General features: G+C 67.8%; 102 protein-coding genes (1 of these 102 only partly in view). 44 read left to right on the forward strand and 58 right to left on the reverse strand.

All coding sequences use genetic code 11. The annotated features are described in order from the left end of the window. The first annotated feature begins 131 nt into the window (after positions 1-131). From ACTRWB_RS09670 to ACTRWB_RS09680, 3 genes are all read left to right on the forward strand, one after another. Complete coding sequence (locus ACTRWB_RS09670) at positions 132-563, forward strand: helix-turn-helix domain-containing protein (RefSeq protein WP_446901737.1); 432 nt, start codon at positions 132-134, stop codon at positions 561-563. 2 nt (positions 564-565) lie between these two features. Further along, positions 566-1906, forward strand: a complete 1341-nt coding sequence (locus tag ACTRWB_RS09675) for a type II toxin-antitoxin system HipA family toxin (protein WP_446901738.1) — start codon at positions 566-568, stop codon at positions 1904-1906. Between the two features lie 284 nt (positions 1907-2190). Then, positions 2191-3426 carry an NADH:flavin oxidoreductase gene (locus ACTRWB_RS09680; RefSeq protein WP_446901739.1) on the forward strand — a complete coding sequence of 412 codons (1236 nt, stop codon included), beginning with the start codon at positions 2191-2193 and terminating at the stop codon, positions 3424-3426. 46 nt (positions 3427-3472) lie between these two features. Here the strand turns inward: ACTRWB_RS09680 and ACTRWB_RS09685 are convergent, their stop codons facing one another. Beyond that, the gene (locus ACTRWB_RS09685) at positions 3473-4600 is read right to left on the reverse strand and encodes a 4-hydroxyphenylpyruvate dioxygenase family protein (protein ID WP_343493858.1); all 1128 of its coding nucleotides are present in this window, start codon (positions 4598-4600) and stop codon (positions 3473-3475) included. A 356-nt stretch (positions 4601-4956) separates the two neighbouring features. Between ACTRWB_RS09685 and shiA the strand changes: the two genes are divergently transcribed. Both shiA and ACTRWB_RS09695 read left to right on the forward strand, forming a co-directional pair. Next, positions 4957-6264: a shikimate transporter gene (gene shiA, locus ACTRWB_RS09690; RefSeq protein WP_446901740.1), complete on the forward strand. Its 1308-nt coding sequence runs from the start codon at positions 4957-4959 to the stop codon at positions 6262-6264. A 205-nt stretch (positions 6265-6469) separates the two neighbouring features. Next, positions 6470-7771 carry a UDP-N-acetylglucosamine 1-carboxyvinyltransferase gene (locus ACTRWB_RS09695; RefSeq protein ID WP_446901741.1) on the forward strand — a complete coding sequence of 434 codons (1302 nt, stop codon included), beginning with the start codon at positions 6470-6472 and terminating at the stop codon, positions 7769-7771. A gap of 188 nt (positions 7772-7959) precedes the next feature. On the opposite strand, the gene ACTRWB_RS09700 is transcribed toward ACTRWB_RS09695, so the two are convergent. Continuing rightward, positions 7960-8373: a PIN domain-containing protein gene (locus ACTRWB_RS09700; RefSeq protein WP_446901742.1), complete on the reverse strand. Its 414-nt coding sequence runs from the start codon at positions 8371-8373 to the stop codon at positions 7960-7962. After that, the gene (locus ACTRWB_RS09705; RefSeq protein ID WP_193100563.1) at positions 8360-8593 is read right to left on the reverse strand and encodes an AbrB/MazE/SpoVT family DNA-binding domain-containing protein; all 234 of its coding nucleotides are present in this window, start codon (positions 8591-8593) and stop codon (positions 8360-8362) included. Before ACTRWB_RS09705 ends, ACTRWB_RS09700 begins: the two co-directional genes overlap by 14 nt. Positions 8594-8760: 167 nt before the next feature. Here ACTRWB_RS09705 and ACTRWB_RS09710 point away from each other — a divergent pair, with 167 nt between their 5' ends. Further along, entirely contained in the window at positions 8761-9531 is a 771-nt protein-coding gene (locus ACTRWB_RS09710; RefSeq protein ID WP_072436791.1) for an IclR family transcriptional regulator domain-containing protein, read from the forward strand. Positions 9532-9591: 60 nt separating this feature from the next. Here ACTRWB_RS09710 and ACTRWB_RS09715 read toward each other — a convergent pair whose 3' ends face one another. The 3 genes from ACTRWB_RS09715 to ACTRWB_RS09725 all read right to left on the reverse strand — a co-directional run bounded on the left by ACTRWB_RS09715 (position 9592) and on the right by ACTRWB_RS09725 (position 14528). Then, positions 9592-11892 (reverse strand): ATP-dependent DNA helicase, encoded by a 2301-nt coding sequence (locus ACTRWB_RS09715; RefSeq protein WP_446901743.1) that lies wholly within the window; start codon positions 11890-11892, stop codon positions 9592-9594. Beyond that, the gene (locus ACTRWB_RS09720) at positions 11889-13583 is read right to left on the reverse strand and encodes a VRR-NUC domain-containing protein (RefSeq protein ID WP_446901744.1); all 1695 of its coding nucleotides are present in this window, start codon (positions 13581-13583) and stop codon (positions 11889-11891) included. Before ACTRWB_RS09720 ends, ACTRWB_RS09715 begins: the two co-directional genes overlap by 4 nt. Before the next feature lie 66 nt (positions 13584-13649). Next, on the reverse strand, positions 13650-14528 hold the full coding sequence (locus ACTRWB_RS09725; RefSeq protein WP_343493897.1) for a MipA/OmpV family protein: 879 nt from the start codon (positions 14526-14528) through the stop codon (positions 13650-13652). A 389-nt stretch (positions 14529-14917) separates the two neighbouring features. Here ACTRWB_RS09725 and ACTRWB_RS09730 point away from each other — a divergent pair, with 389 nt between their 5' ends. After that, on the forward strand, positions 14918-15166 hold the full coding sequence (locus tag ACTRWB_RS09730; RefSeq protein WP_446901745.1) for a hypothetical protein: 249 nt from the start codon (positions 14918-14920) through the stop codon (positions 15164-15166). A gap of 168 nt (positions 15167-15334) precedes the next feature. Here ACTRWB_RS09730 and ACTRWB_RS09735 read toward each other — a convergent pair whose 3' ends face one another. Continuing rightward, positions 15335-17134: a methyl-accepting chemotaxis protein gene (locus tag ACTRWB_RS09735; protein ID WP_446901746.1), complete on the reverse strand. Its 1800-nt coding sequence runs from the start codon at positions 17132-17134 to the stop codon at positions 15335-15337. Positions 17135-17463: 329 nt separating this feature from the next. Beyond that, entirely contained in the window at positions 17464-17721 is a 258-nt protein-coding gene (locus ACTRWB_RS09740) for a DUF3562 domain-containing protein (RefSeq protein WP_129514872.1), read from the reverse strand. On the opposite strand from ACTRWB_RS09740, the gene ACTRWB_RS09745 reads away from it, so the two are divergent. After that, positions 17714-17953 carry a hypothetical protein gene (locus ACTRWB_RS09745; protein ID WP_446901747.1) on the forward strand — a complete coding sequence of 80 codons (240 nt, stop codon included), beginning with the start codon at positions 17714-17716 and terminating at the stop codon, positions 17951-17953. The two genes, ACTRWB_RS09740 and ACTRWB_RS09745, sit on opposite strands and share 8 nt — an antisense overlap. Before the next feature lie 324 nt (positions 17954-18277). After that, positions 18278-18715 carry a hypothetical protein gene (locus ACTRWB_RS09750; RefSeq protein ID WP_419689388.1) on the forward strand — a complete coding sequence of 146 codons (438 nt, stop codon included), beginning with the start codon at positions 18278-18280 and terminating at the stop codon, positions 18713-18715. A 457-nt stretch (positions 18716-19172) separates the two neighbouring features. On the opposite strand, the gene ACTRWB_RS09755 is transcribed toward ACTRWB_RS09750, so the two are convergent. From ACTRWB_RS09755 to ACTRWB_RS09775, 5 genes are all read right to left on the reverse strand, one after another. Further along, the gene (locus ACTRWB_RS09755; protein WP_446901748.1) at positions 19173-20108 is read right to left on the reverse strand and encodes a universal stress protein; all 936 of its coding nucleotides are present in this window, start codon (positions 20106-20108) and stop codon (positions 19173-19175) included. Between the two features lie 208 nt (positions 20109-20316). Continuing rightward, entirely contained in the window at positions 20317-21699 is a 1383-nt protein-coding gene (locus tag ACTRWB_RS09760) for an amino acid permease (protein WP_446901749.1), read from the reverse strand. A 443-nt stretch (positions 21700-22142) separates the two neighbouring features. Further along, positions 22143-23168: a DedA family protein/thiosulfate sulfurtransferase GlpE gene (locus ACTRWB_RS09765; RefSeq protein ID WP_343493848.1), complete on the reverse strand. Its 1026-nt coding sequence runs from the start codon at positions 23166-23168 to the stop codon at positions 22143-22145. A gap of 187 nt (positions 23169-23355) precedes the next feature. Next, positions 23356-23862: a cupin domain-containing protein gene (locus tag ACTRWB_RS09770; protein WP_129514867.1), complete on the reverse strand. Its 507-nt coding sequence runs from the start codon at positions 23860-23862 to the stop codon at positions 23356-23358. 372 nt (positions 23863-24234) lie between these two features. Next, entirely contained in the window at positions 24235-24705 is a 471-nt protein-coding gene (locus tag ACTRWB_RS09775) for a universal stress protein (protein ID WP_048244536.1), read from the reverse strand. Between the two features lie 320 nt (positions 24706-25025). Here ACTRWB_RS09775 and ACTRWB_RS09780 point away from each other — a divergent pair, with 320 nt between their 5' ends. Both ACTRWB_RS09780 and ACTRWB_RS09785 read left to right on the forward strand, forming a co-directional pair. Continuing rightward, on the forward strand, positions 25026-27140 hold the full coding sequence (locus tag ACTRWB_RS09780; RefSeq protein ID WP_446901750.1) for a PAS domain S-box protein: 2115 nt from the start codon (positions 25026-25028) through the stop codon (positions 27138-27140). Further along, the gene (locus ACTRWB_RS09785) at positions 27137-27784 is read left to right on the forward strand and encodes a response regulator (RefSeq protein WP_006755659.1); all 648 of its coding nucleotides are present in this window, start codon (positions 27137-27139) and stop codon (positions 27782-27784) included. Before ACTRWB_RS09780 ends, ACTRWB_RS09785 begins: the two co-directional genes overlap by 4 nt. Positions 27785-27856: 72 nt before the next feature. On the opposite strand, the gene ACTRWB_RS09790 is transcribed toward ACTRWB_RS09785, so the two are convergent. Further along, positions 27857-28261, reverse strand: coding sequence for a lysozyme inhibitor LprI family protein (locus tag ACTRWB_RS09790; RefSeq protein ID WP_446901751.1), 405 nt, complete (start codon positions 28259-28261; stop codon positions 27857-27859). 345 nt (positions 28262-28606) lie between these two features. Between ACTRWB_RS09790 and ACTRWB_RS09795 the strand changes: the two genes are divergently transcribed. From ACTRWB_RS09795 to ACTRWB_RS09805, 3 genes are read left to right on the forward strand one after another with little or no spacing between them, the layout of a single operon-like run. Beyond that, the gene (locus tag ACTRWB_RS09795) at positions 28607-29209 is read left to right on the forward strand and encodes a DUF1326 domain-containing protein (protein ID WP_048244541.1); all 603 of its coding nucleotides are present in this window, start codon (positions 28607-28609) and stop codon (positions 29207-29209) included. A gap of 23 nt (positions 29210-29232) precedes the next feature. After that, on the forward strand, positions 29233-30021 hold the full coding sequence (locus ACTRWB_RS09800; RefSeq protein WP_446901752.1) for a DUF2182 domain-containing protein: 789 nt from the start codon (positions 29233-29235) through the stop codon (positions 30019-30021). A gap of 8 nt (positions 30022-30029) precedes the next feature. Beyond that, complete coding sequence (locus tag ACTRWB_RS09805) at positions 30030-30923, forward strand: DMT family transporter (RefSeq protein WP_446901753.1); 894 nt, start codon at positions 30030-30032, stop codon at positions 30921-30923. Positions 30924-30999: 76 nt separating this feature from the next. Here ACTRWB_RS09805 and ACTRWB_RS09810 read toward each other — a convergent pair whose 3' ends face one another. The 9 genes from ACTRWB_RS09810 to ACTRWB_RS09850 form a co-directional block, all read right to left on the reverse strand. After that, the gene (locus ACTRWB_RS09810; RefSeq protein WP_446901754.1) at positions 31000-31593 is read right to left on the reverse strand and encodes an SCO family protein; all 594 of its coding nucleotides are present in this window, start codon (positions 31591-31593) and stop codon (positions 31000-31002) included. Further along, positions 31590-32006, reverse strand: coding sequence for a hypothetical protein (locus ACTRWB_RS09815; RefSeq protein ID WP_446902039.1), 417 nt, complete (start codon positions 32004-32006; stop codon positions 31590-31592). Before ACTRWB_RS09815 ends, ACTRWB_RS09810 begins: the two co-directional genes overlap by 4 nt. A 38-nt stretch (positions 32007-32044) precedes the next feature. Further along, positions 32045-34417: an RICIN domain-containing protein gene (locus tag ACTRWB_RS09820; protein WP_446901755.1), complete on the reverse strand. Its 2373-nt coding sequence runs from the start codon at positions 34415-34417 to the stop codon at positions 32045-32047. A gap of 225 nt (positions 34418-34642) precedes the next feature. Then, positions 34643-34969 carry a DUF4148 domain-containing protein gene (locus ACTRWB_RS09825; RefSeq protein WP_446901756.1) on the reverse strand — a complete coding sequence of 109 codons (327 nt, stop codon included), beginning with the start codon at positions 34967-34969 and terminating at the stop codon, positions 34643-34645. A gap of 224 nt (positions 34970-35193) precedes the next feature. Further along, positions 35194-36069, reverse strand: coding sequence for a PilZ domain-containing protein (locus ACTRWB_RS09830; protein ID WP_446901757.1), 876 nt, complete (start codon positions 36067-36069; stop codon positions 35194-35196). A 79-nt stretch (positions 36070-36148) separates the two neighbouring features. Then, positions 36149-38686 (reverse strand): penicillin-binding protein 1A, encoded by a 2538-nt coding sequence (locus tag ACTRWB_RS09835; RefSeq protein ID WP_446901758.1) that lies wholly within the window; start codon positions 38684-38686, stop codon positions 36149-36151. Positions 38687-38881: 195 nt separating this feature from the next. Then, complete coding sequence (gene lhpH / locus ACTRWB_RS09840) at positions 38882-39889, reverse strand: trans-3-hydroxy-L-proline dehydratase (protein ID WP_419689377.1); 1008 nt, start codon at positions 39887-39889, stop codon at positions 38882-38884. A 61-nt stretch (positions 39890-39950) separates the two neighbouring features. Further along, positions 39951-41072 (reverse strand): branched-chain amino acid ABC transporter substrate-binding protein, encoded by a 1122-nt coding sequence (locus ACTRWB_RS09845; RefSeq protein WP_419689376.1) that lies wholly within the window; start codon positions 41070-41072, stop codon positions 39951-39953. Positions 41073-41193: 121 nt separating this feature from the next. Further along, a complete protein-coding gene (locus ACTRWB_RS09850) occupies positions 41194-41931 on the reverse strand; it encodes a FadR/GntR family transcriptional regulator (protein WP_048244568.1) in 738 nt (245 codons plus the stop codon). A gap of 263 nt (positions 41932-42194) precedes the next feature. Here ACTRWB_RS09850 and lhpI point away from each other — a divergent pair, with 263 nt between their 5' ends. The 3 genes from lhpI to ACTRWB_RS09865 all read left to right on the forward strand — a co-directional run bounded on the left by lhpI (position 42195) and on the right by ACTRWB_RS09865 (position 44499). After that, positions 42195-43130, forward strand: coding sequence for a bifunctional Delta(1)-pyrroline-2-carboxylate/Delta(1)-piperideine-2-carboxylate reductase (gene lhpI, locus ACTRWB_RS09855; protein WP_193100581.1), 936 nt, complete (start codon positions 42195-42197; stop codon positions 43128-43130). A gap of 168 nt (positions 43131-43298) precedes the next feature. Continuing rightward, positions 43299-43703 carry a response regulator transcription factor gene (locus ACTRWB_RS09860; RefSeq protein WP_193100582.1) on the forward strand — a complete coding sequence of 135 codons (405 nt, stop codon included), beginning with the start codon at positions 43299-43301 and terminating at the stop codon, positions 43701-43703. A gap of 16 nt (positions 43704-43719) precedes the next feature. After that, the gene (locus ACTRWB_RS09865; RefSeq protein WP_446901759.1) at positions 43720-44499 is read left to right on the forward strand and encodes a helix-turn-helix domain-containing protein; all 780 of its coding nucleotides are present in this window, start codon (positions 43720-43722) and stop codon (positions 44497-44499) included. Positions 44500-44536: 37 nt separating this feature from the next. On the opposite strand, the gene ACTRWB_RS09870 is transcribed toward ACTRWB_RS09865, so the two are convergent. The 6 genes from ACTRWB_RS09870 to ACTRWB_RS09895 all read right to left on the reverse strand — a co-directional run bounded on the left by ACTRWB_RS09870 (position 44537) and on the right by ACTRWB_RS09895 (position 48885). Next, positions 44537-44887: a metal ABC transporter ATPase gene (locus ACTRWB_RS09870; protein ID WP_446901760.1), complete on the reverse strand. Its 351-nt coding sequence runs from the start codon at positions 44885-44887 to the stop codon at positions 44537-44539. Positions 44888-45041: 154 nt separating this feature from the next. Beyond that, positions 45042-45281, reverse strand: coding sequence for a UDP-glucose 4-epimerase (locus ACTRWB_RS09875; protein ID WP_419689372.1), 240 nt, complete (start codon positions 45279-45281; stop codon positions 45042-45044). A 15-nt stretch (positions 45282-45296) separates the two neighbouring features. After that, positions 45297-45587, reverse strand: a complete 291-nt coding sequence (locus ACTRWB_RS09880; protein WP_193100584.1) for a DUF1488 family protein — start codon at positions 45585-45587, stop codon at positions 45297-45299. Positions 45588-45698: 111 nt separating this feature from the next. Then, positions 45699-46097 carry a DUF488 domain-containing protein gene (locus ACTRWB_RS09885; protein WP_419689371.1) on the reverse strand — a complete coding sequence of 133 codons (399 nt, stop codon included), beginning with the start codon at positions 46095-46097 and terminating at the stop codon, positions 45699-45701. Positions 46098-46250: 153 nt separating this feature from the next. Beyond that, a complete protein-coding gene (locus tag ACTRWB_RS09890; RefSeq protein ID WP_129514849.1) occupies positions 46251-47453 on the reverse strand; it encodes an amino acid aminotransferase in 1203 nt (400 codons plus the stop codon). Positions 47454-47499: 46 nt separating this feature from the next. After that, the gene (locus tag ACTRWB_RS09895) at positions 47500-48885 is read right to left on the reverse strand and encodes an amino acid permease (RefSeq protein WP_048244583.1); all 1386 of its coding nucleotides are present in this window, start codon (positions 48883-48885) and stop codon (positions 47500-47502) included. Positions 48886-49192: 307 nt separating this feature from the next. Here ACTRWB_RS09895 and ACTRWB_RS09900 point away from each other — a divergent pair, with 307 nt between their 5' ends. After that, the gene (locus tag ACTRWB_RS09900; RefSeq protein WP_193100585.1) at positions 49193-49666 is read left to right on the forward strand and encodes an Lrp/AsnC family transcriptional regulator; all 474 of its coding nucleotides are present in this window, start codon (positions 49193-49195) and stop codon (positions 49664-49666) included. A 39-nt stretch (positions 49667-49705) separates the two neighbouring features. Here ACTRWB_RS09900 and ACTRWB_RS09905 read toward each other — a convergent pair whose 3' ends face one another. Then, entirely contained in the window at positions 49706-50617 is a 912-nt protein-coding gene (locus ACTRWB_RS09905; RefSeq protein WP_419689370.1) for an EamA family transporter, read from the reverse strand. 348 nt (positions 50618-50965) lie between these two features. Here ACTRWB_RS09905 and ACTRWB_RS09910 point away from each other — a divergent pair, with 348 nt between their 5' ends. Both ACTRWB_RS09910 and ACTRWB_RS09915 read left to right on the forward strand, forming a co-directional pair. Next, positions 50966-52636 (forward strand): phospholipase C, encoded by a 1671-nt coding sequence (locus ACTRWB_RS09910; protein ID WP_446901761.1) that lies wholly within the window; start codon positions 50966-50968, stop codon positions 52634-52636. A 93-nt stretch (positions 52637-52729) separates the two neighbouring features. Further along, the gene (locus tag ACTRWB_RS09915) at positions 52730-54151 is read left to right on the forward strand and encodes a cytochrome-c peroxidase (RefSeq protein WP_446901762.1); all 1422 of its coding nucleotides are present in this window, start codon (positions 52730-52732) and stop codon (positions 54149-54151) included. 24 nt (positions 54152-54175) lie between these two features. Here the strand turns inward: ACTRWB_RS09915 and ACTRWB_RS09920 are convergent, their stop codons facing one another. The 5 genes from ACTRWB_RS09920 to ACTRWB_RS09940 form a co-directional block, all read right to left on the reverse strand. After that, on the reverse strand, positions 54176-54907 hold the full coding sequence (locus ACTRWB_RS09920; protein WP_446901763.1) for a class I SAM-dependent methyltransferase: 732 nt from the start codon (positions 54905-54907) through the stop codon (positions 54176-54178). 78 nt (positions 54908-54985) lie between these two features. Continuing rightward, complete coding sequence (locus ACTRWB_RS09925; protein ID WP_446901764.1) at positions 54986-56296, reverse strand: NAD(P)/FAD-dependent oxidoreductase; 1311 nt, start codon at positions 56294-56296, stop codon at positions 54986-54988. Further along, entirely contained in the window at positions 56293-57048 is a 756-nt protein-coding gene (locus ACTRWB_RS09930; RefSeq protein ID WP_129514840.1) for an amino acid ABC transporter ATP-binding protein, read from the reverse strand. Before ACTRWB_RS09930 ends, ACTRWB_RS09925 begins: the two co-directional genes overlap by 4 nt. Next, the gene (locus tag ACTRWB_RS09935; protein WP_343493832.1) at positions 57045-57701 is read right to left on the reverse strand and encodes an amino acid ABC transporter permease; all 657 of its coding nucleotides are present in this window, start codon (positions 57699-57701) and stop codon (positions 57045-57047) included. The genes ACTRWB_RS09930 and ACTRWB_RS09935 overlap by 4 nt, the downstream gene beginning before the upstream one ends. Before the next feature lie 88 nt (positions 57702-57789). Further along, entirely contained in the window at positions 57790-58566 is a 777-nt protein-coding gene (locus tag ACTRWB_RS09940) for an ABC transporter substrate-binding protein (protein ID WP_446901765.1), read from the reverse strand. Between the two features lie 160 nt (positions 58567-58726). On the opposite strand from ACTRWB_RS09940, the gene ACTRWB_RS09945 reads away from it, so the two are divergent. Then, positions 58727-59518 (forward strand): IclR family transcriptional regulator, encoded by a 792-nt coding sequence (locus tag ACTRWB_RS09945; protein ID WP_412024598.1) that lies wholly within the window; start codon positions 58727-58729, stop codon positions 59516-59518. A gap of 95 nt (positions 59519-59613) precedes the next feature. Here ACTRWB_RS09945 and ACTRWB_RS09950 read toward each other — a convergent pair whose 3' ends face one another. The 3 genes from ACTRWB_RS09950 to ACTRWB_RS09960 form a co-directional block, all read right to left on the reverse strand. Then, entirely contained in the window at positions 59614-60936 is a 1323-nt protein-coding gene (locus ACTRWB_RS09950; RefSeq protein WP_446901766.1) for a TIGR00366 family protein, read from the reverse strand. Between the two features lie 208 nt (positions 60937-61144). Then, positions 61145-62479, reverse strand: a complete 1335-nt coding sequence (locus ACTRWB_RS09955) for a chloride channel protein (RefSeq protein WP_446901767.1) — start codon at positions 62477-62479, stop codon at positions 61145-61147. 208 nt (positions 62480-62687) lie between these two features. Continuing rightward, positions 62688-63149, reverse strand: coding sequence for a VOC family protein (locus tag ACTRWB_RS09960; RefSeq protein WP_446901768.1), 462 nt, complete (start codon positions 63147-63149; stop codon positions 62688-62690). A gap of 310 nt (positions 63150-63459) precedes the next feature. Here ACTRWB_RS09960 and ACTRWB_RS09965 point away from each other — a divergent pair, with 310 nt between their 5' ends. Further along, on the forward strand, positions 63460-64602 hold the full coding sequence (locus ACTRWB_RS09965; RefSeq protein WP_412024606.1) for a porin: 1143 nt from the start codon (positions 63460-63462) through the stop codon (positions 64600-64602). A gap of 214 nt (positions 64603-64816) precedes the next feature. Next, a complete protein-coding gene (locus ACTRWB_RS09970; protein ID WP_446901769.1) occupies positions 64817-65119 on the forward strand; it encodes a DUF4148 domain-containing protein in 303 nt (100 codons plus the stop codon). Between the two features lie 106 nt (positions 65120-65225). Here the strand turns inward: ACTRWB_RS09970 and ACTRWB_RS09975 are convergent, their stop codons facing one another. Further along, entirely contained in the window at positions 65226-66173 is a 948-nt protein-coding gene (locus tag ACTRWB_RS09975) for a LysR family transcriptional regulator (protein ID WP_446901770.1), read from the reverse strand. Positions 66174-66374: 201 nt separating this feature from the next. On the opposite strand from ACTRWB_RS09975, the gene ACTRWB_RS09980 reads away from it, so the two are divergent. Further along, positions 66375-68558: an FUSC family protein gene (locus ACTRWB_RS09980; protein WP_446901771.1), complete on the forward strand. Its 2184-nt coding sequence runs from the start codon at positions 66375-66377 to the stop codon at positions 68556-68558. Positions 68559-68695: 137 nt separating this feature from the next. Further along, positions 68696-68908, forward strand: coding sequence for a hypothetical protein (locus tag ACTRWB_RS09985; RefSeq protein ID WP_446901772.1), 213 nt, complete (start codon positions 68696-68698; stop codon positions 68906-68908). A gap of 129 nt (positions 68909-69037) precedes the next feature. On the opposite strand, the gene ACTRWB_RS09990 is transcribed toward ACTRWB_RS09985, so the two are convergent. Then, positions 69038-70147 carry a P1 family peptidase gene (locus ACTRWB_RS09990; RefSeq protein ID WP_446901773.1) on the reverse strand — a complete coding sequence of 370 codons (1110 nt, stop codon included), beginning with the start codon at positions 70145-70147 and terminating at the stop codon, positions 69038-69040. A 64-nt stretch (positions 70148-70211) separates the two neighbouring features. Next, positions 70212-71618 carry an APC family permease gene (locus tag ACTRWB_RS09995; RefSeq protein WP_446901774.1) on the reverse strand — a complete coding sequence of 469 codons (1407 nt, stop codon included), beginning with the start codon at positions 71616-71618 and terminating at the stop codon, positions 70212-70214. A gap of 124 nt (positions 71619-71742) precedes the next feature. On the opposite strand from ACTRWB_RS09995, the gene ACTRWB_RS10000 reads away from it, so the two are divergent. Beyond that, the gene (locus ACTRWB_RS10000) at positions 71743-72543 is read left to right on the forward strand and encodes a helix-turn-helix transcriptional regulator (protein ID WP_343493820.1); all 801 of its coding nucleotides are present in this window, start codon (positions 71743-71745) and stop codon (positions 72541-72543) included. A gap of 146 nt (positions 72544-72689) precedes the next feature. After that, complete coding sequence (locus ACTRWB_RS10005) at positions 72690-73073, forward strand: hypothetical protein (protein WP_446901775.1); 384 nt, start codon at positions 72690-72692, stop codon at positions 73071-73073. 72 nt (positions 73074-73145) lie between these two features. On the opposite strand, the gene ACTRWB_RS10010 is transcribed toward ACTRWB_RS10005, so the two are convergent. Both ACTRWB_RS10010 and ACTRWB_RS10015 read right to left on the reverse strand, forming a co-directional pair. Further along, positions 73146-73451, reverse strand: coding sequence for a panthothenate synthetase (locus ACTRWB_RS10010; protein ID WP_129514821.1), 306 nt, complete (start codon positions 73449-73451; stop codon positions 73146-73148). Between the two features lie 188 nt (positions 73452-73639). Next, positions 73640-75079 carry a cytochrome P450 gene (locus ACTRWB_RS10015; RefSeq protein ID WP_446901776.1) on the reverse strand — a complete coding sequence of 480 codons (1440 nt, stop codon included), beginning with the start codon at positions 75077-75079 and terminating at the stop codon, positions 73640-73642. Positions 75080-75166: 87 nt separating this feature from the next. Between ACTRWB_RS10015 and ACTRWB_RS10020 the strand changes: the two genes are divergently transcribed. The 5 genes from ACTRWB_RS10020 (at position 75167) to ACTRWB_RS10040 (ending at position 80046) form a co-directional block, all read left to right on the forward strand. After that, a complete protein-coding gene (locus ACTRWB_RS10020; protein ID WP_446901777.1) occupies positions 75167-76102 on the forward strand; it encodes a helix-turn-helix domain-containing protein in 936 nt (311 codons plus the stop codon). 218 nt (positions 76103-76320) lie between these two features. Continuing rightward, complete coding sequence (locus ACTRWB_RS10025) at positions 76321-77205, forward strand: LysR family transcriptional regulator (protein ID WP_412024616.1); 885 nt, start codon at positions 76321-76323, stop codon at positions 77203-77205. 173 nt (positions 77206-77378) lie between these two features. Next, on the forward strand, positions 77379-78311 hold the full coding sequence (locus ACTRWB_RS10030) for an AEC family transporter (protein ID WP_446901778.1): 933 nt from the start codon (positions 77379-77381) through the stop codon (positions 78309-78311). A gap of 132 nt (positions 78312-78443) precedes the next feature. Beyond that, on the forward strand, positions 78444-79376 hold the full coding sequence (locus ACTRWB_RS10035) for a DMT family transporter (RefSeq protein ID WP_446901779.1): 933 nt from the start codon (positions 78444-78446) through the stop codon (positions 79374-79376). 295 nt (positions 79377-79671) lie between these two features. Continuing rightward, positions 79672-80046, forward strand: a complete 375-nt coding sequence (locus ACTRWB_RS10040) for a COG4315 family predicted lipoprotein (protein ID WP_446901780.1) — start codon at positions 79672-79674, stop codon at positions 80044-80046. Positions 80047-80162: 116 nt separating this feature from the next. Here ACTRWB_RS10040 and ACTRWB_RS10045 read toward each other — a convergent pair whose 3' ends face one another. Next, complete coding sequence (locus tag ACTRWB_RS10045) at positions 80163-81680, reverse strand: CoA-acylating methylmalonate-semialdehyde dehydrogenase (RefSeq protein ID WP_343493813.1); 1518 nt, start codon at positions 81678-81680, stop codon at positions 80163-80165. Between the two features lie 49 nt (positions 81681-81729). After that, positions 81730-83088, reverse strand: coding sequence for an aminotransferase class III-fold pyridoxal phosphate-dependent enzyme (locus tag ACTRWB_RS10050; protein ID WP_446901781.1), 1359 nt, complete (start codon positions 83086-83088; stop codon positions 81730-81732). Between the two features lie 105 nt (positions 83089-83193). On the opposite strand from ACTRWB_RS10050, the gene ACTRWB_RS10055 reads away from it, so the two are divergent. Next, on the forward strand, positions 83194-84144 hold the full coding sequence (locus ACTRWB_RS10055) for a LysR family transcriptional regulator (protein ID WP_446901782.1): 951 nt from the start codon (positions 83194-83196) through the stop codon (positions 84142-84144). 82 nt (positions 84145-84226) lie between these two features. Here ACTRWB_RS10055 and ACTRWB_RS10060 read toward each other — a convergent pair whose 3' ends face one another. The 3 genes from ACTRWB_RS10060 to ACTRWB_RS10070 are packed head-to-tail and all read right to left on the reverse strand — an operon-like array spanning position 84227 to position 86340. Continuing rightward, a complete protein-coding gene (locus ACTRWB_RS10060; RefSeq protein WP_446901783.1) occupies positions 84227-85483 on the reverse strand; it encodes an MFS transporter in 1257 nt (418 codons plus the stop codon). After that, positions 85480-85815, reverse strand: coding sequence for a hypothetical protein (locus tag ACTRWB_RS10065; RefSeq protein WP_129514811.1), 336 nt, complete (start codon positions 85813-85815; stop codon positions 85480-85482). The genes ACTRWB_RS10060 and ACTRWB_RS10065 overlap by 4 nt, the downstream gene beginning before the upstream one ends. A gap of 36 nt (positions 85816-85851) precedes the next feature. After that, positions 85852-86340 (reverse strand): MarR family winged helix-turn-helix transcriptional regulator, encoded by a 489-nt coding sequence (locus ACTRWB_RS10070; protein ID WP_446901784.1) that lies wholly within the window; start codon positions 86338-86340, stop codon positions 85852-85854. 159 nt (positions 86341-86499) lie between these two features. Between ACTRWB_RS10070 and ACTRWB_RS10075 the strand changes: the two genes are divergently transcribed. Next, a complete protein-coding gene (locus tag ACTRWB_RS10075) occupies positions 86500-86991 on the forward strand; it encodes a 2,4'-dihydroxyacetophenone dioxygenase family protein (protein WP_446901785.1) in 492 nt (163 codons plus the stop codon). Positions 86992-87073: 82 nt separating this feature from the next. Here the strand turns inward: ACTRWB_RS10075 and ACTRWB_RS10080 are convergent, their stop codons facing one another. Both ACTRWB_RS10080 and ACTRWB_RS10085 read right to left on the reverse strand, forming a co-directional pair. Further along, a complete protein-coding gene (locus ACTRWB_RS10080; protein ID WP_446901786.1) occupies positions 87074-87658 on the reverse strand; it encodes a hypothetical protein in 585 nt (194 codons plus the stop codon). Between the two features lie 248 nt (positions 87659-87906). Then, complete coding sequence (locus ACTRWB_RS10085) at positions 87907-88758, reverse strand: class I SAM-dependent methyltransferase (RefSeq protein WP_446901787.1); 852 nt, start codon at positions 88756-88758, stop codon at positions 87907-87909. 131 nt (positions 88759-88889) lie between these two features. On the opposite strand from ACTRWB_RS10085, the gene ACTRWB_RS10090 reads away from it, so the two are divergent. Then, complete coding sequence (locus tag ACTRWB_RS10090) at positions 88890-89864, forward strand: LysR family transcriptional regulator (protein ID WP_446901788.1); 975 nt, start codon at positions 88890-88892, stop codon at positions 89862-89864. A 28-nt stretch (positions 89865-89892) separates the two neighbouring features. On the opposite strand, the gene ACTRWB_RS10095 is transcribed toward ACTRWB_RS10090, so the two are convergent. From ACTRWB_RS10095 to ACTRWB_RS10105, 3 genes are all read right to left on the reverse strand, one after another. After that, positions 89893-90351 carry an MEKHLA domain-containing protein gene (locus ACTRWB_RS10095; RefSeq protein WP_446901789.1) on the reverse strand — a complete coding sequence of 153 codons (459 nt, stop codon included), beginning with the start codon at positions 90349-90351 and terminating at the stop codon, positions 89893-89895. Positions 90352-90573: 222 nt separating this feature from the next. Then, positions 90574-90900 carry a hypothetical protein gene (locus ACTRWB_RS10100; RefSeq protein WP_193100622.1) on the reverse strand — a complete coding sequence of 109 codons (327 nt, stop codon included), beginning with the start codon at positions 90898-90900 and terminating at the stop codon, positions 90574-90576. A gap of 155 nt (positions 90901-91055) precedes the next feature. Further along, complete coding sequence (locus ACTRWB_RS10105) at positions 91056-92015, reverse strand: GlxA family transcriptional regulator (protein ID WP_446901790.1); 960 nt, start codon at positions 92013-92015, stop codon at positions 91056-91058. 136 nt (positions 92016-92151) lie between these two features. Here ACTRWB_RS10105 and ACTRWB_RS10110 point away from each other — a divergent pair, with 136 nt between their 5' ends. Together ACTRWB_RS10110 and ACTRWB_RS10115 are read left to right on the forward strand one after the other, a co-directional pair. Further along, a complete protein-coding gene (locus ACTRWB_RS10110) occupies positions 92152-92952 on the forward strand; it encodes an SDR family NAD(P)-dependent oxidoreductase (RefSeq protein ID WP_446901791.1) in 801 nt (266 codons plus the stop codon). Between the two features lie 381 nt (positions 92953-93333). Next, a complete protein-coding gene (locus ACTRWB_RS10115) occupies positions 93334-95136 on the forward strand; it encodes a diguanylate cyclase (protein ID WP_446901792.1) in 1803 nt (600 codons plus the stop codon). 57 nt (positions 95137-95193) lie between these two features. On the opposite strand, the gene ACTRWB_RS10120 is transcribed toward ACTRWB_RS10115, so the two are convergent. From ACTRWB_RS10120 to ACTRWB_RS10130, 3 genes are all read right to left on the reverse strand, one after another. Continuing rightward, on the reverse strand, positions 95194-96546 hold the full coding sequence (locus ACTRWB_RS10120) for an MFS transporter (RefSeq protein ID WP_446901793.1): 1353 nt from the start codon (positions 96544-96546) through the stop codon (positions 95194-95196). Between the two features lie 83 nt (positions 96547-96629). Further along, complete coding sequence (locus tag ACTRWB_RS10125) at positions 96630-97982, reverse strand: MFS transporter (protein ID WP_446901794.1); 1353 nt, start codon at positions 97980-97982, stop codon at positions 96630-96632. Between the two features lie 157 nt (positions 97983-98139). Beyond that, positions 98140-99099 (reverse strand): MBL fold metallo-hydrolase, encoded by a 960-nt coding sequence (locus ACTRWB_RS10130; RefSeq protein ID WP_048245347.1) that lies wholly within the window; start codon positions 99097-99099, stop codon positions 98140-98142. A gap of 177 nt (positions 99100-99276) precedes the next feature. On the opposite strand from ACTRWB_RS10130, the gene ACTRWB_RS10135 reads away from it, so the two are divergent. Beyond that, positions 99277-100926: an IclR family transcriptional regulator gene (locus ACTRWB_RS10135; RefSeq protein ID WP_446901795.1), complete on the forward strand. Its 1650-nt coding sequence runs from the start codon at positions 99277-99279 to the stop codon at positions 100924-100926. A gap of 789 nt (positions 100927-101715) precedes the next feature. Here the strand turns inward: ACTRWB_RS10135 and ACTRWB_RS10140 are convergent. Continuing rightward, positions 101716-102198, reverse strand: a complete 483-nt coding sequence (locus ACTRWB_RS10140; RefSeq protein WP_034179616.1) for an Lrp/AsnC family transcriptional regulator — start codon at positions 102196-102198, stop codon at positions 101716-101718. A 285-nt stretch (positions 102199-102483) separates the two neighbouring features. Here ACTRWB_RS10140 and ACTRWB_RS10145 point away from each other — a divergent pair, with 285 nt between their 5' ends. Together ACTRWB_RS10145 and ACTRWB_RS10150 are read left to right on the forward strand one after the other, a co-directional pair. Continuing rightward, the gene (locus ACTRWB_RS10145) at positions 102484-103140 is read left to right on the forward strand and encodes a LysE family translocator (RefSeq protein ID WP_446901796.1); all 657 of its coding nucleotides are present in this window, start codon (positions 102484-102486) and stop codon (positions 103138-103140) included. Positions 103141-103171: 31 nt separating this feature from the next. Next, on the forward strand, positions 103172-103603 hold the full coding sequence (locus tag ACTRWB_RS10150) for a YqaA family protein (protein ID WP_412024636.1): 432 nt from the start codon (positions 103172-103174) through the stop codon (positions 103601-103603). Between the two features lie 24 nt (positions 103604-103627). Here the strand turns inward: ACTRWB_RS10150 and ACTRWB_RS10155 are convergent, their stop codons facing one another. Further along, positions 103628-105280 carry an acyl-CoA synthetase gene (locus ACTRWB_RS10155; RefSeq protein WP_446901797.1) on the reverse strand — a complete coding sequence of 551 codons (1653 nt, stop codon included), beginning with the start codon at positions 105278-105280 and terminating at the stop codon, positions 103628-103630. 168 nt (positions 105281-105448) lie between these two features. On the opposite strand from ACTRWB_RS10155, the gene ACTRWB_RS10160 reads away from it, so the two are divergent. The 4 genes from ACTRWB_RS10160 to ACTRWB_RS10175 all read left to right on the forward strand — a co-directional run. Continuing rightward, positions 105449-106204 carry a Crp/Fnr family transcriptional regulator gene (locus ACTRWB_RS10160; protein WP_446901798.1) on the forward strand — a complete coding sequence of 252 codons (756 nt, stop codon included), beginning with the start codon at positions 105449-105451 and terminating at the stop codon, positions 106202-106204. A 191-nt stretch (positions 106205-106395) separates the two neighbouring features. Further along, on the forward strand, positions 106396-109563 hold the full coding sequence (locus ACTRWB_RS10165; protein WP_446901799.1) for an efflux RND transporter permease subunit: 3168 nt from the start codon (positions 106396-106398) through the stop codon (positions 109561-109563). Between the two features lie 36 nt (positions 109564-109599). Beyond that, positions 109600-110931, forward strand: a complete 1332-nt coding sequence (locus ACTRWB_RS10170) for an efflux RND transporter periplasmic adaptor subunit (protein ID WP_446901800.1) — start codon at positions 109600-109602, stop codon at positions 110929-110931. Continuing rightward, a protein-coding gene (locus ACTRWB_RS10175) for an efflux transporter outer membrane subunit (protein ID WP_446901801.1) crosses the window boundary here: on the forward strand, positions 110928-112182 show its 5' portion. Its footprint extends 260 nt past the window's final position; the window shows 1255 of its 1515 coding nt (coding positions 1-1255); the start codon lies at positions 110928-110930; its stop codon lies off the right edge, out of view. The genes ACTRWB_RS10170 and ACTRWB_RS10175 overlap by 4 nt, the downstream gene beginning before the upstream one ends.

A 112182-nucleotide genomic window follows, 5' to 3' on the forward strand; every position in this document is an offset into this window, starting at 1 on the left:
GCCGGTTTTTCGCGTAACAGGCTATCGTTTGTTTTTGTTGGATACAGTCTCGGATTTGTATTTTGACGATACATACCATAGACTGTATTTTCAGATTACAAACGATCGCCTGTCATCTCGCGGAGCGCCCGATGGCCTTTCCTGTCCAGACCCTGACCCAGTTGCGCCCGATACTCGTCGGCTTCCGGAAATCCGCGGGGCTCACGCAGGCGCAATTGGCCGCCCGCCTGGGCGTCACGCAGCAATCCTATGCGCAGCTCGAAGCCAACCCGGCGGCGGTCAGCATCGAACGGCTTTTCAAGGTGCTGAACACGCTCGGCGTTCGCATGACTCTCGATCTGGGCGCGCAGGATGAATCGGTGGAATCGGTTGAACCCCAGGCCGAGGCCGATGCCGGGCCGGCGGCTCGCAAGCCGGCCGCGAAAAAGCGCATGCCGGACCCGGCGCGCGGCGCCACGGCGGCAACAGCCGCCAAAACCAAAACCACGACCGGCGCCGCGCGGAAGCGGCCGGCGACGGCAACGCCGGGCAAGCCGCGGGTCTCGAAACGGGAGGACTGGTGACGATGGCTACGCGCGTCCGTCACGACCGCCTCGACCTGTGGATGAACGGCATTCCGGTCGGCTACTGGGAAGTCCGGCGCGGCGTCGAGCGTCTCGTCTACCTGCCGGGCTGGCTCGACGATCGCCAGGGGCGGCCGCTTTCGCTGTCGCTGCCCTTCACGCCCGGCAACCAGCCGCACCAGGGCGCGATCGTCGCCGACTACTTCGACAACCTGCTGCCGGACAGCGAGCCGATCCGCCGCCGTATCGCTCAGCGCTACCGGCTCGGATCGACGGCGCCGTTCGAACTGCTCGCGTCGATCGGGCGCGATTGCGTGGGCGCGATCCAGATGCTGCCGCCCGGCGAGACGCCCGTCGATCTCGAGGCGATCGACGGCGTGATGCTCGACGACGCGGCCGTCGCCGACGTGCTGCGCCACGCGACCGCCGCGCCGCTGCCCGGCCACGCAGAGCCGGAAGGCGACCTGCGCCTGTCGATCGCCGGCGCGCAGGAAAAGACCGCGTTGCTGCGCCAGCGGAACCGCTGGTTGCGGCCGTCGGGCAGCACACCGACCACGCACATCTTCAAGCTGCCGCTCGGGCGTGTCGGGAACATGCAGGCCGACATGCGGACGTCCGTCGAGAACGAATGGCTGTGCTCGAAGCTCGTCGCGGCGTATGGCCTGCCGGTCGCGCCGTGCGAGATCGGCCGGTTCGACGACCAGAAGGCACTGATCGTCGAGCGCTTCGACCGGCGTCCTTCGCGAGACGGCACGTGGATCCTGCGGCTGCCGCAGGAGGACATGTGCCAGGCGACCGGCACGCCGTCGGGCGCGAAATACGAATCCGACGGCGGCCCCGGCATCGAGACGATCATGGGCATCCTCGCGAATTCGGCCGAAGCCGCGCACGACCGGATGAACTTCTTCGTCGCGCAGCTCGTGTTCTGGGTGCTCGCGGCGATCGACGGCCATGCGAAGAACTTCAGCATCGCGCACCTGCCCGGCAACACATACCGCAGCACGCCGCTGTACGACGTGCTGTCCGCGCATCCGATCATCGGCACGCGCCGCAACCAGCTGCCGCCGCGCCGCGCGCGGCTCGCGATGGCCGTGAGCGGGAAGAACCGGCACTACGTGATCGGCGAGATCCAGCCGCGTCACTGGATCGCGCAGGGCCGGCGCGTCGGCCTGACCGAAGACGACGTGCGCGCCGCGATGGCGGCCGTCGCCGCGCGCACGGAACCCGCGATTGCCGAAGTCGCTGCGCGGATCCCGGCGGATTTTCCGGCGGACGTGGCGGACGCGATCTTCGACGGCATGCGTCGGCAGAGCCGCAAGCTCGGGGCTGGCGATTCCGCGTGACGTTTCGGCGGGTTCGGTTTCAGTTTCAGTGCGTCGTCTCGGGGCTTTGGCCGGGTTGCGGTGCTCTGACGCGTTGAATCGACGGTTCTTCCGGGTCGGACCGGGGCATGCGCCGCGACGCCGAGATCGGACGCTGCCGACGATTCATCCTTGCGAACAGCGAAGCTACGCTTGCGCGGGAATTTCAGACGGTTCTGCATGAAAGTCTCGTCCACCCGGACGATGCGCGCCCGTACCACCGCCGCACAATGATCGCCGTGCCCATTCCCGACGCCCGCGCCCTCATGGATTCAGCCGACCTCACGACCGCGTTCAGCCCGCTGCAGATCGGCCCGCTGACGCTGCGCAACCGCCTGATCAAATCCGCCACCAACGAAGGCATGACGCCGAACGGCGTGCCGTCGAGCGCGCTCGTCCGTTTTCACGAGCGCATTGCCGAAGGCGGTGCCGCGCTGACGACCGTCGCGTACTGCGCGATCAGCGACGACGGCCGCACGTTCGTCGACCAGGCGCAACTCGATGTGCCGACGGTCCGGCAATTCCGCGCACTGACCGACGCCGTCCATCGCCACGGCGCGGCCGCATCCGCGCAGATCACGCATGGCGGCTGCTTCACGTTCCTGCCTTCGTTGTCGACGAAACGCCCGTTGAGCGCATCGGGCGGCTTCAACAAGGTCGGCGTGATGAGCGGCCGCTTCCTGAAGCAAGCGATGACGCGCGACCAGATGTCGGCGGTCGCCGACGAATTCGCGCAGGCGGCGCGGCATGCGCGCGACGCCGGCTTCGATGCAGTCGAGATCCACATGGGGCACGGTTATTTGCTGAGCCAGTTCCTGTCCCCGCTGTACAACCGCCGCCGCGATGCGTACGGCGGCGACGCGGCGCGGCGCGCGGCGTTCCCGGTCGAGGTGCTGCGTCGCGTGCTCGATGCGGTGGGCCGCGATCTCGCCGTGGTCTGCAAGATCGGCGTGACCGAGGGCGTGCGCGGCGGCGGAACGGCCGACGACGCGTGCGAAATCGCGCGGCGGCTCGAAGCCGAAGGCGCACACCTGCTCGTGCTGAGCGGCGGGATGAACGTCGAATCGGTGTGGCAGCTGTTCGGCAGTCCGCTGCCCGGCGACGCGCGTGCGAACGCCGACAACGCGATCGTGCGCGCCGCGATGGCGCTGCAGAAGCTCACCGAGCCGAAGATGGGCGCGTTTCGCGAGATGTATTTCCTCGAACATTCGCGCAAGGTGCGCGCAGCGGTCCGGATGCCGCTCGCCTATCTCGGCGGCGTGCGTTCGCGCGAAAACGTCGAACTGGCGATGCGCGAAGGATTCGACGCGGTCGCGCTCGCCCGGGCACTGGTGTTCGAGCCGGGTTTCGTCAACGACCTGCGTGACGGCCGGCTCGCGCAGTCAGGCTGCACGTCGTGCAACCGCTGTGTCGTGTCGATGTACACGCCGGGCGGCACGGCGTGCGTGTTGCGCGAACCGAACGATCCCGCGCCGAATCGGGTGCCGGCAGCCGGCGCGTGAGGTTTGATGTATGACGCGTGACGCGTGATGCGGGCGCCGTGGCCGATCAGCCCGCGTCGCGCGCGCGGGCGAGCGCTGCGAGGTTCCCTTCCCCGAACCCGTGGTGCCCCTTGCGCTGCACGATCTCGAAGAAGATCTCGCCGGGCCGGCGCTTGACGAAGGTCTGGAAGAACAGGCGCGGCACGCCGTCGCTGCCGATCTCGCCGTCGACCAGCACCGCGCGGCGGCGCAGCGCGTCGAGATCGACGCCGTGCCCCGGCAGCCGCGCATCGACGTCGTCGTAATAGCGTGCGGGTGGCTCGATGAATTCGACGCCGTTCGCGCGCAGCGCATCGACGCAGGACAGGATGTCGTCGGTGGCGAGCGCGACGTGCTGCACGCCCTCGCCCGGATGGTCGGGCAGATACGCGTGCATCAGCTCGGTGCGCCGCGTGCCTTCCTCGTAGACCGGAATCCGCACCGCGCCGCACGGCGACACCATCACGCGCGAATCCTCCGACACATGCCAGTGCGCGTCGATTTCATGGATCTCGCGAAAGTGCAGCAGATCGTGGTAGAAATCCAGCCACTCCCGCATGCGCCCCGCGCCGACCGTTTGCGTGAAATGGTCGACCTGCTGCAGGCCGACGCCCACGCAGTCGAGATCGGTATGCGCGGTCGCGATGTCGATCGGCCGGAAATCGATGTCGAAGATCGAGATGTCGCCGACGCCGCCAAGCTGGCCGTCCTTCCCGCGCCAGCGATCGACGAAATAGAGATGCGAATCGCCGATGCCCTGGATCGCCGGGATCTTCAGCTCGCCGACGCCGACCCGCTCGCCCTCGAACGCCCACGCGCCGAGCTCGATCGCACGCTCGAACGCGCGTCGTGCGCTGGCCACGCGCAGCCCGATCGCGCAGACGCCCATCCCGTACTCCTCCGCGTAGCGCGCGGCGAACGATTCGGGCTCGGCGTTGATCAGGAAATGCATCTGCCCTTGCCGGTACAGCGTGACGTTCTTGCTGACATGCCGCGCGATCGCCTTGAACCCGAGCTGCTCGAAGCGTTGCGCGAGCGCTTCCGGCACAGGCGCCGCGAATTCGACGAATTCGAGGCCGGCCATCCCGAGCGGATTGGCGGCCGGATCGGCGACGGGCGGCGTATCGCTGGACAGGGGGTGGGAATTGCCGGGCATTCCAGTCTCCGGGGGCATGCGGTCCGTGGGGATGACGCCCGTTGCGTGCGGCATGCGCGGCCGATGTGGCGGCCGGGCCTCCGCCCCGAACGGGCGAGTTTTCGATGCTGCAGATTTTAACCAAATCGTTCACGGCGGCACACCCTGGCCGAACGGGATATCGTCGCACCGCCTAGTGCAAACCCGGAAAGCGTTCGATAATCGCACGGACTTGAACGATAATCGCGCACTTTGTCCGATTGGCCAATTGCCGCCGTACGGCGCGCGCCCTATTCTCCGTTCACCCATCGACTTCAATGCAGCATCGGACGCGGCGCCGCCACGATCAACGATGCGCCGTACCAGGAGACACCGCAATGACCCCAACCTTCGACACCCTCGACGCCGCCGCCGGCGCCCGCGCGCGCAGCCAGGCCCGCAAGGCCGCGATCGGCAGCTTCGTCGGTGCTGTCGTCGACTGGTACGACTTCCTGCTGTACGGGATCGTCGCCGCGCTGGTATTCAATTCCGAGTTCTTCCCGAAAGTCAGCCCGACGATGGGCACGCTCGCGGCGTTCGCGACGTTCGGCGTCGGCTTCCTGTTCCGGCCGCTCGGCGGCGTCGTGTTCGGCCACTACGGCGACCGGCTCGGCCGCAAGCGGATGCTCGTGCTGACCGTGATGCTGATGGGGCTGTCGACCGTCGCGATCGGCCTGCTGCCGGCATTCTCGACGATCGGCTGGTGGGCGCCGGTGCTGCTGGTGCTGATGCGCGCGGTCCAGGGTTTCGCGGTCGGCGGCGAATGGGGCGGCGCGGCGCTGATGGCCGTCGAAAGCGCACCGAAGCAAAAGAAGGCGTTCTACAGCAGCGGCGTGCAGGTCGGCTACGGTGTCGGGCTCGTGCTGGCCACGGGCATCGTGTCGATCCTGAGCCACACGCTCGGCGAGGCCGCGTTCAAGTCGTGGGGCTGGCGCCTGCCGTTCGTGTTCAGCATCGTGCTCGTGCTGATCGGGCTGTGGGTGCGCAAGAACATGGACGAGTCGCAGGAGTTCGTCGAGAAGGTCGAACACGGCAACCGCAAGCTGCGCCTGCCGGTGCTGGAAGCGCTGACGCGCCATCCGAAGGCGTTCCTGCTGATCATCGCGCTGCGGCTCGCCGAACTGTTCACGATGTATATCGTCACCGCGTTCGCGCTCAGCTATTCGACGACGAACCTCGGCATGTCGCGCGACCTGTTCCTGAACATCGGGCTGCTGGTCGGCGCGGTGAGCTGCGTGACGATCCCGTGCTTCGCGTGGCTGGCCGACCGCTACGGCCTGCGCCGCATCTACCTGATCGGCGCGCTGATCGGGCTCGCGTCCGCGGTGCCGTTCTTCGTCGCGCTCGAGGCGCGGTCGATCGCGTGGATCGTGATCTTCTCGATCCTGCTCGCGAATGCCGCGCACGACATGGTCGTGAGCGTCCAGCAGCCGCTGTTCACCGAGCTGTTCGGCGCCGAATACCGCTACAGCGGTGCGGGCGTCGGCTACCAGTTCGCGAGCGTCGTCGGCGGCGGCTTCACGCCGTTCATCGCGGTCGGTCTCGTCAGCGTGGCTGGTGGCTCGTGGCACCTCGTCGCCGGCTATCTCGCGGTGGGTTGCCTGATCTCGCTGGTGGTCGCCTCGCGGATGCGGGCGGCGCAGTGACGACCTGACCGGATGGCTGGCCCGACTCGCGGCCGGCCATCTCTCCGCACGTCGGCCGGCGGCCGCACATCCGCATCGCGGGCGCGACGTCAAACACTGTCAGTTACGCGCGCCAATCCCCCATTTCCCCTCTGAACATTCCACGCCGCCCGCCGACCAATGGCATCATATGGGCCTACGTCAGTCACCGATACGCCCCCATATCATGTCGAATCTCATCGTCCACGGCGGCACTCCGCTGCGCGGGGACATCAAGCCGTCCGCGAACAAGAACGCCGTCCTGCCGATTCTGTGCGCCACCCTGTTGACCGATCAGCCGCTGCGCCTCATCGGCGTGCCGGACATCACCGATGTGCGCAAGATCCTCGACATCTTCCGCACGCTCGGCAGCGACGTGTCGGTCGACTTCACGACGGGTCTGCTCGAGCTCCACCATCGCAACACGAAGTTCGATCCGGCTGTCCACCGCCTGCCCGAGGCGATGCGCTCGTCGATCATGCTGATTCCGCCGCTGCTCGCGCGCTTCGGCGTCGCGCGTCTCGAGAACGACGTGAAAGGCTGCACGCTCGGCGTGCGCGAGATCGATCCGCACGTCGAGGTGTTCGAGCGTTTCGGCGCGCACATCGAGCGCACGTCCGATTCGCTGATCGTCCGCACCGACGGCCCGCTGACGGCCAACGATCACTGGTTCGACTACGCGTCGGTGACGACCACCGAGAACTTCGCGCTGTGCGCGACGACGGCGAGCGGCACGTCGACGCTGATGAACGCGGCGTCCGAGCCGCACGTGCAGGAGTTCTGCCAGTTCCTCTCGATGATCGGCGTCACGATCGAGGGCATCGGCACGTCGCGACTCTGCGTGACGGGCGGCGGCAAGCTCGGCGGCGGCGAGTTCCGCTTCGCCGAGGATTTCCACGAGATCGCGACGTTCCTCGCGCTCGGCGCGATCACGGGCGGCGACATCACGGTGCGCAACTCGTCGCCCGAGCATTTCCCGCTGATCGACCGCACGTTCGCGAAGTTCGGCGTGAACGTCACGCACCGCGACGGCTGGTCGCGCGCGGAGCGCGACGGCCCGCTGCGCGTGCGCCGGCCGTTCACGCAGAACATCCTTACCAAGGTCGAAGCCGCGCCGTGGCCGTACCTGCCGGTCGACCTGCTGCCGATCTTCATCGCGCTCGGCGTGCGCGCGGAAGGCAGCGCGATGTTCTGGAACAAGGTCTACGACGGCGCGCTCGGCTGGTCCGGCGAACTGTCGAAGTTCGGCGCGCACGTGCTGCTGTCCGATCCGCACCGGCTGATCACGTTCGGCGGGCTGCAACTGACGCCGGCGCGCGTCGAGAGCCCGTACATCATCCGCGTCGCGATCGCGCTGCTGATGGTGGCCGCGAGCATCGAAGGCCGCTCGGAAATCATGAATGCGCTGCCGATCCGCCGCGCGCATCCGCACTTCGTCGAGAACCTGCGCTCGGTCGGCGCGAACGTCGAGTGGACGAGCAGCGAGTAAGACCCTGACGGGTGCGGCGCGCGTGACGCGGGCGCCGCACTCACCCGGCGGCTTCGACAAGCCGCCGGCCAACTCCTCTGGCGTTACTCGCCTGCCCCGCAGTCGGCTATGAGCACCAGGAAATCGACGCGCGTCGCCCAGACTGATCGCGGTGTGCCTGCCGGTAGCGCGCCCGGAACTCTCGACGTTCAGGCGAACGGATTTCGCAGCACCGGACCGCCTTCCACGCGCAGGCCGTCGTGCATGTCCTCGGTGTACAGGGTCTCGCAGCCCTCGAGCGACGCGGCAGCGACGATGCACGCGTCATAGAAGGACAAGCCATGCCGCTCGGCCAGCCTTCGCGCCAGGTCATGCGTATCGATCGTGACCGGTACGACATGGCACAAGCTCTTGATCGGCTCCAGAAACTGCCCGACGTCGCTCCACGGCATCCGCAGTTTTCGGCTGCAAACGCTGGCGACTTCGTTCAGTACCTGGACGCTGATGGTGGGCCGCCGCAGGAACAGCGACTCCGCCCGATTCGCCTTGGTTTCGTCCTCGGACAGCAAATAAAGCACGACATTGCTGTCGACGAACGATTTCGCCGACTCAACCCCGCTCATTCGCATCGTCCCGGCTGAACTTGAAATCGGCGGGCAGCTTGCCCCTGAATTTCCGCAACCGTTGCAGAAGCTCATCGGCCCTCGGCTTGCGACTGACGGCAAAAACGCGCGGACCATCGACCACGATTTCGATATCGTCCCCTTCGCGGAGCTCCAGTGCATCAACGACACTGGCGGGAAGGCGGACGGCCAGGCTATTGCCCCACTTTGCCACTTGCATACGCACCTCCTTGGATATACATGGTCGATTGTATATCTTCCGTATCTCACCTGCAAAATCGGGGCGTCACGCACGCATCGGAAGCCGCCGCCGGTCGGATCGCGCGATAATCGCCCAATTCCGCGCGATCACCGCCCGCAATCGCTCAGTTCCCGACGCTCCCGACGATGAAAAAGCCCGAACTCGACCGACGCGACTGGATTGCCGGCCTCGAAAAAGGCCTGATGATCCTGGAAGCCTTCGACAGCCAGCACGCGCGCATGACGCCCACGCAGGCCGCCGCGCGCACCGGTCTCACGCGCACGGCCGCGCGGCGCTACCTGCTGACGCTCGAATCGCTCGGCTACGTGTACACCGACGGCAAGCTGTACGGCCTCACGCCACGCGTGCTGCGGGTCGGCTGGTCGTACTTCGATTCGGCGCGCCTGCCGCGCACCGTTCAGCCCTATCTGCAGCAACTGAGCGCGTCGCTAAACGAATCGGCATACGTGAGCGTGCTTGACGGATGGGAACTGGTGTTCATCGCGCGCAACGGCGTGTCGCGCGTGATGACGACCGGCTTCGTGCTCGGCGCGCGCGTGCCGGCGCCGCTCACGTCGCCGGGCGTCGTGCTGCTCGCCCATCATCCTGATCGCGAAGCCGTGCGCGCATGGCTCGACGACACCGAACTGCCGCCGTTCACGCCGCACACGATCACCAACAAGGCGCGCCTGCTCGAACAGGTCGACCACGCGCGCGACGCGGGTTTCGCGGCGATCGAACAGCAATTGCAGGTCGGCGTGCGCGGGATCGCGGTGCCGCTGAAGAACCGTCACGGCGAAGTGGTCGCCGCGCTGAGCACGAACATGCCGATCGGCACGGAGACGACCGATGCCGCCGTGCGGCGCGTGCTGCCGCACCTGCAGGAAGCCGCGCTCGCGATGCTCAACGTGTTGTAGGAACCTGCGAAGACGGTGCATCCGCACGGCGGAAGCGATTGCGCGGCTTCAACTTCACCCTTACCCGATCCGCCACCAGCGCGGCAGCAGATCGCGCACTTCGCGGCGCCGGTAACGGTCGTCGATCAGATGCACGACACCTTCGTCGTGCTCGGTGCGGATCACGCGCCCGGCCGCCTGCACGACCTTCTGCAGCCCCGGATACAGGTACATGTAGTCGTAGCCGTTGCCGAAGCGCGCGTCCATCGCGCGCCGCATCTGCTCGTTGACGTCGTTGACCTGCGGCAGCCCGAGCGTCGCGATGAATGCGCCGATCAGCCGCTCGCCGACCAGGTCCACGCCTTCCGAGAACGCGCCGCCCAGCACCGCGAAACCGACGCCGCGCCCGCCCGCATCGAAGCGCGCGAGAAACGCGTCGCGTTCGCTTTCCGCCATGCCGGGCGCCTGCGCCCACACGGGCACGTCCGGATGGCGCGTCTGCATCAGCGCGACCACCCGCCCCAGGTAGTCGAAGCTGCTCAGGAACCCGAGGTAGTTGCCGGGCCGCGTCGCATACTGCGCGGCGATCAGGTCCGCGATCGGTTCGAGCGAGCGGTCGCGGTCGCGCCAGCGCGTCGACACGTGGCTCGCGACACGCACCGTCAGTTGCTCGGCGCGGAACGGCCCGTCGACGTCGAGCCAGCCCGTATCGCCGGGCAACCCGAGCGTGTCGCGGTAGAAATGGAACGGGCTCAGCGTTCCGGAGAACAGCACGGTCGCGCGCGCGGCTTCGTAGCGCGGCGCAAGAAACGCGGCCGGGATCACGTTGCGCACGCACAGCGTCGACTGGACGCGGTGCCGGCGGCGCGCCGACGCGACGCCGTCGAGCGCCGGCTGGCGCGGCATCGGTTCGCCTTGCAGCGTCGCGTCGAAGATCGACGCACTGTCGAATGCGTCGGCGAGCACGCCGAACTGGATCGCCTCGAAATGAAACCGCAGCAGCGCGTCGCCGTTCGCGCGCGGCGCGTCGGTCAGGTGTTCGCCGATCGCCGCGACGAGGTTCTGCACGGCCGACACGATCGGGCCCGGAACGTCCGGATACGCGGCATAGCGCTCGGCCTGCGCGCGATTGACCGTGCCCCACGCGCGGGCGAGCCGGTCGAAGGCCTTGCGCAGCGCGGCGGGCGCGGCTTCGCGCGCGGCCGCGAACGCGAACGGATCGAGCGACGCGCTGTACATCTTGCGCGCGCGATCGAGCAGGTTGTGCGCCTCGTCGACGAGCACGCCGACGCGCCACTGATTCTGCTGCGCGAGCGTGTGCAGCATCGCGCTGCCGTCGTAGTAGTAGTTGTAGTCGCCGATCACCATGTCCGACCAGCGCGCGAGCTCCTGCGCGAGGTAGTACGGGCAGACGTCGTGCGCGAGCGCGGCAGCACGCACCGTGTCGCGATCGAGCAGCCCGGCGCCGATCGCCGCGTCGCGCGCGGCCGGCAGCCGGTCGTAGAAGCCTTGCGCGAGCGGGCACGATTCGCCGTGGCACGCTTTGTCCGGATGCTCGCACGCCTTGTCGCGCGCGACGAGCTCCAGCACGCGCAGCGGCAGCGCGGGCGTGCCGGCGCCGAGCGTCGTCGCCGCTTCGAGCGCGAGCGCGCGGCCGGGCGTCTTCGCGGTCAGGAAGAACACGTGGTCGAGCTCGCCCTCGCCGCACGCCTTCAGCAGCGGGAACACGGTGCCGAGCGTCTTGCCGATGCCGGTCGGCGCCTGCGCCATCAGGCAGCGCTCGTCGCGCGCGGCACGATAGACGGACACCGCCAGCTCGCGCTGGCCGCTGCGGAACTGCCCGTGCGGAAACGCGAGCGCGCGCAGTGCGGCATCGCGCGCGGCGCGATGGGCCGTCTCGCGCTCGGCCCAGCCGACGAAACATGCGCATTGCTCGGCGAAGAACGCCGCGAGCGTGCTCGCGTCCAGCTTTTCCGTCAGCACGGTCTCGCGCTCGGACACGATGTCGAAATACACAAGCGCGACGTCGATTTCGGCGAGACCACGCGCGTCGCACATCAGGTGCGCGTAGACCTTCGCCTGCGCCCAGTGCAGCGCGCGGTGGTTGGCCGGCATCGCGTCGAGGCTGCCGCGATAGGTCTTGATTTCCTCGAGGCGGTTCGACACGGGATCGTAGCCGTCCGCGCGACCGCGCACGGTGAGCGTGCCCCACGTGCCCGTCAGCGCGATCTCGGTTTCGTAGCGCGCGCCGCGATTCGACGTGACCGCGCCGTGGCCGGCGATGCCTTCGAGCGCGGTCGGCGCGGGTGTGAAGCGCAGGTCGAGATCGCCGCGCCGCGCGGTGAACTCGCACATCGCCCGCACCGCGACGACGTAACTCATGCGGACAGTCCCGCCGCTTCGGCCTGCGCGACGCCCGCGCCGGCCCACTCGACATCGACGACGCGCACCGGAATGCCATGTGCGACGCAATACGCGAGCCAGCGCGTCTGGTTGTCCTGCAGCCGGTCGCCGGGGCCTTTCACTTCGATCAGCTCGTAGCGGCGCTCGCCGGGCCAGAAGCGCACGAGATCGGGCAGCCCCGAGCGGTTGCTGCGGATGTCCGCGAGCAGGCGCGTGAACCACAGCCGCAAGTGCTCGGGCGGCAGGCAGTCGAGCGCCTCGTCGAGCAGTTCGTCGGTCAGCACGCCCCAGAACACGAACGGCGACTGCAGCCCCGCCTTCGTCGCGAAATGCCGGCGGATCGTATCGCGATATGCACCCGAATCGAGTTGCGCGAAGCATGCGGCGAACGCGTCCGCACGGCGCGCAGCGAAATCTGGCGCATGCAGGTCGGCCGGGCCGCGCTGGAACGGATGGAAAAACGCGCCGGGCACGGCCGCGAACACGGGCTCCCAGCACAGCAGCCCGAACAGCGAATTGATCAGCGTGTTCTCGACGTAATGGACCGGCGAAGCCGGCTGCGCGAGATGGTCGCGCACCGCGAACTCGACGCTGACGAACGCATCGGGACGCGCAAGCACGAGCGTCTCGCGCGGCACGTCCGCCGCGGCGGACGCACGTTCGACGCGCTGGCCCAGGCGGCGCTGCAGGCGTGGCAGCATGCGCTCGACGCGCTGGCGCTCCTCGTCGCTCTCGAAGCCGCCGCGCGCATCGAGCGCCAGCGCGAGCGCGTCGTCGTCGCGCCCGCAGCGCTCGAGCACGCGGATGCGCCGATGGCGGCTGCCGGGCCACGCGCTGCGCGCGTACGCGTCGAGCGCGGCGGTCCAGTCCGCCCGACGCTCGCACGTCTGCCCGAGCGCGAACAACAGCTTCGCGCGACGCGTCGCGAGCCACGGCTGCGCGCAGTCCACTGCATCGATCGCGCGCACCAGGTCGTCGAACGGCAGATCCTCCGGCCAAACGTCGAGTGCGTCGCGGCACATGTTCAGCGCGAGATACGCATCGACGTCGCCACGCTGCTGGAATGCGCGCGACGACGGCGCGATCGGCACGCTTTCGTACTGGAACACGCCGAGATCGGCGAGCACGAACTCGCTCCAGTCCTGATGGAGATTGCCGAAGAACATCAGGCGCAGCCGGTCGCACAGCGCGCCGACCATCACGCGCAGCACGACGTCGCCGGCCTGCGCGCACCATGCGTCGAGCGGTTGCGCGACGTCGTGCGCGGGCCGCAGCCGTTCGAGCCATTCGGGCTTGCGCTCGCCCGCATGCGCGGCGAGCGACGGGAAGATGCGCAGCAGATCGGCCTTGGTCGACAGCGCGAACAGTTCGTCGAGCGTCAGTGCGGGTGCCGGATCGACCCAGCCGAGTTCGATTAGCGGCGCGGCCGCATCGAGCGCGCAGCCGATTTCGTCGTATACGAGCTTGCTGGCACGGAAGTCGGACCCGTTGCGCATCAGCATCCGCACGAGGAGCGCACGGGACGCCTGCGGCAGCGTCGCGAAATGCCGGACGAACGCGTGCTCGTGCGCGTCGAACAGGTCGTCGTAACGCGCGCCGAGCCAGGCCAGCGCGCGTTCGAAATTGGTCAGGTAGTAAAACGCCGGGGGCGTCGGCGAAACAGGCGTCACGGAGTTTGATCACTGTACATTTGTACAGGTCGGAATCATATCAAATGTGACGCTGCCCGGCCCCGGTCAGAACTGGTAATTCACCGACATGTCGAACACGCCGTTGGTCGACTGCTGCGTGATCGGGCTGCGCGCCGCGCGGCCGACGAGCTGTTCGATCGCGCCGTCGATCGTGACGAACCAGTGCTTGTTCACGAACCAGGCCATCGTCACGCCCGCGCCGACCGACTTGATCCCCGCGCCCGACGAATAGGCAGGCAGCCCCGAACGCGCGGCGGCGCCCTGGTTCACGCCGAACCAGCTGTTCATGTAGCGCGAATCGGCGAACGACACGGTCGGCCCCGCGAACCAGAAGAAATGCTCGTTGCTGCCCGGCAGCGGCATGTACGCGGAGAAATCGCCGACCCAGCCGTTCGAGCCGCCGATGCTGCGCCGGATATCCGCACGCAGCACGAGCGGAAATTCCTTCGAGATCACGTAATCGGCCGCCAGTTTCATCACCGGCGCCGCGTTGATGTTGTCGAGGCCGTTCAGGTGCTCGGTATCGTCGGCCGAACGACGCCCGAGGTCGTAACCGACGGACAGGCTTACGCGCCAGTTCGGCCCGCGCAGCACGTTCGCGCCGAGCCCCTCGCCCGTCGACAGGAAGAACAGGTCGCGATAGCGGATGTCGAGATTCGGGCCGCCCAACACGCGATAACGGTCGGAGCCCGCATAGCGCGGCTGCAGCGTCATCGCGGCGCCCACGCTGATATCCCAGGTGGAAATGTTCGGGTCGTACAGTTTCTCGAGCGGCACGCCCGCCGAGTATTGCCACTCGCCGAGCGGCGAAGGCGTCTGCGCCGACGCGTCGCGGGCGCCGGCCGCGGCGAGCGCCGCGCAGGCCGACAGGCCGGATACGAACCGGCGTGCGCCGGGTGACAGCAACGGGCAATCAACAGTCATCACGGCGGTCTCCGTCGGTTGCGCGAAACGAACCTGAGGGAAAGCGCGTCGCGCCTCCTCGGCGGCACCAATTGGCAGCCTGCGGCGCGAACGTAGCATGCGCTGAATTAACGAACATCCTACGCGACGCGCGCGCAGACGCAAAGCGCCCGCTGTGCACGGGCACCTTGCCGTACTTCGGAACGAACCGGTAACGCGTGATGGAATCGGAGGCGTTCGACGTGATAGTCGCGAATTCGCCGCCGCAACCGTTCGCGTCGTAACGTATCCTTTTCGTGGATGGATGCATCACGATGTCCTCTCCGTTTCAGCGGCGCGCAGGCATCGAGCGGCCGATGCCGGGCAGGCACGGCGCTCGCGCGCTGCATCACCGACAAGGAGGTTCGACCATGAACGTTCACGTCCCCGGCCGCCGCGACGCCGTGTCACCGGCTGCCGGACTGTTCCGGCTCGCCACGTCGCGCCCGCCACCCGAAGACAAGACGGAAGAACGAATCGACGAAGGGCTCGAGGAGTCGTTTCCGGCCAGCGACCCGCCCGCCGTCGGCGGCGCGACCCGTATCGACCCCGCCAAGCCGGCTGACAAGCACGAACGTCGCGCGCCGCACGTCCCGCCCCCGCCCCGCGATCAGGGCTGACGGCGGTACCCGGCCCGTACAGCGTTTCATCGCGGCGACGCTGTGCCACTTCGACGGCAACGAGCCGCGCGACGAAGGCGCTTGGGATCAACGCTCTGCAACCGGCTTGCGTCGATTCGCGACAACGGCCGCTCCTGACCGGCGCGGCCGCGTCCTGCGCGGGTCGCGTCACGCGACCTTGAACCGCCCGACCGTGGTCGCCAGCGCGTTTGCCTGCGATTGCAGCGCGGTCGCGGCGGCGGTCGACTGTTCGACGAGCGCCGCGTTCTGCTGCACCATTTCGTCGAGCTGCGTGACCGCGCGATTCACCTCCTGGATGCCGCGCGTCTGTTCGTTCGCCGCGTGCGTGATCTCGGAGATGATCGTCGTCACGTTCGACACGTTGGAGACGATCTCGCGCATCGTGTCGCCGGCCTGGCGCACCTGCCCGGACCCGGCCGACACGCTCGCGACCGTCGATTCGACCAGCACCTTCACTTCGCGCGCGGCCTGCGCGCTGCGTTGCGCGAGGCTGCGCACTTCTTGTGCGACGACCGCGAAACCGCGACCCTGCTCGCCCGCGCGCGCCGCTTCGACGGCCGCGTTCAGCGCGAGGATGTTGGTCTGGAACGCAATGCCGTCGATCACGCCGATGATGTCGCCGATCCGGCCCGACGCCTCCTCGATCTTCTCCATCGTCGCGACGACGTCCGACACGACCACGCCGCCGTGCGACGCGATCCGCGACGCGGCCGCCGCGCGTTCGTCGGCCTGACCGGCCGCCGCGGCCGACTGGCCGACCGTCGCGGTGATCTCTTCCATCGACGCAGCCGTTTCCTCGAGGCTCGCCGCCGCCGATTCGGTGCGCGACGACAAATCCTGGTTGCCTGCCGCGATCTCGTTCGCGGCCGTGCGCACCGATTCGCTCGCGTCGCGGATCTGGCGCATCACGTCGTTCAGCTTGTCGACGAAGCTGTTGAACGAGCGCGCGATGTCGGCGACTTCGTCGCGGCCATCGGCCGGCAGGCGCTGCGTCAGGTCGCCGGCGCCCGAGCCGATCGCGGCCATCGCCTGGCGCACCTGCGACAGGCGGCGGAACGCGGTCGCGGTGATCGCGCCGATGATCAGCGACGCGACGCCGACGATCACGACCAGCGTGATCAGCGACGCGGTCAGCAGCGAGCGCATTCCGGCCGTCGCTTCGGCTTTGTCGAGCAGCACCAGCGCATACCAGTCGGTGCCTGGCACGGGCCGTGCGCGCACCAGCTTCGCTTCGCCGCCGACGCTCACCTCGACGGGCGCATTCGCCGCCGCGACCGACGCGGCACCCATCGCGCCGAGCTCGGGCGACACGTCGGCGACCGCCTTCAGCGTGAGCTTCGGGTCCGGGTGCGCGACGATGTGGCCGTTGCTGTCGATCAACATCCCGAAGCTCGCCGGCGTCGGGCGGATCGATTTCACGTTGGCGATCACGCTGTCCATCGCGACGTCCGCGGCGACGACGCCCTTCAGCGAGCCGTCGCGCAGAATCGGCACCGCGAACGTGACCACGAGGTTGCCCGTGCCGGCGTCGACGTAAGGCGGCGTGACGACCGGTTTGCCGGCCTGCGCGGCCTGCTTGTACCACGGGCGGCCGGTCGGGTCGTAGTCGGGCGGAATGCCGGTCGGGTCGGAGAAGCGGAACGCCTTGTCGGCATAGCCCGCGTAGACGTTCGTGAAGCCGCCGGCCGCGGCCATCTGCTTGAACACCGGCAGCGGATCGGGCGCCAGCGCGGCATCCTGCAGCGATGCGATCATCCGGCTCCGGGTGGCGACCCAGTCGGCGATCCCGACCACGTGGCCGCTCGCGACGGAGGTCAGGTTGCGGTCGATCGCGTCGTCGTTGTACGAGTGTGCAATGAAATAGTTGATCAGCGTGGTGGCGACGAGCGCGAATACGACGATGGCGACGCACGCGGCGAGGATGCGGGCGCGGATGGACGAGAGCATGGCAACGACTCGGTAAGGGAGCGCGAACGCCCGGTGGACGAATTCACCGGGTAAACGGCAATCGCGCCACATACTTGAGGCCGTTGTGACAATTCAGTGAAACGTATGACGAAAGGCGCCGACGACTGTCGGCATATCGTCAGGATGGTTGCGCCCGGCTGACGCCCCGCGCGAAGGCTGCCGAGCGCGGCAACCTGCGTGCGGGAAGCACCGGCGTTTCGGGGCGGCCGGTTCGTCGTCGGCCGCCTGCATGAAGGTCGAGCGGGATCCGGCCGCGGCGCGGCGACGGAACGGGTAACGCCCACGGCGTCAGCCGCGGCGAGCGCCCGTCACAGACGATGGCTCGGGCGTGGATCGGATTCCGTGGGCGGCGCACCGGCCGGCGTGTCGTTGTCGACGAGATCGCCCTGCTGGCGCATGCGTTCGCGCAGGTGCCGGATCGCGAACACATGGATGTAGTCGTGCACGCGCGCGCCGGACGACAACACGCGCACTTCGTCGTCGAGCATCGCGCGCAACTGATCCGCGTCGATCGCACGCTGTTCGGCGGCTTCCTTGAGTGAATCGAGCAAATTGTCCTTGGACATCGACGGACTCCTGACGGTCGAGGAACGAAAAGATGACGGTACCGGAAGCTTAAAGACTGGACGGCCGCGCGGCGTGCGATGCGCCGGCGTGTATTTGCGCGCGATCAACGGCACGTTGCGTGCCGCCGTGCCGATCCGTCCCCGGACCGGCCGCGCATGGTTCGCGGCGCAAACTGCCCGCGAACGAGACTGGAAACCCTGCCACGCCACCCCGGGGCGCGGCACCGGCTGACGGGCGAGCGGTGGAACGCCGCGCGACGCCGATTCAGTGGGGAACTTAGACTGGCCGAAATCATGCGTCAAGCGACGTCCGACGCACGCCGTTCATTCGTCGGAACGAATGCGCCGGGTCGCCGCCGCACCGGCCGATCGGCCGCCGCGCGTGTCAGCGGATTCCGATACGCGCCGCGCAATACCTGACAGCGACTTCAGCGCGCGCCGCTTGGCAGCGCGCTCTCGACGCACGATACTGGCTACATGAACGAAACGTTCATACCGGGTCATCGCTCAGCCGGCCGTCGAGCCGGCATGCGGGGTCCGGCGCAGGAGACCAACCATGAAAAAACATCGCAATATTCCGGGCCGGGACGGCCAGCGGCGCGCGACGTGCAACGCGCGTGCCCTGCCCGCCCGGGCCGAGTCGGACGGCAACCGCCCGGCCGACGATCTCGACACCTTGCTCGCGCTCGCACGAGAAGCCGGGCTGCTCGTCACGCTGGACGGGCAGATCGGCCGCGAAAAATACCAGAGCGTCGCGGGATCGCTACTCTCGCTGCAACGGTTCGCCGCCGCACTTCGCGCGCGGGCCGCAGCCGACGCGCCGGCCGTTTCGGAGCCTCGCCGCAAGGCGCGCCCCGGCTGGCCGCACGCGAACCGTCTGCGCAACCGTACGTGCAGCGTGTGTGCGCCGCTGCATGCCATGCGTCAACACCCGCGTGTCCGCCGTGGCGCCGCCCGTCGGCACGACCTGCGGTCGATTCCTCGCATCACTTGAGCGTGCAGGCAGCCAGCACGGCACGAGGCCGTGTCATGGCTGCATCCCGCACTCTCCTCTGCAACGCCTGCCACGTGCCGCGCACGGACGGCAGCGCCACACACGCCGCGCAACTCGGCGGCATGCACAACGATTCCTGCGAAGAAAGAAAGCTGACGGGGCCAACAACATAAATGGGGAAAGCGGACGGGGTGACTTGCACCCCGCCCGTCCTCCAAGGCAGCCGGTGGCTGCCTACCCTCGTGCCAGAGAGTTCTCGGTCGGATGACGCGCCATTCGATGCATGGCACGGCTCCGGAAGTGATGTGATCGCTGCTCGCGCTCATGCGTGGCTGTCGTTACGCATGCACGACAGACCGACTGCGTCGCCGGATGTTCCGTCAATGTCTCACGCGATAAACACGCCATTTCTGACGCAAGTCAACTCAAGCCCGCTTTGCGCTCGACACCGCGCGATTCACTCGTCCCCGCGCACGAGCAGCACCGGCACTTGCGCGAGGTGCGCAACACGGCGCGCGACGCTGCCGATCAGCCAGGCGGCGAGGCCGCGCCGGCCATGCGTGCCGACCACCAGCAGCTCCGCACGCCAGTGCACGGCGTCGCGCATCAGCGCATGGGCCACGTCGTCGCTCGTCGGGCGGGTCTCGACGACGCCGCGCTTGGTCGGGTTCCCGGTCGCATGAAACAGCGGGCCGATCTTCGCGAGCGCATCCTCGCCCTCCGCGCGGTACGCATCCTCGAGCGCGCGCACCGGCACGATATCGGTCAGACGAACCGCGCGATCGATCACGTACGCTGCGTACAGCAACGTCGTCGGCGCCGCGAAGCCGAGCCCGACGCGCACTGCGTGCAGCGACGGTTCGCTGCCGTCGACCGCGAACATCAGCCGCTGCAGCGTGCCGTCCGACGGTCGCGCATAGGTGGCCGGCACGATCAGCAGCGCACAGCGCGCGCGCGTCGTCAGCGTGTCCGACACCGCGCCTTCGACGAGCCTCAGCAGCCCGTGATGCGGATTCGCGCCGACCATCAGCACGTCCGCGTGCCACGCCGATGTGTCGTTCACCAACGCATCGGCGACCGAGCCGCCCGTGACCGACGTATCGACGATGGTCTGCTCGACTTCGATACCGCTGTCGGCGAACAGCGCCGCGATTCGCGCGTTGATGGCGTGCGCGTCTCCGATCATGTCCTCGCGCGCGGACGTCAGCAGCGCGTCGATGCGCGGGATGTCGGGCAGCACGAGACGCGGATTGTCGATTGCGCAGATGATGCGCAACCGCATGCCGGGACGCAGCAGCGTGCGCGCATAGCGCGCGGCGGACAGCGATTCGGGCGTCGGATCGACGGCCAGCGCGATCCGCGCGAGTGTCGGGATGGACTGGGCAGGCTGCATGGCGAAGGCCTCCGTGCGTGCGCGTCGCCGCGGAACGATGACGGGAACTTCGCGCGGAAGCGGCGCGCGGCGGCCGGACAGCCGCCGCGGTCGCAGGGATCGGCGGGTAGCCACGCGAAGCGCGGACAAGCGATTTGTTCAGCATAGGACGTCCGGCCCGCGCACGCATGATCGCGATCAACGATCGCGCGGCCCCTGCCCGCGCCGCTTACGACTTAGTCGCCACCGATGCCGCCGGCCGGTTCGCGTAGAACAGCGCATACGCGATGCCGAGCAGCACGATCCATACCGGCCCGATCACGAGCGCGATGCGCGTATCGGGCGTGAATGCCATCAGCACGACGACCAGCGCGAGAAACCCGAGCGCAACGTACGAACCGAGCGGATAGAACGGCACGCGGATCGGCAGGCGCGCGATCTTGTCGGCCGACAGCGTGCGGCGAAAGCGCATCTGCGCGATCAGGATCACGCACCATGTCCAGATCGCGCCGAACGTCGACACCGACGTGAGCCACGTGAACACGTGCTGCGGCGCGAGATAGTTGAGCAGCACGCCGATCAGCAGCAGCGCGACTGACACGATCACGCCGTACACCGGCACGCCGTTGCGGTTCACGCGGCCGAGCTTGCTGGGCGCCTGGCCCTGCTGCGCGAGGTTGTAGAGCATCCGCGCGGTGCTGAACAGGCCGCTGTTGCACGACGACAGCGCCGCGGTCAACACGACGAAGTTGATGATGCCGGCGGCGGCCGGAATGCCGAGCCGCGAGAACGTCATCACGAACGGGCTGCCCTGCGTGCCGATCTGGTCCCACGGATAGAGCGACATGATCACGAACAGCGCGCCGATGTAGAAAATCAGCACGCGCCAGAACACCGAGTTCACGGCCTTCGTCAGCGATTTCTCCGGGTTGCGTGCCTCGCCGGCCGTGAGACCGAGCATCTCGACGCCGAGATACGCGAACATCACGATCGGCAGCGCGCCGATCACGCCGCCGATGCCGTTCGGCATGAAACCGCCGTGCGCCCACAGGTTCGAGATGCCGGTCGCGACACCGCCGTTACCGATGCCGAACGCGATCATCAGCCCGCCGCCGATGATCATCAGCACGATCGTGACGATCTTGATCAGCGCGAACCAGAACTCGAATTCGCCGTACAGCTTGACCGCGATGAAGTTCACCGAGCCCATCGCCATCAGCGCCGCGAGCGCCCAGATCCAGTTCGGTATGCTCGGGAACCACATGTGCATATAGACGCCGACCGCCGTGATTTCTGCCATGCAGGTGACGATCCACACGAACCAGTAGGTCCAGCCGGTCAGGTAGCCGGCGAGTGGGCCGAGGTAGTCGCGCGCGTAGCGGCTGAACGCGCCGGCGACCGGATTGGTGATCGCCATCTCGCCGAGCGCGCGCATGATCAGGAAGATTGCGATGCCGCCCAGCAGGTAGGTCAGCAGGATGGCCGGGCCGGCCGTGCGGATCGCGGTGGCCGAGCCGAGGAACAGGCCGACGCCGATCGTCGCGCCGAGCGCCATCAGGTTGATGTGCCGTTCTTCCAGCCCGCGGTGCAACTGGTCTTCTGGTTGTTTCAAGTTCGTCTCCTGGCAGCCGCGTGCGGGCCGCCATCATTGTGTCGATGTCAATGCGCGACCGTTCATGCCGATACTGGCAGCCGAAAACGAAATAATCCCCGCCGTCGATTTCCAAATGAGAAACGACTCGGATGTTGCGTCAATCCGATGGGAATCGCCGCGGATTATCCATATTTTCCGGAACAATCCGGAAAACGGATCGGGCCTTTCACGGAATACACCCGTGCGGCCCGTGCGACGCGGCTGTGCGCGTGACGGACGGCAACGGGATCAATCGTTTTCGGCGCGAACGAATGCGCGTCGAATGTGTGCAATCAAGCACACGCAATATGCAGGCGGGATTATAAGAATGATCAGACGTTTCACGCCAGCCGATTTTCGTAAAAATCGCACCGGGTGAAACGGATGGGGGAATTGAAATGCGCGCGACATCGCGCGCGCATTTATTTGGACAGCGTCGCGCGCACCGTATATTCGCCTTCGAGCGCCCCGTGTTCGGGACGCACGAAATAACGCGACGCATCGAGGTCGGCCGGCAGCGGCTCGACCGGGAAGCCGTGCTTCTCCCACGCATCGAGGCCGCCCTTCAGCGCCCGGATGTTGTGGATCATCTTCTTGCGCTGCATCTTCGCGATCAGGCGCTTGGCCGTGGCCTCGTTCGGGCACACGCAATAGACAACGATCGGCCGCTTCAGCAATTCCGGGTCGAGCAGGTCCGGCGAATCGAGATCGACCGGCACCGCGCCGGCGATCCGGTACGGCTCGCGCTCGCGAATCGCTTTCGGTCGTGCGTCGAAGATCAGTGGCGGCTCGTCCGACGTCATCATCTCGACCAGCTGCGGCGGCGAGATGCGCACCTGGGCGAGATAACGGCGGAACTGCACGCGACGCACCCAGCGGTACAGCAGGAACGTGATGAAGATCGCGAGGAACGCGTCGAGGATCGTGCCGCCGCTCGCGCGCACCCACAGCACGAACTGCACGATCTGGTCGTGAATGGCCGCGCCGCCGATCAGCCAGAACGCGGCCCACAGCGACGCGCCGGCCAGATCCCAGAACAGGAACACGCCGATGCCTATCGCGGTCGTGCCGAGCAGCGGCGCCGACACGAGGCCGAGGCCCGGCAGGAATTTGGACAGCACGAGCAGCGGCGCGCCGTATCTTTCGAATACGTTACGCGCGAAGCGCAGCGTCGTGTCGAGCGACAGCGAGAAGCGCACGAGGCCGTTCAGCAGGCGCCGGCCGCGCGTACGGCCCATGAAGAACCACAGCGAATCGGCGAGCATCGTCGCGCCGATCGCCGCCGCGAACATGCTGGTCCACGACGCCTGCCCCATTGCCGCCATCGTGCCGCCGAGAATCAGCATCGGCACGGCCGGCACCGGCACGCCGAGCTGCGTGATCAACACGCTCGCGAACACGGCCCAAGGGCCGAGCGACGATGGAATTGCAATCGGAAAGTGCCACACGGCGGCGCTCCTGGAAGACATGCGGGCCGTGCGACCGGGGGCGTCGGGACGGCTGCGCAACGGCCGCCGCGGCACGTCCGCAGCCGACCTTGTGCATGACGGGCATTCTAAACGGGTTTGGCCATAATCGCGCGGAACACACGCCGTCCGCGCGGGCTTCGGGCCGCTGCCTGCGCCGCTGTCGCGCTCACGCGTCCGGACGCGGCGCGAGCTGGGCGACGTGTTCCGCGTAGTCGGGAAACGCGGCGGCCAGCGTAGCCGGATCCGCCAGCTCGAATTCCGCGAACTCGAACCCCGGCGCAACCGTGCAGCCGACAAGCGCGACGTGCTCCGGCAACGCGCAGCGCGCGCCGAACCAGCATCCGGCCGGCACGACCGCCTGGAACACGGTGCCCGGATGCGTGAGCGGGTTGCCGAGCCGGTGGATCGTCAGCCCGTCGCGCTCGTCGAGCACCCACACTTCGATCGGATCGCCCGCGTAGAAATGCCAGACCTCGTCGGAACGGATCCGGTGCCACGACGAATAGGCGCCGTCGCACAGCAGGTAGTAGATCGCGGTCGACGCGGCGCGCGGCGCGCCGTCGGCCGGCCGCACGACGGCATCGGTCGCGCGGTAGGTTTCGCGGAAATAGCCGCCCTCGGGGTGCGGCTGCAGATTGAACTGGCGAATCAGGTCGGCGGCGGAAATCGGCATGGCGGATGACGTCGGTAAGGTAAGGAACCGGGCATCCGGCGTACGGCCCCGTTCATCGCGGATGCGACCGGGTCGGCTACTGACGGATGCCGCGGCGTCGATCGCCGCGGCCATGCACGCGGCGAAGAAGCGGACACCGGTCGATGCTGCCAGAACTGCGTGTCGGGATGCAACCGCGGGTGCGCAAAAACGCCCATGCGTGCGCATCCGGGGCGCCCTCATCCCGACGACGCATGCGTCGAACGCGACAGGCGCACTCGCGCGCGGTGCGCCGATCGGCGCGTCGCGCGTTTCATCACGCAGACATCCGGCGAACGCGAGCGGCAGTCCCCTGCCCGCGATCGCTGATGCGTCAGCGCCTCACCGCGTGCATCACGCGGCCGTCGGCGCGGCCGGCTCGTCGTGCCGCACCAGCAGCACGGGCCGGTCGGCCGCGCGCAGCAGCGATTCCGCGACGCTGCCGAGCAGCAGCCGGCGCAGCCCGTGCCGCCCGCTCGTGCCCATCACGATCAGGTCGGCGTCGGCTTCAGCCGCCGTGCGCATCAGCACCGTGGCGACGTCCTCGCCGTATGCGTCGAGCGCGCGCACGGAGCCCTGCACGTGCTGCTGCTCGAGCACCGCTTTCGCAGCGTCGAGCACCGGCGTCGCGGCAGCGGTGGCGGCCGCATCGCCATCGCGCTCGGCCGCGAAGCCCGCATCGACGTCGACGAGCTGCGGCCGATGCTCGACAACGTACGCGCAAGTGACCTCGCCACCGGACGCCGCTGCGATCCGGATCGCCTCGTTCAGCGCGAGACGCGCGCTCGGGCTGCCGTCGAGCCCGACGAAAATCCGCTTGTACATGGTCCGTCCCTCCGACCGGACACGCGTCGCGCGCTGCGCAACGGCGGCCCGTTACCGCAAGCCGACCCGGTGCCGACTTGCCTGCCGAACAGTCTGCTCCACGTGCCGACGCGCCTCTTGATGCGCGTCAAGCGCGGCCGGCACGCCCGCTGCTCCGCACCGCTTGCCGCATTTTCAGCTGACCCCATTACATAAAAAGTGTAAAACGCGCACAATTTCATCTTGAAAACAGACGTTGCACGCAGCCGGTGCGAGTTTTGCCCGGTTTTGCCGCGCTGCCCGAGTACCAAGGGCTGCCCCGACAACCGAATGACCATCGAATGACCGCCAGTGGAACCCCGACGCGTGATGCCCGAGGGCCCACGCGCCTCCAGATCATGTTACGCCAGCCGCTCGCGGCCGGCGTCGTTGCGCTGTGCGCCGGCGCGGTGCTGTCGCTCGGCGTCGCCCTGCTGGTGCGCGAGCAGTGGCAAGGCGCCGTCCGTACACGCTTCGAACGCCGCACGACGCACGTGACCGCGATGCTGCGCCACGAACTGCAGTCCGGCGTCGCCGTGCTCGAAGGCGCGCGCGGCGTGTTCAATCTCGTCCCGGACATGACGTCCGAGCAATGGCGCCGTTATGCGGAGACGCTCGATCTCGACAGCGGCCGCTCGCCGGTCCGGCAGATCGGCTATGTCCCGCTGCCGCCCGCGACGCGTAGCGCCCTCGCCGGCGCGAGACCGATGCCGGCGGGCGCGTTCGCGGCCGCGACGCTCAGCGCGCCCGCATCGAGTTCGTCGGTCGTACGCTTCGGCACGTCCGACGCCGCGCCGCTGGCGCGCGCGCTGCAGTCCGGCGACATCGCGCTCGGCGTCCACTCGGCCGACGACGACACATCCCGCGACGCGCGCACCCTCACGCTGTTCCTGCCCGTGACCACCTCGCCGCACGCGGCCGCCACACCGTCCGGCACGCGCGAAGCCGGCGCCGACGGGGTGCTGTTCGCGGCGCTGAGCCCGCGGCGCCTGGTCGAGCGCGCGCTCGACGCGGAACGCGGGATCGACCTGTGGATGACCGCCGGCGGCGATCGGCGCGCGATCGTCAGCGTCGAGACGACGACCGACGAGGCCTCGACGTCGCCCGACCTGTTGCGGCGCACCGAGGAACTGAATTTCGGCGGCACCGTGCTGACGCTCGCCTATTCCGCGGACGGCCGCCCGAGCGCGACCGGCGCGCAGCGCGCGGCCGGCACCGTGCTCGCCGCGGGGCTGATCGCGTCGTTCGCGTTCGCGGCGCTCGTCCATGCGCTGGTGCGCGGCCGGTCCGGCGCCGCGGCGGATGCCGGCGCGAGCAGCCGCGGCATCCTCAACGAGGCGCGGATGATGGGCATCATCCGCTCGTCGATGGAAGCGATCATCACGATCGACGAGAAGCAGACGGTCGTGATCTTCAATCCGATGGCCGAGCAGGTGTTCGGCGTGTCCGCGATGGAGGCGATCGGCGCACCGCTGTCGCGCTTCATCCCCGAACGGTTCCGCGCCGCGCACGCGAAGCACGTCGACCAGTTCGGCGTGACGGGCGTTTCCGAGCGGCAGATGGGCCGCCAGCGCGTGCTGTTCGGGCTGCGCGCCAACGGCGAGGAATTTCCGATCGAGGCATCGATCTCGCAGATCCGCGATGCGTCGGGCAAGCTCTACACGGTGATGCTGCGCGACATCACCGAGCGGCTGCGTGCCGAGAACGCGCTGAAGCGGTCGCGCGAGGAATTGCGCGAACTGTCGGCGAACCTGCAGAACGTGCGGGAGGAAGAAAAAACCCGCATCGCGCGCGAACTGCATGACGATCTCGGCCAGCAACTGACCGCGCTGAAGATGGACCTGTCGGTCGTCGAGCAGCAGTTGCGCGTGCCCGGCCGCGCACAACCCGACGAGGACGTGCAGTCGCACCTGCAAGGCATGCGGCGGCTGATCGACGCGACGGTCGCATCGGTTCGGCGCATCGCGGCCGACCTGCGGCCCGTGATGCTCGACGATCTCGGCCTCGTGCCCGCGATCGAATGGCTCGCGAACGATTTCACGAACCGCTACGGGATCGATGTCGAGCGTCACGTCGAAACCGGCGGCCTCACCTTTACCAGCGCGGGCGCAACCACGCTGTTCCGCATCGTTCAGGAAGCGCTGACGAACGTCGCGCGCCATGCGGATGCGACGCGCGTCGCGCTGCGGCTCGACGTCGAGGAAGGCTTCTGCGTGTTACGCGTCGCGGACAACGGCCGCGGCGCGGCGCCCGGCGGTCCGGCCCACGAGGACAAATCGTTCGGCCTGATCGGCATTCGCGAACGCGCACACATGCTGGGCGGCACCGTGACGATCGACACCGCGCTCGCGCGCGGTTTCTCGATTACCGTGTCGTTTCCGCTCAGTACCGTTCAACAGGAATCGCTTATCTCATGATCAAGGTGCTCATCGCCGACGACCACACGCTCGTACGTGACGGTCTACGACACATCCTCCAGAACGCCACCGGATTCGAGGTGGCCGGAGAAGCCTGCGACGGCCCGTCGACGATCGCGCTCGTGCGTTCGACGCCCGCGCAGGTGCTCGTGCTCGACCTGTCGATGCCGGGCCGCAACGGCGTCGAACTGATCAAGCAGATCAAGGACGAGAAGCCCGCGCTGCGCGTGCTCGTGCTGACGATGCATGCGGAACAGCAATACGCGGTGCGCGCGTTCCGTGCGGGTGCGTCGGGCTATCTGACGAAGGAAAGCGCGAGCGCCGAGCTGGTCGGCGCGGTGACCAAGGTGGCGTCGGGCGGCGTCTACGTGAGCCTCGCGATGGCGGAGCAGTTCGCGCAGAGCCTGAACGAGCCGGCCGAGACGTTGCCGCACCAGCGGCTGTCCGACCGCGAATTCGACGTGTTCCGGCGGATCGCCGCCGGCCAGACGCTGACCGAGATCGCGCAGGCGCTGTGCGTGAGCGCGAAGACGGTCAGCACCTACAAGACGCGGATCCTGGAAAAGATGCAGATGCCGCACGAAGCCGCGCTGGTGCGTTACGCGATGCGGCACAAGCTGCTCGACGAAACGGACGACGTGTAACGGACGATGCCCAGCAGCGGATCGCTGGATTGACCGGCCGCGACATTCGGCCGGTTGCACCGAGCGCGCCCGTTACTTGGCAGGCACCGGACACGCGAGGTCGCCTTCCTCGCAGGACAGATAACCCTTCAGCGTTTCGGTGCGCGCCTTCGTCAGATCGTCGAGGCAGGTCGACACGACCATCGGATACACGCTGCCGCCCTCGGCGTTCGCGCTGGAGAAATTGCATTCGGCATCGCGGTACGCGATCCACGCGCGCTGCGCATTCACCAGTTTGTCGGCAAGCGGCCGTGCATCGCGCAGGCGCGCGGTGACGGCCTGGTAGGCCCGGTTCAACTCCCCGTCGGATTTCTTGTACGCGCGGTCGGCACATGCCGTCATCGCCGCCTGATCCGTCGCGTCCGCACAATTCGTCTGCGCATGGGCGACGTTCGCCGCCAGTGCCAGCGAGCACAGCAGACCGGTCAAGACACGCATGGATGCTCCTTGTTGTTCGTTGAGGTCGTGGAACCCGGTGCGGAGCCTGACGCCCCAGCCGCGCCTCGGCGCGCGGCGACACCGTCCGCGATGCTAGCGCACGCGCGATCGCTTGTCAGCCGGCATCATGCGCGCGCCGGCTTGCATATCGTTCACGCACGCCTACACTGGGAAAATCGATACGCCGCATCAGGCCCGTGCTATCGCATCCATCCCGTCTCCGCTTCCGCGCATTCCTCTGCGCATTTCGCGTTCGTGCCGCCGAGCGGGCGTGACGTTTGTTTCGTCAGCCGGTTTCCTCCGTCCTGCGCCACGCGCAATCGCCGTCGCTCTCTGGAGGAAATCATGAGCTATCACCTGGAAGGCCGTCTGCTCGAGGTCTGCAACTGTCGCGTACTGTGCCCGTGCTGGATCGGCGAGGATCCTGATTTCGGCGTGTGCGACACCATCGTCGCCTGGCATGTGGACAAGGGCACGGTCGACGGCGTCGACGTCGGCGGCAACACGATCGCCGCGGTGTGCCGCGTGCCGGGCAATATCCTGCAAGGCAACTGGACAGCCGCGATTTTTGTCAGCGACACGGCGTCCGAAGCGCAGGAGCAGGCGCTGCTCAAGGTCTACACAGGGCAAGCCGGCGGCCCGATCGCCGAGCTCGCGAAACTGATCGGTACGGTCGTGTCGATCGAGCGCGCACCGATCCGATTCGACGTCGAGGGCGCACGCGGCACACTGTCGATCGGCACCGACTACCACGCGGAACTCGAGCCGTACCTCGGCCCGAGCGGTGCACAGACGACGCTGACCGACACCGTCTTCTCGACCGTGCCCGGCGCCCCCGTGTTCGTCGGCAAAGCGCCCGTCTATCGATCGAAGAATGCGGCGATCGGCATCGACGTCGATCTGAAGAATCACAACGCGTTGCAGAGCACGTTCCTGTTCGACGCGTGAATCGCGGTCGCACGGAAACAGCCATGGCAGCGTCGCTGCACCGGCGCCTGTTTCCGCTTGTGCTCACGAGCCTCGTTGCATTCGCGTGGGTCACGTTGTGGGCGTGGACGCGCAGTCCGTACGGGCGTTATCTCGAGCACGGCGACGGCGACGCCTCCGCACCGTTCAGCGTGCTTTGTCGCGCGCTGCCGGGTGGCGCGCTATGGCTGCCGGCCGTGCTCGACGCGGCCGCCTGGACGCTGATGATTCTCGCGATGATGCTGCCGACGACGCTGTCGCTGTTCGACGCGTTCGCCCGCGTCGTCGCGAGCCGCCCCGACCAGACGCGCCTGCTCGCGCTCGTCGGCGTCGGCTACGTCGCCGCGTGGAGCGGCTTCGGCCTTGTCGCGCACGGCCTGCATGCCCTTGTGCTGACAGGCGTTGCGCACGTGCCGGCACTCGCGTGGCGCGGCTGGTTGATCGGCGCGGCCGTGTTCGCGCTCGCCGGCGCATTTCAGTTCAGCAGCCTGAAGGAACGCTGCCTGGACCGTTGCCGCACCCCTTTCAGTTTCGTGATCAGCCACTGGCGCGGTCGCGCGCCGCTGCGGCACGCGTTCGCGCTGGGCGCAAGCCACGGGCTCTTCTGCGTCGGGTGCTGCTGGGCGCTGATGCTGCTGATGTTCGTCGTCGGCGCCGGCAGTCTCGGCTGGATGCTGTCGCTCGCCGCGCTGATGTCCCTTGAAAAGAACGCGGCGTGGGGACGGCAACTCACGGCGCCGCTCGGCGCCGCGCTGTTCGGTGTGGCGGTGCTGATCGTCGCGAACCACGCGTGAGGCCCGCGATGCGCCCGCCCGCCTCCGTATTTGCGCTGCACCTACGGCCGGGCGTGCGGGTCGTCGCGCTGACGTCCGTCGCGATGCTCGCATTCGCGTCGAATTCGCTGCTGTGCCGGCTCGCGCTGCAGGCTGGGCGGATCGATGCGGCCAGCTTCGGCAGCGTGCGACTCGTGGCGGGCGCGCTCGTGCTCGCGATCATCGTGCGCACGAGTGCGCGACGGCCCGCGCCACCCGCGGACTGGCCCGCGGCGGCGATGCTGTTCGCCTATGTCGCATGCTTCTCGTTCGCGTATCTGACCGTCAGTGCGGCAACCGGCGCGCTGATCCTGTTCGGCGCGGTGCAACTGACGATGTTCGCGTGGGGATGGCGCGCCGGCGAACGGTTCGCCCCGGCGGGCTGGGCCGGCTTCGGCGTCGCGCTCGGCGGGCTGCTGTATCTCGTGTCGCCGGGGCTCGCGGCGCCGACGCCGCAAGGCGCCGCGCTGATGACCGTCGCCGGCGTTGCATGGGGTATCTATTCGATTCGCGGCCGCAAGCCTGCCGATCCGGTCGCGGCGACCGCCGGCAACTTCCTGCGTGCCGCACCGCTGGCGCTCGCGCTGAGCGCCGTGCTCGCCGCCCGCATCCACCTGACGCCGGCCGGCGTCGCGCTTGCCGTGCTTTCCGGTGCGCTCACATCAGGCCTCGGCTACGTCGTCTGGTATGCCGCGCTGCGGCACCTCACGGCCATGCGCGCCGCGGCGATCCAGTTGTCCGTGCCGCCGCTTGCCGCGTGCGGTGCCGTGCTGTTGCTGTCGGAACAGCCGACCTGGCGGCTTGCGCTTGCATCGGTCGCCATCCTCGGTGGCGTCGCGGCCGTGCTCGCGACCCGTGCCCGTCACGCGAGCACCGCGCGGTGACGCCAGGCAGGTGCACCACGTACACCCCGGCTCATTCGGGCGTGCAGAAACAAGCGTGTCATCTTCGGCGCGCTGCTCACGCGCGCCGCAAGATGTCCGCGACGGATTCGGCTGACGGCAATTCGTAGGTCCGCCAGATCAGCGCGCCAGCCCGGTCGACTATCTGGACCTGCGTGCTGTGATTGTCGAGCCCCGTGAGTCCGCCGCCAAACAACGCCTGCAATACGTCGACATCCTTCAGCTCCGGCGCGGCCGCGATCCAGCCCGGCCTCGCGTCAAAGCGTGCGAGCCACGCGCGCATCCGCGCGGGCGTGTCCTCGAGCGGACTGATGCTGAGCGACAGCAATTGCACGTCGGGGTGCCCGCGCGGCCCCAGCAATCCTTGCACGCGCTGGAACACGGCGCCCTGGATAGGACAGGTCGACGAACAACCGGTGAAAAATAGCTGCAATGCCGTCACCCGGCCGTTCAGCAGCGCGCGCAAACGGGTCGCGCGGCCGTCTGCCGTGTGTACCGGTACGTCCGGCACCGGTACCGGCGGCGTGACGCGCCCGCCGTGATAGCCGACGATCGGGACGGCGGGCGCCGAGCCGGGTCGCAGCGCCGCCAGCGCGAGCGCCGCCGTCAGCCACGCGCGCCGCCGACGGGCGTGCTCGTCCAGCGCACTCATGCCCCGCCTCCGTTCAAATATCGCCAGAGCGCCGTGCAGTCGCGTTCATTGAGCGTGTAGCGCGGCATCTCGACGTTGACGAGGACATAGGCCGGATCGAGGCCGGTGCGCAGCAGCGCGCAGAAGGCGTCGCGATCGTAGCGCGTCAGCGGGCCGCCGCGCCGGCCGCGCGGCGCAGTCAGCCAGTCGTGCGTGAGACGCGGCGCAAGCGAGTTCGGCACGGCTGGCCCCGCGCCCGCCGCATGGCAATTCGCGCAGCGCACCACGGGCGGCGGCAGGCTGTCCGGATGCGTCGACAGCCGCCCTTGCAGCGGCGCGGCGCCGTCGAAGAGTGCCTGACCGCGCGCGAGAGCGTCGCCGGCCGCGACGGCGCTCCCGCCGTACATCGCCGTGGCGACGCACGCGCCTGCCAGCCGCGCCGCCACGCGCCGCCCGAATCGGGGATGCGGTGTCACGAGATCTGCAACGACGTCGACACGCTCGGCACGCCGTTCGCGTCGAGCGCGAACAGCATGTAATAGCCGGGCAGCACCACGCCGGCATCCGACGGGATCGCGAGCCGGTACGATGTCCCGCTCGCATTGACGATGGACAGCGGAATGCGGCGCTGATCGTTGTTCGTCGTGTGCGTCACCGACGACAGGCGCATCAGCACGAATGACGCGACCGGACCGCGCGTCGCGACCTCGATCGATGCGCCGCGACTCGTCGCCGAAGGCGCGCTTGCGATTGCGGGGCGCGCGGCCGGCGAGCCATCGGCATTGAGCAGATAGGGCGGCGTGAGGATCTCCGCGTTCAGGTGATTGTTCACGCAACCGGTGCCGCACTGCCCGCCGCCGCCCGCGAACACGCGGCCGTCCGGCAGCAGGATCGCCGTGCTGTGATAGGTGCGCGGCGTCTGCATCGGCTTCAGCAGATTGAAGCGCTGGGTCTTCGGGTTCCAGATCTCCGGAACCATGATCGCCGTCGTGTCGGTGAACGGCATCGGCAGGCTCTGGCCGCCGATCATCACGATGCTGCCGTCCGGCAGAATGACGCTGTTCGCGAACGCGCGCTGGTAGGTCATCCCGTTCAGGCGTTGCACCGTGACCGGCTGGTTCGGTCCTCGCGTGATGTCGATCTGATAGACCGCATTCGATGCATAACTCGACGCGCTGCCGTTCTGCTGGTACGACTTCGCGCCACCGGCCTTCAGGATCTTGCCGATGTCGTATAGCGACGCCGTGCCGTTGATGCTGTAAGGATCGGCGCCGCGCGTGCCGGCGGACTGGATCGTGCCGCTGCCGTTGGTCGAGATCCAGTTCATCTGCGCACTCGGGCCGGCGTGGAACACGCTGCCGTTGCTCTGCGCGAACAGCCACAGGTGGTTATCGCCCCGATAGATGCCTTGCGGATCCGGACCCACGACGCCGGTTTCCGGCACGCCGGACAGCACCGTCCAGTTGGCGCCGTTCCAGACTTCCGCGCTTTTGCCACCCTGGCCGCCGCTCCACGAGCCGCCAAGCGTCAGCACCGAGCCATTCGACAGCAGTGTGTCGCCCTGATAGCCGCGCGGAATGTTCATCGTCGCCGATGCGCTCCACGTGTTGCTGTTCCAGTCGTACAGCGTCGTCTTCGGACTGCTGTCGCCGCCGTTCACGAGCAACCTGCCGTCGGACAGCAACGCCGTGCCCGGGCAGAACATGTCAGAGCCCGCGGACGTCTCCAGGAATTGCGTCGCCCGGTTCGTCGCGGGGTCGAACAGCGCTGTCTGCGTCTGCGTAGCCGTGTTGCCGACGTCGTTCTGGAAGCTGAAGGTCTGGTCCGCCGACCACATCACGAGCTTGCCGTTCGGCACGTTCGCAATGCCGATCGGATTGACCGGCAGCGGGATGACGGGACTCCACGCCGACGGCAGCGTAACCGGGAAACTCTGCGGCAGGCCAAGCGTGAACTGGTCGTTCAGCGCGGTCGCACCCTGGCACGGGTACTGGACCAGCGCAGCGCCGTCCGTGAGCGCGCCGCCGCTCACGTTCGCACACATGCCGCTCGCGACCGACACCAGCCGGTAGTTCGAGCCTGACGCGGCAGCGACGGTCCACTGGTCGTTCGTTTGCGCATCGCTTTGGCACGGATACTGGATCAACGGCGTGCCGCTCCCTCCCGTGCCGCCCGACACGTTCAGGCACTGCCCGGTGCGCTGGGACACGACGTGATAGCCACTGCCGGCCGGCAGCAGCGACCAGCCCGCGTTGCTCTGGGTCGAGCACGCGCCCTGCACGATCGCGGCGCCCGCATTGGTCGAATTGCCGCTGACCGTCAGACAACGGCCGCTGCTCGCTGACACGATGTTGGAGAATGCGGCGACCGGAAGATACAGGTTGAACTGGTCGTTCAGCGCGGTCGCGCCCTGGCACGGATACTGGATCAACTGTGCGCCCGATGCGCGCGAGCCGCCGTTGACGTTCAGGCACATGCCGCTCGAGACCGACACGATCCGGTAGCTTGCGCCGACGGCCGTGATGGTCCACTGGTCGTTGGTCAGGGTGTCGCCCTGGCACGAATACTGGATAAGCGGCGTGCCGCTGGCACGCGAGCCGCCCGGCACGTTCAGGCACAGGCCGCTGCCCTGCAACACGATGTGATAATTCGCGCCGACAGGCACGAACGACCACGTCGTGTTGCCCTGTCCCGCGCACGAGACCTGCACGACGCCCGCGCCGGAGGCGGCCGAGTTGCCCGCGATCGCGACGCACTGCCCGCTGTCCGCCGACACGATGTCGGAATAAGACGCCGTGACGGCCGCCGCGGCGCTCGACGGCAGCCACGCAACGAAAATCGACATGCACACGCACAAAAACGCCTGTCGCCAGGCAAGCCCAGACACTTGCATGATCCCCCCGTGGTCCCGTTTTAATTTCCGGTCGTATTAAAACGTCGAATCCCTGGATCGGGATGTACGGTGGGCCACTCAATGGGGACGACGCAAAAAAGCCCGCACTCGTCACGAGTGCGGGCTTTTCGATACTACTTTGGCCGCGGCCCCGAAGGCCGCTATCCGGCCACCGGCTTAGTGGCCGAAGAACACCGACGAACGATCGGTTGCGGCCGGCACGACCACGCGCTGACCCGATTGCGACGTCGCGGCGGCGTTCGCGCCGTAGCCCGTCGCGTCAGCTTGCGCGCCGGTCTGCGCAGCGGCGATCTTTGCCTGTGCAGCCTGGATGTTTTCCGGGTAGTTCATCCAGTCGTTCGGGTTGTAGCCGGCCTTTTCGAGCTGGACCAGCTCGGCGCGCACTTCCGCGCGGGTCAGCGGCTGCTGGTTCGATTGGGCGAACGAGACGACCGGTGCGGCCACCAGGGCGGCCAGTGCAACTGCCTTGATCAGCGATTTCATGATGCGTTACCTCCAGGATTGTTTTATCAGGCGCTTCGGACTCGGAGTCGTTGCGCATGAGTAGAAGTCTAGGAGGCGCGACTATCAGGGTAAATACTTAAATCGCAAATTCACTGTTGACGGAAATCGTACAATTCCAGCGGAATAGATTCATTCATCAGATGATTGTCGGTATTCATGTACTGAATGTCGCGATACGGCATCCGGCGTGCGCCCACCACGCGTCAGCGCGGGTGATCGGTGTGCGTCGACGCCATCAACCTGTCGAACAGCAGCGCCTTCAGGCGGATCAGATTGTCTGCGCCGGTTTCGCCCAACGCCGCGTGATGAAGCGTCAGCGCCGGCGCGGCCGGGTCCGCATGCACGGCCCGCACGGTGCCGTCGAGTGCCAGTTGCTCGACGCGGTCGTCCATCGCGTACGGAAGCTGCACGCGTATCGGCTCGCCGGTTGCGGCGATCGTCCGGTCGACGGCAATCGACAGCCCGCTCAGGCTGATGTCGTGCACCAATCCGATGGCTTCCTCCCCATCGGCGCCTCCTGTACAGCAGGCCGCGATCCGCACCGGCACGCGCGGCTCCGCGCGCGTGCGCAACCGGTCGACGAAGCCGGGCGGCGACAGGATCATGAAGCGCGTGGCGCCCGACGCCTGCACCGACTCGACCGTCGCGCCGAAGCGGGACACCGCGGCCCGGCCGATCGCCACCGCCTCGACGTCGTCGCCACGCGCGAATTCGAGCACAACTGCCGGCAGCGGCTCGACGAACAGCGCGCCCGATGCGGCGACGCCGATCAGCCGGCAGCGCTGCAGTGTGCGGGTCGTGCCGACCCGGCGGCGGATGCCGATCGCGGCGCCTGCCGACAACCCCATGCGCGTGGCCGGCGGCACCTCGCCATGCACGGGCGGATCGGTGTCGGTGGCGTCGCGCCGGCGGACGGGCCGGAAATGGTCGAACAGGAAAGCATGCTGCGCGGGATCGCGCAGGGTCGTGCCGGCCGGCAGCAGCGCGGCGCCGTCGGCATCGTAGAGATCGAAGCCGAGCGGGACGCCGGCAGCGAGATCGTCACGCGCGAGCGCGACGTAGTCGGTGGGAAGTCGCATCGGAAAGGCGCGGAGCGACCGCGCGATCTGTCGTGACAACTTGATTACGGCAGCATCGCGCGAAATCTGAACGGCTCCGTTACTGCGAAGCGCCAGTCGGGCCAGTCGCGTCGGGCGCGACCGGCACCGGCGGCTGGGCCGGCGTGGCCGAAGGGGCTGCGGTTGGTGCGCTGCCCCCGTTCGTCGTACTGGCACCCGCCGGCGGCTGCGCGGGCTCCTGTTGCGATGCGCCGGCCGACAGCGCGGCGGCCGATGCGGCCACTTCGGACGCCGGTATCCATTCCTCGACGATGCCGCCGGACGCCGCTTCGGACGCCGATGCCGCCGACGCGCCCGATGCCTCGCTTTCGTCGGCCTCGGGCGGGCGCTCGATACGCTGCGTCCTGACGGATGCGGGTGCCTTCTGGGGCTCGGGCCTGAACCACGTATCGAACAGGTCGGTCACGCGCTCGCGCAGCGACGCGAACCAGCCGGGCGACGGTTCGGTATCGAATTTCGCCTTCGTGTCGACGATCCGGGCGCGCTGCGCGCGCTGGAAGAAATCGCCGACGATCGGCAGCGCGCTGTGCGCGCCCTGCCCCCAGTAATCGCTGCGCAGCGTCACGCGGCCGTCGTCGAAACCGACCCACGCACCCGCGACGAGGCCGGGCTGCATCAGGATGAACCAGCCGTCCGCGTTGTCCTGCGTCGTGCCCGTCTTGCCGGCCACGTCGCCACGGATCCCGAAGCGCGTGCGAATGCTGCCGCCGGTGCCGCGGGTCACCACATCGCGCATCACGCCGAGCAGCACCTTGTCGGTTTCGGCGTCGAGCGCGCGCTCGGGCGGCGCCGGCGCGTATTCGGCGAGCACGTCGCCCTGGCGGTTCTCGATGCGCGTCACCATCTGCGGCTCGACATACAGCCCGCCGTTTGCGATCGTCGCGTACGACGCGACCATTTCCTTCAGCGTGACCGGGCTCGTGCCGAGAGCGAGCGACGGCACGCGTTCGAGCGGGCTTTCGCGCACGCCCATGTCGCGCGCGAGCCGCGCGACGGCCGCGGGCCCGACCTTCTCCATCACCTGCGCGGTGATCCGGTTGCGCGACAGCGCGACCGCGTCGCGCAGCGTCATCGGCTTGCCGGTCGGCGGCACGTCGTCGTTCGGCCGCCAGATCTCGCCGCCCTTCAACGGGATCTCGACCGGCTGGTCGATGAACGTGTCGTCCGGCTTCATCCCGTTCGCGAACGCGACGCCATAGACGAACGGCTTGAACGTCGAGCCCGGCTGGCGGCGCGCCTGCGCGACGTGATCGAACGGCTCGCGGGTAAAGTCGCGGCTGCCCACCCACGCGCGGATCTGCCCGTCGCGCGGATCGATCGCGAGGAAGCCGGCCTGCACGTCGGTCTTCGTCTTGCACAGTGCGCGCAAGAAGCCGCGGTCGGCCGCGAGCAGCTTCATCGCGGCCGCGTCGTCCTTGCCGGCGTCCTGCGCGGCCTTGTACTCGGGCGACTCGCGCATGAAGGTGCGGAACACCTCGTTGTCGGTGCCGCAGCCATCGCGGCCGCTCCACGCGTTGTTCGCGATGCCCTGCAGCTGATTGCCCTGCAGCGTGAGCGCCTGCGTCGCCATCTGCTGCAGCCGCGAGTCGATCGTCGTGCGCACGATCAACCCGTCCGAATAGATGTTGTAGTCGTTGCGGTCGGCCCACGCGATCAGCCATTTGCGCAACTGCTGCGCGAAATGCGGCGCGGGCCCCGGCGGCTCCTTCTGGCGCTCGAAATCGATGCGCAGCGGCCGGCGCTGTAGTTGCGCGAACTGCGCGGGCGACAGCTTGCCGTACTTCACCATCTGGCCGAGCACCGTGTTGCGCCGCTGCAGCGCGCGCTCGGGGTTCAGCACCGGGTTGTAGTAACTGTTGCCCTTCAGCATCCCGACGAGCGTCGCACTGTCGAGCACGTCGAGCTCGTCGGCCGACTTGTCGAAATAGGTGCGCGCGGCCATCTCGACGCCGTACGCGTTGTACAGGAACGGCACCGTGTTCAGGTAGGTCTCGAGGATCTGGTCCTTGCTGTAGACGGCCTCGATCTTCAGCGCGGTGATCGCCTCCTTCACCTTGCGCGTGAGCGTCGGCGCGCGGCCGATCTCGTCCGGATACAGGTTGCGCGCGAGCTGCTGCGTGATCGTCGAGCCGCCCTGGCGATCGCCCGAGAACGTATGCAGCGCGGCCGACGCCGTGCGCTTCCAGTCGAGGCCGTGATGCTCGTAGAAGCGATGGTCCTCGGTCGCGATCAGCGCGTCGACCATGTGCGGCGAGATCTGCTTGAGCGGCACCCACTCGCGGTTCGACGGCTTGAATTCGGCCAGCAGCTTGCCGTCGGCGGACAGCACCTGCGCGGGCTGGTCGACGCGTGCCTTGCGGATGTCGCCGATGCCCGGCGTGAACGGGATGAGCACCACCACGTACAGCGCGAACAGCGACGGCACGGCGGCGGCCGTGAGCAGCACGCCGCGGCGCGTCGGATGACGGAGGTGGTGCCACGCGGTGGCGGCGAGAGGCTTGACCCTCGCGGCGGCGGCAACCGCGACGGGTTGGGCGCGCGCGACCCATCTGGCACAGAAGTCACGCACTGACGACACGTTTCGGCGATTCACGCGGGTGGGGGTTCGGCTGAAAAGGGTGCATCGTACCAAAACTCGCGCGGCCCGCCGGCCGGTGGCCGATTTGCGGCGGTCCACACGCAAAAAAGGCGCGTGCCCCGCAACGGTAACGACGCGCCAAACCTGGTACAACAACCGGGAAGCCGCGCGACGGCGGCCGATCGGCGCCGATGCTCAGCGCACGAGAAAACCGTAGGTCAGCGGATCGCGTTCGTCGACGATCCAGTTCGCGAACCCGCAGATATGCGCACTGCCCTCCACTTCCGGGATCACGGCCGGGATGTCGCCGACCGTCGTTTCGCGCAGCACGCGCCCCTTGAAGACCGTGCCGACGATCGATTCGTTGACGAGCGTGTCGCCGGCCGCGAGCAGCCCGCGCTGGTACAGCTGCGCGACGCGGCCGCCGGTGCCGGAGCCCGTCGGCGAGCGGTCGACCTCGCGATCCGCGAACACGCAGCAGTTCGCCTGCGTCGAGCCCGGATGACGCGGCGCGTTCGCGATGATCGTGCCGTAGATATGGTTGATTTCCGGAATTTCCGGATGCACGACCGGGTACTTCGCGTTCGCCGCCACCTTCACTTCCGCGCCGAAGCGAATCAGCCTTTCCACCGCGGACTCGCGCACCGGCAGGTCGAACGGCGCGCCGTCCACATAGAAGTAGAACGCGCCGCCATATGCGATATCGCCGGTCACGGTGCCGAACGACGGCGTGTCGACCGACACGTCGCGCCGCCAGATGAACGATGGCACGTTGACGAAGCGCACGGGCCCCGCATGTTCGCCGTCCCATTTGACGAAGGCCTCGATGAAGCCGCACGGCGCGTCGATGCCGACCCGCGTTTCCGGTACCGTGCGCTGCACCCAGCCGAGCTCGACGGCCGCGGTCGACAGCGCGATCACGCCGTGCCCGCAGTGGTCGCTGTAGCCTTCGTTGTGCACGAAGATCACGCCGAAATCGGCGTTCGGCGACACGGGTTCGGTCAGGTAGCCGCCGTACATGTCGGCGTGGCCGCGCGGTTCGAACATCAGCGCGCGGCGGATTTCGTCGGCGTTCTCCTTGAGCCACGCGCGACGCTGGACGATCGTGTCGCCCGGCAGGCGCGGCAGCCCGCTCGTGACGATGCGGAACGCTTCGCCGCCCGTATGGACTTCGACGGTGGAAAGGGATCGGGAAATTTTCATGGTCGATCGAATACGTGGAAACGAAGGACGGCAGTCCGACCGCCGTCCGGTGGCAGGCCGGTTATTTCGCGTACGGTTCCGGCAGGCCGTTGCGGATCACGTAGACGGTCGTCGGCGCGCCCTTCAGGTCGCCGTTCGCGTCGAACGAATAGGTGCCCGCGACACCCGCATAGTTCGACTTCGCGAGTTGCGCGGTCAGCTTCGCCTTGTCGGTGGTCGTGCCGGCCTTGACCATCGCGTCGGCGAGCAGCTTCATGCCGTCGTAGTAGTTGACGCCGTAGACCTGCGTATCCGTGTGATAGGTGTCGTGGTACTTCTTCAGGAATTCGCGCCCGGCCGGCGTCTTCTCAAGCGCGACGCCGCCCTGCGCGCAGTAGACGATCGATGCCGCTTCGCCTGCGACCTTGCCCATGTCCGCCGAGCAGATGCCGTCGCCGCCGAGCAGCTTCGCGCGCAGCCCGCGCTGCTTCATCTGCTTGGCCATCGGCGCGCCCTGCGCCGCATAGCCGCCGAAGAAGATCACGTCGGGGTTGCTGGCCTTGATCTTGGTGAGAATGCCGAGGAAATCGGTGGCCGACGAACTCGTGAATTCCTGGTCGACGATCTTGATCCCGTTCGCCTTCGCGACGCTCATGAACTGCTCGGCGACGCCCTGCCCGTACGCGGTGCGATCGTCGATGACGGCGGCGGTTTTCGCGTTCAGCGTCTTCGCGGCGAAGGTGCCCATCGTACCGCCGAGCTGCTCGTCGCTCGCGCCGATCCGGAAGATGTTCTTGAAGCCCTGCTTCGTGAGTGCCGGATTCGACGCAACCGGCAGCATCGGCACGCCGGCAGTCGAATACACGCGCGACGCCGGGATCGCGACGCCCGAGTTGTACGGCCCGAGCACCGCGACGACGCCCTTGTCGACGAGGTTCTGCGCGACCTGCACGCCCGCCTTCGGGTCGGCCTGGTCGTCGTCGGATACCAGTTTGAACGTGACGGTCTTGCCGGCGACCTTCACGCCGGCCTTGTTGAGCTCGTCGACGGCGAGCCGCGCGCCGTTTTCATTGTCCTTGCCGTTCGCGGCCTGCGGGCCGGTCAGCGGCGCCGAATGGCCGATCATCACGACTTCCTGCGCGTGCGCGGAAGTCAGCGCACCGGCGGCGACAGCCACCGAGAGCGCGGTAATGAAGTGTCGCATGATGTCTCCTGATTGGTTTTGTGTGAAACCAATGTAGGACATGCGTGGTCACATCGCAAGCAATATCAAAATATTTTTCGTATATTTGGTCATATTTCATACCAGAACGAAGGTGCGTGCGTCACTTCGGCGTGATGTCGCGCCGTACGCGGCGGATGTGCTGCTCGACATAGAACGCGGCCGCATCAGCGTCGCCGGACACGATCGCCTCGTAGATCAGCCGGTGTTCGGACACATAGAGCCGGATCCGGCCCGCGTCGTAGATGCCGTCGTCCTTCAGCCGCTTCCAGAGCGGCTGGTCCATCGTCTTCGCGACTTCGTCCGCGATCTTCACGATCAGCGCGTCGCCGGTCATCAGCGCGAGCTGCCGGTGGAACAGCCGGTCGCTCTCGTTCCACAGCGCGCGCTGGTGCGGATCGTCGACGTCGGTGATGGTTTCCATCTGAGCCAGATAACGCTCGGCACCGGGGTCGGCCCGCCCGTGCGTGGCCGCGAGGCGCGCGATCGCGGGCTCCAGGATCAGCCGCACGTCGAGCGTCGACGTCGGGCTGAAGTCGGCCTCGGACGCCGCGTGCATGTCGCCGCGCTGCGCGAGCACGTCGAGCGGCGACGCGACGACATACGTGCCCGAATTGCGCTTCGTGTAAACGAGCCCTTCGTTCTGCAGCGCGCCGAGCGCTTCGCGCACGGCCGGCCGGCCGACCTGGAACAGCCCCGCGAGCTCGCGTTCGGACGGCAACCGCGAATCGGCCGCATAGCGTCCCGCACGGATCTCGTCGCGGATCTTCTCGGCAACCTGCTCGTAGATCTGCAGCGGCCTGAAACCGCCTTCGAGTGATTCGGGACGCGCGGACATCATCGTGTGGCTCCTGCCCGGTCGCGGGCGTGGATTTGGAATGGGTTCGCACTATACCGGAGCAGCACCGGTACCGATGCCATGCGACCCTTCTGGACAGATATTAGAACCAAAAGCGGCGTGATGCTTTATTTTCTGGCTTGCGGGTGCGCCAGCAAGTGGTATAGATTCGATCCACACTGCCCTGTGTCGCGGTATCCGGCAGCTCCGTGGCGGGCGCGGCATGCGCCCGTCGTCCACGCTCACCGACGCATACGACGTACACGATGACCGCCCTTTCCCCGATTCCCGTTTTCGATGCGGCCGACACGGCCGCGCTGCTCGACTACCCGGCGCTGCTGGCCACGCTCAGGCAGGCCGTCGCCGAGTACGCGGCGGGCGAGATCGTCAGCCCCGAACGCCTGGTCGTGCCGCTGCAGGCCGGCGGCGTGATGTTGTCGATGCCGTCGAGCGCACATGACCTCGCGTCCCACAAGCTCGTGAATGTGTGCCCCGGCAACGGCGCGCGCGGGCTGCCGACGATCCTCGGTCAGGTCACCGCATACGACGCGACCACGGGCGAGATGCGCTTCGCGCTCGACGGCCCGACGGTCACCGGCCGCCGCACGGCGGCCATTACCGCGCTTGGCATCGACGCGCTGCATGGCGCCGCGCCGCACGACATCCTGCTGATCGGCACCGGCAAGCAGGCGGCCAATCACGCGGAGGCGCTCGCGGCGATCTTTCCCGAAGCGCGCCTTCACGTGCGCGGCACGACCGCCGACAGCGCGGCGGCGTTCTGCGCCGCACACCGCGCGCAGGCGCCGCGGCTCGTGCCGCTCGACGGCGATGCGATTCCCGATGCGATCGATGTCGTCGTCACGCTGACGACGAGCCGCACGCCCGTCTACCGCGAAGCCGCGCGCGAAGGCCGGCTCGTGGTCGGCGTCGGCGCGTTCACAGCGGATGCGGCCGAAATCGACGCGAACACGGTGCGCGGCAGCCGGCTCGTCGTCGACGATCCGGCCGGCGCACGCCACGAGGCCGGCGACCTGATCGTCGCGCAGGTCGACTGGCAGGATGTCGCATCGCTCGCCGACGTGCTGAACGGCACGTTCACCCGTGGCGGGCCGCTGCTGTTCAAGAGCGTCGGCTGTGCCGCGTGGGATCTGGCTGCGTGCCGCACGGCGCGCGATGCACTGGACGCGCGCCAGGCCGGCTGACCCGGCGGCGCAGCCCGCCGGCCGCGCATGCGGCATCGCAACATCGGAGCCGCTCCGGCGGTTTCCCGTACGCGTTGTAGGAAACGCCCTACAACGCGTCGAAGCGGCCTACACAAAGTTCCAATTCGGCCGATTTCATTTTTCGCGGCGCAACACGATACTGCCGGCATGAATGCCAGCCTGTCACCCGCCGCGCTCAGGGTGTTTCTCGTCGATCACGCCGTCGCCGTCCGGCAGCGGATCGCGCTGCTCGTCGGCGCGATCCGCGGCGTTGCCGTCGTGGGTGAAGCGGAAGACGGCCAGGACGCGTGGACGCATATACGCAGCAGTCACGCGGACGTGGTGATCGTCGACCTGCGGCTCGCGGACGGCAGCGGTCTCGACCTGATCGGGATGCTGTCGAAGGCCGCGCCGCGCGTCGTCACGATCGTGCTGACGAATCACTCGGCGCCGGCATTCAGAGAGGCATGCGCGACGGCGGGAGCCGACTACTTCTTCGACAAGACCGTCGAATTCGACGCCGCATGCCGTGTCATCGAATCCCTGGTGCACGCTCGCGCGCACCACCCCTGACGAGCCGGAGCGACTCATGTCCACCGCCACCGCCTGCGCCGCCGACGTACCCGTCGCGCCCCGCCCGATGATTCCGCTTCGCGCGGTCGCGCGCGCCGACGCCGCCAAACATCCCGCCGCGCGCTGCTCGGTCTGCGCAATGCGCTCGATGTGCCTGCCGCCGCACCTGACGGCGGCCGATTTCGGCCGGCTCGACGCGATCATCTGCACGACGCGCCAGGTTCGCCAGGGCGACGCGCTGTTCCGCACCGACGATCCGTTCCAGAGCATCTATGCGGTGCGTGCGGGTTCGTTCAAGACGGTGATGATGCATCGCGATGGCCGCGAGCACGTGACGGGCTTCCAGATCGCCGGTGAAACGCTCGGGATGGACGGCATCGGCGGCGGCCAGCACTGCTGCGACGCGATCGCGCTGGAAGACAGCGTCGTGTGCATCATCCCGTTCGGCGCGCTCGAAACGGCGTGCCGCGAGATGAAGCCGATGCAGCATTTCCTCTACCAGATGCTGAGCAGCGAGATCGTCCGCGAATCGAGCCAGATGCTGCTGCTCGGCACGATGTCGGCGGAACAGCGGGTCGCGCATTTCCTGCTGAACCTGTCGTCGCGTTTCGAGGCGCGCGGTTATTCGGCAACGGAATTCAACCTGCGGATGACACGCGAGGAAATCGGTTGTTATCTCGGGATGAAGCTCGAGACCGTCAGCCGGATGTTCTCGCGGTTCCATCGCGACGCACTGGTCGAAACGCGCGGCAAGCGCGTGCGCATCATCGACGCGCAAGCGCTCGCACGGGTCTGACGCACGACGCAGGGCCGCCCGCACGGTGCGCCATGCGTCACCGTGCCGTGTCCCCGGTCGCCGCATCGCGCAGCGCCACGCTTTCACCGCCCGCCTGCCATGCGATCAGCGCCTGCTCGGCCTGCGCGAAAGCGCGGCGCAGCGCGTCGTCCACGTCGTCGCCGACGCACGGCGGCAGCGGCCTGAGCGCCGCGTCGTGCATCACCAGGTCGAGCCGCACGTCGAACGTGCGTGCGCCATCGTCCGCGCCGCGCGATTCGATCGCGAGGTGACAGCCGTCGATCAGCGCGCGGAACCGTTCGAGCCGCACCAGCTGCGCGCCGGCTTCGGCTTCGATCGCGGCGGCGCCCGCGAATCCCCGGCAGGCAATCTGCATGCCCACGCCCATGTCGTATCTCCTGACGTGCCGCCCGCTCGTCGACCGCCTTGCATGTGCCGCCCGCACTGACATGCGGCGGCACGCGTTTCCCGTGGCGTGGCGCGAATTCTTCGTTCGCTGCCTGGCCGAGTGTCCGCCCGCGCCTGTGTCGGCGCGGGACCGTTCATACGTTGAATACCTGCGACGACTTCATTTCAATCCACGTCATTCCGGCCCGCAGCCCTTCGATCATCGCTTCGCGCTCGGTCGGATACGCATGACTGTGCTCGAAAGTATGATGAAAGCGCGCGGCGCCGCTGCCGTGCTCGACCGACACGCGGCAGCGGAATTCGCCCGATTCGCATGGGCGCGTCTCGACTTCGACCGACCAGTCGCGTTCGTGAATGTTCCCCTGCAGTGTCATGCACCCTCCTGCGTATCAGTCTTCGAGCCGGAAGTGGCCGCTGTGCAGCAGCACCGGCCGGCCGCCGATTTCCTCGAGCATCCGTCGCGCCATCGCCTCGATCGCCGACCGGTGTCCTTCGAACGCGGCCAGCAGGTCGCGTTCGAGCAGCGACGGTGCGCCGAAATGGTCTTCCAGTGCCTCGGCCGTGATCGCGCACTGCACGCAACGTCCGTCGACCAGCGCCGAAAACGCAACGACCAGGTCGCGTGCGCAATATTCGGGCGGTTCTGGCGGGAAGGTAATCTGCATCTGTCCGCCTGTCATCGTCGTGATCACTCCATGACGAGAGCATAGTGGCGCGCGCGACCGCGCGCTTGACCCACATCAACCGGTTCGCTGCGCCGCACGATCGCGGCGCGGCCGTGCGACGCCGCGTCAGCCCGCGCCGGGTTCGATCGCCGCGCCGCGCTCCGCGAGCAGCTCGCGCAGCACGCTGCGGTGGCAACGGTTTTCGTCGTCGCAGTAGCAGCCGATCGAAAGCGCGGTGGTGGCCGACAGCGCCGCCAGCAGGTCCAGCACCTTCGCCGGATCGCCATGCGCCATTTCCGCGCGGAAATGACGCTTGAACGCACGCCATTCGGCGTCGGTTTCGGCGGCCTGTGCCTGCGCGACGAGCTCGGGGCTCGGCGACAGCGTCGGCAGCCATACATCATAGTAGTTGCGCGACGCGAATTCCGCCTTCGGCACGCCACGCGGCGGCCGCCGCACGGTCCCGATCCGCAGGCCCTCGCCGGCCGCGCGCGGCGTCCCGAGCTGAATGATCCGGATACCCATGTCGCCCCTCTGTCTCGCGTCCGATTCCGTGATCGTACCCCCGCGCCCGCGCTCGCGTCAGCCGGGTGGCACACATAGCGGCCACACAATAAAAAAACCGGCTGCCCCACGAAGGGAGACAGCCGGTTCGGCCTGCATCGCGGCGCGCCGCGTTCAGACGCCGCTTTTCAGCACCTTGCCGATCGCGTCCGCGACGATGCCGACGTTCGAGTCGTTCAGGCCCGCCACGCACATCCGGCCCGAACGCAGGATGTACACGCCGTGCACTTCGCGCAGCGCGTCGACCTGCGATTCGGTCAGGCCCGTGTACGTGAACATCCCGCGTTGCTTCACGTAGCGCGTGAGCGCTTCGCCGCTGACGTGGTCGCGCAGGCCGTCGTGGATCGACTGGCGCATCCGCGCAATGCGGCGGCACATCGCCGACAGTTCCTCTTCCCACTGCTTGCGCAGCGCGGGCGTGCCGAGCACGGCCGCCACGACCTTCGCGCCGTAGGTTTGCGGGTTGCTGTAGTTCGAGCGCACGGCGCCGGCCAGCTGGCCGAGCACGCGCTCGGCCGCGGCCGCGTCTTCGCAGACGACGCTCAGCCCGCCCACGCGCTCGCCGTACAGCGAGAAGTTCTTCGAGAACGAGTTCGCGACGAGCGCCGGCACGCCACGGCGGGCCAGCTCGCGCACCGCGAACGCATCCGCGTCGAGGCCCGCGCCGAAGCCCTGGTACGCCATGTCGACGAACGGCAGCAGCCCGCGCGCCTCGATCACGTCGATCAGCTTCTCCCACTGGCCTTCGTCGAGGTCGACGCCGGTCGGGTTATGGCAGCACGCGTGCAGCAGCACGACGCTGCGCGCCGGCAGCGCGTCGATCGCCGCGAGCATCGCGTCGAACTTCAGGCCGCCCGTCGCCTCGTCGTAGTACGGATACGTGTTCACCGTGAAGCCGGCGCGCTCGAAGATGAAGCGGTGGTTTTCCCAGCTCGGATCGCTGAGCCACACCTGCGCGTCCGGGAAATAGCGCTTCAGGAAATCGGCACCTACCTTCAGCGCGCCCGAACCGCCGAGCGTCTGCAGGGTCGCGATGCGGCCGGCCGCGCGGGCCGGGTGATCGGCGCCGAACACGAGCGCCTGCACGGCGTCGCGATACGCAGCCAGGCCGACCATCGGCAGGTACGGCTTCGGGCCACTTTCGCGCTGCAGCGCGGTTTCGGCCTCGCGCACGGCGCCCATCACCGGAATCCGGCCTTCGGCGTCGAAATAGATCCCGATGCTCAGGTTGACCTTCTGGTCGCGCGGATCTTTCTGGAAGTTCTCGTTGAGCGTCAGGATCGGATCGCCCGGGTACGCGTCGATGTGTTCGAACATGGCTTGAGTCTGTCTCGTTTGGAAGAATGGTCGGGGCTGTCCTGCGTCAGCGTGCGGACGCGCCGTCGCGCATCGCATAGCCTGCATTCTTCTGACGGAAGCGATACCCGATCGCAAGCACCGCGAGCCATACCGGGATCAGGTACACCGACAGGCGGAGATCCGGCGTCAGGTACATCACGACGAGAATGCCGGCCATGAATGCCAGGCACAGGTAATTCGTGAAAGGATAGCCCAGACTGCGGAAGGAAGTCTCCTCCCCGGCTGCACGCTTGGCCTGGCGGAACTTCAGGTGGATCAGGCTGATCATCGCCCAGTTGATGATCAGCGCCGACACGACGAGGCCCATCAGCACCTCGAACGCCTTGCCCGGCATGAAGTAGTTGACCAGCACGCACAGGCCGGTCGCGAGCGCCGACGCGCCGAGCGCGGCGAGCGGAATGCCGCGCTTGTTCACCGAGCACAGCACCTTCGGCGCGTTGCCCTGCTGCGCGAGGCCGAACAGCATCCGGCTGTTGCAGTACACGCCGCTGTTGTAGACCGACAGCGCGGCCGTCAGCACGACGACGTTCAGCACGTTCGCGACCACGTTGCTGCTCAACGCATGGAAGATCAGCACGAACGGGCTGCCGCCGCTGACGACCTTCTCCCACGGATACAGCGACAGCAGCACGGCGAGTGCGCCGATGTAGAAAATCAGGATGCGGTAGATGACCTGGTTGGTCGCACGCGGGATGCTGCGCTTCGGATCGTCGGCCTCGGCCGCCGTGATGCCGACGAGTTCGAGCCCGCCGAACGAGAACATGATCGCGGCCATCGACATCACGAGGCCCGACACGCCGTTCGGGAAGAAACCGCCGTGCTGCCACAGGTTCCTGACGCTGGCTTCCGGCCCGGCATGGCCGCTCGCGAGCAGCCAGCCGCCGAAGCCGATCATCCCGACGATCGCCGCGACCTTGATGATCGAGAACCAGAATTCGGTCTCGCCGTACGACTTCACGCTGGTCAGGTTGATCAGGTTGATGACGCCGAAGAACACGAGCGCCGACACCCAGGTCGGCACGCCCGGCCACCAGTACTGCACGTAGATCCCGACGGCCGACAGCTCGGCCATGCTGACGAGGATGTACAGCACCCAGTAGTTCCAGCCGGACAGGAAGCCCGTGAAGTGGCCGAAGTACTTGTTGGCGAAGTAGCTGAACGAACCCGCGACAGGCTCGTCGACGACCATCTCGCCAAGCTGGCGCATGATGAAGAACGCGACGATGCCGGCCACCGCATAACCGAGCAGCACGGACGGGCCGGCCATCTTGATGGTCTGCGCGATGCCGAGGAACAGCCCCGTGCCGAGCGCGCCACCGAGCGCAATCAGCTGGATGTGCCGGTTCTTCAGCCCGCGCTTCAGGCCGTCGCTCTCGTTTCCAGAAACCATGTCTTCTCCACTCTGTCCGCCTCCGCCTGAAGCGGTGCGGCGCGCCTCGGTGTGCCGGGCGCTGTTTTACTGTGTCGGTGGCCGTTCGTGGAGCCACCGGGTTGGGGACTGCAATCTTCGCGTGGCGGCGCCCGATTCGCGTCGGCGTGCCCGGCAGACTTGCCGCCCGCGCCGCATTGCTGCGGCCGCACACGAAAATCCGGGGTCAGTTTAGCGTCGCGACCGCGAAATCGGGTTTCGTAACCCGTTCATGCAAACCCTACATTATGAGATAAGATTGCATCCAGGAGACAAAAGAGGAAACAAAATGCCAGAACCGGCTCTCGACCGCATCGACCGCCATCTGCTTTCGATCCTGCAGGAGAACGGCCGCGCGTCGAACCTCGAACTCGCGAAGGCCGTCGGCCTGTCGCCCGCGCAGACGCTGCGGCGCCACCGGCGGCTGGAAGAAATCGGCGCGATCCGCCGCTACGAAACCCGGCTCTGCCCCGACACGCTCGGCTTCGGCGTCACCGCATTCGTGCACGTGACGATGGAACGCGGGCATATCCGCGACCTGTCGAAGTTCCAGAAACTGGTGTCCGATCTCGCGCAGATCCAGGAATGTTTCTCGGTGACGGGCGATATCGACTACGTGCTGAAGGTCGTCGCGCACGACCTGAAGGGGCTGTCCCGGTTCCTGCTCGAAACGCTGATGCGGATTCCCGGCGTGAGCGGTGTGCATTCGAGCGTGTGCCTCGACGAGATCAAGTGCACGAGCGCGATGCCGGTCGAAAGCTGATGCACCGGGCCGCGCGCCCGGCCCGTTCTGCCCGCGCGTTCAGCGCACCGCTTCGAACGCGCTGATCAGCAGCGCGCCGGCCGCGATCACCGCGCAGCCGGCCGCACGGCGCGGCGTCAGCCGCTCGCCGAGATACACGCGCGCGATCAACGCCGCGAATACCACGCTCGTCTCCCTCAGCGCCGACACGGGGCCCATCGGCGCGCGATCCATCGCCCAGATCACGATGCCGTACGCCAGCGCCGCGAACACGCCGCCGCAGGCGGCCTTGGCCGTCTCGCCGACCTCCTGCGTCAGGCGCAGCGGCCCTGCGCGCAGCCGGTAGTACGCCGCCATCATTCCGCCCGTCAACACGAACATCCACGCGGTATAACCGACCGTGTTGCCGCTCTCCCGCACGCCGATCCCGTCGACCACGCTATACGCGGCGATCGACACGCCGGTCGCGAACGCGGTCGGCAGCACCTGCATCATCCGGTGCTTCGCGCCGCGCCCGCGTTCGAGCCCGATCGCCATGATGCCCGCGCAGATCAGCACGAGCCCGGCTTGCGCGCCGGCGTTCAGGTGCTCGCCCGCGAATGCCGCCGCGCCGAGCGTGACGAGCAGCGGCGCGGTGCCGCGCGCGACCGGGTACGCGACGGTCAGGTCGCCGTGCTCGTACGCACGCACGAGCAGCAGCGTATAGACGACGTGGATCACGGCCGAAGCGACGACACACAGCCAGCTCGCGGGCGTGATCGGCGCGGCGGCCGGCAGGAACAGCAGCGCGAACAGCCCGATTGCGATCTGCAGCACCGTGGCCGAGCGCAGCCGGTCGCCGCTGCTGCGGACCAGTGCATTCCACGATGCATGCAGGAATGCGGCACACAGAACGGCAAACAGAACGGGGATCGGCACGCTGAATACTCGCTGACGGTCGGCAACGCGAAGTCGTCGCCGCAAGGCGTTCATCGTATGAATCCGTCACCCGATTGTCAAAAACAGGGCCCGCGCGGCGGAATGCGCGCACCGGCCGACCGAGCCCTTTCGCCCGCCCCGCATGGCATCCGCGGCAACGGCCGCGCGCGCCGTGGAATGTGTCACTGAGGTGGCGTGCAGTCTGCCCCTTTCCGTTCTCTTTCGCTTGCCGCTGCGCCGTAATGAAATCGATACCGCAGCGCAATCGTTGCGAAATCACTCCGTCCCCATATCTTCATACGCGACTGTTCCAATGCGCGTGCTCTCTCACGAGCTCCGCGCCGAACCGACACGGCGACGGGGCCGCTCTCCACCATCGAAGACCTTACCTGGAGTTTCCCGATGTTCCGTCAAGCCTTGCTTGTCACCGCCTGCGCTGCCGCGGCGCTCGCGCTGTTCGCCTGCGGCGGCAGCGATCCGACGTCGACACCCGCCGTGTCGTCGCAGGACGCGCTGCAGACCGCCACGCCGATCAAGCACGTCGTCGTGATCTATGGTGAAAACATCTCGTTCGACCACTACTTCGGCACCTACCCGAACGCGTCGAACCCGTCGGGCGAACCGGCATTCACCGCCAAGGCCGGCACGCCGACGCCCAATGGCCTGACGGGCACGCTGCTCACCGCGAACCCGAACTTCACGAACACGATCAACGGCACCGACGCCGCGAACCCGTTCCGCCTCGACCGCACGCAGGCCGCGACCGCCGACCAGAACCACGCGTACACGGCCGAGCAGCAAGCCGAGGACAACGGCCTCGCCGACCTGTTCCCGAAATACACCGGCAAGGGCTCGTCCGGCGGCGCCGGCGCGTTCGGCACGAAGGGCCAGGTGATGGGCTACTTCGACGGCAACACCGTGACGGCGCTGTGGAACTACGCGCAGCGCTTCGCGATGAGCGACAACATGTACACGACGTCGTACGGTCCGTCGACGCCGGGCGCGCTGAACGTCGTGTCGGGCCAGACCAACGGGATGCAGATCGTCAAGTCGTCCGCGCAGCCGTCGACGCTCGCGAAGAGCTCGTACTACATCAATGACGGCGCGGGCGGCCTCACGATGATCAACGACGTCGACCCGGGCAACGACGTGTGCTCGAGCACGACCGACCAGGCGTTGATGAGCGGCAAGAACATCGGCGACCTGCTGAACAGCGCGAAGATCTCGTGGGGCGGCTTCATGGGCGGCTTCAACCTGTCGACGACCAACAGCAACGGCACGACGGGCTGCAGCCGCAGCACGGTCGCCACCGCCGTGAACGCCGCGACGTCGGACTACATCCCGCACCACAACTGGTTCCAGTACTACGCGTCGACGTCGAACCCGCAGCACACGCGCCCGAGCTCGGTCGCAGCGATCGGTTCGAGCGTCCAGACCGACGGCAAGACCGCCGAACCCGCGAACCACCAGTACGACACGGACGACTTCTTCGCCGCCGTGAAGGCCGGCAACTTCCCGTCGGTCAGCTACCTGAAGGCACCGGCCGCACAGGATGCGCACGCGGGTTATTCGGATCCGCTCGACGAGCAGGCGTTCGTGACGAAGGTCGTCAACTTCCTGCAGCAGCAGCCGGACTGGCAGAACACGGCCGTGATCGTCACGTATGACGATTCGGACGGCTGGTACGACCACGTGTACACGGCGCCGACCCGCTCGTCGTCGGACCCGGTCGACCAGGTCAACGGCAGCGGCAAGTGCGGCACCGGCGGCACCACCGGCGTGAACGGCTCGACCGTGAACGGCCGCTGCGGCCCGGGCGTGCGGATTCCGCTGATCGTGATCTCGCCGTACGCGAAGCAGAACTACGTCGACCACACGATGATCGACCAGTCGTCCGTCGTGCGCTTCATCGAGGACAACTGGCTCGGCGGCCAGCGCATCGGCGGCGGTTCGTTCGATGCGACGGCAGGCGACCTGCGCGGGCTGTTCGACTTCACGTCGAAGCCGAACACGACGCCGCTGTACCTCGACCCGACGCTCGGCACCGCATTGAGCGCGGCACCGGCGATCTGACCGGCGTGCAGTGACCACAGGCCGGCGCATCACGCGCCGGCCGTTTCCATTTAATGCGCCGCCTCGTGCGGCGCCCGATTTCAGACCGACAGCATGACAGCTCGCCCCGCGTTCCCGTCTCCCGACGCCTCCGGCACCCCCGCGCCGCGCGCCCCTTCCCGCCTGCTGCGCCGCGCGGCGTTCGTGCTCGGCGCGGCCGTGCTCGGCTACGGCGCGTTCGCGATCGCGTTCCCCGCGCAGGTGCCGGCGGCGATCGGCACCGTCGTCGCCGACTGGACGGGCGCGAACCCGCATCCGGTCGTGCTGCAGCGGCCCGCCGCGCAGCCGCTGTCGGCGGTCGCGCAACTCGGGCGCGCGCTGTTCCTCGATCCGTCGCTGTCCGCGTCGGGCAAGCAGTCGTGCGCGTCGTGCCACAGCCCCGATCATGCGTATGGCCCGCCGAATGCGCTCGACGTGCAGCCGGGCGGCCTCGCGATGACGCAGAAGGGCTATCGCCCGCCGCCATCGCTGATGTACCTGTACCGTCAACCGAATTTCAGCATCGGCCCCGATGCCGGTGAAAACGACGCCGCGCCGAGCGTCGCGCAGCAGGCCGCGTCGGCAGCCGGCGTCGTCAAGGCGCAGAAGGTGGCCGGCACGTCGGCCGCGCCGCAGCTCGTGCCGCAGGGCGGGATGTTCTGGGACGGCCGCGCCGATACGCTGCAGCAGCAGGCGTTCGGCCCGCTGTTGAATCCGGTCGAGATGGCGAACGCGAGCATAGACGACGTGGCGCACAAGCTCGCGCAGTCGTCGCACCGCGCGCAGCTCGAGCAGCTGTTCGGCGCGCGCGTGTTCGACAGCCCGCAGCTCGCGGTGTCGGAGGCGATGTTCGCGATCGCGCGTTACCAGGTCGAGGATCCGTCGTTCCATCCGTACAACAGCAAGTACGACCGCTGGCTCGAAGGCCGGGCACGCCTGTCGCAGGCCGAGTTGCGCGGGCTGCGCCTGTTCAACGATCCGGACAAGGCGAATTGCGCGGGCTGTCACCTGTCGAAGCCCGGAAAGGACGGGTTGCCGCCGATGTTCACCGATTACCAGTACGAGGCGCTCGGCGCGCCGCGTAACAAGGAGCTGGCGCAGAACCGCAACCCGGCGTTCTACGACCTCGGCGTGTGCGGGCCGTTCCGCGACGACCTGAAGGACCAGACGCAGTATTGCGCGATGTTCCTCACGCCGACGCTGCGCAACTCGGCGACGCGCCATGTGTTCTTCCACAACGGCGTGTTCCACACGCTCGACCAGGTGATGGCGTTCTACAACGAGCGCAGCATCTCGCCGCAGAAGTTCTATTCACGCGGCGCGGACGGCAAGGTCGACGAGTACGACGACATCCCGCCGAAATATCGCGCGAACGTCGACGTGACCGATGCGCCGTTCGATCGCAAGGCGGGCGACAAACCCGCGATGACGGCGCAGGATATCAAGGATATCGAAGCGTTCCTCGGCACGCTGAACGACGAACCGGTGCGGCACTGAGTGCCGGTTGACCGCCCCGCCGCGTCAGCGGCGCGCGCGGATGCACAGGAAGGCCGGTGCCAGCGACAGCTCCGCATGGAGCCGTTCCGACGCGGCCTTCATCTCCGGCAGCGGCTTCGGTTCGACGAACCGGTCGAGCCGCCAGCCGCCGTCGGCGACCGCGTTCAGGATGTCGGCGAGCGGCCGCCGCCAGGCCTCGACATAGGGCCTCGGCTCGCCGAACCCCGACCAGTGGAAGCCGAAGCGGGACGTGTCGAAATACGTGCCCTCCCCGCGCGTGCGCTCATCCATCCAGTCGCGCATCGGATGCGCCATCGAGAACACGAGCGTTGCACCGGGCCGCGCGACGCGCCGGAATTCGCGCAGCGTCGGCGCGAGATCGCGCACGTAGTCGAGCGCGAGCGAGCACAGCACCTTGTCGACTGACTGGTCGGGCAGCCAGGCGAGCGGCGCCTCCAGATCGCCTTCCACCACGTCGACCGCGAGGCCTGCGCAGCGCGTTCTCGCGAGCGCGACCATCTCCGGCGTGACGTCGAATGCATGCACGGTCGCGCCTTGGTGCGCGAGGTGCTCGCTGCAGATGCCGGGCCCGCAGCCGGCGTCGAGCACCGTCAGGCCGTCGACGTCGCCGAGCAGCGCCATCGTCGCCGGACGTTCATAGAGTGCGTTATGCGCCTTGGTCGGCGCGATGTCCGCATAGCGTTGTGCGAAGCTCGCGTACGCGCGACGGCCGAGGGGATCGTTCGGGTCGGTCATGCGGCATCTGTCTGCGGAATCCGGGAGTGTCGATTCTGCCCGATCGGATCACGGATGGCGACTCGCGGCCACGCCCCGTCAGGAAAGGCTGTCGAGCAGCCGATACCAGGCCACCCCGGCAGCGATATAGAAGCGCTGCAGCCCGTGAAACGGAATCGGCCGGATCGGCGTGGCGCGGAACGGCAGCGGCAGTTGCGCATCGCCCGACAGGTGCGCGGCCAGATGCTTGCCGAGTGTCGTCGCCATCGCGATGCCGCGGCCGTTGTAGCCGAGCGCGATCGTCACGCCCGGCGCGGGCTCGTGCACGTGTGGCATGAAATCCGCGGTGATCGCGACACGCCCCGCCCAACGGTATTCGAACCGGACACCCTTCAATTGCGGATACAGCAGCGTCGTTGCACGCTCGAGATGGCGCCAGTCGCTCGTCGCGCGCGGGTCCGCGAACGGGCCGCGGCCGCCCATCAGCAGGCGGCCGGCCGCGTCGCGGCGAAAGTACAGCAGCAGGCGCCGCGCATCCGACGCGACCTCGCCGCCGGCGAGAATGTCGCGGCCGAGATCCGGCGCGAGCGGCTGCGTCGCGACGATGAAACTGTTCGCGGCGATCACCGACTGGCGCAAGCCGGGCCACAGCCCGTCCGTGTAACCGTTGGTCGCGATCACGACGCGATCGGCCGTCAGCGTCGCACCGCCGGCCGTCGCGATCCGCCAGCGGCCGTCGGCACGCGTCAGCCCGACGGCGCGCGTCAGCCCGTGCACGCCCACCCCGCTCGCCTGTGCGGCACGCACGAGGCCGCGCGTATAGCTGAGCGGCTGCACGCTGCCTGCGCGGCGATCGATCCAGCCGCCCGCGTAGGCGTGCGTGCCGAGCCGCCGCGCGACGTCGTCGCGGCCGAGCACTTCAACCGGTGCACCGCGCGCGGCCCACTGCTGCGCGCGACGCGCGACCGTCTCGAGCATCGCGGCGGTCGGCGCCGGCTGGATCCAGCCGCCGCGACGCGCATCGCAGTCGATCGCATGCCGCGCGATCAGGTCGAACACCGTGTCGGCCGCGCCGCCGGCCACGCAGGCAAGCTGCTCGCCGGCCTCGTCGCCGAACCGGCGGATCAGTTCGTCGGGGTCGTATTTCAGCCCGGGGATTACTTGCCCGCCGTTACGGCCCGACGCACCCCAGCCCGGCTGCGCGCCGTCGATGACGCGCACCTTCACACCGCGTTCAGCGAGGTGGAGCGCGGTCGACAGCCCGGTGAAGCCGGCACCGACGATCGCCACGTCGCACGACGCGGACGCATCGAGCGCGGGAGTGTCGGGTGCCGGCGCGGCCGTCGCCGCCCACAGCGAATCCGGCCACCGGGAGTCGGGCCATGCGGGTACCGCGTTCCTTTCGCTCATGTTCGATCCGGGTTGGCGGCGCCGTCCGACGCCAGCAGACGACGCAGGAATTCCTGCGTGCGGGGATGCGTCGGCTGCGTGAGCACGTCGCGCGCGGGTCCGCTTTCGCAGATGGTGCCGTCGTGCAGGAAGCACACGCGATCCGCCACCTCGCGCGCGAACCCCATCTCGTGCGTGACGACCACCATGGTCATCCCGTCACGCGCGAGCCCGCGCATCACGCCGAGCACTTCGCCGACGAGTTCGGGATCGAGCGCCGACGTCGGCTCGTCGAACAGGATCGCCTGCGGCTCCATCGCGAGCGCGCGTGCGATCGCGACGCGCTGCTGCTGGCCACCCGACAGCTCGGACGGATACGCATTCATCCGGTGCGCGAGCCCGACCTTGTCGAGCAGCGCGCGGGCCTGCTCGCGCGCTTGCGCGGCCGGCACGCGCCGCACGTGCACGGGGCCTTCCATCACGTTCTCGAGCGCCGTGCGGTGCGAAAACAGGTTGAAGCGCTGGAACACCATGCCGACCCGCATCCGCAACTCGTGGATACGCTTCGAATGCGCATCGACCTTCACGCCGTCGATCGTGATCGAGCCTTCGTCGTAGGTTTCGAAGCCGTTGATACAGCGCAGCACGGTCGATTTGCCCGAGCCCGACGGCCCGATCAGGCACACGACTTCGCCCTGCTGCACGTCGAGACTCACGCCCTTCAGCACGGCGTGCTGCTGGAAGCGCTTGTGTATCGAGTCGATCCGGATCATGCGCTTCTCCTCAGCGCGAGCCGCTTGCCGAGCCGGTTCACGCCGAACATCAGCGGCAGGCCGAGCGCGAGATACAGCAGCGCGACGAGCGTATAGACGCTCATGTTCTGGAACGTCGACGACGCGATCAACTGGCCGGCGCGCGTGATCTCCGCGACCGTGATCGTCGACGCGACCGATGAATCCTTCAGCAGCATCACGAGCGTGTTGCCGTACGGCGGCAGCGCGATGCGGAACGCCTGCGGCAGCACCACGCGCCGCATGATCATCGGCCCGCGCATGCCGATCGCGTGCGCGGCCTCGATCTGGCCGCGGTCGATTGCCTCGATGCCGGCGCGGAAGTTTTCCGCCTGGTAGGCCGAATACGCGATGCCGAGGCCGAGCACGCCGGCCTGGAACGCCGACAGTTGCACGCCGAGATCGGGCAGCACGAAGTACATGTAGAACAGCTGCACGATGATCGGCAGCCCGCGGATCACGTTGACGATCGTGCTGCCGGCCGTCGACACGGCGCGATTGGGCGACACCTTCAACAGCGCGAGGACCAGCCCGAGCACCGAGCTGAGCACGAACGCGCATGCCGTGATCTCGATCGTGACCACCGCCCCCTTCAACAGGATCGGCAGGAAATCGATCGCGTTCTGAAAAAACATGAGGTCTCCTATGCGATTGGAAAACGCCACGCCGCAATGGGTGCCCGCGAGATGCGGGCGGTACCGGCCTGGAACCGCGGGCCGGCGCTCAGCTCATGTGCCACTTCTGCAGGATCTGCTGCAGCGTGCCGTCGCTTTTCATCTTGCGGATCGCGCCGTTGAGCTGCTCGAGCGTCGCGGTATCGCCCTTGCGCACGATGAAGCAGACCTGCCCCTTCACGACGCTCTGGTATTCGGGCACGAGCCGCACCTGGCGGTTGACGCCGTGATCGATCTGGTACGCGACGATCGGCTGGTCGGCGAAGCCCGCCTTGATGCGTCCGAGCGCGACGTCGCGCATGATGTCGGCGATCGAATCGTAGGTCCGGACTTCCTTGAAGATGCCTTTCTTGTTGAGCGCGTCGACGAATGCCGTGCCGACCTGCGCGCCGACCACCTGCCCCTTGAAATCGTCCATCGACGTATAGCGGCCCGGGTCGTCCGCCTTCACGATCAGGCCTTCGCCGAACGAATAGACCGTGTCGGAGAAATCGACGACCTGCTGGCGCGCCGGCGTCTTCAGCATCGCGGCCGAGATGATGTCGATCTTCTGCGTGGTCAGCGACGGGATAAGCGCCGAGAACACGGTCTGCTGCACGTCGACGCGAAAACCGGCCGATTTCCCGGCCGCGGAGATCGCGTCGACCATCATCCCCTGGATCGAATTGCTCTTGACGTCGAGAAACGTGAACGGCACGCCGGTGGCCGTCGCGCCAACCTTCAGCGTCGGCTCGGCCGCGGCGGCGCCCGCCGATGCCGCGGAAATGGCGATACAGGTGGCGAAACCGGCGGTCAGTGCGCCGAACCGCTTGATGAACGAAACCATGGTGTCTCCTTCTCGAATAATCCGGTACGCCGGCCAGTCGCCGATCGACATTGCGACGATGACCCGATCTTAAAACGAATCAAAAACATCGCAAATAGATTTTTGTGTATCGATATTCGATACGCTATGATGCGATATCGAATCGATCAAGCCCTCGCTCATGGAAACATCGCCCGATCAGTCAAACGACCTGCTGTTCAACCAGTCGCTGGAGAAAGGGCTGAACGTGCTGCGCGCGTTCAGCGCGAAGCGGCGCACGATGACGCTTGCGGAGGTGGCCGACGCGGCGGGGATGACGAAGAGCTCGGCGCAGCGGATGGTCTATACGCTCGAGAAGCTCGGCTATATCCGCAAGCATCCGGTCACGCGGCGTTACCAGCTCACGCCGCACGTGATGCGGATCGGCTTCAACTACCTCGCGGCCGATACGCTGATCGACGTCGCGAATCCGTTCCTGTCCGAGCTCACGAACCTGACCGGCGAAACCACCAACCTCACCGAGCCGGACGACGACGAGATGGTGTACGTCGCGCGTTTCGTGTCGACGAAGTTCGTGCCGATCCACATGCCGATCGGCAGCCGCATCCCGATGTTCTGCACCGGCAGCGGCCGCGCGTTTCTCAGTGCGCTGCCGCCCGACGATGCACGCGCGCGGCTCGACGGCATGGCGCGCACGCCGCACACGCCGCGCACGGTCACGGCGCTCGACGCGCTCGTCGCGCTGCTCGACAGCGCGCGGCACGAAGGTTATGCCACTAATCAGGAAGAACTGTTCATCGGCGATATGTCGATCGCGGCGCCCGTGCTCGGCAGCCAGGGGCAGCCCGTCGCGGCCGTGCATGTGGTCGCGCCGACGAGCCGCTGGACGTTCGATGACGCGCGCCGCAAGCTCGCGCCGGCCGTGATCGACTGCGCGCGCGGCATCAGCAATTCGATCCGGACGCTCGAATAGCGTCTGCGATCGGGGAACGGAGGCGCCGCTGCATTGCGCAGCGGCGCTTGTCATGATGCGGACGCCAAACCCCACCTGTGTCGCGCCGCGTTCCGTCAGAACAGATACATCCCCGCCACAAACACGACGCCCGAGAACAGCAGCGTCGTCACGCAATACCCCATGATGTCGCGCACGCCGAGCCCGGCGATCGCCAGCGCGGGCAGCGCCCAGAACGGCTGCGCCATGTTGGTCCATGCCTCGCCGTACGCGATCGCCATCGCGGCCTTGCCGAGATCGGCGCCGAGCGCCTGCGCGGCCGGCATCACGAACGGGCCCTGCACGACCCAGTGGCCGCCGCCCGACGGCACCGCGAAATTGATCACGGCCGAGCTCAGGAACGCGAGCAGCGGGAACGTATGCACGTTCGCGATATCGACGAACCACTTCGTGATCACGCCCGCGAGCCCCGAGTGATCCATCAGCGCCTGGATGCCTGCGTAGAACGGGAACTGGATCATAATCCCGGATGCACCGCGCGCCGCGCCGGCCACCGCGCGCGCATAGGCCATCGGCGTACGGTGCAGCAGGATGCCGGCCGCGAGGAACGCGAGGTTCACGGTGTCGATGTCGAGCGCGAGGCCCTTCTGCACGAAACGCAGCACGAGAAACGCCGCGCACAGCGCCGCGACGAAGACCGACAACACGCGGCTCTCTTCCAGCCGTTCCGCAAACGTCGCGTCGGGCCCGAGCTGGCGCTCGACGCTCGGCGGCTCGGCGAGCAGCGCCGGATCGACGCTGACGACGTCGCCGGGCTTCGGCATCATCATGCGCGCGAGAAACGGCAACATCACGATCAGCCCGATCGTGATGAACGCGTTGTAGCCGGTGAAGATCGTGTGCGACACGGGAATCAGCCCGATGGTCTTTTCCATCGGATTGCCCTTCGTGGCCGCGACGAGCGGGACCGAACCCGAGAGCCCGCCGTGCCAGCTCAGGAAGCCCATGTAGGCGGATGCGACGAGCAGGCGGTAATCGCTGCCGGCCACGCGGCGCGCGACTTCGCGTGCGAGCATCGCACCGAGCACGAGGCCGAAGCCCCAGTTGATCGCACAGGCGAGCGCGCCGACGAACGCGACGAGCATCACGCCCTGGCCCGGCGTGCGTGCGGTGCTCGCGAGCGCGACGAGCATGCGCTTGACGGGCGGCGAGCTCGCGAGTGCATGACCCGTGACGAGGATCATCACCATCTGCATCGAGAACGCGAGCAGGTTCCAGAAACCCGAACCCCACATCGTCGTGAGCTGCGCCGGTGTATTCGGCGTGAGGCCGAACGCGAGCGCGAACGTGACGATCGTCAGCAGGATCGCGAAAATCAACGGGTCGGGCAACACGCGGTGAACCACCTGCGTGAAGAAGCGGGAAATGCGCTGAATCAAGTTGTGCTCCTCGTTTCCTGATAGGGACGTCCGCGTGTGTCGTTGTTGGTGGGTACGCGGAAACGCGCGGATTCTTGCACAGAACCGGAGAACGCGCTTTGGAGTGCGCGGCGGCGATCGTGTGGTGGCGCGACCGGGAAAACGGGGACGACAACGGCGACAGGCGACGCGATCGGCGCCGCCTGCGAAGATGACGGATGACCGCGCGTTAGCGGGCTGCCGTCGTAGACATGCTCACTGCCGCAACCGCACTCGCCCGCCCCTCGGCCAGCCGCTGCGCGAACCGGTACGCCACGAGCGACCCTGCCACGGCAAGCAGCATCGGCACGAGGCTGTCGTGATCCGCACGCGTGAATTCGAGCAGCAGCACGACGGCCGTGATCGGCATCTGCATCGACGCGGCGAGAAACGCGGTCGCGCCGACGAGCGCACATCCGCCGATCGACGCGCCCGGCCACACGAGGCTCCACAGCCCGCCGAGCACGACGCCGAGCAGCGCGCCGTTCGCGAGGCCCGGCGTCAGCAGCCCGCCCTCCGCGCCGGCCCGCAGGCTGCCGGCCTCGATCAGCACCTTCAGCACGAGCAGCGCCGCCGCGAGACCGATCGTCAGCGTGCCGTCGAAGCCCAGCGACGCCGGGCCCTTGCCGTTGCCGAGCAGTTGCGGCAACCACATCGCGAGCACGCCGATCACCGCGAAGTTGACGAACGCGAACACCGGCAGCCGCCAGTCCTTCGGCGCGTTCGCCCGCGCACGGGTCGTGAGCCGCACGAAGCCGTACGCGGCGAAACCGAACAACGGCCCGCAGACGATCGACCATGCGACCAGCGGCGTGCTCAGCGCGAAGGCCGGCACCGTGTACTGGTGTTCGTTACCAAGGCCGATCCATGCGACGGCCGCGGCAATTGCCGACGTCACGACCGCGACGATCAGCGCACGCAGTTCGAACGTGCCGAGCAGCACTTCGAGCACGAAGATCGCACCGCCGAGCGGCACGTTATAGACAGCCGCAAGGCCCGCGCCGGCGCCGCACGCGACCATCAGCCGGCAGTCGTCGGGCGTGAGCCCCGCGCGATGCGCAAGCCGCCCGGCGAGCAGCGAGCCGATCTCGCGCGGCGCGACTTCGCGGCCGAGCGGCGAGCCAAGCGCGACGGTCACGATCTGCAGCAGCGCGTGAATCGTCGTGCTGACGAACGGCATCCGCGGATCGGCCGCGCGCACCGCGCGGCGAATGCTGACCAGCGGCCGGCCGTACCGGTAAAGCGCCCACCAGCCGCCGCCGGCAACGATCCCGCAGACGATCAGCACCGCGAGCCGGCGCAGCGGATCGGCACCGGTCACGCCGGTGAGGAAGCTCTCGGTGCCGATCACGTGTGCGACGCTGTAGCCGTACGCAACGTGCTGGATCGCATGCAGCAACAGCGCGAGCAGCATGCCGCCGAGCCCCGCGCCGACACCGGTCAGGATCGTGACGACGGCCACACGCGCGAACGGGCTGGCAGGCGGCGGAGAGGATACGGGAGTGGACGGGAGATCGAGGCGCATGGGGTGGGTGAACGGGGATCGAAAAGACGGCGCGCAACACGCGCGCCGTCGTCAGGACCGCATCGTAGGCCTGAGCCTCTCATGAGACAAACGTATTTTTCGAATCGACTCATGCGTTTTTTGAATACTCAACGGCAGACAGCAGTTGGCCGCGTGATCCGATCGACGAGGATGAATGGCAAGCGTCGATGCACGCACGCGTCGCGCTTCAGGACCAGCCTTCGAACGTCAGGCCGGTTTCGGCAGCCGCTTGCTCGGGCGTCACGTCCCGCACGTGCTGGCCGAACGTCCACACGTGCTGCTCCGGATCGCGTGCGCGATATGTGCGGTCGCCATAGAACTGGTCGGCCGGTTCCTGCAGGATTTCCGCACCGGCCTGCCGCGCGTGTTCGCAATGCGCGTCGACGCCGTCGGCAAGCTGCACGTGCACGCTTTGCGTGTTCCTGCCGCCGATCTCCTGCGGGCTCGCGACAAAATCGGCCCAATGCCCGCCGATCATCACGACACCACCGCGATGGGTGAGCTCCGCATGCGTGACCTGGCCGTCGGCGGTACGGACGACGATCCCGCGCGCGAAGCCGAACGCGCGCTCGAGCCATTCGAGTGCGGCATTCGGATCGCGGTAGTACACGGCGACGCTGATCGGCGGATGGCGGTCGGGCTGGGACATCGTGTGTCTCCGGTCGTGGGCGCGAGCGACTCATTCTCCGCGCGTCGACCGTGCCGATCAACCGCCGCGCCACGCAACGCACATGTTGCAACGGCACGACAGCCGGCCTGCGTCGAACCGATGCCGCCCGTGCGCGATCGCGCAAAAACGGCCGGCGTCGGGCGCGCTCGGCACGTCGTGTCAGTTTTGTGAAGGACTCTTGCCGGATCCGGAAAGGTGCGCTCGCAACGTCAGGCGGTCTTGAGCACGCGGTGCATTCCTATACTTGCGCCGAACTTTTGACCCCGGTCCCACACGCAGGAGCCTTTCCATGAAAAAAACCTTCATCGCCGGCGCATGCACCGCCGCGCTGTTCGCCCCGCTCGCCCACGCGCAAAGCTCGGTCACGCTATACGGCCTGATCGACGCCGGCATCGCGTACACCAACAACGCGGGCGGCGCATCGCTGTGGCGCCTGAGCACCGGCACGATCAACGGCAGCCGCTTCGGCCTGCGCGGCACCGAGGATCTCGGCGGCGGCGTGAAGGCGCTGTTCGTGCTGGAGAACGGCTTCAACGCGAACAACGGTGCACTCGGCCAGGACGGCAAGCTGTTCGGCCGCCATGCGTATGTCGGCCTGAGCGGCAATGGCTACGGCACGCTGACGCTCGGCCGCCAGTACGACACGATGGTCGACTTCGTCGCGCCGCTGTCCGCGACGGCCGGCGACTTCGGCGATGCGGGCTTCGCGCATCCGTTCGATAACGACAACCTGAACCATTCGCTGCGCATCAACAACGCGGTCAAGTACACGAGCGACACGGTCGCAGGCTTCAAGGCCGGCGCGATGTACGCATTCTCCAACTCGACGAACTTCAGCGCCAACCGCGCGTACAGCGTCGCGGCGAGCTACACGAACGGCCCGTTGAAGCTGGCCGGCGCGTACCTGCAGATGAACGGCACGAAGGGCTCGACGAGCGCCAGCCCCGGCGCGACCGATGCGGCCGAGGCGAAGAGCGTGAACCAGGGCGGCTGGTCGATCGGCTCGGACCGCATGCGCACGTACGGCGGCGGCATCAGCTACGTGTTCGGCCCGGCGACCGTCGGCTTCGTCTATACGCGCTCGCAGTACGACAACACGGGTTCGTTCGGCTCCAGCGGCCAGATCGCGTTCAACAACTACGACGTGAACGTGCGCTATGCGGTGACGCCGGCGGTCAGCCTCGGCGCGGCCTACGTGTACACGGACGCCAGCGTGTCGAACCCCGACAGCAAGCACGGTACCGATCCGAAGTGGCACCAGGTCGACCTGCAAGCCGTGTACAAACTGTCGCGTCGCACCGACGTGTACGCGGAGGCGATGTACCAGCATGCGTCGGGACGCGGCTATCAGGCGTTCATCAACGGGTCGGGTGGCGCATCGAGCACACCGAACCAGATCGTCGGCGCGATCGGCATGCGCACGCGGTTCTGATTCGTGTGGCGCAACGTCGCCCGTCGGCTATGAACCCGCGTTCGCAGGCGGGTTCGTTCGCCGCAGTCGTTGCGCCAATGTTGTTCCTTCTGCAAGGCAGCCTGCCTGGAATCGGGGTTTTTACGCGCGCGGGCGCTGCGTAGACTGCCATCGAAGGTCAGGGTCACGCATCGCGCGTCGACCCGGCCACCTACCCCGTACCCAGGAGAACCTCGTGAAATCGCTCGTCGTTACCGCCGCCGCTGCCGTCCTGCTTGCCGCACCGGCCCTGTCGTTCGCCCAGTCGCCGAAGTCGCCCGTCACGCGCGCGCAGGTGCTGCAGGAGCTGATCGATCTCGAGTCGGTGGGCTTCAACCCGGCGCGCGGTGAAGTCGGCAACTATCCGGAGGACATCATGGCGGCACAGGAACGACTTCAGACGAAGCGTCTCGCGGAGCAGAAAGCCGCGCAGGCCGCCTACGGCCCGGCCGGCGAGCCGGCCACCGAATCGGGCGCGGCGGCGAAGCCCGCGCTTTGATGACGTGACGAAGCGCCCCGCCCGCGTGAATGATGTGCCGCGAGCGAGGCGCGAGTCGCCTTTTCTAGAAGAAGAAATCGTTGGTGCGGCAACGCGCCGACGTGCGTCAGGCGGCCTGCGGTTCGCGGTCGATCGCGCTCAGCATCTCGACGTCGCGCGCGATCATCCCCGGCACCTGCGCACGCAGCATCTCGACCCAGGTCCGCACCTTCGCGTCGACGAAGCGGCGCGACGGATACAGCGCATACACGTTCATCTTCTGCAGGATATGCGCGGGCAGCACGCGCACGAGCGTGCCGTCGTGCAGCGCGTCGATCGCCGAGTACAGCGGCAGCATGCCGATCCCGATGCCGTCGCGGATCGCGAGTGCGAGCGATTCGGCCGTATTGGTCTGGACCGGCCCGGCGACATGGATCTGCTCGACGCCTTCGGGCCCTTCGAGCACCCACTCGTGCGTCGGGAACGCCGGCGTGCTAAGCGTCAGGCACGCATGCGCGGCGAGATCCTGCGGACGGGCCGGCACGCCGTGCCGTTTCAGATAGTCGGGCGACGCGCACAGGATGCTGAACGTCGAGCCGAGCAGGTGCGACACGAGTTCCGAATCGGGCAGCGACGACGCGGCCACGACGGCCATGTCGCTCGTGCCGTCGAACAGGTCGGGCATGCGCTGCGACAGCGACAGCTCGATCGACACGTCCGGGAACTGCGCGTGATAACGCGTCAGCGCGGGCAACACATAGTGATGACCGACACTCGCGAAGCTGTGCATGCGCAGCACACCGGCCGGGCGCTCGTGCGCGCAGCTCGCCTCCTCTTCCGCGCGGTCGACGTCGGCGAGGATCTGGCGGCAGCGCCGCAGATAACTTTCGCCGGCCGACGTGAGCGCGAGGCGGCGCGTCGAGCGATTCATCAGACGGGTGCGCAGGCGCGCCTCGAGTTCCGACACCGCGCGCGACATCGCGCCCGTCGTCGAATTCAGCGATTGCGCGGCGGCGGTGAAGCTGCCCGTCTCGACGACGCGCGTAAACACCCGCATGTTTTGTAGCGTATCCATTCCTGTGAGCAACCTGTAGCGGAGCCGCTATTTTCCTCCACGGGATGCGACAGATTGTTACGTCGGCTGCAACTATCGTTTCCCCGCAGCTGCGTTAATACGACGGCGCCGCACTCCTACAATCGGCGCCTCACCAGTCGAACGGACCCGTTCGGACAGGCCGCGGCACCGTGCCGGGCGCCGCACGGGCCCCCTCTTTTCATGAAGCCACAACCTGCGATCGAGCGACCTTCCATCGAACCGGCACGATGGAGGGCATGGCTCGATCCGCTCGGCGACGCGGCGCGCGACTGGGCCGCCAGCGACGGGCTGATCTGGCTGCACCTCGCGAAAACCGTGCTGGCAGCGCTGCTGGCGATGGGCATCGCGATGCGTCTCGAGATGTCGCAGCCGCGCACGGCGATGACGACCGTGTTCGTGCTGATGCAGCCGTTGTCGGGGATGGTGTTCGCGAAGAGCTTCTACCGCGTGCTCGGCACGGCGGCCGGCCTCGTCGCCGCGCTCGCGCTCGGCGGGTTGTTCGCGCAGCAGCCCGAGCTGTACATGGCTGGCCTCACGCTGTGGATCGGCGGCTGCATCGCGCTCGCGGTGCGCAACCGCCACTTCCGTTGGTACGGTTTCGTGCTCGCCGGCTACACGGCCGCGCTGATCGGCTTGCCGGCGGTGATGACGCCGCAGACGCTGTTCCAGTCCGCACTCACGCGCGCCGCGGAAGTCGCGCTGGGCATCGCGTGCTCGGGCGCGGTCAGCGCGCTGATTCTGCCGCTCAGCTCCGCGAAGGCGCTGATGCGCTCGCTGAGTGCGCGCCACACGACGTTCGCGGCCTTCACGGCCGGCGCGCTCGCAGGCGACGTCGCACGCGGCGATTTCGAGCGGCGCTTCGCCGATTTCGTCGACGATATCGTCGGCTTCGAGGCCAACCGCGCATTCGCGTCGTTCGAGGATCCGCACATCCGCGCGCGCAGCCGCCGGCTCGCACGGCTGAACAGCGAGTTCATGAACGCATGTACGCGGTTGCATGCGCTGCACCAGCTCGTCAAGCGCCTACGTGCGAATGGCTCGGACGCGGTGCTCGACGCGCTCGCGCCGCACGTCGACGCACTCGCGCTGCGGTTCGCCGCGCTGCGCGACGAGCGACAGCGCGGCAACGCGCCGGCCACTGGCGCGCTGCTCGAACTGCGCCGCTTTCACAGTGCGCTGCCGAAGGCCGCGCGTGCGTCGCGGCGGAACCTCGAGGACCATGCGGCCGGCGGGCTGCTCGACTTCGATACGGCGATCGAGCTGCTGTACCGCTTCATCGGCGAATATCTCGGCTACGCCGATACCTACGCGTCGCTCGACCAGGACGATCACGCGTTCGAGCGCTCGGTCACGCATTACGCGGTGAAGACCAACTCGTTCTTCGTCGGCTTCGCGTTCCTGCGCACCGTCGTCGCCGTCGGTGCGATGAGCGCGTTCTGGATCGCGTCGGAGTGGCCGAGCGGCTCGCTCGCGGTGATCGCCACCGCGATCGCTTGCGCGCTCAGCTCGACGTCGCCGCGCGCGCCGAAGTTCGTCGCGCAGATGGGCGTCGGCGCGGCATTCGCGACCGCTGTCGGTTACCTGTTCCTGTGCTACGTGTATCCGAACATCGACGGCTTCCCGCTGCTGTGCGCGATGCTCGCGCCGGTGCTGGGCCTCGGCGCGTTTCTGGCGATGCGGCCGGGCCTGTCCGGCTACGGGATCGGCTTCGCGGTGTTCTTCTGCCTGCTCGCGGGCCCCGACAACGCGATCGCGTATACGCCCGAGGTGCTGATCAACAACGGGCTGGCGATCGTCGTCGCGATGCTCGCGTGCTCGCTGGTGTTCGCCGTCGTGTTCCCCACCCACATGCCGTGGCTCACGGGCCGGATCGCGCACGACCTGCGCCGCCAGGTCACGCTTGCGTGCGAAGGCGCGCCGGACGGCCTCGCGCAGCGCTTCCAGTCGAGCACGCACGACCTGATGGCGCAGTTGCGCATGCTGCTCGTGCGGCGCACGCGGCAGCATCGCGACGCGTTGCGCTGGATGCTGTCGACGCTCGAGGTCGGCCACGCGGTCATCGACCTGCGCGACGAACTGCACGCGTTCTGCGCATCGAAACCGCCGCAGACGCTGCGCTGGACCGGTTCGATCGATGCGGTGCTGGACGAACTGCCGCGCTTCTTCGACGATCCGACACCCGGCCATCACGCGCGCACGCTGAAATCGGTGAATCTCGCGATCCGCGCGGCGCAGCACACGCTGCAGGCGTGGTACGCGGTGCCCGACGCGCGCCGAAGCATGCAACGGATCGTCGGCTGCCTGCACTTCATGCGCAGCGCGCTGCTGGACAAGGACGCGCCCTTCAACCGGCACCGGTACTGAACATCGGTGCGCGCGCAACGGGATCCTTGTTCCGATTGGAAATAAGCTCTACAGCCGCGGTGATTAATCTTTAAGCAGTGCGAGCCTATAGTTTCCTCACTGCCAGCGAGACTGGCATCCACCCAGGAGAAACCAAAATGAAGCCGCTGCACCTCGCCCTCGTTGCCCTGTCGCTCACCGCTGCTGTCGCCCACGCGCAGCCGGCACCGGCAGACGTCGCACAGCAACAGGCGAACCGCACCGAAGCCGTCAAGGCCGCCGGCCGCGTCGATCGTGCGCAATCGAAGCAGGAAGACCCGAACACCTGTGTCGGCCCCGTCAGCTTCTGCAACATCTACTTCGGCAGCTGAGCATGACGCCGCGCCGTCACGGCCAGGTCCGCATCGCCCGCATCGACTCCGCGGGCGGGCGGCGTGCCGGTCGATCGCCGCATCGCCGCCCCGCCTCACGCCGCTTCATTTGAAGCGGCGCTTGCCGTTTCAGGCGCCACGCCCCGGCCGCCAGCCCACTTCCCGCAACGCGTCCAGCAAGCGCGCCGGCCCGAGCCCTTCGACCCGCGCCCCGCGCGACTCGACGTTGCCACCCGCGACCAGCGCATTCACGATCGCTTCCTCCACCGCTTCCGCCGCCGCGACGAACAGCGCGGAAATATGGTCATTGTTGACCATCTTCACGCCGGTGGTCGGTGCGCCCTTGCTGCCGTAGTTCGCCGCCGGCAGGCCGTCATTGCCCGTTGCGAACGCAAGGAAGATGTCGCCGCTCGAATCCTCCGTGCCGCCGCCGACGCGCGCGAGCCCGACGCTTGCGCGCTGCGCGAGACGCGTGCACTGGTGCGGCAGCAGCGGCGCGTCGGTCGCGATCGTGACGACGATCGAACCCATGCCGGCCTCGCCTGCCGCGTCGGGCGCGCGGAATGGCGAATGCACATGCCGCAGCACTTCGCCGACCGGGTAGCCGGCCACGCGCAACATGTCGCGCACGCCGTAGTTCGCCTGCACGAGCGCGCCGACGGTCCAGCCGCCCGCGTCGGCCGCGACCACGCGCGACGCGGTGCCGATGCCGCCCTTGAACTCGTGGCAGATCATGCCGGTGCCGCCGCCCACGCCGCCTTCGGCGACCGGCCCCGACTGCGCGGCGGCCAGCGCACGCTGCACGTGCGCGGCGTTTACGTGCTGCCCCCAGATGTCGTTCAGCAGCCCGTCGTAGGTTTCCATCACGACCGGCATGCACCAGTACACGCGGCCGGCCGCCGCTTCACGCTCGTTCGCAACGAGCGCGTCGCGCACCGCGCCGACGCTGTGCGTGTTCGTATAGGCGATCGGCGTCGTCAGCAGGCCCGCCTCGCGGATCCATTCGAGCCCTGTCGCGTCGCCATTGCCGTTCAGCACGTGCACGCCCGCGAAGCACGGCGAATCGTGCGCGGCGCCCGCGCGCGGCTCGATGACGGTGACGCCGGTGCGAATCGATGCGTCGCCGTTCTCGACGTTCAGCGTGCAATGTCCGACCCGCACGCCCGGAACGTCCGTGATCGCGTTGAAGCGGCCCGGTGTGCCGAGTCCGATGCGAATGCCGAGATCCCTCGTGCGCATGATGCAGTTCCTCCAGTCTTTCAATGGTTCGGTGTTTCGGTGCTGCAAGGTGTCGATCCTTCGTTCAGAGCGCGCGGAATGCTTCGCTGTGGCGCGCCCAGACGACATACATCACGAGCGCGGCGACCAGCAGCCCCGCAATGATGATCAGGTCGGTCGGCTTCGTCGCCGTCGCCAGCGTCGTGTAGAGCGTGTACGCGGCGCCCGCCACCGCGACGAGCGGCGTCACGGGCCACAGCGGCATCCGGTAGTGATGTTCGACGTCGCGGCGCACGAACCGGCTCGCGAGCGCGGCCAGCCCGACGACCAGATAGATCAGCAGCAGCAGGTCGACCGTGAACGCGGTCAGCTCGTCCAGGCTCGACACGAACACGAGCCCCGCCGACGGCACCGCGAGCGCGATCGTCGCGAGCCACGGCGATTCCAGGCGCGGATGGATCGTCGAGAATGCACGGTTGCAGGTGCGCGACCAGAGCGCGTGCCGGCCGCTGCTGTACAGCAGGCGACCCATCGTGATCACGATTGCGATGATCGCATTGAACACCGACAGGAAGATCCCGGCGCTGACCACGCGCGACACGGCCGGGTTGCTGAGCGAACGCACGACATAACCGATCGGGTCGGTACTCTTCGTGAGTTCGGTCAGCGACGGCGCGCCGAGCACGATCGCGGTGAGCGGAACCAGTTCGACGACGAGGATCACGAGCAGCGAATAGATCACCGCCTTCGCGACGTTGCGGTTGCCGCCGCGCAGGTCTTCGGCAAGATAGGCGGCGGAGCCGAAGCCGTTGTAGCAGAAGATCGCCGTGCCGATCGCGGGCACGATCGCTGCGAGCGTCGCCGGGACGAGCGCGTTGCCGCTCGCGACGACCGGCGCGATCAACACGTCGGCGCCGCGATGCAGCGCGCCGAAACCGAGCCCCGCGATCAGCATCAGCACGCCGATCTCGACGACCAGGAACGCGCCGGTGATCCATGCGTTGGTCTTGATGTTCAGCATGCCGAGCAGGTAGCTGAGCAGCACGATCGTCAGCGCGACCGACTGGTTGCTGAAATGCGTGCCGAGTGCGTTGTTCAGGTAAGGCGCGGCACCGCTCGCGAGCACGGCCGGGATGAACACGCTGACCGACAGCACCGTGATGAAGGTCAGGTAGCCCGGCAGCGTGCCGAACACGCGCTTGGCCATCACGTACTCGCCGCCCGCGCTGCGGTGCGCGGCGCTGAGCTCCGCATAGCAGAGCGCGAACGCGAGCGCGAGCACGCCGCCGAGCAGGAACGACAGCACGGCGCCGCTGCCGGCCTGCTGGATCGCAAACGGCGCGATCACGAAGATCGAGCTTGCGGGCGTCACGCCCGACACGGTGATCATCACCGCATCGCGCACGCTGAGCGTCTGCGACAGCGCGCGCGGCGCGTCTTCCGTTGCAGGCGCCGCTTGCAGCGTGCCCGTCGATTCCGACATCATCGCCATTTCGTTCTCCTGTGCTGCACTTTTTTGAACGCCCATACTCGGGCCCGACTGATTGCGTGGCAGTCTAGGAAGCCAATTTCAGGACCGCTATTCCCCCTTCGTGTTACGCCTTTCCGGTGGTGGTATGGATCGTCTCTTTTCCGAAATCGCGATGCACCAGGCGCTTGGCCGCGCAATCGATCATCTCGGCCAGCCGCGTTTCTGGCGGTTCCTGGTGCTGCTGCTCAATGAAATGGCGCCATTCGACAATGCGCTCGCGACCGCGGTCGGCCGCGACGGCGTGCCGCTCGTGCTCGACGAATACGACACGGGCGGCACCGACACCGCATCGCCGGTGCCGCTTTACCTGAACGGGTTATATCTGCTCGACCCGTTCCTGCAGGCCGCGCACGACGGGCTCGCCGACGGCTGTTACCGGCTCGAGGAAGTCGCGCCCGACCTGTTCCGGCAGAGCGAGTATTTCCTCAGCTACTTCCGCGATGCGGTCGGCGACGACGAGATCCAGATCCTGGTGCGGCCGACCCCCGACACGCTGCTGTCGCTGTCGCTCGGCGCGGCCGCGCGCTTCGACGTCGAGCCGCTCGGCAAGCTGACGGCCGCGATGCCGTGGGTGCTCGCGACGATCCGGCAGCACTGGCGGCTGGTGGGCGACACCGCGCGCGTGACGCCCGACGCCGATCTCGGCGCACGCGTCGAGCAGGCGCTCGCACGCTTCGGTGCGGGTGTACTGACCGATCGCGAGATGTCGATCGCGAGAATGGTGCTGCGCGGCAATTCGTCGAAGGCGATTGCCGAGCGGCTCGCGATTTCACCGGAAACGGTGAAGGTGCACCGGCGGCATCTTTACGCGAAGCTTGGAATCTCGTCGCAGCCCGAGCTGTTTTCGCGATTCATCCAGGCGCTCGGGGAAGACGCGGCGGGATGAGCGCATCGACACATCGATAAAGACGGATGGCAACGCGTGCGGATTCGTGCAATATCCGTGAATCGCCGCATCCCGTGGTCATCCGTTGAATCACATACGGATGATCCGTCGACAACGAGACTGCCCGGAAACAGGAATCCCGATTCATGTCGCTCATTCCGCTCGTCGGACTTGGCTGGTTGCTTCTGTGCGCCATCAGCGCCGCATCGATCGTGCTCGTGCCACCGCTGGTGCTGGCCGCCTGCCTGATGGGAAAAGATGTCTGGTCGATCCTGACGCGCGGCCGGCTGCAGTTCGCGTTCCTCGCCTACCTGGGTTCCGCGCCGGTGCCGGCGGTCTTCACGTTCCTGCTGGAAGCCGGCGCCACGGCCGGGAGTGCCGGCGGCGTTGCGCCCGATAGCCTGACCGCGTGGAACGAACGGTGTTTTTTCATTTTCGTGGGTGCGGCAGCGCTGAGCGGCCTGCTGTTGCTGCTGCGGCCGAAAGACAGGCAAGCGGCAAACGTCGAGCCGTCACAGACTGCGCCATAGCCGGCGCGCGAACGCCGCGCCATGCCGCCCGCCCGGTTCTCGGGCAGGGGCACGGTCATGCGCAGCGTCCTGCTACCGCCACTTCGTGCCGAGTTGCGCGAGCCCGGCGTTCCGGAGATCGTCCGGCAGCATCACCACGCGGAACTCGCAGTCTGCATTCAACATCAGGAACCACGGCTCCGCGAGCGCCGGGATCTGCGACGGGTCATCCAGATTGACGATCACGACCGCCCCGCGCCCGCCGTTCTGCTCCGTGAAATACACGGCCTCCGGCTTGACCGCTTCGAGTATTCGCGAGATCACGTCGCCGACGCTGCCGTCGCGCACCAGCGTGTTGAACGGCTCGTGAGGGATTCGTATGTTGAGAAGCATGCGCATGACCATCCTCCTTAGGCTCCGCCCGGCTTGGGCCCTTCAAGCATAGGTGCTGCGCGACGCCGCGCCAGCGGCGCCGCAAGCAGTTGCCGGCACGCATTCACATTCCGACGATTCGATGACACCGCGTCGCGCAAACGGCCATCGCCCGCGCGATGCAGGCCGGGTCGAATCGACCGCTCATGCCTCCATCACGCGGAGACCGTATCGGCCGTCAGCCCCGTCGGCGCGATCGCCAGATGCAACGCCCGCTCCGGCCGCAGCGTCACGTTCAGCACCTCGCGCGGCGGCGTCATGCCGGGCGGCACCGACAACACATAACGCTGCAGGATCATTGCGGCCACAACCGTCATCTCCGTCATCGCCAGATGCTGCCCGAGGCACACGCGCGGGCCGGTACCGAACGGCATGTACGCACCGCGCGGCAGCGCCGGCGCATCGTCGGCGAAGCGCTCCGGACGAAACGCATCGGGCTCCGGAAACCATCGCGGATCGCGCTGCATCAGCTGCAGCGGCAGCATGAACAGCGTGCGCGCGGGAAACTGCCATGCGCCCAGCGTGATCGGCCGCGCGGCGCGCCGGCTGATCAGGATCGGCGCGGACGGATACAGCCGCAGCGTTTCGTCGAGCGTCTGCGTCAGGTAGCGCAACGAAGAACGCGTCTCGGCGGACGGCGCGCGACCGCCCAGCACGCGGGACACCTCGTCGCGCGCGGCGGCTTGCATCGCCGGATTCGTGGCCATGCACCATGCCCACCAGGTCAGCGCGCCGGCCGTCGTCTCGTGGCCGGCCAGGAACGCGGTCACGCATTCGTCGTGCACGGCCTGCAGCGGCCATTTCCGCGCATCCGTCCGATGCAGCCGCAACAGGCGCGACAGCAGATCGTCGGGCCACGTATGCTCGGGCCGGTCGAGGCGCACATGCAGTTGCCGGTCGATCAGCTCGTTCAGCACCGCCATCGCCCGCACCTTGGCGCGCTTCCACGGCACCCAGTCCGGCGTGCTTGCCGGCACGTAGAACGCGGCGTTGGCCGCCGCGCTCACCACGCGCACCGCCTCCTCGGCCGCACGCGCATCGTCGCCGATCGTTTCGGAGAACATCGTGCGCATGATCACGTCCATCGCCAGCGACGTCAGCGCGCTTTCGATCGGCCAGTCCGGATCGCGTGCGGGCCACTGCGCGAGCGCATGACCGGCCGTCGACGCAATCGCCGGAACGAACGCCTGAACCGGCTTCGGCATGAAGTTCGGTTGCAGCGCATGCCGCTTGTCGCGCCACGCATCGCCCTCGGCGACCAGCACGCTGTGGCCGTGCACCTGCCCGAATACGCGGATCGCGCGCTCCCAGCGCCCGAGCGCATCGTGTTGCGTGACCAGCAGCTCGCGCACGAGCGCCGGATCGGTCACGACCACCGCGTGCTCGGGCCACACGCGCAAGTGCACGACGTCGCCGTACGCACGCTGCCAGCCGGCCAGCGTGCCGATCAGGTCGCGCGACATCGCGCGCAGCAGCCCCCACCCTGTCAGGCCGGCGCGCGGCCCCGGCGGCCATACGCCGGGCGGGTGAAGCACGGGCGCCGGCGCAGCGGTGCCCGCATGGAATGGACATTGGGAAGAGGTTCGTGTGTTCATGCGACGGATTGTCCGCAGCGGCGAGCCGGCGGTCTTGAACGCAAACGACATCGACACGCATCCGGACGGTCCCTATACTCCGGCGTCATGTTCTCCGGACCGCCATCGATCCCGCTGTCATGCCCCGATCCGCTTGCGCGCGCACCTCGTGTCGCGAGCGGCGGGCGGTCGCCGCATGCGCGGCTGCATCCCGCACCGGCCGCGCTGCAGGGCGCGGTGGTCGCGATCGTCCTGTACGACACGCGCGGCTTCGCGTTGAGCGACGCGCAGCGACTCTCGCACTTTCCGGCCACGCCGCTCGTCTGCGTATCGTGGTACCGCGATCTCGACGCCGGCTTCGTCGAACGCACGGCCGATGGCCCGCAGTGGCGCCCGTTCGGCGCGGCGGCGACGCTGTCGGGCAGCCATTCGGCCCCCACCGTCGCGTGGGCGCCGACGGGCGGGCTGATCGGCATGATCTGTTTCACCGCCGATGCGGCGCGGACGCTGTTCGGCATCGCGCTGCCGGATATCCACGACCGCGTGCTCGACGCACACGCGTGCCTCGGCCACGACTGGCATCCGCTGCTCGATGCACTGATCGGCGCGGATCGCGACGCCGACGTGCTGGCGGCCATCGACCGCCATCTCGCGCCGCGCTGGCAGGCGCTGCGGCCCGCGACGCCGCTGTCGTCGCTGCGCAACGCGGGACGCAGCTGGGTCGAGCGCCTCGCGCTGCAGGCGCGCGAATGGCGCGGTACACACAGCCCGCGTCAGGTCGAACGGCGCATCAAGACCTACAGCGGCCGATCGCTGCGCGAATGGCAGGCGCTCGTCAGGACCGAAAGTGCGTTTTTTGCGGCACGCGACCGGTTCGAAGCCGGTGCCGCGTTCAACTGGGCCACACTGGCGCTGGACGAAGGATTCGCCGACCAGGCGCACCTGAGCCGTGAGGTCAAGCGCATCACGGGCTTCTCGCCGAGCGAATTCACGCAGCGCTTCATCGACGACGAATCGTTCTGGATGTATCGGCTGTGGGTGTGACACGGCGGCGGCCGGGTTCCGAAGCGTCGTCCTGACCTTCATCGATAGTCGAAGCGCACGCGGATCGGCACAGCGCCTGCCGTGTCGCTGAACCTGCCCCGCCGTTACTTGTACTACTCGCTTCGGTTGCCCGTTTCGACCCGCACGGGCATGATGGGCGCGAACAATTCGCCTGCCTGCCGTCCGTTGCCCGTCCGGCTTCCCACGTCACTTCGTCCATGTCACTACGCGCATTCAGAACGCTGGTCGCGATCGCCCGATACCGGACCTTCGCGCGCGCCGGCGAAGCCATCGGGCTCACGCAATCGGCGGTGAGCCTGCAGATCAAGACGCTCGAAAGCGAATACAACGTGCAGTTGTTCGACCGTTCGCGCCGTCAGCCGGTGCTGACCGAGGCCGGCAACATCCTGCTCGCGCAGGCCGAGCAGGTGCTCGCGATGGTCGACCGGATTCCCGATGCGCTCAGCGACGAGAAGAAGCTCGTCGGCCGCCTGCGGATCGGCGCGATCCAGACCGCGCTGTCCGGCCCGTTGCCCGACGCGCTGCTCGCGTTGCGTGATGCGCATCCGTCGCTGCGCGTGCACGTGTCCGCCGGCATGTCGGCCGAGCTGGCGAACCGCGTCGCGGCCGGCGAACTCGATGCGGCCATCACGACGCGCCCCGTGCGCCCGCATCCGGCCGAACTGACGTGGACCACGCTGTACGAGGATCGCTTCTGGCTGCTGGCACCGCCTGACTATGCGGAACGCGACGCGGGCACGCTGCTCGACGCGCTGCCGTTCATCCGCTTCGACGCGCAGGCCTGGGCCGGCCGCATGATCGCCGCCGAACTGCGCCGCATCGGCGTGCGCGTACGCGAGGAGATGGTGCTGGACAGCGCGGAAACGATCGCGCGCATGGTGGCGCGCGGGCTCGGTGCGGCGATCGTCGCGCTCCCCGATGCGACGCTCGCGCGCCTGCCGCCCGTCACGCGCTTGCCGTTCGGCCAGCCGCAGATGGGACGCGCGGTCGTGCTGCTCGAACATCAGTCGCGTCCGGCGGAGCGTTTCGCGCGTGCACTGGCCGCCGAAGTCACCGCGTCATCGATGAGAATTTCTCATTGAACACCCGATAATTAACAATTATTCCTGTTGCTTGCGCGTGTTAACTTGGCGGCATCGTTACTCTTTCGATTGCGTGTCGCCATGTTGCCCGTCGGATGGATTCCCGCCTCGATTAGCCGCACTGCCTGCCGGCCGCTCCGCGCGTTCCGCCCGGCCCGCGTGAAGGTGCGCCGATGATCGGCCCGATCCTGCTCGCGCTGGCGCCGGTCGCGCTGCTGGTCGCATTCGGACATGGCCTGCGCCGCACGGGCTTCATCGCCGAAGCGTTCTGGCCGCAGGCCGAGCGGCTTTGCTACTACGTGCTGCTGCCCGCACTGTTCGCGGACGGCCTCGCGAACGCGCGGCTGCAATCGTTGCCCGTTTTACCGCTCGCGGCAGCGCTGGTCGGTTCGACCGCGCTCGCCGCGGCGCTTCTTCTGCTGGTCCGCCGGTTCGTCCGGGTCGACGGCGCCGGCTTCACGTCGGTGTTCCAGGGCGCCGTGCGCTTCAACAACTATGTCGGCACCGCGCTGGCGGCCGGGCTGTTCGGCGCGCAAGGCATCGCGCTCGCGGCCGTGTGCGTCGCGGCGATCGTCCCGACCGTCAACCTGATGTGCGTGCTGGTCTTCGCGCGCTACGGCGACACGCGGCTCGGTGCGGCGGCGCTTGCGCGGCAGATCCTGTCGAATCCGCTGGTCGTCGCATGCGCGCTCGGGATCGCGATGCAGGCCGGCGGCGTCGCGTTCCCGGCCGCGGTCGAACCGGCCGTGCGCGCGCTCGGCGCCGCATCGATGCCGCTCGGCCTGCTGTGTGTGGGCGCCGCGCTGAAATTCGATGCGGCCCGCGCGTGGCTGCAGCCGGTCTGCGTCGCGTCGGCATTCAAGTTCCTGGCGATGCCGCTCATCACGCTCGCGGCCGGCCGCCTGTTCGGGCTCGGCGATGCGGCACTGACCGTCGCGCTGCTGTTCCAGGCGCTGCCGACCTCGTCGGCGTCGTACATCATGGCGCGCCAGCTCGGTGGCGATGCACCGCTGATGGCCGGCATCACCGCGTTCCAGACGATCGCGGCGGCCCTCGCGATGCCGGTCGTGCTGACAGCGCTCGCGTCGGCCCCCGCGTTTCGCTGACGGCGCCGCACCGGCACCCGACCATCTATCCCCTGAATCAGCCTGCAGGCCAGCCAGCGCGCGGTTCGGCATCGTCAGCCGCGCACGGTCGCGCACGCGTTGCCGCAGGCGCCTTTCGAGAAACCCCGTCTCATGAACGCTCCCGCCCCACCCGCCGGCATCGTCGCCAACCGGCCGAACGCGGCCATCTACGTGAAGCTCACGCTCGTCGCGCTGTTCTGGGGCGGGACGTTCATCGCGGGCCGGATCCTGGCTGCCACGATGTCCGCGACCTCGGCGGCCACCGGCCGCTTCGCGATCGCCGCGCTGCTGCTGGTCGTGCTGACGTGGAAGATCGAAGGCGGGCTGCCGAAGCTGAGCGGCCGCCAGATCGCGACGACCTTCGGACTCGGCGCGACCGGCATCTTTCTGTACAACGTGTGCTTTTTCGCGGCGCTCGCGCGGATGCCGGCCGGTCGCACCGCGCTGTTCGTCGCGCTGAATCCGGTCGCCACCGCCGTGTTGCTGTCGGTCGTCGTGCGCGAACGCCTGTCGCTGTCGCGCTGGGCCGGCATCGCCGTCGCACTGTTCGGCGCGCTGATCGTGATCAGCCGCGGCGAATTGCTGCGCGTGCTGACCGATCTCGGCAACACGTTCGGCGCCGGCGAGCGCTACATGCTGTGCGCGGTATTGAGCTGGGCCGCCTATACCGTGATCGGCCGGCGCGCGCTCGACGGGCTGTCGCCGCTGGCGGCCACGACGTATGCGGCGCTGTGGGGTCTTGGATTGCTGCTCGTCGCGCACCTGTTCGGCTCGCACGCGAGCAGCGGCACGCCGCTGACGTGGCAGGCCGTCGCGTCGATGATCTACCTCGGTGCCATCGGCACGGTGGTCGCGTTCGTCTGGTATTCGCAGGGAATTCGCGAACTCGGGCCGGCCCGCGCCGCCGTGTTCACCAATCTGGTGCCGGTGTTCGGCGTGCTGCTGTCGGTCGCGCTGCTCGGCGAACCGCTGTCGCCGTCGATGCTGGCCGGCGGCGCACTCGTGATCGCGGGCGTCGCGCTGACCAATCGCGCGCGGCGCTGACGCGTTGATCTGCGCGCCGGCCGGGCTCGGGGACGGATGCCGAATCCGGAATCGCGACGGCCTTCGCTGCGCCGTTGCGCGACACCTGCACCCGGCCGATACGCACCCCGTTCTACTCGCAGCCCCGCCAAAAACCGCCTATCGTGAATGTAGCGCCCCGTTTGCCGCCATCCGACCCTGCGTCGCTCGCGCCGGCGGCGACGGCACCGCGTTCCGGCACCATTCATCGCGATCCTGGCGCACGCTCGCCCGTGCGCGCGACCGCGGCCGCCCACCGGACTACCAGGAGGCACACATGAAAGCCGTGTTGTTCGTCAGTTCCGCCCTGCTTGCCATTGCATCTGCTTCAGCCTCGGCCCAAGGCTCGATCACGAAAGTCGAAAACGGCGCGCTCGTCGCCGCGAACGGAATGACCGTCTACGTATTCGACCATGACAAGCCCAACGCCGGCACCAGCGCCTGCTCGGGCCAGTGCGAATCGTTCTGGCCGCCGTACAAGGCCAGCGCGACCGACGTTCCGGCCGGGCCCTACACGATCGTCAAGCGTGACGACGGCAGCCCGCAATGGGCGTACAAGGGCAAGCCGCTGTACTTCTTCTCGAAGGACATGAAACAGGGCGACCGTAACGGCGACAACTTCAAGGACATGTGGCACGTGGCCACGCCGTAAGCGTTCTTCCGCCGACTTCCGCACAATCGGCGCGGACGTAACAAAGCCCGCCCGGATCGTCGATCGGGGCGGGCCTTTGCGCCGTTACGCCAGCTGCGTTGCAGCCGAAATGCGCGTCAGCGGTTCGACGGGAAGCTGAACACCGTCCCTTCGCGCACGCCGGCCGACGGCCAGCGCTGCGTGATCGTCTTGCGCTTCGTGTAGAAGCGCACGGCGTCCGGGCCGTACGCGTGCAGGTCGCCGAACAGCGAACGCTTCCAGCCGCCGAACGAGTGGTACGCAACCGGCACCGGCAGCGGCACGTTGATGCCGACCATGCCGATCTGGATGTTGTCGCTGAAGTAGCGTGCGGCCTCGCCGTCGCGCGTGAACAGGCACGTGCCGTTGCCGTATTCGTGCGCGTCGATCAGCGCCATCGCCTCGTCGAGCGACTTCAGCCGGATCACGCCGAGCACGGGCCCGAAGATCTCGTGCTGATAGATCGGCATGCCGGGCTTCACGTTGTCGAACAGGCACGGGCCGAGGTAGTAACCGCCGTCGTGGCCGTCGACCTTCACGCCGCGGCCGTCGACGACGAGCGTCGCGCCCGCTGCCACACCCGCTTCGACGAAACCCGTCACCTTCTCGAAATGCTGTTGCGTGACGAGCGGGCCCATGTCGACGCCCGCGCCGTTGCCGGGGCCGACCTTCATCTTCTCGATCTCGGCCTTCAGGCCGGCGACGACCTTGTCGCCCGTCTCGTCGCCGATCGCGACGACCAGCGGAATCGCCATGCAGCGCTCGCCGCACGAGCCGTATGCAGCGCCCATCAGCGCGTTCACCGCGTTGCCGATGTCGGCATCCGGCATCACGACCGCGAAGTTCTTCGCGCCGCCGAGCGCCTGCACGCGCTTGCCGTGCGCGCAGCCGGTCGAGTAGATGTATTCGGCGATCGGCGTCGAGCCGACGAAGCTCACGGCCTTCACGCGCGAATCGGTCAGGATCGTGTCGACTGCTTCCTTGTCGCCGTTCACGACGTTCAGCACGCCCGGCGGCAGGCCGGCCTCGACCGCGAGCTCGGCCATGCGCAGCGTCGACGACGGCGTGCGCTCGGACGGCTTCAGCACGAACGTGTTGCCGCACGCGACGGCCATCGGCCACATCCACAGCGGCACCATCACCGGGAAGTTGAACGGCGTGATGCCGGCGACGACGCCAAGCGCCTGGAACTCGCTCCACGAATCGATCGCGGGGCCGACGTTCTTGCTGTGCTCGCCCTTCAGCAGCTCGGGCACGTAGGTCGCGTATTCGACGTTCTCGATCCCGCGCTGCAGTTCGCCCATCGCATCGGCGAGCACCTTGCCGTGCTCGGCCGTGATCAGCGCGCACAGTTCGTCGGCGTGCTCCTCGAGCAGCGTCTTGAAGCGGCTCATCACGCGTGCGCGCTTCAGCGGCGGCGTGTTGCGCCACGCCGGGAACGCGGCCTGCGCGGACGCGATCGCGGCTTCGACGGTCAGCTTGTCGGCGAGCGCGACGCTCTTGTCCGATTCGCCGGTGGCCGGGTCGAACACCGGCTGGACGCGGCTGCCGCCGTCGACGCGCTTGCCGTCGATCAGGTGGCCGAGGGTGGAAGTCACATTGCTGTCGTGTTTCATCGTTCAGGCTCTTTCGTGAATTCGGTTGTCGCTTGGGGCGAGCCGTGGCTCAGTCCACTTCGTTCAGTGCGTCGGACAGCGCGTTGATCAGGTTGTCGATCTCGCGCTTCTCGGCGATGAACGGCGGCGCGAGCTGGATCGTGTCGCCGCCGTAGCGCACGTAGAAGCCCTTCGCCCAGCAGCGCATCGCGATCTCGTACGGGCGCCGTGCCGGTTCGCCCGGCAGCGCCGCGATCGTCAGGCCGGCCGCGAGGCCGTAGTTGCGGATGTCCGTGATGTGACGCTGGCCTTTCAGGCCGTGCACGGCCGCCTCGAAATGCGGCGCGAGCTCGCGCACGCGGCCCACCGCGTCTTCCTTCACCAGCAGGTCGAGCGCCGCGACGCCGGCCGCGCATGCCACCGGATGCGCCGAATACGTGTAGCCGTGCGGGAACTCGAGCATGTACTCGGGGCCGCCTGCCGCCATGAACGTGTCGTAGATTTCCTTGGTCGCGATCACGCCGCCGAGCGGCTGCACGCCGTTCGTCACCTGCTTCGCGAAGTTCATGATGTCCGGCGTCACGCCGAACGCGTCGGCGCCCGTCATCGCGCCGGCACGGCCGAAGCCCGTGATGACTTCATCGAAGATCAGCAGGATGTCGTGCGCGGTACAGATGTCGCGCAGACGCTTCAGATAACCCTTCGGCGGCACGACCACGCCGGCCGAGCCGGAGAACGGCTCGACGATCACGGCCGCGATGTTCGATGCATCGTGCAGCGCGATCAGATCGAGCAGGCGGTCGGCCAGCTCGGCGCCGTGCTCGGGCATCCCGCGCGAGAACTTGTTCTCGGCGAGCTGCGTGTGCGGCAGGAAATCGGCGTCGAGGCCCTGGCCGAACAGCTTGCGGTTCGGCCCGATGCCGCCGACCGAGATGCCGCCGAAGTTCACGCCGTGGTAGCCCTTCTCGCGGCCGATCAGGCGCGTCTTCGTGCCCTTGCCCTTCGCGCGCCAGTAGGCGCGGGCCAGCTTCAGCGACGTGTCGGCCGCTTCCGAACCCGAACCCGTGAAGAACACGTAGTCGAGGCCGGCCGGCGTCAGGTCCTTGATCTTGTTCGCGAGTTCGAACGACTTCGGATGGCCGAACTGGAACGCCGGCGCGTAGTCGAGCTGCGCGACCTGGCGGCTCACGGCCTCGACGATTTCCGTGCGGCCGTGACCGAGGCCCGTGCACCAGAGGCCCGACAGCCCGTCGAAGATCTTGCGGCCTTCGCCATCCGTGTAATACGCGCCCTGACCCGACACGATCATGCGCGGGTCGGCCTTGAACTGGCGGTTGGCCGTGAACGGCATCCAGTGCGCGTCGAGCCATGCGGCGTCGGTGCGGATGGTCGTGTCGTCCTGCTGCGCGGCGGTGGTGATGTCGGTCATGTCGGTCGGCGCGGCGCGCCCCTCCTTCTTGTGATGATGTTGCGCATTGTCGGGAGGCCAATTAGTCTCTTCAATATCGCAATATCAATGTTCACTTGCGCAACTATGCAATCAAAGCAACCGAAGAGCCGCGCGCTGCTCGGGCAGCTCAGCGACATGGATCTCCGCCTGCTGCGAGTCTTCAAGGGCGTCGTGCAGTGCGGCGGGATGGCGGCGGCCGAACTGGAACTGAATATCGGCATCTCGACGATCAGCCGGCACGTGAAGGATCTGGAAACGCGCCTCGGCCTCGTGCTGTGCCGGCGCGGCCGCGCGGGCTTCACGCTGACGGCCGAGGGGCAGACGGTGTACGAGGAGACGTTGCGGCTGCTCGCGTCGATGGAGGCATTTCGCAGCAGGATCGACGGCATTCACGACCGGATGGGCGGAGAATTGCACATCGCGGTGTTCGACAAGACGGCCACCAACGCAAACGCGCGCCTCGGCGACGCGATACGCCAGTTCGCCGACGAGGCGCCGGACGTCGCGCTGAACCTGCACGTCGCATCGATCAACGAGGTCGAGCGCGGGATCATCGACGGCAGCTACCAGGTCGGGATCATTCCCGCGCACCGCAATTCGGGCAGCCTCGTGTATTCGGAACTGTTCGATGAACGGATGCTGCTGTACTGCGGCCGCCAGCATCCGCTCTACGACGCGCCGCACAGCAAGCTCACGTGGACGACGATTCGCAACCACGCGTTCGCGGGGCTCGGCTTCCATTCGCCGAACATGGAACTGAGCCATCGCGCGAAGCTCACGCGCAGCGCGACCGCGTCGGACCAGGAGTCGATCGCGACGCTGATCCTGTCCGGTCGTTATCTCGGCTTCCTGCCCGACCATTACGCGGAAAGTTTCGAAACCAAGGGGCTGATGCAGCCGATCGCGCCGCACCGGTTCAATTACCGGTGCCGGTTCGTGAGCCTGCTGCGGCGCTCGCCACGGCCGTCGCGGGCCGCGCTGCTGTTCCAGTCGTGCCTGGAAGCCGCGCATGCGGCGGCCCGGCCTGCGGCGTAGGCAGCGCACGTGGGGAATCTGGTTCCCTGCGGTGCGCCGGGCGGCATCGCATAACGGACGGGCGCGGCGGCGCCCTTTTACGTCACACGCGTTCGCCCTGGTCAGCCGCGCCGCCTGCGCGCAGCCTGGCCCGGCTGCGCTTCACGAAATGCGTCGCGACGAGCGCGGCCGCAAAGCCGGACGCCGCGCCGACACCGAGCGCCCAGCGCGGGCCGAGATGGTTCGCGACCCAGCCCGCCACCGGCGCGCCGATCGGCGTGCCGCCGAGCGCGACCGCGAGGCGCAGCGCCATCACGCGGCCGCGCATCGCCGGCTCGGTGGATAGCTGCATCAGGCTGTTGGTCGAGTTCATGAAGGTGATCGCGGCGATCCCGGTCAGCACGAGCGCGGCGGCAAACAGCCAGTAGCTCGGCGCCAGCGCGGCGAGCGTGCAGCCGAGCCCGAACAGCGCCGCGCCGAACCACAGATGCCGGAACCGCGGCTGTTCGCGGCGGGCCGCGAGCAGCGCGCCCGTCACGGTGCCGACCGCCATCATCGACGACAGGACACCGAAGCCGCGCGCATCGACGTGGAACACGCTGGCCGCCATCGTCGAGATGAACAGCTGGAAATTGAGCCCGAACGTGCCGATCAGGAACAGCATCACGAGGATTGCCTTCAGGTCATCGCGCCGCCACACATAACGGAACCCGTCGAGCAGCCCGCTGCGCGAGCGGCCCGCCCGTACATTCGCGCGCAGTTCGTCCTCCCGGAGCAGCGACAACGACGCCAGCACCGCGAAGAAGCTGAGCCCGTTGGCGAGGAACGCCCAGCCGGTGCCGATCGACGCGATCAGGAACCCGGCCGCCGCCGGGCCGATCATCCGCGCCGCGTTGAACGACGTCGAATTGAGCGCGACCGCGTTCGCCAGTTCCCGGTCGCCGACCAGTTCCGCGACGAAGGTCTGCCGCACGGGCGCGTCGAACGCCGCTGCGCAGCCGAACAGGAACGCGAAGATGTACACATGCTCGAGCTGCACGACGCCGGTGACCGTCAGCGCGCCGAGCACCAGCGCCAGCACGCCCATCAGCCCCTGCGTCACCATCAGCAGCTTGCGCTGGTCGAAGCGGTCGGCCGCGTAGCCGGTCCACGGCAACAGCAGGAGCTGCGGCCCGAACTGCAGCGCCATCACCGTGCCGACCGCCGATGCGTCGTGATGCGTGAGCTGCGTGAGCACGAGCCAGTCCTGCGCGGTGCGCTGGATCCACGTGCCGATGTTCGATACCAGCGCGCCGATCGCCCACACGCGGTAGTTGAAACTCCGAAGCGAACGGAACACGCCTGCCGCCGGCACGCTCATGGCCGCTCCCGTTCCGGATCGTTGCCGCCGTGCAGCGCGCCGAAGCGTCGTGCCAGGAACAGGCCGAGCGCAAGAATGCCCAGGCCGAGCGCGGCCGCGTCGGCCGTCGCGTTCAGGTCGAACTCGCCGACTCGGCGGACCAGCGCATAGCCGATCACGAGATTGACCATGCCCCACACGACATTGACGGTCGACGACGACAGCCCTCGGCCGGGCGGATTCGCGAACGGCGTCTGGAACGGCTCGCCGCGCAGCCCGCTGACGAGATGCGGCACGGCGTTCGCGAGAAACGCGCCGCCGAAGAAGTACGACACGAGATGGAGCAGGTTCATGTTCTGGTTTTCCTCCCGCCGGGCGGGTCGATGGGGTTACGGGCGGGCCGATTCCTGGAATTCCGCGAGCCGCTGCAGCAGCTTCACCGCCGACGCGAGTTCGGCCTGTTCCCGCGCCGACAACTGCGCGTGCAGCGCGCGGAACAGCCAGTCGTCCTTGGCCGCGCGGTTGGCCTGCAGCACCTTGCGGAAACCGGGCGTGAGCGCGATCAGCGTCTGCCGGCCGTCGGTCGGATCGGGCGCGCCGCTGACGGCGCCCATCGTTTCCAGCGCCGCCACCGTCACGCGCATCGACTGCGGGCGCACGCTTTCGGCGCGGGCAAGCGCCGACACGGTCGCGGGACCGTCGCGGTCGAGCCGCAGCAACACCGATCTCTGGGAAGACGTGAGGTCGTTCGGGCGGGTCTGCTCCCGCATCCGCCGCATCAGCTTGCCGACCGAGATGCGGAGTTCGCCGGCGAGACCGGCCAGGGGGAGCGTTTCGGGGGACGAGGATGGCGTGTTCATGACGCGATGATAGTCCATATACAGAAAAACTGTACAGTTTGACTGTATATATCGATGCGCAGCCGACGCGTGTTCGCAGCGGCCCGAGAATCGGAGACGAACGCGAAACGTCGCGTTCGGCCGCGCGATCCGGCTCTGCGATAATGCGGGCTCCCCATTTCCGCACCATCGCCCGCCATGACGCAGCCGTCCGCCCCGCTTCCCACCGACCTGCCGCCGATCTCGTGCCTGCCCGGCGACGCGCTGCCGTGGCTACCGATGAGCGCCGACCTGCCGGGGCTGGCGATCAAGTACCTGCATATCAACGCGGCCGAGGACACGCTGACCGCGCTACTGAAGATGCCGGCCGGCGGCACGCTGCCGCGCCACCGCCATGACGGCGAGGTGTTCGTCCATACGCTGCAGGGCGCGTGGCGCTACCGCGAATACGACTGGGTCGCGCACGCCGGCTCGACGGTGCTCGAACCGGCCGGCTCGGTGCATACGCCGGAAACGCTCGGTGCGCCTGGTGAGGACGTGATCACGCTGAACGTGATGCGCGGCGATCTCGTGCTGCTCGACGACGACGGCCGCGAAACCGCGCGCGAGAATTGCCGTGTCGCGCTGCTGCGCCAGCGCAAGCATGCGCGCACGGCGCCGGACGACGCCGTGGCGTTCGTGACGCGCTGACGTCAGGGGAGTCGGATCAAGCGATCGGAGCATGCGCGCCCGGCGTCGAAATACCGGGGCCGCGCCGCATCGCCGAACCGGCTTAGACAGCGGACCGCCGGATCAACTGGCGCAGCGACAGCGCGTGCAGCAGGATCGAGGTCGGCACCACGAACGCCGGGGTCAACACATCCGGATAAACGCCGGCACCGATGCTCGGCACATTCGGAACGATCAGTTGGAACCGTCCGGGCGACGTGATCATGCCCAACGTGATCGCGATGGCAAAATCCGCGAGGCCGAAGAGGTTCCACATGATCGCCGCCCTCCGACCCTCGGCCGTGCCGGTCGCGACGGCGATGGCCGCCGGCACGGCGAACACGCCGGTCAGCACGTCGCCGATTCCCGCCGGCAACGCAAACACGCCCGGCATCCCGCCATGCAGCCACGCGGCGAGCGCCCAACCGCCGAATACGCGGTAAAGCTGAAGCGCGACGAGCCACGTCGCCGGCATCGCATCGAGCACCTGCCCGACCCGCCGCGACAACAGCAACAGTGGCGCGCCGATCAGCACCGGCAGAACGATCGCCAACGGCAGCAAAGGCGGCGCGTCCGGCGAGCCCGCGCGGAACGTGCCGTCGATGGCCGCGCTCCACGCGACAGCGAACCAAAGCGTGTACGGAATCATGACCGCAAGCCAGGTCGTGCTGCGTTGGCCCGGCGTCAGGCCGGTGCGTTCGAGGCCGAGCCATAACCCGATCGCGACGACCGCATGGACCGTCAGTTGGTGAGCGGTAGCCGGAACGCCGCTCGCCGGGATGGCCGGCTGCCAGTAGATCAGGCCGAGCCACACGACTGTCAGCGGTACGATCCAGAGCAGGCCGCGCCAGGCAGCGCGCGACGGAACGATACCGGCACGAAAAGGAGCGGTTGTCATCAGCGGGCCTCCACGCGGCTCGGGGTATGCGCGGCGTCGGCCTCGAACACCGCGGTGAGAATGCCGACCCGGCCTTCGACGAGATTGCGTCCCAGGTTCGCGAACAGTTGCGCGAAGTCCGGCCCCAGCACGATGCCGAGATTCGGCGACGGCGGCGGCCCGGACGCGCGCCGTTGGGCGATCCACGCTTTGGCGGCCTCCGTGCCATCTTGCCAGGTCAGCGTGCGGAAACCGGCTGCCTCGATGGCCTCGCGTGTTGCATCGGCCGTCATCAGGAAGCTCGTGGCCGAGGTTCGCGCCCACGGAACGGGATAGTGCAGTTCGCTGCCGTTGGCGACGACGTCGTACGTCGCGAATTTGCCGTCCGGCTTCAGCACGCGCCGGATCTCGCGGTAAAGCCGTGCGCGATCGGCAATGTTCATCGCCACATGCTGCAGCAACACGACATCGAAACAGCCATCGTCGAACGGAAGATCCAGCGCGCTGGCGGTACGAAACGACACTTGCCCGCTCTGCCCGGTGCGCTGCGCGAGATAGCGTGCAGCATCCACGAACGGCTCGCTGAGGTCGATGCCCGTCACCCGGCAGCCACGGGTTGCAGCCAGCACGCGAGCCGGCCCGCCGATGCCCGACCCGACGTCCAGCACCGTCGTGTCGGCCGTGATCCCGACCAGTTCGGCAAGCTCGTCGGTAGCAGCCAGCCCGCGCGTGTGAAACTGGTCTAGGGCATCCAGTTGCCGCGGTGTGAACAGTTGATCCTCCGGTCCAAGCTCCGTGAGTGCGGCTTTCAGCCGCTCGGTCAGGCCGGTCGCGCGATAGTGCTCGCGCACGCCATCCAGTGCATCGTTCATGGTGAGTTCCTCCATGGTTTCGAGCAGATCGTTTCGGGCTTGCGTACCGAGATCGGCGCGATGCCTCGTCTGCATGTGCAGGTGTACCATGGCCGCTGGCGAGCGACTATTCATCACAATGTTGATGGGCCATGAAGCAGAACTTCACAGTCAGGCAAGGCGCGCTCGACGGCGTGGAAGCGTTCCTCAGCGTTGCCCGGCATCGCAGTTTTCGCCGCGCGGCCGCCGAACTCGGCGTGACGCCGTCGGCCGTCAGTCAGGCCGTGCGTGTGCTTGAAGAACGCATTGGCGCCGCACTCTTCATCCGCACCACGCGCAGTGTCGGCCTGACCGAAGCCGGCGAACGATTTCTGTCGCGTGCCAAGCCGGCGTTCGAAGAGCTCGTTGCCGCCGGCGAGGTCGCACGCGATCTCGGCCAGCGGCCCACCGGACTGTTGCGACTTTCGGTGCCGCGCGCGGTGGTGCCGATCCTGCTGGAACCGCTGATTGCCTCCTTCTGCCGCGCGTATCCCGAGATCGAAGTCGAGATTGCCGCGAACGAAGCGTTGGTCGATCTCGCGGCGGAAGGGTTCGACGCCGGCATCCGCCTGGGCCAGTTCGTCGACGCCGACATGGTCGCGGTGCCGTTGACGCCGCCGTTCCGTCTCGCCATCGTCGGCAGTCCGACCTACTTCACCGGCCGAAACCGTCCCGAACGCGTGGACGATCTGCGCGAACATGCGTGCTTGCGATGGCGGAGATCCAGCGGTGCGATCGCGCCGTGGTCATTCAACGACGACAACGATCGCGAGATCGAGGTCGCCGTATCAGGCCCGTTCATCGCGCATGATTTTCCTACCCTGCTGGGTGCGGCAGTCGAAGGTCTGGGCCTTGCGCAGCTACCTGAGCCGATGGTCTCGGAAGCGCTGAAAGCGGGAACCCTGGTGCACGTGCTGGAGCCGTTTGCGCCGGTGAGGCCCGGCGTGTTTCTCTACTATCCGGGCCGCCGGCAGATCATGCCGAAGCTGCGCGCGTTCATCGATCACGTGAAGAACCACCCGCCAGGTCCCGGCAAAGTCGCGGCGCATCTTGCACCGGGGCGCGCAGGACCGAGGAAAAACGGATGATGTTCTCTTGAATGATTGCTATGCGCGATCAGATGTCACGCGTACGCGGGATGACAACCGCCTGGCCGTGCAGTGTGCCGTCGGCGTCGAGTAGTTGCCACAGCGTGGCTTCCTCGATCATGAAGCGCTGGCCTGACTTGGTGACCCGCACGCCCTTGTAGCCCGCCTCGTAGCCGAGCCGCTGTACGCGTGCGAGGAATTGCTCCCGCTCCTCGCGATTCGGGGCCTCAGCTGAAAGTCGGGACGGCAGTCGGGTAATTTCATCCCAGCTATACCCGAACCGGCGCTGCGCAGCCTTGTTGCCGTAAATAAAGAGCGGGTCAGGATCGGTGTTGTGCGCGAGTACCGCAAACGGCGCACGCTCATAGAGCCATTCGGCAGCTTCGACCACGGGCATGGCCTGAGGCACCAGGGGGCGGCCAAGCAGCTGGGCATAGCTGTCGGCAAGGAGCTGATAGAAGGCTGGATTGCTGTGGAGTGGGATCATCTGAGACATCTCGACGGAGATCGTGGGGCCCGTCTGCGCGACTGTGGTGGCGCTCACGATACCGCATCTGCAGGCTAAGGTTCCTTGTTTCCCGGCGTCCGGCGGCGGCAGTGGGCGGTGATTGATCAATCGGCCGGGAAATGATGCGAAGCGGGCATTCCACTGTCCGAGGTATGCAAGCGGTCCTCCAATTCGACGTAAACCGGTCATTCGTCTTGCAAGCTATCGTGGCAGAACCGTCGTGTAATTCCACCCTCGCGCTTGTGTTAGCCATTGATCGTACATCTTTTGGCGATCTACCAGCTTCATGCTCAGCGCTGCCATGGCCATATACTCCAGCACGCGCCAGTTCGCATCGCCCCCCATCCTGAAAGAGGCTTCGATGGCGTCCAACGCCAGTTCGAGTTCGTTGCGCGTCAGGAACTCCTCAAATTCGGCGATCTCATCCGCGCACACGCCTTCGGCAGTTTCCGAGAGGTGGGCTCGCGCATCACGAAGATATTCCGAGGTCTTGCTCCAGTTCGAGTGGAAATCGCGATCAGCCGCCATGTGTGTTCTCTTCCGGTCAGATACACCCAATTGTCAGCAATTTAAACTCAAGTGTCGAATAGCGGATTGTGGCCGAATCCAGCCGGCAACAGCCCTCGCCCCCACCCAAGCCGAGCCGATTCATCCACCTGCCCCTGCCTTAGGCGACTACCGGCCTAACGACCTCCCCGGTCGTCCATACGCGCATCGCGACGCATCGCCTGCGGCGGCACGCCGAACCCGCGCACGAACGCCTCGCGCATATGCCGGCGATCGCGAAAACCATTCTCCTTCGCGATCACGTCGAGCGGATGGCGGCTCTGTTCGATCATTAGCCGCGCCGACTCGAGCCGCAGCCGCTCGATCGCCTTCGCGGGCGACTGCCCCGTTTCGAGCGTAAACACACGACTGAACTGCCGCGGGCTCAGATGAACCGCATCGGCCAGGTCCTCGACCGTCAGCGCGCGGCCGAGGTTCTGCCGCGCGTAGTTCAGCGCGTTCTGGATCCGGTCGGATTTCGGCGCGAGCTCCAGCATTTCCGAATGCTGCGACTGGCCGCCGGCCCGCCGCTGGTGCATCACGAGCTTGTGCGCGACCGAACGCGCGGCTTCCGCGCCGAGATCCTTTTCCACCATCGCGAGCGCGAGGTCGAGGCCGGCCGTCATCCCGGCCGACGTCCAGATCGGACCGTCGACGATGTAGATCCGGTCTTCCTCGACGCGAATCTCCGGATAGTGCCGCTGCATGTCGCGACCGTACGCCCAGTGCGTCGTCGCGCGGCGCTGCGCGAGCAACCCGGCCTCGGCCAGCACGAACGCGCCCGTGCAGATGCCGGCGACCCGCCGCGCGCGCACGTTCGCACGGCGCAGGAACGCGACGACGCCGGCCGGCGCCGGAGCAGTGACCGGATCGTTGACGCCCGCGACGATCCACGTATCGACGTCGAGCCGGCCGCGCAGCGCGCGCGTCGCGACCGACAGCCCGAGCGACGAGCGCACGTCGCCGCCTTCGACCGAATAGTTGTCCATCACGTAGAACGGCTCGCCCGCGCCCAGGTTCGCGTACTCGAACACCGACTGCGCGGCGAGCGCCATGATCTGGAAGCCGTCGCTGATCAGAAAGCCGATTCGGTGCATGTGTGTTCTCCAGTCCCGGGCGGGTCGGTCGGCCCGATGTCCTGAATCATACCCATCTACGTCATTTGTGTCGCGGCGTTCCGAGGCCAGAATGCATTCACGCCATTCGGCTAACTTCATCGAAACGGAGCACATCATGACGCAAACGCATCGCGGTACCGCCCTCATTACCGGCGCCTCGTCGGGCATCGGCGCCCTCTACGCTGACCGGCTCGCGCGCCGCGGCTACGACCTGATCCTGGTCGCGCGCAACCGCGACCGGCTGGCCGCCCTCGCCGAGCGCATCACGAACGACACGCAGCGCAGCGTCGAGATCGTCGACGCGGACCTCAATGACCGCACGGCGCTCGCCGCCGTCGAGGCGAAGCTGAAGCAGGACGCGAGCATCACGCTGCTCGTGAACAACGCGGGTGTCGGCACGCATGCGCCGCTGCTCGACAGCGACGTCGACGCGATGACGCGGATGATCGACCTGAACGTGACCGCGCTCACGCGCCTCACCTATGCGGCGGTGCCCGGCTTCGTCGCACGCGGCCGCGGCGCGGTGATCAACATCTCGTCGATCGTCGCGATCTCGCCGGAAACCTTGAACGGCGTGTACGGCGGCAGCAAGGCGTTCGTGCTCGCGTTCAGCCAGTCGCTGCATCACGAACTCGCCGACAAGGGCGTGCAGGTGCAGGCCGTGCTGCCCGGCGCCACCGCCACCGAGTTCTGGCAGACGGCCGGCCTGCCGGTCGAACACCTGCCGAAGGAAATCGTGATGCCGGCGGCCGACCTGGTCGACGCGGCGCTGGTCGGCTTCGATCGCGGCGAACTCGTGACGATCCCGTCGCTGCAAGCGGGCGACGAATGGGAGGCGTACGAGACCGCGCGCCGCACGATGGCGCCGCACCTGTCGACCGATACGCCGGCACTGCGCTACGCGCCGGCGCGCTGATCGCACCGGAAAACCGGCTGATCGACGGCGGCACGCGCGTCGATCACCGGAACGTGCCGCCGGACGACGCGACGCGCGGCGAATCGGCCGGCGGTCGTCCGGTGTTCGGCGGCACGTTTCCGGGCGCGCGCCGATCGCTTCATTCGTCTGCGGGAAGGCGCCGGCGACGCATGCCGGCCTGCCGCCCGCGGGCCGGGAACGCGGGCCGGATTATTTCCCGGCCAGCGCAAATAGGTCACACAAAAAGCCGATTCCGGTTCGCTTGCCATGCATTCCGCGCAACAGTAAGCTCTACGATTGCAGTTTCCAGAGCAGTCTCATTCGACCGGCGTTCGTCCGATCGCAAGAGCAATCGTCAATCGTACGTTGCGGAATTCGACCATGCGGTTCCGTATGTTCATTACCGAGACCGGCGACGCGCCGGCCTCCGCGCGCGGCTCGGCCGACAGTCAACCGGTGCCGCCCCCCGAACTGGAGACCGTCTGCCGCGTCGCGCGTGCCCATTTCGGCACGACCGGCGCGTTCGTGGCGCGCGCCGAAGCCGGTACGCAACGCGTGCTGGCGGCCGACGGCACGTTGCCCGCCCCGCTTCCCGCCGACTTCTTTCCGTCACACGTCGAACGCGATTCGTCTGCCGACCGACGATACGTCGTGCACGGCGCGAACGGCAGCCTGCAATGCGACGACAGCCCGCCTCACGCGCCGCAGATCGTCGCGGCGTGCGAGCTGGCCGCGCCCGACGGCACCGCACTCGGCACGCTGTGCATCACCCACGACGCCCGCCTGACGCTCGATGCGGCGCAATGCGCGGTGCTGCGCGACCTCGCCACGCTGGCCGAACGCGCGCTCGCCCGTGCCATCGAGGAAGCCGCGTTGCGCGATCGGCTCGGCCGCGTCGAGGAGCACAGCAGGCTGACAACGCTTGCGCTGACCGAAAGCGGCACCGGCGTGTGGGACCGCAACGTGGAAACCGGCGAGATCCATTACTCGCCGGCCTGGAAAGCGATGCTCGGCTACGCGCCGCACGAATTGAGCTGCCGAATCGAGGATGCGTACGAACGGCTGCATCCGGACGATGTCGACGACGTGAAGGCGGCCATGCTCGCGCACTTCGAGCGCCGCACCGACAGCTACGAGGTCGAGCACCGCATCCGCTGCAAGGACGGTACGTACAAATGGATCTGCAGCCGCGGCAAGGTGATCAACCGCGACGACAACGGCCGCGCGCTGCGCATGGTCGGCACGACCACCGACATCACGGCGTTGCGCGAGCTGGCCGTGCGGCTGCGCGATTCGGCCGCGCTCGTCACGGATCTCACCGACCAGGTTCCCGGGCTCGTGTTCCAGTTGCGGCAGGCAGCCGACGGGCGCCGCTACTTTTCCTATGCGAGCGCGGGTATCAGCGACATCTACGAACTGACGCCGGAGCAGATTGCCCGCAACGCGGAGGCGGTCGAGACCCGGATTCATCCGGCCGACCTGGTTGCCTATCGGCAGTCGCTGCATGAATCGTCGCTGCGGCTGACGCCGTGGCGTCTCGAATATCGCGTGCTGCTGCCCGGCCAGGGCCTGCGATGGCGCGAAGGCGATGCGCGTCCGCAACGGATGGCCGACGGCGGCACCGTGTGGCACGGCTTCATCACCGATGCGACCGAGCGCAAGCACATCGAGGCCGAACTGCATCGGATGGCGACGACCGACCATCTGACGCAGCTGTCGAACCGCCATGCGTTCATGCGGCAAAGCGAAGCCGCGCTGCGCGACGTGCGCGCGACCGGCCTGCCCGCCGCGGTGCTGATGCTCGATCTCGATCACTTCAAGGCGCTGAACGACCGCTGGGGCCACCCGCTCGGCGACCGCGCGCTCCGGCATTTCGCGCGGCTGCTGCTCGCGGAAACGCGACCGGAAGCGATCGTCGGGCGTGTCGGCGGCGAGGAATTCGCGATCGTGCTGCCGAGGTCGGACCTCGATACGGCGCTGGCATTTGCGCGGCGCGTGCAGCAACGCACGATGCAGGCGCGGCTGATGCACGAGGATCAGCAGGTCGAGCTGACCGTCAGCATCGGCATCGACGCGATGCGGGAGTCGGACTTCGGCGCGTACCAGCCGCTGTCGCGCGCCGACAAGGCGCTCTACCTCGCGAAGGAGCGCGGCCGCAACCGGATCGAGGTGTATCGGGCGTAGCGGCAGCGCCCGCTTCCGCCTGAAACAGGACGACGGCAACGCGCCCCGGCCTCACCTTCAATGCGGCGCTTCCGCTCTCGAACCCGCGTCGCCACGCGGCACACCCAGCAGCATCGCGACCGCGCACGCGGCCAGCAAGGCGGCGATCATCAGCATCGCCGGATCCATGCTGCCGGTTCGCGTGCGGATCAGCCCGACGAGCCAGGGCGTGATCATTCCGCTCGACACGCCGATACTGCTGATCAGCGCGATCCCGCCTGCCGCGCCGGCGCCCGAGAAATACGCGGACGGCACGGCCCAGAACACCGGATGCGCGGCAAAGATCAGCATTGCAGCGACCGACAGCAGCGCCATCATCGCGACGATGCTCGGCAGGTGCAGCGTCAGCAGCGCGAGCGCCACCGCGCCGCCGAACGCGCACGCGGCGAAGTGCCGGCGCCGTTCGCGCTTGCGATCCGAGCGCCGCGCGATCGCGATCAGGCCAACCGCGCCGATCGCGTTCGGCACGACCGACAGCAGGCTGATCTGCACGACGTCGTGGATGCCGAATTCGCGGATCATCAGCGGCATCCAGAACAGCAGCATCAGCAACGCGGTGGTCAGCGAGAAATAGATGAACGCGAACAGGTACGTGCGCGGCTCGGCCAGCACCTGCCGCAGCGAACGCGGCGCATCCGCGCCCGCACCGGCACGGTCGGCGGCCAGGTCGGCCGCGAGCCGCTGCCGGTCGGCGTCGGACAGCCAGCGCGCGTGTTCGGGACGATCGCACAGCCAGAACCACGCGATCACGCCGAGCAGGATCGCGGGCGCGCCCTCGATCGCGAACATCCATTGCCAGCCGTGCAGCCCGAGCACACCCGACATCCCGCGCATGAGCCAGCCCGACAGCAGCCCGCCGACCATCCCGGCCACCGCGACACCCGCGTAGAAGATCGACAGCACCGACGCACGCCGCCGCGCCGGGTACCAGTACGTCAGGTAGAACACCACGCCCGGAAAGAACCCGGCCTCGAACAACCCGAGCAGGAAGCGCAGCACGTAGAAATGCTTCGCGCTGTCGACGGTGATCATCGCGACCGACACGGCGCCCCACAGGAACATGATCCGCGCGAACGTGCGGCGCGCGCCGAAGCGGCGCAGCAACGCGTTGCTCGGCACCTCGAACAGCACGTAGCCGACGAAGAACAGCACCGCGCCGAGGCTGTACATCGCGTCGGTCAGGCCGAGATCCTGGCGCATCTGCAACTGCGCGAAGCCGATGTTGCTGCGATCGAGGATCGACACGATGTAGCAGATGAACAGGAACGGCACGATCCGCGCGCCGATGCGGCGGTACAGCGCGTCGTCGTCCGTCGAACCGGCGCCGGACGCGACGGCACGCGCGGCGTCCGCTTGAAGAGGGGCTGACATCGATCGTCTCCTCGATGGATTCAGGTACGGGGCGGGCATGTTGCGCCGCTCGCCGCCGCCCGCGGGCAGCGACCGGCCGTGGTTCAGTCGCGCTGCGCGGCTTCGCCCTTCACGCCGAGCATCAGCGCGGCGCCGCTCACGACCAGCAGCGCGGCCAGCAGGTACACGGCCAGATCCATGCTGCCGGTGCGCGTGCGGATCATCCCGATCACCCACGGGCTGACGATGCCGCTCGTGATCCCGATGCTGCTGATCAGCGCGATCCCGGCCGCGGCCGCGTTGCCCGACAGGTAGTGGGTCGGCACGGCCCAGAAGATCGGCAGCGCGGCGAAGATCAGCGTCGCCGCGATCGACAGGCACGCGAGCATCGCCGCGAAGCTGTGCAGGTGCAGCGTCAGCGCCGCGAGCGCGAGCCCGCCGCCGATCGTGCAGCACGCGAAGTGCTTGCGGCGCTCGCCGGTGCGGTCCGAGCGGCGCGCGATCAGGATCAGCCCCACCGCGCCGACCGCGTTCGGCACGACCGTGTAGAGGCTCACGGCCACGACATCGGTCACGCCGAAGTCGCGGATCATCAGCGGCATCCAGAAGTTGAGCGTCAGCGATGCGCAGGTCAGCGAGAAATAGATGAACGCGAACAGGTACACGCGCGGATTCGCGAGCGCGGCCGCGACGCTGCGCCCGTCGTGCGTACTGCCGTGACCGCGACCGTCCGCGCACAGCGCGGCGACCCGCGCCTTTTCATCGGACGTGAGCCACGCGGCGTCCTGCGGCCGGTCGACGAGGCACGTGAACGCGACGAACGCGAGCAGGATCGCCGGTGCGCCTTCGATCGCGAACATCCACTGCCAGCCGTGCAGCCCGAGCACGCCGCTCATGTCGCGCATGATCCAGCCCGACATCAGGCCGCCGAGCACGCCGGCTACCGCGACGCCCGCGAAGAACACCGAGATCGCCGCCGCGCGCCGGTTCGCCGGGAACCAGTAGGTCAGATACAGCACGATGCCGGGAAAGAAGCCGGCTTCGAACACGCCGAGCAGGAAACGCATCACGTAGAAATGCGACGGCTGCGACACGAACATCATGCCCGTCGACGCGATGCCCCACAGCAGCATGATCCGCGTGAACGTGCGGCGTGCGCCGAAGCGTGCGAGCAGCATGTTGCTCGGCACTTCGCAGAACACGTAACCGACGTAGAACACCGCGGCGCCGAGGCCGTACATCGCATCGCTGAAGCCGAGATCGTGCTTCATCTGCAACTGCGCGAAGCCGATGTTGATGCGGTCGAGGAACGACACGACGTAGCAGAGGAACAGGAACGGGACGATCCGCCACGCGATCTTGCGGAACAGCAGCGCGTCGCCGGATTCGGACGTCGATGAGGATACCGAAACGCTCGCGTGTGCGATCGTCGCTTCGGCGGGAAGCGATTGGGGCATGTCTCTCTCCAAACGGGCCGCGCGAATCGAGCGCGCAGCAGTCTCCGAGGGCGTGCATGCGCCCTGCTTTCTTGTGAGACCGGATACGGCGGCGGAAACCGCCGCCTTCAGGGAAACGGCGGCACGTTCGCGCGAACGCCCCGCCGCCGTGCGCCGCTCAGTCCTGCAGCGCGGCCCACATGTCCTTGTCGCGCTGCGCGGTCCAGATGCGCGGATGCGTGATGCCGCTCGCTTCGTCGAACGCGCGCGACACGTCGAATGGCAAGCAGTGCTCGTAGATGAACACGTGGCCGAACTTCGGATCCATCGCTTCGCGCGTGAGCGCCATCGACGCCTTCAGGTCGAGATTGCGTTCGACGGCCTTGCGGCCCTGCGCGAGCAGCGTCGTGACGAAATCCTTCGTGTAGTCGAGGCCCTTGTCGACCTCGGCCGGATTCAGCAGCGCGGGGCCGCGGCCCGGCACGAGCTTCTCGGCGCCGAGCGCGCGCAGCGCCTCGAGCGTGGCCGGCCACTGTTCGAGCTGCGCGTCGCCGCAGTAGCACGCGGCGTCGTATTCGACGAGGTCGCCCGAGAACAGCACCTTCTGCGACGGCAGCCAGACGATCGTGTCGCCCTTCGTATGGCCCGAGCCGACGTGCATGATCTTCACTTCGAGCTTGCCGAGGAACAGCGTGATCTCGCGCTCGAACACGAGCGTCGGCCAGGTCAGGCCGGGCACCGTCTCGACGCCGGCGAACAGGCGCGGGAAGCGCTCGATCTCCGACTTCATGTCGGCCTCGCCGCGCTCGACGATCATCTCGTACGTGCCGCGGCTCGCGATCACGTGCTGCGCGCCTTCGTCGAAATACGCGGATGCGCCGAGCACGCGCACCGCGTGGTAATGCGACAGCACCACGTGCTTGATCGGCTTGTCGGTCACGCTGCGGATCTTCGCGATCAGGTCCTGCGCCATCGCGGGCGTCGCGGTCGTGTCGACGATCAGCACGCTGTCGTCGCCGATGATCACGCCCGAGTTCGGGTCGCCTTCGGCGGTGTACGCGTACGCGTTCTCGGACAGCTTCGTCCAGGTGACTTTCTTCTCTTCCAGATCGGCTTGGGAGGCGAATGCTTTGGCCATGTTGCGTTCCGTGGCTGCGAGCCATGTGTTGAGGGGAGTGAGCGGATCATCTTCCCGCATCGATTATTTGTCAATGACAAAGTCGCTTGCTATTGTCTAATACGGGTAAACCTGCGGGCTGGCGCGATAAATGGCGTCGGATACCATGCGGGGTTTCGTCAACGGAAGAATCATCGCGTGCAGAACCACGAAGTCAGCGCAGACGACGCGCCACCCAAGGCGCAGCGCGGGATCCAGAGTGTCGAGGTCGGCGGCCGGCTGCTCGACGCGCTCGCGCGCCGGCGCAAGCCGCTCGGGCTGTCGGAGCTGGCCGCGGCGGCCGACCTGTCGACCGCGCAGGCGCACACCTATCTGGTCAGCCTGACGCGGCTCGCGCTCGTGAAGCGCGACGCGATCACCGGCAACTACGAGCCGGGCCCGTTGTCGCTGCGGCTCGGGCTGATGTCGATCGAGCGCCAGCCGGCCTACCGCGCGGCGCTGCCGCACGCGGTGCGGCTCGCGGAAGCGGTGGGCCTGAGCGTCGCGCTGTCGGTGCCGGGCGCGCTCGGCCCGACGATTGTGCGCATCGAGCACGGCGGTTATCCGCTGCACGTGAACCTGCACGTCGGCTCGGTGATGTCGCTCGACACGACGGCGACCGGCCGCGTCTTCCGCGCGTTCGGCGATCCCGCGCAACTCGATGCGATGGCGGCCAGCCAGGCCGGCGCGGGCGACACGCTCGCAGGCGCCGAAGGCACGCAGCTCGCGCCGGACGCCGACGCGCAACAGGCCGCACTCGACGCGATCCGCGCGCGCGGCATCGAACGCAGCGTCGACCGGCCGAGCCCCGGCGTCAGCGCGATGTGCGTGCCCGTATTCGACGCGCACGGGCGCCTGCAGCTCGCGTTGACGGTAATCGGTTCGACGGGATCGATCGATGTCGACTGGGACGGCCCGATCGCGGCCGCCCTGCGCGAGACGGCGCGACAGGCCACCGCGTCGCTCGGCGCGGAACCTGCCGAACCAGCGCCCGCACTAGAAGCAGCCGCACCACACGTGCCGCCGGCGCTGGCCGACGATGCGAAGGCGCAGCGCGGGATCAATGCGCTCGACAGCACCGGCGAGCTGCTGCTCGCGCTGGTGTCGGCGGGCCGCGCGCTGCCGCTGCGCGATCTCGCGGCGGGGGCCGGCATGCCGGCCGCGAAGGCGTTTCCGCATCTCGTCAGCCTGCAGAAGATCGGCCTGCTGAGCCGCGACGACGCCGGCTGCTTCGACGGCGGCCCGCTCGGGCAGGCGCTCGGCCTGATCGCGATGCAGCGCGTGTCGCCGACGCGCGACGCGGAAGCCGAGATCGTCGCGCTGGCCGGCGCGACCGACATGAGCGTGGCCGCCGCGACGCTCGGGCCGCTCGGCCCGACCGTGATCCGCCTGGAGGAATCGGCGCGGCCGCAGCACGTCAGCCTGCAGGTCGGCACCGTGATGTCGCTCGTCAATACGGCGATCGGCCGGATCTTCGCGGCCGGCATGTCCGACGACGTGCTGGCCGACCTGCTCGCCAACGAGCCCGTGCGTCTCGCGGGCGGTGCCGCCACGCAGGCCGACGACGCATTCCGCGCGCGGCTCGCGGCGATCCGCGCGGCCGGGCTCGATTTCGCGTTCGACGCGCCGGTGCCGGGCATCGGGACGGTCGCCGCACCCGTGTTCGATCACACCGGCAGCATCCGGCTCGTGATCGCGATCATCGGCTCGTCGCGCGGCTTCCCGCGCGGGCCGGACAGCGACCTCGCGCAGACGCTGCTCGCCGCGACGCGGCGGCTGTCGTGGCGGTTCGGGTGGATCGGCCGGTAATCGCCGCGCCGCCTCGCCCCCGTCCTTCCCGCCGCTCGAATCCCCTCTCTTGCTCCACGCGAGGCCGTGCACGCATGGCCTCGTCACGCCTGCACGCGACGAAACGGCGGCCGATATTCATGTTGCGCAGCAGCAACATAAATTGTCAGTAATTCTCATATAACGAAATCGCATTTCACAGGGCGGTGATGTTTCGCTATGATTAGGGTTATCCCTAATTCGCCACCTATATGGGGCTTCGTCATGCAAACGTCTAATGTCTCCGATCGTTCCACCGAATCCGCCGGCTGGCTCGCACGTGTTGGCGAGCTGATTGCAGAAGCTTGGCAACTCCACCTCGATAACTGCGAAGTCATCGCTGAAGCGCACGCGCGTCTGCCGCACTAAGCGGAACGACCGCACGACGACCTGCCTGATCCGCTTGCCCGGACGCGCGCCGCAAGGCCGCTGCGTCCGGCATCGGAGTTGGGCTGGTGTCGTGGTAACAAGCCGGGCTGGTCCCGGTTGAATGCGCTCATCACGTCGGGAGCGCGTTGAGGTCTGTGCCAACGCCGATCGATCTCGGCGCGGTTTTGTCGGCAAGTTGCCCGAGCGGGCCACCGTCATCCCGACGACGCGCAATTGCGTCAGATCATCCCTGACGGAAGATTCATCCGTTTTGCCTGCCCGCGTGCAGTACCCCGCCGGGCACCTTCCGCGCCGGTCGATCGCAGGCCTTCTCCGCGCGATCGCGCAGCCGCATGCGCGATCCGTTCAACGACGGCCGCGCCCCCATCCCCGCCCCCGCCTTCACACCTGAATCGACGGCACGTCCTTCATGCAGCGCAGCGCGAACATCGAGCGGCTGTGACGGATGCTCGAGATCTTGTAGAGCTTTTCGCGCAGGAAACGCTCGTAGCCGGCCGTCCCGTCCACGGCCACCTTGATCCAGTAGTCGTATTCGCCCGACACCAGATAGGCCTCGAGCACTTCGGGCAGCGCCGCCAGTTCCGAGCCGAAACGCGCGAGCGCGTCGTCCTCGTGGCGATCGAGCGTGACTTCGAGGATCACGATGTCCGCGTAGCCGAGCATGCGCTGGTTGACCAGCGCGACATAACCGTCGATGTAGCCGTCGACTTCGAGCTGCCGCGTGCGGTTCCAGCACGCGGTGGTCGACATGCCGATCTGTTCGGCCAGTTCGGCGTTCGACAGGCGCGCATTTTTCTGGAGTGCACCGAGGATCTTGCGGTCCTGATTGTCGAGGGTTTTCGGCGTGCGTTCGCGAGTAGCCATGATGGGAAGAATCTTCTACTGAAAATCGGCATTCTATCTGAACAGGATTCCGGTTTCAGGTCCCTTTTGCCTGAAAACAGGAAGCCTTTTAACCGGCCCGCTTGATACATTTTCACCATGCCTGTTGCCCGGCACGCTCCCCGCGACAACCCCTTCGCACCGGGACGCACGGCCGCAATCACGAGTTGCGGTGCCGGACAAGCAGGCATGCGATTCCCCGCCGCCCGCACGCCTATCCACCGCGTGCGGAGCCGGTGCCTGCTCCCCGTTCTTGCACTTCCCGTCATGTCGTTCAGGCTTTATCTGTCGTTCCTCGCTGCTTCCGCCGTTCTCATCTACGCCCCCGGCCCCGTCAACCTGCTCACGATGAACCAGGCGCTGCGCGCCGGCTGGCGCCGCGCGCTGCCGTGCGTGTGGGGCGGCACGCTCGCCGTACTGCTGCAACTCGCGCTGACCGCGCTGTGCCTGAATTCGCTGGTCCACATCAACGAGCACGCGCTCACCGTGCTGCGCTGGGCCGGCGCCGCGTATCTCGTGTGGCTGGGTGGCAAGCAATGGCTCAGCCGCGCGCCGGCAAGCGCGCCCGCCGCTTCGGCCGAAGCCGGCGCCGGTACCGTCATCGTTGAGCCGGACGCCGATACCGGACGCGCGCTGTTCTGGCGCGGCGTCGCGACGTCGGGCCTCAATCCGAAGACGCTGCTGTTCTTTCCGTCGTTCTTTCCGCAGTTCATCAGCCCGACGGCCAACTGGAGCCTGAACCTCCAGTTCCTGCTGCTCGCCACGACGTTCGCGTTGCTGTTCGCGGGCGGCGTCGCGTCGATGGCGCTGTTCTCGCACCGGTTGAGCCGCGCATTGCAGCGGCCGGCGCGGATGCGCGCGATGAACCGCGTGACGGGTGGCTTGCTCGTCGGGATGGGCGCGATCATGGTCGGCTGGAACTGATCGGCCATCGTGCGGCCGGTACAATCGCGCGATGTCCGAATTGCTCACTTACGGCGGCCTGTTCGCCGTGTCGATGGTCGCCGCGACCCTGTTTCCGCTCCAGTCCGAAGCCGTGCTCGCCGGCCTGCTGCTTGCCGGGCGCGAACCCGTGTGGGCGCTGGTGCTCGTCGCCAGCATCGGCAACGTCGCCGGTTCAGTAATCAACTGGATGCTCGGGCGCGGCATCGAGCACTTCCGCGACCGCCGCTGGTTTCCGGTCAAGCCTTCTGCACTCGCGCGCGCCGAGCGCTGGTATGCGCGCTACGGCCGCTGGTCGCTGCTGCTGAGCTGGGCGCCGGTGATCGGCGATCCGCTGACGATGATCGCCGGTGTGCTGCGCGAACCGCTGCCGACCTTTCTGGCGATCGTCACGATCGCGAAGGTCGGCCGCTACCTGGCCGTCGCGTGGCTCGTCGTGCATTGAGCCGCGCGACGCGCCACGCTTCCTTTATTTCTTGCCGCCCGCCAGGTCGATCGCCTTGTCCGATCCGACCGCATTGCGCAGCTGGAATTTCTGGATCTTGCCGGTCGATGTCTTCGGCAGTTCGCCGAAGCGCACGGCCTTCGGCACCTTGAAGCCCGCAAGCAGTTGCCGGCAGTGCGCGACGATCTCCTCCTCGGTCGCGCTCGCGCCTTCGCGCAGCTCGACGAACGCGCACGGCACCTCGCCCCATTTCGGATCGGGCATCGCGACGACAGCCGCGACCGCAACAGCCGGATGCCGGTACAACGCGTCCTCGACCTCGATGCTCGAGATGTTCTCGCCGCCCGAGATGATGATGTCCTTGCGGCGGTCCTTGATGCGGATGTAGCCGTCCGGCGTCAGCACGCCGAGATCGCCCGTATGGAACCAGCCGCCGTGGAACGCCTCGTCGGTCGCCTTCGGGTTCTTCAGGTAACCCTTCATGCAGATGTTGCCGCGGAACATGATCTCGCCGAGCGTCTCGCCGTCGGCCGGCACCGGCGCCATCGTGTCGGGATCGAGCACCGTCGCGCCCGCTTCGAGGTGATAGCGCACGCCCTGGCGCGCATTGAGCCGCGCGCGCTCTTCATCGGGCAGTGCTTCCCAGTGCGACTGCTGCGCGCACACGGTCGCGGGGCCATAGACCTCGGTCAGCCCGTACACGTGCAGCAGGTCGAAGCCGATCTCCTTCATCTTCGCGATCACGGCCGGCGCCGGCGCCGCGCCCGCGACCATCGCGTGCACCGTGTGGTCGATGCCTTCGCGGAATTCGGCCGGCGCGTTCGCGATCGCGCTCTGCACGATCGGCGCGCCGCAATAGTGCGTGATGCGCTCGCGGCGAATCAGGTCGAACACCGTCTTCGCGTCGAACTTGCGCAGGCACACGTTCACGCCCGCGCGCGCCGCGACGGCCCACGGGAAACACCAGCCGTTGCAGTGGAACATCGGCAGCGTCCACAGATACACCGCGTGCTTCGGCATGTCCCATTCGAGCAGGTTGCTGATCGCCGCCAGATACGCGCCGCGATGGTGGTAGACGACGCCCTTCGGATCGCCGGTCGTGCCGGACGTGTAGTTCAGCGCGATCGCGTCCCACTCGTCGGCCGGCGGCGTCCATGCGTAGTCGGCATCGCCGCCGGCGACGAACGCTTCATAGTCGGTCGCGCCCGCGAAGCGGGCGGGATCGGCCGGCATCGCGTCGGCGACGCTGACGATCTTCAGGCCCGGCACCTCGAGCGCCGCGCGATGCGCGAGCTCCGCGTATTCGGTGTCGACGATCAGCACCTTCGCCTCGCCGTGACGCAGCATGAACAGCACCGACGGCACGTCGAGCCGCGTGTTGATCGTGTTCAGCACGGCGCCGGCCATCGGCACGCCGAAGTGCGCCTCGACCATCGCCGGGATGTTCGGCAGCATCGCCGCGACGGTGTCGCCGCGCCCGACACCGGCCCGTGCAAGCGCACTCGCCAGCTGTTTCGCGCGCATGTAGGTCTCGCCCCACGTGCGCCGCACGTCGCCGTGCACGATCGCGAGGCGCTCGCCATAGACTTCGGCCGTCCGGACCAGAAAGTCGATCGGCGTGAGCGGCACGTAATTGGCGTCGCGGCGGCCGAGCCCGGCCTCGAACATCTGCGTCATGATCCTGTCTCCCGTGTTCTGTCGACCGGCGTGCATGCACCCCGAATCGTTTTGATGTGGTTCAATTGCCGACAGCCTAACGGTCGCTATTGTGGGCCGTCTGTCATCGAAACGACAGAGTGCCCTTCGAGCGCCGCGCGTTATCCCTATTCTCGCAAACCCGCACCCATGCACGACCCTCTCGTTGCGCCGCCCGACGCGGCCGCCTACCCGGCCGACGCGCTTCCCGAACCCGGCCCGATGCCGCCGCTTTCGACGCTGTTCGGCCAGTGCGCGTGGTTCCGCACGCTCGCGCCCGAGCACCAGGCGCTCGTGCTCGCGCAGTCGCGCGTCGAGCAGTGCGAGGCCGGCGACGTGATCGCGCACCGGCTCGCGCCGTCCGAATACTGGATCGGCGTGCATCGCGGGCTGCTGAAGCTCGCGATCTTCAACGTGTCGGGGCGCGGCTGCACGTTTTCCGGCGTGCCGTCGGGCGGCTGGTTCGGCGAAGGCAGCGTGATCAAGCGCGAACTGCGCAAGTACGAGGTCGTCGCGATCCAGCGCTCGACCGTGCTGTTCGTGCCGGTCGACACGTTCCATGCGCTGCTCGACACGAGCCTGCCGTTCACGCGCTTCGTGATCCACCAGTTGAACAACCGGATGGGCGAGTTCATCGCGTCGATCCAGAACAGCCGGCTGCTCGACGTCGATGCGCGCGTCGCGCAGTCGCTCGCGCAGCTCTTCAACCCCGACCTGTATCCGGACACCGGCCCGTCGCTGTCGATCTCGCAGGAGGAACTGGGGATGCTCGTCGGCGTGTCGCGGCAGCGGATCAATCAGGCGCTGCAGCAACTCGAGAAGCGCGGCGTGCTGCGGCTCGCGTACAACCAGATCGAAGTCGTCGATCTGGGTGCGCTCGCGCGGGTCGGGATGGAGCAGATTTGAGCGGCGCGCGATGAGCGAAACCGTCGCCGGTTGAAACGCGCGCATGCATTTCGTCTTAGCAATCGGCCGACGACGCGCGCGCGGCAACCTGACAATTCCGCCAGTTTCGCGCCAGTAACCCGTTCAGCCCCAACGCCTATCATTCGGGTTCCCTTCACCGACGCCTGATCACCGCCTGTCCCGCTGCCTCCATGTGGATCGTCAATCTCGCGCTCAGGCGCCCCTACACGTTCATCGTAATGGCCATCATGATCGTGCTGGCCACCCCGCTTGCGCTGATGCGCACGCCCGTCGACGTGCTGCCCGCGATCAACATTCCCGTGATCAGCGTGATCTGGAATTACAGCGGCTTCTCCGCGACGGAGATGACGAACCGGATCACGGCCGTCCATGAACGGATCCTGACGACGACCGTCAACAACATCCAGCATGTCGAATCGACGTCGCTGCCCGGCATCGCGGTCGTGAAGGTGTTCCTGCAGCCGGGCGCGAACGTGCAGACGGCGATCGCGCAGACGGTGTCGTCCGCGCAGGCGATCGTGCGGCAGATGCCGCAAGGCGCGACGCCGCCGCTCGTGATCACCTATTCCGCGTCGAGCATCCCGGTGATCCAGCTCGGGCTGTCGAGCACGACGCTCAGCGAACAGTCGCTCGCCGACATCGCGCTCAACTTCCTGCGCCCGCAACTGATCACGATTCCGGGCGCGCAGGTGCCGTTCCCGTACGGCGGCCGCACGCGCGTGGTCGCGATTGACCTCGATCCGCAGGCCTTGCTCGCGAAGGGCCTCACACCGGCCGACATCGTCAACGCGGTCAACGCGCAGAACCTCGTGCTGCCGACCGGCACCGCGAAGATGGGCCAGACCGAATACCGGATCGACACGAACGCGTCGGCCGACACGGTCGCCGACATCAACAACCTGCCGATCCAGACCGTCAACGGCGCGACGACCTACCTGCGCGAGGTCGCGGCGGTACGCGACGGCTTCGCGCCGCAGACCAACGTCGTGCGCCAGAACGGCCAGCGCGGCGTGCTCGTGTCGATCCTGAAGAGCGGCGACGCGTCGACGCTCAAGGTCGTGTCGGACCTGAAGGCGCTGCTGCCGAAGGTGATCCCGACGCTGCCCGAAGGGCTCACGATCACGCCGCTGTTCGACCAGTCGGTGTTCGTCAACGCGGCCGTGCAAGGCGTGATCCACGAGGCGCTGATCGCCGCCGTGCTGACCGCGATGATGATCCTGCTGTTCCTCGGCAACTGGCGCAGCACGCTGATCATCGCGATCTCGATCCCGCTGTCGATCTTCACGTCGCTGATCGCGCTGTCCGCGCTCGGCGAGACCATCAACATCATGACGCTCGGCGGGCTCGCGCTCGCGGTCGGGATCCTGGTCGACGACGCGACCGTCACGATCGAGAACATCGAGCGGCACCTGCATCTCGGCACCAACCTGCACGAGGCGATCCTCGAAGGCGCCGGCGAGATCGCGGTGCCCGCGTTCGTGTCGACGCTGTGCATCTGCATCGTGTTCGTGCCGATGTTCTTCCTGACGGGTGTCGCGCGCTTCCTGTTCGTGCCGCTCGCCGAAGCGGTCGTGTTCGCGATGCTCGCGTCGTACGTGCTGTCGCGTACGCTGGTGCCGACGCTCGCGATGCTGCTGTTCCGCCCGCAGCAGGCCAGCACCGGCCCCGACCACGCGACGTCGCGTTTCGCGCGCATCCATCACGCGTTCAACAACGCGTTCGAGCGGCTGCGCGCGTGGTATATCGTGCTGCTCAGCATGCTGCTGGTGCGCCGCCGCTTCTACGCGATGTGCTTCCTCGGCTTCTGCGTGCTGTCGACGGGCCTCGTATTCGTGCTCGGCCGCGACTTCTTCCCGAACGCCGATTCCGGCAACATCCGGCTGCACATGCGCGCGCCGACCGGCTACCGGATCGAGGAAACCGCGCGCCTCGCCGACCAGGTCGAACGCGTGATCCGCGAAGCCGTGCCGCCCGACGAGCTCGGTGCGATCGTCGACAACCTCGGCCTGCCGGTGAGCGGCATCAACCTGTCGTACAGCAACGCCGGCACGATCGGCACGCTCGACGGCGAGCTGCTGATCGCGCTGAAGCCGGGCCACCGCGCGACCCAGCACTATGTGCAGACGCTGCGCACGCTGCTGCCCGAACGCTTCCCGGGCGTCGAGTTCTTCTTCCAGCCGTCGGACATCATCACGCAGATCCTGAACTTCGGTCAGCCGGCCGCCATCGACGTGCAGGTGCTCGGCAACGATCTCGCGAGTAACATGACAATCGCAAGCAGCCTGATGAAAAAGGTCAGGCAAATCCCCGGCGCCGTCGACGTGCACGTACTGCAACGCAACGACGAGCCGACCCTGCTGGCCGACATGGACCGCACGCGCATGCAGCAGCTCAATCTCTCCGCGCAGAACGTCGCGCAGAACATGCTGATCTCGCTGTCCGGCAGTTCGCAGACGACGCCGTCGTTCTGGATCAACCCGCGCACCGGCGTCCAGTACCCGCTGCAGATCCAGACCCCGCAATACAACATCTCGTCGGTCGACGACCTGCTCGGCACGCCGATCTCGGCGAGCGGCCGCACGGGCGCGCCGCTGCAACTGCTCGGCAACCTGGTGCAGATGCGCAGCGGCGCGAACCCGGCCGTGATCACGCACTACAACATCCGCCCGGCGATCGACCTGTACGTGAGCGTCGAGGGCCGCGACCTCGGTTCGGTCGCGGGCGAGATCGACCGCATCGTGTCCGACGCGCGCGCGACGCTGCCGCGCGGCACCGAGCTGACGATGCGCGGCCAGATCGAGACGATGCGCACGTCGTATATCGGCCTCGGCGCGGGTGTCGCGATGGCGATCGTGCTCGTGTACCTGCTGATCGTCGTCAATTTCCAGTCGTGGCTCGACCCGCTGATCATCATCAGCGCGATGCCGGCCGCGCTCGCCGGTATCGCGTGGATGCTGTTCATCACCGGCACGCACCTGAGCGTGCCCGCGCTGACGGGCGCGATCATGACGGTCGGTGTCGCGACCGCGAACAGCATTCTGGTCGTGTCGTTCGCGCGCCAGCGCCTCGCGGCCGGCGCGCCGCCGCTCACGGCCGCGCTGGAGGCCGGCGCGACGCGGATCCGGCCGGTGCTGATGACGGCGCTCGCGATGATCATCGGGATGGTGCCGATGGCGCTCGGTCTCGGCGAAGGCGCCGAGCAGAACGCGCCGCTCGGCCGCGCGGTGATCGGCGGGCTGCTGTTCGCGACCGTTTCGACGTTGTTGTTCGTGCCGCTCGTGTTCGGCGGTGTGCATTCGCGGCTGGCCCGACGGCGCGCGCGCCAGGCCGGACACTGACTTTCGCCTATAGACCCGGTTGAATTGGTTGAATTCATGGAAGAGAAACATCACAGCTCCGTCGGCATCCAGGTGGACGAACACGGCATGCACCTGCCGACGCGCACGTCGGTGTCGCGGCGCGGACGGATCGTCCTGATCGTGATCGGCGTGCTGCTGGCCGCCGGCGCCGCGCGCACGATCGTCGTCAACGTGCTGAACCGCAACCGGCTCGACGCGGTCGCGGAGCAGAACACGCGCCAGTACGTGAACGTCGTGCATCCGGTCGACGCGGCGACCGGCGGCAAGCTGACGCTGCCCGGCACGCTGCGCGGCTTCGTCGAGGCGCCGATCTACGCGCGCGCCAGCGGCTACGTGCTGCGCTGGCAGGCCGACATCGGCGCGCACGTGAAGCAGGGGCAAGTGCTCGCCGAACTCGACACGCCCGAACTGAACCAGGAACTCGCGCAGGCCACCGCGCAGCGCCAGCAGGCGCAGGCGACGCTTGCGCTCGCGAAGACGTCGTTCGACCGCGCGCAGCAGTTGCGCCAGCGCGATGCCGTCTCGCAGCAGGAACTCGACGATCGGCAAGGCGCGTTCAACCAGGGCACCGCGAACCTCGCCGCGGCCGATGCGAACATGCGCCGGCTCACCGAGCTGAAAGGCTTCCAGCGGATCGTCGCGCCGATCGACGGGATCGTCACGCAGCGCAACGTCGACGTCGGCGATCTCGTCAGTTCCGGTAACGCGGGCCGCTCGCTGTTCACGGTCGTGCAGGCCGACCGGCTGCGCCTCTACGTGCAGGTGCCGCAGGCCTATGCGCAGCAGGTGAAGGTCGGCCAGCACGTGAGCGTCGCGCAGACCGAGCTGCCGGGCCAGACCTTCGACGGCACGATCACGCGCACGTCCGAGGCGATCGACGTCGCGACGCGCTCGCTGCAGATCGAGATCACGCTGCCGAACCCGGACGGCCGGCTGCTGCCCGGCGCGTACGTGCAGGCGACGCTGCCGATGACGCCGATCGGCCGCCTGCAGGTTCCGGCCAACACGTTGCTGTTCCGTGCCGAAGGCCCGACGGTCGCGACCGTCGACGCGAACGGCCAGGTCCGCCTGCCACAGGTGACGATCGTGCGCACGATCGTCACCGGTTGCCGGCGGACCTGGCCGTTCGCGTCGACGGTCGCGACCGTCGACGCGAACGGCCAGGTCCGCCTGAAACAGGTGACGATCGTGCGCACGATCGGCCAGACGCTCGAAGTCGACGGGCCGCTCACGCCGAACGACCGGCTCGTCGCGAACCCGGGCGACGCGCTCGCCAATGGCGACCAGGTCATCGTGTCGGCGCCGGCAGCGAAACCCGCCTCCGGCGCGGCGGGAGCGAAGTCGTGATCGCGACACGCGTTCGCGTGCGGCCCGCGGCGCTCGCCGCCGTCGTGGCGGCCACCGCCCTCGCCGCCTGCACGGTCGGCCCTGACTACCAGCGCCCGGCCGTCGATACGCCGGCCACGTGGCGGCTCGACCCGGCCGACGCGTACTGGCATCCGGCCGCGCCGGCCCGCGCGCCGCTCGATCCGGCGTGGTGGACCGCGTTCGGCGATCCGCAGCTCGACGCGCTCGAAACCGATGCGCTGCGCAACAACCAGAACCTCAAGGCCGTCGCCGCGCGCTACGACCAGGCGAAGGCGACGCTCGCGTCGGTCGCGTCCGCGCAATATCCGGCGGTCGGCCTGAACGCGAGCGGCCAGCGCTTCAAGATCTCCGCCGACCGGCCGCAGACCAACTACGCGACAGTCAACGCGTCGACCGTGCAGAACGACATCCAGGTCGGCGCGAGCGTCAGCTACGAGCTCGACCTGTTCGGCCGCGTGCGGCGCAGCGTCGAATCCGCGCAGGCGAGCACCGAGCAGGCCCACGACGATTTCGTGAACGCGCGCCTCGTGCTGACCGCCGATCTCGCGTCGAGCTATTTCGCGCTGCGCGAGCTCGACACCGAGATCGACGTCGTCAAGCGTTCGATCGACCTGCAGCAGAAGGCGCTCGACTACGTGGACGCGCGCCATGAACTCGGCGCGGTGTCGGGCCTCGACCTGCTGCAGCAGCGCGCCCAGCTCGACGCGACGCGCACGCAGGCGCAGTTGCTGCTCCAACAGCGCGCGCAGGTCGAAACCGCGATCGCGACGCTGGTCGGCACGCCGGCCCCCGCATTCTCGCTGCCGCCGCGCGTGGTGCCGATCAACGCGCCCGCGCTGCCGACCGGCATGCCGAGCGACCTGCTGCAGCGGCGGCCCGACGTCGCGTCGGCCGAGCGCGCGATGGCCGCCGCGAACGCGCAGATCGGCGTCGCGCGCGCCGCGTATTTCCCGCGCATCATGCTGTCGCCGGACCTCGGCTGGGATGCGACGCGCTTCGCGGGCCTGTTCACCGTACCGGCGCTGCTGTGGTCGGTCGGCGCGTCGGTCAGCCAGCCGCTGTTCGAAGGCGGCAAGCTGAAGGCCGGTGTCGATTTCGCGCAGGCCGGTTATACGGCCGCGCAGGCCAGCTACCGGCAGACCGTGCTCACCGCGTTCCAGGAGGTGCAGAATGCGGTGACGGGCCTGTCGGTGCTGGCCGAAGCCGCGCAGCAGGCGTCGGCGGCCGTCG

It is taken from the genome of Burkholderia sp. YIM B11467 (assembly GCF_052952715.1).

What these genes read in the sequence shown, in the direction of transcription:
- ACTRWB_RS09670 (WP_446901737.1), top strand. Translation starts at nt 132, where the DNA reads ATGGCCTTTCCTGTCCAGACCCTGACCCAGTTGCGCCCGATACTCGTC.
- ACTRWB_RS09675 (WP_446901738.1), top strand. Translation starts at nt 566, where the DNA reads ATGGCTACGCGCGTCCGTCACGACCGCCTCGACCTGTGGATGAACGGC.
- ACTRWB_RS09680 (WP_446901739.1), top strand. Translation starts at nt 2,191, where the DNA reads ATGGATTCAGCCGACCTCACGACCGCGTTCAGCCCGCTGCAGATCGGC.
- ACTRWB_RS09685 (WP_343493858.1), bottom strand. Translation starts at nt 4,600, where the DNA reads ATGCCCGGCAATTCCCACCCCCTGTCCAGCGATACGCCGCCCGTCGCC.
- shiA (WP_446901740.1), top strand. Translation starts at nt 4,957, where the DNA reads ATGACCCCAACCTTCGACACCCTCGACGCCGCCGCCGGCGCCCGCGCG.
- ACTRWB_RS09695 (WP_446901741.1), top strand. Translation starts at nt 6,470, where the DNA reads ATGTCGAATCTCATCGTCCACGGCGGCACTCCGCTGCGCGGGGACATC.
- ACTRWB_RS09700 (WP_446901742.1), bottom strand. Translation starts at nt 8,373, where the DNA reads ATGAGCGGGGTTGAGTCGGCGAAATCGTTCGTCGACAGCAATGTCGTG.
- ACTRWB_RS09705 (WP_193100563.1), bottom strand. Translation starts at nt 8,593, where the DNA reads ATGCAAGTGGCAAAGTGGGGCAATAGCCTGGCCGTCCGCCTTCCCGCC.
- ACTRWB_RS09710 (WP_072436791.1), top strand. Translation starts at nt 8,761, where the DNA reads ATGAAAAAGCCCGAACTCGACCGACGCGACTGGATTGCCGGCCTCGAA.
- ACTRWB_RS09715 (WP_446901743.1), bottom strand. Translation starts at nt 11,892, where the DNA reads ATGAGTTACGTCGTCGCGGTGCGGGCGATGTGCGAGTTCACCGCGCGG.
- ACTRWB_RS09725 (WP_343493897.1), bottom strand. Translation starts at nt 14,528, where the DNA reads ATGACTGTTGATTGCCCGTTGCTGTCACCCGGCGCACGCCGGTTCGTA.
- ACTRWB_RS09730 (WP_446901745.1), top strand. Translation starts at nt 14,918, where the DNA reads ATGAACGTTCACGTCCCCGGCCGCCGCGACGCCGTGTCACCGGCTGCC.
- ACTRWB_RS09735 (WP_446901746.1), bottom strand. Translation starts at nt 17,134, where the DNA reads ATGCTCTCGTCCATCCGCGCCCGCATCCTCGCCGCGTGCGTCGCCATC.
- ACTRWB_RS09740 (WP_129514872.1), bottom strand. Translation starts at nt 17,721, where the DNA reads ATGTCCAAGGACAATTTGCTCGATTCACTCAAGGAAGCCGCCGAACAG.
- ACTRWB_RS09750 (WP_419689388.1), top strand. Translation starts at nt 18,278, where the DNA reads ATGAAAAAACATCGCAATATTCCGGGCCGGGACGGCCAGCGGCGCGCG.
- ACTRWB_RS09755 (WP_446901748.1), bottom strand. Translation starts at nt 20,108, where the DNA reads ATGCAGCCTGCCCAGTCCATCCCGACACTCGCGCGGATCGCGCTGGCC.
- ACTRWB_RS09770 (WP_129514867.1), bottom strand. Translation starts at nt 23,862, where the DNA reads ATGCCGATTTCCGCCGCCGACCTGATTCGCCAGTTCAATCTGCAGCCG.
- ACTRWB_RS09775 (WP_048244536.1), bottom strand. Translation starts at nt 24,705, where the DNA reads ATGTACAAGCGGATTTTCGTCGGGCTCGACGGCAGCCCGAGCGCGCGT.
- ACTRWB_RS09780 (WP_446901750.1), top strand. Translation starts at nt 25,026, where the DNA reads ATGACCGCCAGTGGAACCCCGACGCGTGATGCCCGAGGGCCCACGCGC.
- ACTRWB_RS09785 (WP_006755659.1), top strand. Translation starts at nt 27,137, where the DNA reads ATGATCAAGGTGCTCATCGCCGACGACCACACGCTCGTACGTGACGGT.
- ACTRWB_RS09790 (WP_446901751.1), bottom strand. Translation starts at nt 28,261, where the DNA reads ATGCGTGTCTTGACCGGTCTGCTGTGCTCGCTGGCACTGGCGGCGAAC.
- ACTRWB_RS09795 (WP_048244541.1), top strand. Translation starts at nt 28,607, where the DNA reads ATGAGCTATCACCTGGAAGGCCGTCTGCTCGAGGTCTGCAACTGTCGC.
- ACTRWB_RS09800 (WP_446901752.1), top strand. Translation starts at nt 29,233, where the DNA reads ATGGCAGCGTCGCTGCACCGGCGCCTGTTTCCGCTTGTGCTCACGAGC.
- ACTRWB_RS09805 (WP_446901753.1), top strand. Translation starts at nt 30,030, where the DNA reads ATGCGCCCGCCCGCCTCCGTATTTGCGCTGCACCTACGGCCGGGCGTG.
- ACTRWB_RS09810 (WP_446901754.1), bottom strand. Translation starts at nt 31,593, where the DNA reads ATGAGTGCGCTGGACGAGCACGCCCGTCGGCGGCGCGCGTGGCTGACG.
- ACTRWB_RS09820 (WP_446901755.1), bottom strand. Translation starts at nt 34,417, where the DNA reads ATGTCGATTTTCGTTGCGTGGCTGCCGTCGAGCGCCGCGGCGGCCGTC.
- ACTRWB_RS09825 (WP_446901756.1), bottom strand. Translation starts at nt 34,969, where the DNA reads ATGAAATCGCTGATCAAGGCAGTTGCACTGGCCGCCCTGGTGGCCGCA.
- ACTRWB_RS09830 (WP_446901757.1), bottom strand. Translation starts at nt 36,069, where the DNA reads ATGCGACTTCCCACCGACTACGTCGCGCTCGCGCGTGACGATCTCGCT.
- lhpH (WP_419689377.1), bottom strand. Translation starts at nt 39,889, where the DNA reads ATGAAAATTTCCCGATCCCTTTCCACCGTCGAAGTCCATACGGGCGGC.
- ACTRWB_RS09845 (WP_419689376.1), bottom strand. Translation starts at nt 41,072, where the DNA reads ATGCGACACTTCATTACCGCGCTCTCGGTGGCTGTCGCCGCCGGTGCG.
- ACTRWB_RS09850 (WP_048244568.1), bottom strand. Translation starts at nt 41,931, where the DNA reads ATGATGTCCGCGCGTCCCGAATCACTCGAAGGCGGTTTCAGGCCGCTG.
- lhpI (WP_193100581.1), top strand. Translation starts at nt 42,195, where the DNA reads ATGACCGCCCTTTCCCCGATTCCCGTTTTCGATGCGGCCGACACGGCC.
- ACTRWB_RS09860 (WP_193100582.1), top strand. Translation starts at nt 43,299, where the DNA reads ATGAATGCCAGCCTGTCACCCGCCGCGCTCAGGGTGTTTCTCGTCGAT.
- ACTRWB_RS09865 (WP_446901759.1), top strand. Translation starts at nt 43,720, where the DNA reads ATGTCCACCGCCACCGCCTGCGCCGCCGACGTACCCGTCGCGCCCCGC.
- ACTRWB_RS09870 (WP_446901760.1), bottom strand. Translation starts at nt 44,887, where the DNA reads ATGGGCGTGGGCATGCAGATTGCCTGCCGGGGATTCGCGGGCGCCGCC.
- ACTRWB_RS09875 (WP_419689372.1), bottom strand. Translation starts at nt 45,281, where the DNA reads ATGACACTGCAGGGGAACATTCACGAACGCGACTGGTCGGTCGAAGTC.
- ACTRWB_RS09880 (WP_193100584.1), bottom strand. Translation starts at nt 45,587, where the DNA reads ATGACAGGCGGACAGATGCAGATTACCTTCCCGCCAGAACCGCCCGAA.
- ACTRWB_RS09885 (WP_419689371.1), bottom strand. Translation starts at nt 46,097, where the DNA reads ATGGGTATCCGGATCATTCAGCTCGGGACGCCGCGCGCGGCCGGCGAG.
- ACTRWB_RS09890 (WP_129514849.1), bottom strand. Translation starts at nt 47,453, where the DNA reads ATGTTCGAACACATCGACGCGTACCCGGGCGATCCGATCCTGACGCTC.
- ACTRWB_RS09895 (WP_048244583.1), bottom strand. Translation starts at nt 48,885, where the DNA reads ATGGTTTCTGGAAACGAGAGCGACGGCCTGAAGCGCGGGCTGAAGAAC.
- ACTRWB_RS09900 (WP_193100585.1), top strand. Translation starts at nt 49,193, where the DNA reads ATGCCAGAACCGGCTCTCGACCGCATCGACCGCCATCTGCTTTCGATC.
- ACTRWB_RS09905 (WP_419689370.1), bottom strand. Translation starts at nt 50,617, where the DNA reads ATGAACGCCTTGCGGCGACGACTTCGCGTTGCCGACCGTCAGCGAGTA.
- ACTRWB_RS09910 (WP_446901761.1), top strand. Translation starts at nt 50,966, where the DNA reads ATGTTCCGTCAAGCCTTGCTTGTCACCGCCTGCGCTGCCGCGGCGCTC.
- ACTRWB_RS09915 (WP_446901762.1), top strand. Translation starts at nt 52,730, where the DNA reads ATGACAGCTCGCCCCGCGTTCCCGTCTCCCGACGCCTCCGGCACCCCC.
- ACTRWB_RS09920 (WP_446901763.1), bottom strand. Translation starts at nt 54,907, where the DNA reads ATGACCGACCCGAACGATCCCCTCGGCCGTCGCGCGTACGCGAGCTTC.
- ACTRWB_RS09925 (WP_446901764.1), bottom strand. Translation starts at nt 56,296, where the DNA reads ATGAGCGAAAGGAACGCGGTACCCGCATGGCCCGACTCCCGGTGGCCG.
- ACTRWB_RS09930 (WP_129514840.1), bottom strand. Translation starts at nt 57,048, where the DNA reads ATGATCCGGATCGACTCGATACACAAGCGCTTCCAGCAGCACGCCGTG.
- ACTRWB_RS09935 (WP_343493832.1), bottom strand. Translation starts at nt 57,701, where the DNA reads ATGTTTTTTCAGAACGCGATCGATTTCCTGCCGATCCTGTTGAAGGGG.
- ACTRWB_RS09940 (WP_446901765.1), bottom strand. Translation starts at nt 58,566, where the DNA reads ATGGTTTCGTTCATCAAGCGGTTCGGCGCACTGACCGCCGGTTTCGCC.
- ACTRWB_RS09945 (WP_412024598.1), top strand. Translation starts at nt 58,727, where the DNA reads ATGGAAACATCGCCCGATCAGTCAAACGACCTGCTGTTCAACCAGTCG.
- ACTRWB_RS09955 (WP_446901767.1), bottom strand. Translation starts at nt 62,479, where the DNA reads ATGCGCCTCGATCTCCCGTCCACTCCCGTATCCTCTCCGCCGCCTGCC.
- ACTRWB_RS09960 (WP_446901768.1), bottom strand. Translation starts at nt 63,149, where the DNA reads ATGTCCCAGCCCGACCGCCATCCGCCGATCAGCGTCGCCGTGTACTAC.
- ACTRWB_RS09965 (WP_412024606.1), top strand. Translation starts at nt 63,460, where the DNA reads ATGAAAAAAACCTTCATCGCCGGCGCATGCACCGCCGCGCTGTTCGCC.
- ACTRWB_RS09975 (WP_446901770.1), bottom strand. Translation starts at nt 66,173, where the DNA reads ATGGATACGCTACAAAACATGCGGGTGTTTACGCGCGTCGTCGAGACG.
- ACTRWB_RS09980 (WP_446901771.1), top strand. Translation starts at nt 66,375, where the DNA reads ATGAAGCCACAACCTGCGATCGAGCGACCTTCCATCGAACCGGCACGA.
- ACTRWB_RS09985 (WP_446901772.1), top strand. Translation starts at nt 68,696, where the DNA reads ATGAAGCCGCTGCACCTCGCCCTCGTTGCCCTGTCGCTCACCGCTGCT.
- ACTRWB_RS09990 (WP_446901773.1), bottom strand. Translation starts at nt 70,147, where the DNA reads ATGCGCACGAGGGATCTCGGCATTCGCATCGGACTCGGCACACCGGGC.
- ACTRWB_RS09995 (WP_446901774.1), bottom strand. Translation starts at nt 71,618, where the DNA reads ATGGCGATGATGTCGGAATCGACGGGCACGCTGCAAGCGGCGCCTGCA.
- ACTRWB_RS10000 (WP_343493820.1), top strand. Translation starts at nt 71,743, where the DNA reads ATGGATCGTCTCTTTTCCGAAATCGCGATGCACCAGGCGCTTGGCCGC.
- ACTRWB_RS10005 (WP_446901775.1), top strand. Translation starts at nt 72,690, where the DNA reads ATGTCGCTCATTCCGCTCGTCGGACTTGGCTGGTTGCTTCTGTGCGCC.
- ACTRWB_RS10010 (WP_129514821.1), bottom strand. Translation starts at nt 73,451, where the DNA reads ATGCGCATGCTTCTCAACATACGAATCCCTCACGAGCCGTTCAACACG.
- ACTRWB_RS10015 (WP_446901776.1), bottom strand. Translation starts at nt 75,079, where the DNA reads ATGAACACACGAACCTCTTCCCAATGTCCATTCCATGCGGGCACCGCT.
- ACTRWB_RS10020 (WP_446901777.1), top strand. Translation starts at nt 75,167, where the DNA reads ATGTTCTCCGGACCGCCATCGATCCCGCTGTCATGCCCCGATCCGCTT.
- ACTRWB_RS10025 (WP_412024616.1), top strand. Translation starts at nt 76,321, where the DNA reads ATGTCACTACGCGCATTCAGAACGCTGGTCGCGATCGCCCGATACCGG.
- ACTRWB_RS10030 (WP_446901778.1), top strand. Translation starts at nt 77,379, where the DNA reads ATGATCGGCCCGATCCTGCTCGCGCTGGCGCCGGTCGCGCTGCTGGTC.
- ACTRWB_RS10035 (WP_446901779.1), top strand. Translation starts at nt 78,444, where the DNA reads ATGAACGCTCCCGCCCCACCCGCCGGCATCGTCGCCAACCGGCCGAAC.
- ACTRWB_RS10040 (WP_446901780.1), top strand. Translation starts at nt 79,672, where the DNA reads ATGAAAGCCGTGTTGTTCGTCAGTTCCGCCCTGCTTGCCATTGCATCT.
- ACTRWB_RS10045 (WP_343493813.1), bottom strand. Translation starts at nt 81,680, where the DNA reads ATGAAACACGACAGCAATGTGACTTCCACCCTCGGCCACCTGATCGAC.
- ACTRWB_RS10050 (WP_446901781.1), bottom strand. Translation starts at nt 83,088, where the DNA reads ATGACCGACATCACCACCGCCGCGCAGCAGGACGACACGACCATCCGC.
- ACTRWB_RS10055 (WP_446901782.1), top strand. Translation starts at nt 83,194, where the DNA reads ATGCAATCAAAGCAACCGAAGAGCCGCGCGCTGCTCGGGCAGCTCAGC.
- ACTRWB_RS10060 (WP_446901783.1), bottom strand. Translation starts at nt 85,483, where the DNA reads ATGAGCGTGCCGGCGGCAGGCGTGTTCCGTTCGCTTCGGAGTTTCAAC.
- ACTRWB_RS10065 (WP_129514811.1), bottom strand. Translation starts at nt 85,815, where the DNA reads ATGAACCTGCTCCATCTCGTGTCGTACTTCTTCGGCGGCGCGTTTCTC.
- ACTRWB_RS10070 (WP_446901784.1), bottom strand. Translation starts at nt 86,340, where the DNA reads ATGGACTATCATCGCGTCATGAACACGCCATCCTCGTCCCCCGAAACG.
- ACTRWB_RS10075 (WP_446901785.1), top strand. Translation starts at nt 86,500, where the DNA reads ATGACGCAGCCGTCCGCCCCGCTTCCCACCGACCTGCCGCCGATCTCG.
- ACTRWB_RS10080 (WP_446901786.1), bottom strand. Translation starts at nt 87,658, where the DNA reads ATGATTCCGTACACGCTTTGGTTCGCTGTCGCGTGGAGCGCGGCCATC.
- ACTRWB_RS10085 (WP_446901787.1), bottom strand. Translation starts at nt 88,758, where the DNA reads ATGAACGATGCACTGGATGGCGTGCGCGAGCACTATCGCGCGACCGGC.
- ACTRWB_RS10090 (WP_446901788.1), top strand. Translation starts at nt 88,890, where the DNA reads ATGAAGCAGAACTTCACAGTCAGGCAAGGCGCGCTCGACGGCGTGGAA.
- ACTRWB_RS10095 (WP_446901789.1), bottom strand. Translation starts at nt 90,351, where the DNA reads ATGATCCCACTCCACAGCAATCCAGCCTTCTATCAGCTCCTTGCCGAC.
- ACTRWB_RS10100 (WP_193100622.1), bottom strand. Translation starts at nt 90,900, where the DNA reads ATGGCGGCTGATCGCGATTTCCACTCGAACTGGAGCAAGACCTCGGAA.
- ACTRWB_RS10105 (WP_446901790.1), bottom strand. Translation starts at nt 92,015, where the DNA reads ATGCACCGAATCGGCTTTCTGATCAGCGACGGCTTCCAGATCATGGCG.
- ACTRWB_RS10110 (WP_446901791.1), top strand. Translation starts at nt 92,152, where the DNA reads ATGACGCAAACGCATCGCGGTACCGCCCTCATTACCGGCGCCTCGTCG.
- ACTRWB_RS10115 (WP_446901792.1), top strand. Translation starts at nt 93,334, where the DNA reads ATGCGGTTCCGTATGTTCATTACCGAGACCGGCGACGCGCCGGCCTCC.
- ACTRWB_RS10120 (WP_446901793.1), bottom strand. Translation starts at nt 96,546, where the DNA reads ATGTCAGCCCCTCTTCAAGCGGACGCCGCGCGTGCCGTCGCGTCCGGC.
- ACTRWB_RS10125 (WP_446901794.1), bottom strand. Translation starts at nt 97,982, where the DNA reads ATGCCCCAATCGCTTCCCGCCGAAGCGACGATCGCACACGCGAGCGTT.
- ACTRWB_RS10130 (WP_048245347.1), bottom strand. Translation starts at nt 99,099, where the DNA reads ATGGCCAAAGCATTCGCCTCCCAAGCCGATCTGGAAGAGAAGAAAGTC.
- ACTRWB_RS10140 (WP_034179616.1), bottom strand. Translation starts at nt 102,198, where the DNA reads ATGGCTACTCGCGAACGCACGCCGAAAACCCTCGACAATCAGGACCGC.
- ACTRWB_RS10145 (WP_446901796.1), top strand. Translation starts at nt 102,484, where the DNA reads ATGTCGTTCAGGCTTTATCTGTCGTTCCTCGCTGCTTCCGCCGTTCTC.
- ACTRWB_RS10150 (WP_412024636.1), top strand. Translation starts at nt 103,172, where the DNA reads ATGTCCGAATTGCTCACTTACGGCGGCCTGTTCGCCGTGTCGATGGTC.
- ACTRWB_RS10155 (WP_446901797.1), bottom strand. Translation starts at nt 105,280, where the DNA reads ATGACGCAGATGTTCGAGGCCGGGCTCGGCCGCCGCGACGCCAATTAC.
- ACTRWB_RS10160 (WP_446901798.1), top strand. Translation starts at nt 105,449, where the DNA reads ATGCACGACCCTCTCGTTGCGCCGCCCGACGCGGCCGCCTACCCGGCC.
- ACTRWB_RS10165 (WP_446901799.1), top strand. Translation starts at nt 106,396, where the DNA reads ATGTGGATCGTCAATCTCGCGCTCAGGCGCCCCTACACGTTCATCGTA.
- ACTRWB_RS10170 (WP_446901800.1), top strand. Translation starts at nt 109,600, where the DNA reads ATGGAAGAGAAACATCACAGCTCCGTCGGCATCCAGGTGGACGAACAC.